Raw genomic sequence first — 82,762 nt, forward strand, 5'->3', positions numbered from 1 at the left:
GCTGTCCTACCATTGGACGATCCCCCAAAATTCTAATTATTTTTAAACAGCTCCCCCGCCAGAGGCGGGCAAGAAAGGCTGCTGTCCTACGCGCCCGCCTTGGGCGGGCCATTGGACGATCCCCCAATTCATTTTATTCCGTTTTCATTGAGCCACTTCCGACCTTGTCCCGATTTTAAAAATTTTTCTCTTTCAAAGGCAACTTTTCTCTCTTGGTAATTTTCTATAAACATTAACTGCCACGGGCAATGGCCACTGGTAAAAACATAATCCCCTTTGTTGTGTCGACGAAGTCTTTCCTGTGCATCCGATCCGCAGCCAACATATCTAATTCCATCCTTCAAACTTTTTAGAACATAAACTTGATATGGCATATATGTAAACAGCTCCCCCGCCAGAGGCGGGCAAGAAAGGCTGCTGTCCTACCATTGGACGATCCCCCAAAATTCTAATTATTTTTAAACAGCTCCCCCGCCAGAGGCGGGCAAGAAAGGCTGCTGTCCTACGCGCCCGCCTTGGGCGGGCCATTGGACGATCCCCCAAAATCAATTACAAATTATGAATTATAAATTATAAATTTTTTCTATTTTACTGCCAAATCTCGCCTTACAATAAAAGCACCAGAAGAGCGGCGCTTATTAAAAATATAGGTTATTTTTGATTTTTTGTCAAAAAAAGCGCGGCTGGAATATCCAACCGCGCGGCTTCTGGCAATACAACGTTTCAAATAGACCCAACTTCTATTCCGGGAAGGATTTTTTTGATCTCATCGCTTGCGGAAATTACCCAGCGATCTTCCTGGCGGATAAGTTTCACGTGCCCCCTGATCACCAGATTCATCACCCAGCTTTGGATGGCCCGCTCCTTTTCATTTACCCGAGCAGCCAATGTTTCCGGCGTATCGTCAGGACGGATCAGCACCGGCCATTTCGTAATGATTGGACCAGCATCGTAATCGTCGGTGACGAAATGCATGGTCACGGCTGATTCAGCAATTTCCCCGCGGTGATAGGCCTCCATTACTGCCTCATGAACATGGTGGCCATATTTCCCCTTGCCGCCGAACGGGCCGGAACGGCCGCGGCCTTCCAGCGGACCGGGATGGATATTGACTGTTTTCCTCGGATCCAAGCCGGCAGTCTTTAAAACCCAGCCGGACAAGGCGACGAAATCCGCCCGATACTGACGGACGATTTCTCGATAATGGTCGGCATCAAACGGCCCTTGAAAAAGATGAAAACGCACATTGAGTTTTTTGGCAAGCTTGTTTACGCCGCCTTCAGGATATTGTGAAACAACGGCAGCGATGTGCGCATCCAAAAAAGAACCGGAAAGACAGGAATGCTCACGCAACTCTCTGAAACCGCTGCCGCCGCCAGTTGGGGTGCCGGAAGCGAAAACTATGATTGAACTGCTCATTCAAAACCTCCTCGTTAAATGTGGGTTTATTGTGATAGGTGCGAAGTAAGAGTTTAACCTAAATCAAACTGCTTTGTCAATCAGGAAACGAAAAAGTTTTTTCGACCAGATCGGACCGGCGTAAGCGACGCCGATGCGGGGGGTGCGCCTGATCGTTGATCCGGAAATTTTTACGCCGCGGTCCTCGAACCAGAGGCCGGTTTTTTTAATCGCTAATTTTTTATTGAAACGGCGGTCGACTTTTAAAAATCTAGTGAGTTTGCCGGGACCGTCCAAACCACCCCCAGACCCCTCCTTCGAAAGGAGGGGGGAAAAACCACCCCCAAACCCCTCCTTTGAAAGGAGGGGGGATACGGCGCCGCGGAGAAGGATTGCCGCGGGATAATCTTTCGGACCGGTGACGATATTAAGCATCTCATACATGCCATAACAGAGATAAACATAAAAATATCCGCCTCGGCCGAACATGATCGCGTTGCGCTCCGTCATCCCCCGTGAAGCATGCGAGGCTTTATCTTTTGGGCCGTCATAAGCTTCGACTTCAGTGATCATCACCGCTATCTCGCCTTCCCGGCGTAACACACCCCGTCCGCGCGGCGCGGCCACCCCTCTCCCACGCTTCGCTTCACTTTGCGGGGCAAGCGAGAGGGGAATTTTTCGGACCAAAAATTTGCCCAGCAGGTCTTGGGCGACTTGCAGGGTCGGGCGAGCGAAAAAACTTTTAGGCAGAATCTTTCTCATAAGGATATTATAAGCTGGCGTTAAAATAGCCGCAAGGATCGCCCGGGACGCTAAAAATAAACGTTGCAGCCCCCTTCGGGAGGCCGCAACGCAACAAAATGTTTTTTATCTATCAGTCCTATTGAACCTTGATCTCTGTCTTGCCTTTCATCTCCTTGTCGGTCTTTTTTGCAAAACCGTCAAAGGAACGGAGAATTTCGACCGGCGTCGCAAAGACGATCGTGTTGGATTGGTCAGAAGAAATATCGTTAATCGACTGTAAAGTTCTCAGATGCAAAGCGCCGGTAGAAGCCGATAAAATTTCAGCGGCTTTGGCGATATTGGAAGCAGCCGCCAATTCACCCTCGGAGTTGATGATCACTGCCCGCTTTTCTCTTTCCGCTTCCGCCTGTTTGGCGATCGTGCGCTCCATCGATTCAGGCAAAGAAACGTCTTTCAATTCCACGTTATTCACTTTAAGGCCCCAGGCTTCGGTTTCCTTATCCACGATCTCGCGAATACGGTCGGCGATCTTGTCGCGGCTGGCCAAAAGCTCGTCCAAAGAAACCTCGCCGACGATATTTCTCATCGTGGTTTGGGCATATTGAGAAATGGCGTAATAAAAATTTTCAACTTCAATGACCGCTTTGGACGCGTCAGAGATCTTATAATAGATGACGGCATTGACGGTAACCGAAACGTTGTCGCGGGTGATCGCCTTCTGATCCGGCACGTCAACCGCTTTGATGCGCATATCGACTTTTTGGTAAGTCTGAAAAACCGGAATGACCAGTCTCCAGCCCGGATTCATAATGCCGGTAAACCGGCCCATGGTGAATCTGACGCCGCGCTCATACTGATTGATCTGCTTCAAACTGGCCAGAAAAAGAACGACCAAAATAATAATTAACGGCCAAAATATTCCCATAGTTTTTCGGCTTCCCCTGATAGCAATGGGTCTGTCGCCGAATGCCGTTTTGGCCTAAATCTTCATCTTTTGGTAAATTTTTTAAAAAATATTTCAGCTGATATAGTCATATCACCTTCAATATTTTTTAAAAAATTTCCTCAAAATCTGAAAAATTTATGCTCAAAGAGCATTCGACGACAGACCCATAATCATATCGGGTTAAAAGCATTAAAAAATTATTTAAATTATCTTTAAGAATAGCAAATTTTCGGCTAAAAATCAAGTTGCGAACTTAAAAGCGGCAGTCCCCTGACGGGAGACTGCCGCATGGCAAAAAATATACTAAATACCAAATACTTTATACTTTATACTAATCTACGCTTGCGCGTAACGACGGGCCGCCCACCAGCTGGCCAGGATATTGATCGCGGCAATACCAACGAATTCGCCGCCGAAGATTTCGAAGAAGTGGCGGTTAAAATAATCAATCAGATTGATATTGTAGCCGACGAAAAACGCTTCCAAATACGGCTGCAACAAGGAGAGGAAAGGATAAAACAGCAAGATAATAATGATCACGCCGAACAAAGTGTAAAAAAGGCTGGAAACCAAAAACGGCAAATAAATAAAGGAGTTGGGCGCCCCGACCAAGCGCATGATATTTATTTCCATATTATGCGTGTAAATGGCGACGCGGATCGCGTTGAAAATAACCATTAAGGTGATAAAGACGAAAATCGCGCTCAAGATCAAACCGGCCTTGGTGACTTTGTCGGTCACGGAATTAATTTTATCGAGCATGGTCTGGTAGTCAGTAAAATTCCGCGAATCAATGATCGTCGAGGCGATGCGGTCCAGTCCGTGCGTCAAATTATCGATGGCGTCGGCGTTCTTCGGCTGAATGATCAAAGTCGGCGTCAGCGGATTTTTTCCCAATTCCCGCAGCGCCTGCAAAATTTCCGGATTATCGCTGTTGTTCCGCTGAAAGATGCTCAACGCTTCCTCCTTGGAAACATATTTGACCGCTTTCACGTCGCTTAAATTTTCCACTTGCGCTTTTAAAGCCATGATCGCGTTTTCTTCAGCGTCCGGTTTGAGATAAAGGCTGACGTCGATTTTATCTTTGATGGCGCCGATAGCGGCATCACCGATCACTTTCACCACCAACAGCATATTGATGGAAAAAAGCGCTAAAATCAAAATCATCACTGTCACGATCGACAGCCAAATGTTGCGGGACAAATCCTGTAAGCTGAATTTTATAATTCTGTAAAGCGAGAGAAAAAACATATAGTATTTATTGAAACCCACCCCGTCCGCCCGGGGCGGACACCCCTCCTGGGGAGGGGAATAATATGAAACCCACCCCGTCCGCCCGGGGCGGACACCCCTCCTGGGGAGGGGAATAAATTTTAAATTGAAAATTAAAGAAGGTACTTCGCCCTTTCCCGGTCGGAAACGATGCAGCCGTTGTCGATGGTGATCACTCTTTTGTTGAGGCGATTGACGATCTCTTTATTGTGGCTGACTAAGACGACTGTGGTACCGAACTTATTGATATGCAAAAGCAAGTCGGTGATCTCATTGGCGTTGATCGCGTCCAAATTGCCGGTTGGTTCATCGGCCAAGAGCACTTTCGGGCTATGAACCAGAGCGCGGGCGATGGCGGCACGCTGCTTTTCGCCGCCGGAAACTTCGTGCGGATAGCGATCCATCTTATCTTCCAAGCCGACGATCTTCATCACCCGGGGAATGATATCCTTGATCCTTTTCGAAGATTGGCCACAGACTTCCAGGGCGAAAGCCACGTTTTCAAACAAAGTTTTTTTAGGCAGCAATTTGAAATCCTGAAAAATAACGCCGATCTGCCGGCGCAAATACGGCACTTCCCGGCCGCCGATATTGGTAATATCCCAGCCGCCGATGACGATCTTTCCCTCGTTGATCTTTTCTTCGCCGATCATCGCCTTGACCAAAGTCGTCTTGCCCGATCCGGACACTCCGACGATCGAAACAAACTCGCCCGGTTTGATATGCAAATTCACGTCCTTTAAGACTTGAATTTCGGAAGTATATGATTTATAGACATTGAATAATTTAATCATAATTTGTATTTTGGGTATATAATGCGAATCTACGAATTGTACGCGAATACTACAAATAGATTTAACGAATTAACGATGGATAATTCGTTAAATAGTTCGCGGTATTCGCGAAAAATTCGTAGTATTCGTATCATGTTTATTGCAATTTTCTAATTCCATACTGAATCAATTCTTGCGTCTCTGCCAAACTTTGTATTTTGGTCGTGGCGCCGAAATCCACCGCGATCAGCTCCTCCCCGGCAGATCCCGTCACTCTGGTCATTAAATTATATTGGTCCAGATAGCCGGTTTTGGAGCCGGTGACCTTTAAATTGTTGACGGCGGCAAAAACTCCGTCACGAATGAAATTATTGGTATTAGTCAAAGTATGTTTCTTCTTGGTATTGATGGTGACAAAGGAATATCTGGGAGCAACACTGATTTTTTGGATCACCGGATTCTTAAATATTTCTCTGATAATTATAGCATACTCGCGGGCAGTGCTCACGTTAGCGGGCGAAAGGCCGGTCGGTTCGATAAAATGGGTGCTGGTCGCGCCGATCGACGCGACATAGGCATTCATCTCGGCAAAGAAAGCGTCGCGGGAAAGTCCGGAGACCCTGACCAGGGATTCCACGGCATTATTGGCCGAACCGACCAGAGCGGAGTAAACCAAATCGCCGATCGTCATGGTATCGCCATCGTTAACCGATAGCTTGGCCGATTCCGCCGGCAGACAATATTGATAATTATACAATTCATCTTGCTTTTTATAAGTTACCACGGTATTTAAAGAAGGATGCTGATCGAAAAAAATTTTAATGGCGACTAGTTTGGATAAGCTGGCCAACGGCAAAACAGCGGAAGAATTCTTTTCCCAGATCACGCCGCCGGTTTTTTCATCAATGACGATCGCCGCCGCCGCTTTAATATCCGGTTCGGACATCGCTCCTGTTTTAGAAACGCCTAAAATACGCCCATTAGCATCCGGCGCCACATAAAGCGGCTGAATTCTGATGCTAACGATGCCGCTGCCGGCTTTGGCTATTTTTTTAAAAGCGACTTTATCCAAGTCCAGGATCCGATCGGGAAACTTATCCCTTTCCGGTCCAAAATCATTGATAGTAACATCGACTGATTTGTTATTGTCGATATTATAGACGCGTAATTTTGAACCCTTGGGGAAATCGATTGAAGCCGCAAAATTTCCGTTTTTATAAGCATACCAGCTGGCTTTGCCCGCGATCAGCACGGCCGGATCGCTCATCACCGCCACTTGGGCGTAAGGCAAGAAGATCTTGGCCGCTACTGTTTTTTTTGCCGGATCATCCGTGGTTGGCAATTCGCGCCAGGACTGATAATTTTTATCGTAAAAATAAATTCTTTTATAATACTGGTCGTTGCTGTTGTAGCTTAGCTTCAAAGTAATCGGCAATTTATTATTGTAAGCCGAATTGTTGCTCAAATCGAATTGATAGGTCGGGCTGATCTTTTCCAATTTCCACGGAGTCGGTAATTCATCGGTGACCGGCTGCGCTTGGATCTCGGTCGCGCCAATCAAAGATTTAGCCGGAAAAGATACGCTAAAATTATTATCAACGGTGGACAAGGCACGCCCCTTGATCGCCGAGCTTGCATCCAGACTGACGCTGACCGCCTCCGTGTTAATCGCCGCGCTAGCGGCGGTTGTCGTAGCCGGCTGGGCTAGCGGAACGACTTTGGCCTGAGTGGCAAGAGGAACTGATGCGCCGGAAACTCCGCCATCATCAAAAACAATACCATCGGCGGCCAAAGCGGGCAGCACGCCGAAAGTAAGAAGTAAGAAGAAAGAAGTAAGAAGTAATTTTAATCCTTTAATCATAGCTCTGCTTGTCTTGATTTTATGAAACATTAATGATACTTTAATAATACCAACAATTCGGATAATTGGGAAATAAATTTGCCGGATAATCAGTTGATTGGTTGATTGGTTGATTGGTTGATTGGTCTGCAAATTTTGCGCTAAAATCAATTAATTTTACAAATCTTTTTAAAATTTTCGAAATCTTTTGTCTCGTAAACCAAGTAACCAATTAACTATTCCACTAATCGACTAAGGCCGAGATAGCTCAGCTGGTATCCGCGACGTCGCCGCTTTGAAGCGGCGCGCGCGGACCCGCTCACGGCCTTTGGCCGATGTAGCGGGGAGCGACGGTAACTTCGCATAGCGCTTATTAAATCGTAATGTTAAATTCAAGCCGAGATAGCTCAGCTGGTAGAGCGACGGTATCGTAAACCGTAGGTCAGGGGTCCGATCCCCCTTCTCGGCTCATTTTTTACTCTCATTCGATAAAATAGTCCCACCCCGGTTGCCAGGCCTTATTTTTTCTCCAATCATCAGCAAAGGCTTGCGCCCAAGCTTTTTTATTCAAAATTACTTCCAAGGCGAGTTGCGGGGCTTTATGCCCAACAATGGCAATATTCTTTCCGTCGTAATTTTTTTTCAGAAAAACAATAAAGTCTTCGATTCTTTTTCTCACATCTTCATAACTTTCTCCATCGGGAAAATTTTCAGTAATAAATTTTTCTTGCAGAGGCTCGACAATCGAAGAAGCTCTGCCGTTATAATCACCGTAATTACATTCTCTCAATCTTTTATCAGTAAAAATTTTTATCCTATCCTCAAAAATTAATTTTGCAGAACTTGCCGCCCGGTCTAGATCGGAACAAAAAACAACATCAAATTTCCTGCCCTTAATTTTATCTTTTAATTCTAAACATTGTTTGACACCCAAAATTGAAAGTTTTGCATCAGACCAACCCGAGGAAATTTCTTTCTCATTATCTTCGGTTGTACCATGAACAAAATACGTTAGCTTGATTGACATAAATATTGTCGGGAATAAACCCACCCCGCCTCGCCGGGCTCGGCACCCCTCCCGGGGAGGGGAATTTTCGTAAAAAATGTTCGTAGTATTCGCGACTCATTTTAGTAAAATTCGCATGAGCCGCATTCGTAGTGCGGCAGACGAATCGGTAGTATTCGCATTATATACCCAAAGCTTTAAGATCAGATTACTGACCGAAAAAATAGTTCCACCACTTAACCGGGTTGGAATTTTTTTTATCTGAATTGCCGTTGGCCGCGCCAAAAGCGGCGACGTTGCCGGACTGACCGGAATTTTCGATCACGGCCACATGCTCGCCGGGCATTTTTAAATTCATGTTAAGCCGGGCTTCTTTTTCCACAAATTGGTCGGATTGCAAATATTTTTTCATCGCGGTCAAATCGTTATTGCTTGCTTCCAAGCTGCTGATCTGTTTTTGCAGATCGGCCACTTCATTATTGACGGCCAGGCGCTCGCGAGCATTCTGATAAACCGGCAAAATTATCACGGCGATCACAATCAAACAAACCAAAGTAAAAAAATAGGGGGTTAAAAAAAGTCCGGTCAAAATTTTTCTTTTATTATTTTTTCTCATTTCTGATTGCAAATTTATTGTTCCTTGCGGGTTTTGGGTGTTACCAGGAAACCCATATATTTTCCCAACATCAGGCGGGTTTGCGCGTCCAGCGCCGGAAAGGAACCGAAGAAAATTATTCCCACCGGCAGCAAGAGCCATTCGAAAACGATCATCACTCTTTTAAAGCGGCTGACCCCCACCGGCCTTCTGGGCATTAAAAGCGAAGAAACGATCGCCGAGATCAGCAAGCCGATCATCGATAAGGTCATCAGGGTTTGCGTGACGCCGGGCAAATTGCCCGAAATAACCATGGCATTGAAAGCCTCGCCGCCGAAAAATAACGGCAGCCAACCAACCACGCCGATGATCAGGGCGTTAGTCGCCCAGGAATGAAAACCGTAAACTTGGGTGAACATTTTATCCAAGGCGTCGCGCTTGGGCAAATCTTTCCAGCGTTTGACCGAATTGAAAATTAAATAGGGAATATTTTCCACTCCCCAGCCCCAGCGGCGCTGCTGCTTATACAAACTTTTCATCGTATTCCAGTTGTCTTGAACCATAATCGAATCCATGGAGATCGGGAAAAAAATCGGTACGGCTCGATAATCGCCATTATAATGGAAATAGCAATGCCAATAGATCCGGGAATCTTCAGAAACCATGGTGGTTGACCAAAAACCGATATCGACCAAAGACCGCCAACTCATTGAATGGGAAGAATAAGTGGCCAATTTGTCCGGACGGATCTGCTGCATCATCTGCCAAAAAGTATTGCTTGAGGCGGCGACGCGGGAAAAAAACGGCACTTCCCAGACATTATTATGATAGAGCGGAATAGGCTGATAGCTGACGCGATAAGGCTTGGTCAACGTCAAAAAGTAATAAGTCAGGCAATGAAAAAAACCGGGATAAACCACCGTGTCGCTGTCGAAAACACTGACCAAAATTTTATCGTAGGGAATCTTTTCCGGGTCAATCAGTTCTTCCTTGACTTTCCGTCCCGCCCAAGTCTGATTTGCACCCTTGCCTTTTAACTCCCCGACGATCCCGTCAGGATGAATGGTTACTAAAAAATTCCGGAATTTTCCGGCAAACTCTTGCTTGAGGATCGCCGCTTTATCCAAACCCTTCTGCCCTTCGCGTTCCTCGATCGCCAAGACATAAATAATATTTTCCACGGGAAAATGATCGTCAACTATCGACTGAATGCTCGAACGCAAAACTTCAACCGGTTCCACGGCCGTGGGCACGATGACCAGGTGAATGACATCCCGATAAGTAAATCCTTTTTTAACCAAGCTGTCAGCCGGCAATTTACCGGCAGTGGCAATATTTAACTCTTCGCATTTGCGGCGCCAATCCATCGAACGCATTTTTTTCATCTTAAAATACGATGTGAACAGCATTACACCCAGATAAAGCACCAACAGAAGCCAATAGACATCAAAGGCGATGATAAAATAAGCCACCCAAACCGGTTGGAAATAAGAAAAGATGATGAGAATCAGCAAAGTCCCCCAGGAAAAAGCGCCGGGAAAAATTTCGAGTATTCGATAAAATACGCGGTCGCCGCCGGTCAATTCAGTCGCCTTGCCGATTTTTAAATAATCCATTAGTTGATTAGTTAATTGGTTAATTAGTTTGGCTGTATTTTAGCTTATTTCAATTAATTTTTATTACCTGCTATTGACTTTATTAAAATTTTATGATATATTAAATTTATTAAACAATAAAATTGCACTTACGCGTTCATTCCAACTCAATGATTTCTCAAGGAGGTTTTTCATGGATTCTTCCGCTTGCATTTTCTTTATTGCCTTTTCGGGTTTTGGTTTCCTTTGTTCTGTTTTTTATTGTTGTTATACGATTAAGACCAGAAAACCCGGAGACAACGATATGCTTACGCCAGTTGTAATTTTTATTGGATTAATGTCTTTGTGTATCTGCCTTATGGCCTATTATAGATACATACAAACATCCAATTTACCTCAATCGGAAATGGCAACAAAACAAACAATTACGGTACCTCTAAAAACGCCGTTGAGGCGATAGTGGTTATCGTTAACCAATCTCGAGCGCTCAGGATTTTTTCTTGAGCGTTTTTTTAAAAACTTTATAGATATCGGTCGAAGTTTATCCTCGTGAAAACAGGAATCAATATAACACAACAAAAAAAATAAACGCCTGGATTTTCCCGACAACCTATTTCGCAAAAAAACTAAGTACCTAATCGACTAATTAACTAATTTCAGTTTTTTGTAAGCTTTATTTTAAAAATAACCGTACCAAAAAAATAAAGAACGTAGTAGCCGGCCGTAAAAACCAATAAATTCCGGAAATATTCCCAATCCACGAGATACTTTAGCAAATTTTGAAAAATCAACAAGGGATGAAGGAAGATATCCCAACTATTATAACGCTCGATCAGGCCAAGCAAGACCGCCCAGGAAACAAAAGGAATCATGCCATAGATCAAATTACGGGCAATTTTAGCATTAAAAATCTTGGCCAATACCTGACGCATCTGGGACAAGTAAATAGCAAACAAAACCCAGCCCAAAACGCTGTAAACAAAAAAATACATTATCTGCCAAGTACCGGCAATACAAACGCTGTTTGCCGAGTCGGCCGGGCAAAAATTCAACAAATGGCGGTTGCCCACCACCAAATAGGCGGCATTGGGCAAAAAAATGAACCAAAAGAAAAAAATGATAACGGCCCGGATTTTCTGGCCGGTTTTTTTAAACTTGGTTTTCTGCCAATAAGAAAAAAATAACAAAAACAATCCGAATGGCACCATGGCCAAAAATAAATTCCAAACCATCATCAAAAAAGGATAATCATTGACGTAAAATAGCCCGAACGTGTCCACAATATTCTTGATACTAAAAAAATGAGTAAAACTCATAATATTGGATTGAAATTAGAAATTGGAAATTTGAAATTAGCATTTTTAAATCTCCAATTTCTAATTTCCAATTTCAAATTTCTTTTTTATTCAAAAACAATGTCTTCTCCTTCGGCCAAATCTTTTTCCGAATTTTTTGGCGCTTCAACGGCTTCGGGCGGCTTGCCAACCATAGCTTTAGCGACGGTTGGATTATTTTCAACTTTCGATTTCCGGTCAAAACCGGGCAGTCCCGCCTTCGCCAAGGCTGCGGCGGACAAGCCGGTTTCTTTCAATTTGGAGAGCGAAACATAACCTTCCTCATTCGCGCCGGTAGAAACCGCTCCCCGAGCCAAAAGAGTTGATGGAGAAATTTGCGAAAGATCAATCCGATCTTTTTTTACCGGACGATCCGCGGCACCGTCGCGCTTTTTCTTTTTCAATTCCGACAAACAATTCTTGCAATAAACCGGGCGGGCGGGATCAGGTTTGAAAGGAACTTTAGTTTCCGCCCCGCAAGAAGCGCAGCGCGCGTCAAATAAAACTCCGCTCGCTTTTGGTTCTTCTCTTCTGGTCGGTCGATCGGCCTTGGCCGTAGCAGTTTCGAACCTGGGCACGAAATTCGGCCGGGGCAGGGATTCGACTCGCGGTTTTTCCAGATTTGGCTTGGAAACCAGGCCAGTCGCGCTGATTGATGTTTCCCTGCCTGGCATAACCGGCAATCTGGCCGGCTCTTCGGCAAAATGAATTCTCATTATTTCTTCCTCAACCTCGGCCTGCGGCTTAGCATAACTTTGCCGCGTCCAGTCAACCGCCTTTTGCAAATTATTCGTTCTTTCTTCATCGGTTAGGGGCGGCAAGCCTCGGGCGGAAAACGGCGGCGAAGCCACGCCGTCGATCATTAATTTAACATAAAATTCATATTTGGGAAGATTGAGAATGTCCTCTTCTTCAAAAATCGGCGTAAATTCCTTGACCAATTCCTCGGCATCGATCGCTCCGACGCGGAAAGCGACCAGCGTGCCGACGTTGCCGAACACCGCCGCTTTAACCTCATCCGTCAGCTGCTCCATATATTGATGGGCGATGATCAGATTCAAATGATATTTTCTCGCTTCGGACAAGATCGTGGCGAACGATTCGGTCGAAAAATTCTGGAACTCGTCGATATAAAGATAAAAATCCTTTCTCTCCTTTTCTTTGATGTCCACGCGGCTCATCGCCGCCAGCTGGATCTTGGTGATCATCATCGCGCCCAAAAGCGCCGAATTGTCTTCGCCGATATGGCCTTTGGACAAATTCATGATCAAAATTTTTCCCTTATCCATCGCGTCGCGCACGTCGATCGACGATCTGGTCTGGCCGACGATATTCCTGATGAGCGAGCTCGACAAAAACTGTCCGACCTTGTTTTGGATCGGCGAGACCGCCTCGGAAGCGAATTTATCGGCATAGCTGGCAAATTCTTTCAGCCAAAAAGATTTGACCACCGGATCTTTGACCTCGGCCATTACTTTCTTGCGATAGTTCTTATCGGAAAGCATCTGGATGACCGAAAGCAAAGTGGAGTTGGGATAATCCAAAACCGCCAAAATGGCATTGCGCAAAATATATTCCAATCTCGGTCCCCAGGAATCGGCCCAAAGTTTCTTGAACACGCCGACCAATCCGGAGGCGACCAAATGCCGGACTTTGATATCGACCGCTTCGACAATATTGAAGGCGATGGGAAAATCAGTATCGGACGGATTAAAATAAATCACGTCCTTGATCCGCTCGGCCGGAATATATTGCATCACCTTTTCCGCCAGATCGCCGTGCGGATCGACCACGGCCACGCCGCGGCCGGCGCGAATATCAGCGACAATCATATTCTCCAAGATCGTCGACTTGCCCATGCCGGTTTTCCCGATCAGATACATATGGCGGCGGCGGTCGTCGACTTTAATGCCGAATTTGATCTTGCGGTTGCGGAAGGTGGTTTCAGCGAAAGTTGTAATTTCACTATTGATCATGAAAAAAATTATGAAATGTAATACTAATCGCACGAATACATACTAATATAACGAATGCTCACTAAAAAATTATTCGTCATATTAGTATGTATTCGTATTAAATTAGTATTACACCTATCGATTGCCTAAATCATTTAAACAAAAGGCAGGTTTGGTGGCGGCGCGCCCTTATCTTCTTTAGGCTCTTCCGGCGCGGCTTCGGCGGCCGGCTCTTCCGGTTCGTCGGCTGATTTTTTCTCCACACCGAGCTTGCCCGCCGTAGCCTTGGCGAAGGCGGGTTCTTCTTGCAATTCGCCCAAAAACAGCGGTTCGGCTTTTTCTTGACTGACTATTTCTTCCGCCTGCGGCAAAGTCATCGGCGGTTCGGCTTTGCGGCCGGGTGCCATTTGAATCAGCGGCGCCTTAACCGTGCCCATATTGGGGAAATGCCAGATCGTCGCCAGCTCTTCCACGTTCAACAAACCGCGTTTCCGGCCGCCAACAGTGTCACGTTTGAGATAGTATTGAAAAATTCTATTTTTTCTGCGCTTAAGATTGCTCTGGCGGAACAAATAATTGGCGGTAGTCGCCGTTTTGTCCATATCCGGTTTCAAACCATTGGAATCGATCGCCGCGAACTGTTTCATAAAACCGACAAAACCGCCAAAAACTTTGGCTTTGTTATACACTTCTTTTTCCGCCAGATACACGAATCTGATCTTGAAATCAAAAGCCACTTTGCCGGATTTTTTCTCAATGCCCTCGACTCTTTTTTTCTGTTTGGGCTTCAACTGCATCATCTTTAAAACATCATCTTTCTTTTCCACTTTTTTCTCCGCCGCCTCGACCGGCCCCATCACGGCGCTGCCCGCCGCCGAGATCAATCCCAGCGCGGCATCGGCGCTATAATGCAAAATATTTTTTTTGAATTCGGATTTCTCCCCCAAAATTTTACTGACCTCCTTGTCCAATTCATCCATCCAGTCAAACCCGATCGGTATGACGAGCATCTGATACCAAAGATTTTCGCCGGGCTGCAGGCTGGAACAGAGATCCATCAGCGCGGCCATCGGATCCTTAAAATGAGTTTCCGGCTCCCCCATGATGTGCTCGAACTCTTCATAAGTTTTGATCGGGTAGGACTTAGGCTGCTGCAGAATGAATTCCGATCCCATGATCTCATATTTATCGTTGGGAAATCGAAGATCTTTGAAAGCCGTGACATAATCATCAACTTCGGTTATTTCCGCGTCCGGATATTGGGCATAGACGGCCGATTCGACCAAATCCCGCTGCGGGATCGGCGTGCGGATCAAGAATTGGGTGTACCCGCCGGTGCTGATGATCTCAAAAGAAAATCCCAGCTGGAATTTTCCTTCCCAGTATTGTTCCAGCAGGTTGATGGAAGAGTGCGCTCCGGCCAGATAGGCGAATAAATTTTCCACGGCTTTGGGCGATTGCTCGTTGCCGCGCGGAATATCAATGGCCAAAAGAGTGTATTTGCCGTTCTTGGCCGCGTACTGGTTCTGGCGGTAAAAAATCCACAGTTTAAACGATCCCCAGAGAAAGGTGACGGCAATCGGAATCCAGCCGAAATAAAAAAGCAGCTGGCCGAGAATGATATCGGGCGATTGGCTGAAAAAATTCAAAAATGGCGTAAAATCGATGACAATATTCATTAGATAATGCTTATTTCTATTCTACTATTTTAACATTTTTTTTAGCTTTGTTCAAGGAAAAAATGGGAATTAGTTGATTAGTTAATTGGTCAATTAGTTGTATCGTTTTATCAATTCAATAATTTAAGCGCCTCAACTAAGTACCTAATCAACCAATTAACTAATTATCTGCCGCGCAAAATCCCAACTCGCATTTTAATCCTTGGGACGGGTCGCAATCATAGCCGGCGCCGGAATTTTCATTGCAGCAAGGCTGGTTGCTTTGGCCGCAGCGTTCGCAGGTTTTGCCGGTGAGCAGCTGGCCGATTAAACATCGATCGCCGGTCGCGCAGGACGGGTTGCCGTCAAAGCCGCAGTTGGCACAAATATTGTTCAAACATTCGGACCGCTCACCGGTTTTGGGCAAGCAGCTATCACTCGCGCAACAAGGCTCGCCGTTAAGACCGCATTCGGCGCATTTATTATTTTGGCAAACCAATCCGGACGAACAGCTCTCACCGTTAGCGCAACAAACCTGATCTTTTTCGCCGCAAGCAAAACAAATGCCCTTGACGCAGACGGCATCGCCATTACAAACATTGCCGGCACAGCAAAATTCTTCATTATCGCCGCAGCCGCAATCTTCCGAGCAATAATTGCGGGTGGCGTCATTCGGATCAACGCAGCATTGCTGGCCATAATTGCAGCTGGGCGTGGTCGCGCAGCATTTCAGCTTGTTAAATCCGCAATCAACGCCTAATAGCACCTGCGGGACTCGGCGGGCGGGCGGCTGATTATTCGTCGCGCAGGCAGGCAGAATAAGAAGCGAAAATGTCAATAATATTAGCAAGAAAAATCGATAAAATATAGGCATAAATTTTAGAATTAGAACAAAGAGCATGGAACATAGAGCAAAATCGGAATCAACGTTAAAAAATCTTTTGTGGCGGGATGTTCCATGCTCCATGTTTTCATGCTCCATGATCCATGATATAATCTAACTATACAGCTAATCAAAGTATTTTTCAAAGCTAACAACCTTATTTGTCGTAAGGTTTAGGAGGGCTTTTCCCATGCTTAAAGCCCCAATAAAGGCGCTATTTCTGGCAATGATAGCCCTGTTTATATTTGCGGTAATAAATCCGGCTGCGGCCGAGGAGTTTTATTACCGCGGTCCCAAGTTGAATCCGCAAATCGCCGCTTCAGCTCTTTTTCTGACCCCCATTCGGGAAAAAAATGGCAATTCTTTCACTCTGGATCTGGTGGTTGACCCGGCCGACGAAGAGATTAATACCGTCTCGACCGAAATATCCTTTCCGACCGACAAATTATCCTTGGAAAATTTGAGCAAAGGCAATTCTTTTTGCTCTTTTTTTGTGGAAGAAAAGATCGATAACGCTCTGGGAAAAATAAAAATCAGCTGTCTCGCCCCTTATCCGGGCACGGACAGGATGAGCAATGTCATTTCCTTGACGTTCAAGCAGATCAACACCGGCACCGCTAATCTTAATTTAAGTTCCGATTCGCTGGTTCTGGCCAACGACGGCTACGGGACAAATGTCCTGAAAGATTTGGGCGGACAGACGATAGTCGATTAGGCAATTGGTTAATCAGTTAATTAGGATAAAAAAATCTCCTTCTGTAAAAGGCGATTTTTATTTTTAAAAACAAATAAATAAATTCCCTTGTAGCGAGCATTGAAAAATTTTGGACAAGACGCGCAGCGTATCCTCCCAAGGCGGACAGGGAAGCCGTGCCCCGCCAACGGCGGGGCTAGGCTTCCTAGCGGAGTGATAGGAAATTTGTCCAGCGCGCAGTTTTCCTTGTCCCGTCATTTTTGCGGGATGCGCCACTTTTTTTAAAAAAAGTGGCGAAGATTTTTGACCTTAAAACGAACCTTAACACACCCCGTCCCGCCGAGGCGGCGGTCCACCCCTCTCGAGAGGGGAATTTTATATGCCGACAAAAAACCACCTTTATTCAAGGTGATTTTTTTAGCTGAAATGATTATTTCAAAATTTTCTCCACGTCCTTGATCTCTTTCAAAATCCTCTTGTTGGTGGCGTCGATATGCTCGTATAAAATATTTTTTACCCGGGCCTTGCCTTTGGCGAAATCAGCGCGATTCATCTTAACGAGATCATCGATCTCCTCGGAGACGGCGATCTTCAGTTCTTCGATATTTTTCTCCAGCACATCTTCGATCTCCAGAGTTTCTTTCTTTAATTTCTTGCGCACGAATTCCCAGATCCAGATCAGGAGCGCGACGATCAGAATGATCACCAGGAGGAGGGAGACAAGCACCGTGAAATAATTTAAGACGAACGAACCGATGCGGGCAAAAATCGGCGCCGTGACCAGAAAACTGACCTTGGCGCTCGGCTTGCTCTTCAAGCCGTTGGGATTGACCGCTTCCACCCAGGCCGTATAGCGGCCGTTGGCATAATTCTTGGACGCGACCAGGAACCAATTGCCGTCATTGTCGCTTTTTACACTATTAACTTCGGGTTGAGCTTGGCCTTCCCCTTGAAGATAAATATTGATCGTATTATTGGGATTGGCCGTGCCGCTGATGAAGAATTTATCGCCGGGTTTTATTTCGGCGGAGTAACTTTTGATCACCGGAGTGGCCACGGCGGCAAATTCAAAGGTCAAATTAGCCAAGGTCCCGTTGCCGGCCAGATCAAGCGCCTTGACCGCGATCGCATGCGAACCGACTGCCAAGTCGGTCAATTTATAAGAAGTTTTGTCGGCGGTTAAAACAATTGGCTCGGCCGACAAGCTGTCAATCAATATTTCATATTTATCCAAACCTGATAACTCGTCAGTGGTCTGGAAATATAAAGTCGGCCAATCATTGGGGTCATCCTGCTTTACCGAAAGCGCGAAGTCTTTAGGCGGCGTGGAATCGATATTCACGCGGAAATGCCCGGTCGTCCCCCAGCGCCCCTTATTGTCCTTGACCTTGACGTGAATGTACCAGCTGCCATCGTGGTCCGCGGTATATTGTTTGCTATTGAATAAGCCATCGGGCACATTGCCCGGTTCAGTACCGGCTTTTTGATCAAAGGCAACGCTGACGCCGGTCGCGCCATCCGGCAGTTTCCAGGAAAAATCAGCAGTCTTGGCTTTATACCATTTGGTTTGGTCGGGATGAGTATCGGAAGTGATCACCGGCCGATTGTAAGCGGCCGTTTCCACCGGTGCCGGAGTCGGTGCCGGAGTCGGTTGGCCCGGGGCCGGTTTTTCAGGAGTCGGCGCTTCTACTTTGGCGGAAATGATAAAACTGGCCGAGCCCAGGCTGGATAAAATATTCGTGCCCATGCCGTCATTGGCCAAAACATCCCCGGAAGTAAAATTGACCGCGGCCGTTCCCAGCTTGATCGCCTGGAAAGTGATGACGCAGATCGTGCCGCCATTGCCGGTATAACCGGGGCGGGGCACGCCGCCGCCGAATCCGATCGTTCCCGCGCCTGATGAAAAAGTCGGTTCTTCGGTCCAAAGGCTGAAAACCGAACCCTTGGCGACGCTCAGCACTTTAAGCAGGGATTTATCATAAGTAAGCGACGCCTGCCCGGCATTGATGCTTTGGCCGCCGGTGCTGATCTTTATGGCCACGGTGAATTTGCTGTTTAAAATTTTCGTCCCGGTCGAAGGCGAGAGATAAAGCGACGCACCCGCTGCCCAGGCCGGAGTCGCCAAAAACGCGCTGGCAGCAACTAACCCAACTAAAATTAACGGGAAGAAAAATTTTCTCATAGCTCCTTGTTATTTAAATCCAAAATCTTAAGCACAAAATCCAAAGCAAATCCAAAATTCAAATGGTCAAAACTTATCCAAAGAGCGACCATCTATTCGCTGACAAAATATTTTCAATTTTAAATTTTAGATTTGTTTTGAGTTTTGGATTTTGAGCTTTGAATTTAGGATCCAGGGCAAACCGATTGTTTCGCGAAATCAAATCATCCTTATTATAACTTAAATTCAAGAATACGACAATTTAAAATCAACCGAGCTTGATTTTATTTTTCGCCTTTCTCTTTAAAATGACGATGATCGGCACTAACACGAAAATGATCACTAAGATGCCGCCGCCGACAGCGATGATCGGCCGCCAATTTGTTGAGCGGGGATTTTTCAATGATTGCAGCGCCGCGTTATCATACTCGACGATCCGCTCGTTGCCGGCGCGGTCAACGGCTTTAACCTTGATCACGCTGTTCAAAGACTGGTCCTTAAGGATATAGGGCGAGTCAGCTTTCACCCAGCCGGCGGGCAAAACTTCCTTGATCCTGAAAATCTGACGGATAAATCGCTCAAAGGCGCTTTCCTTTTTTTCTTGCAGATTTTGCGCCTTGGTTTCCAGAACTTCATAGTGATCAACTCCGGTCTGCTTGTCGACCGTGGAAAAAACCACAAAATATCGGCCATTGGCGACTCGCGGACTGTTGTCGATCTCGATCACGAACGGTTCGGGCGGAATTTTGTCAGCCGCGATCTTCTCGGCCCAGACATCCGAGCTGGTCGTGATCTTTTCATTGATCTCAATAACCGCTCCTTGCGCGTTGATCGAAACTCTGGTGCCCTCGCCGTCATTGATATAAGCTTCCGTATCCGAGCTGAAATCAATCTTGGCCTTGTGAAAAACGATGGGGTTTTTGGGAGAAAAAATCAACGAACCTAAAATATTGCTATCGCCCGGATCGCCCGGGATGACGCCGCAATAGCCGCCGGGAATTCCGCCGGAAAAAATAATTTTTCCTTCGCGGTTAACCCGCTCCAGCGCCTCCTGATCCGGCTTTTGCACCCAAATGGTTAAAAAAGATTCTCCGGAATTAAAATCCTTGAACTCCAGGATATCGGAAGGAAAATTAATGCCGACTTGCGCGGCATTAATGCATTCGCCGCTCGAAACGCCAACTTTTACCCGCACTTCAATGACATCATTCGGCCCGATCGTTTTTTGCGGCGGATCAAGATAAAAAGTGGCGGCTTTAACCGAAATCGGGAAAAAAACAACTGGAAATATAAAAATAAATATTCCCAAAATAAACGTGGAAATTTGAAATTTGAAATTTGAAATTCGTTTTTTCATCATAAAAAATATTAAGATTGGAAATTGAATTTTAAAATTTCTAATTTCCAATTTCTAATTTCTAATTATCATCCTGTCCAATAATACATCATGATGGAAAAATCGGCTAAACCGACTTTGCCGTCCTTGTTGATGTCGGCGGTCTGGTCAGAGGTATCCCAGTTATAAAGCAAGATGGAAAAATCCACCAGGTTAACCGCGTTGTCGCAATTCAGATCGGCAATGCCGCACTTGCCCTTTTCCGGCACATTCTTGCCGACATAAAAACTGACAGAACGGCTGAAATTGCTCTCGATCACGCCGGTCGGACTGTTCAGGTGGATCAAAGCTTTGGCCGTATGAAAATCTTCGGTTAAAGGCGCGGTATTAAAAACCAAGCTCCAATCACCCTCTGCCCCGCTGGTGGTGGTGGAGACCCTTTCCAGATCCGAATTGACGTGCACGGCAATATTGACGGTCGGGGAACTCTTGCCGAAAATTTTTATGCTCTCTCCTTTGTTCACTTGATTCTTGTTGACATCGATAGTGGGTGAAAGATAAACGTTTTCGATGGTCGTAATCGATTTGGAAGCGACGCGAAAGGTCAAAGTGAGCAAAGTGGATTTTAAGCCGCGCTCATCGTCGGTCCAAAGTCCGAAAGAAGAAACGCCCGGAGTCGTATCGCCGCTTTGAAAATGAAAATCGCCTTTGGAGTCGGCGCGCACGATGCCGGCGACGTTGCCGTCGATCAAGACCCGGACTTCGCGGTTGGGATAACCGTTGCCGTTAATGACCACTAAAGTCTGGTCGGGCGGGGTTTTTGTGCCGGGTACAAAGCCGGAGGTTCCGCCGCTCGAACCGCCTCCTCCGCCGCCGGTAGTCGGCAGCTGGCCCGGCTGGGGTTCTTGATTGCCGACCACGCTGCAATTGCTTAAATCGAGCCGGCAATTAGGAGTGCAATGCAAGGTGCCGGTGGTATAACCAAAACTTTTACAATCGGCGCCGCCAAAATCAAGGTTGTCGCATTCCTCCGCCTGTTGTTTGTGCAGATCGCCGCAAGTGTAGCAAGTCGAAGTGGAATAGGCGGTGCAATCACTGGTGCAAGCCAGCCGTCCAGAGACGAAAGGCAGCCCGGTGTAGATATCGATGAAACTTTGGCAAGTCGTGGTGCCGGTGTTGGACAAAATTCCCCTGGACGGATTGCCCGGATCGCAAAACTCATAATAAGGGTCGATAAAACCATCGCCGCAAACCAACAGAATTTTTACCGAAGTTTCCAGATAGGCGGAAGTGGAGGCATAAGCCGAGAAAACCCCTTCTTTCATCGCACCGACCCGAGCCCAAGGAAATAAATTAAAATTCAAAGCCAGACACAATAAACAAAAAAAAGAAACCAACAGGATTTTGGGGAAATTTTTATTCATATAAAAATAATCCGGAACATTAAAAAATTATCTGCCGAATGCCGCCGCTATTAAATTCGAAACGCGAAATCATAAATCCGAAATAAATTCAAAATCCCAAATCCAAAACTTTTTAATTTAACCCCTCTCAAGCAAAGGGATTCAGCCTTCGACCGATCCAAACGTTTTAGGATTTAGCGCTTAGAATTTTAGATTTGTTTCGGATTTCGCCTGCCGGCCGGCAGACAGGGATTTTGTACTTCGGATTTAACGCCAGCAATATTCAGATTGCGGATGAACCTGGATTATATCTTATTATTCATTCTTTTCCTCCTTGTGCTTTTCGGCTTGTCTTACCAGCCATTGCCAGAATTTTTTATTAAGAGCTTTGAAGAAATTAATAATCGTGCGCAAGATCGGCCGGGAGGGCAACAAAACCAGCCAGATAAAGAAACGCCAGAATCTGATCTTAACCAGCAGGGCGATTATCGCCAAAACTATCAAAACTATCCCCGCCGCGACCAGCCAGGGCCAGACGCCCAAATTATTTCCGCCCAAAATGCCCGGATTAGCGATAGTAAAGGCTATTTCATAATAATTGACGATCTCCTGCTCCTTATAAATTCTAACTTTGACCCAATATTGTCCGGCGGGAAGATGAGTGGTAAATTCGGCTGTCACAGCCGCGGTGGAAAACGGGTCGATCTTTTTGATCGATCGGTCCACGCTTGACTGGAGCATTTTTTTCTTACTCAGATCCCAAACCTCGATTGTTACTTGGGATGGCGCGGTTTTGACATTGCCTTTATTTTCGATATTCATCACGACCCTTATTTTGTAAAAAAGCCGGTTGAAGATCGGCGCCCAAATTTTCCAATCCCAAGGTTTGCCCAAGCGCTCGAAATCAGGAATGGAAACCAGCCTGACCAAAAAGTCCGCTTGGGAAACATTAGTCAGCGCCAAGTCAATATCGATCCGCGCGCCCAAAGCGATGGACACGCCGGCTCCATTTTCCGAGGCCGGGGCGACTTTAACATCGATCGCGCCGGTATAGTTGCCCAATTCCGCGCCTTTGGGAATTTTAAAAGTTATCACCATCGGCACTTGCAATTTTCCCTTGGGCAAAACAAAACTGCCGCCCTGGTCAAGCGTAATCCAAGAAGCTATTTCCGGAGCATTGACTTTTACTTCCGCCTTAAGATCATCGGCAGCGTCCGACCGCAATAACATTATTTCCTGCTTGTAGGTCGAGCCTGGCGTTAATTGATGATTTTGGATCAAAGGCGGTGAAACGCCAAAACCAGCCCGAACGCCATTAGCCCAGGAAAAAAGCAAAACTAAAACAAGCAAAGGCAATAAAATTTTCTTTAGCATTTAAATATATTCAATCTGAAGGGTGGCAAAGGAATGAAGCGACCCTCGGGAGCGCAAAATTTTGCGTTCCTGCAAGGGATTTCCCCCTCAAATTTTCACAATCATAAAACTATACGCCGTGGTATATCCCCCAAATTGCGTATAATCCTACAACTTAATCATACAATAACTTTTTGGCAAATGCAATGATGATTATTAAACAATTATTAAGTTTAAAAATATTTATTATTAGCCTTTTTAAACCAAGGTCGCCAAATATTTTTTTAGCCTTAGAATCCGCCTGAAATACTGGACAAAAATTATCCTTGCCCTGTTCATAAAAAGTGATTATCGCTGAATGCTCTTTCGAGCATTAATTTTCAAAATTCGAGTCAAATTTAGGCTGAATACGGCATTCGGCGACACAATCCCATAAGAGTAAAAAAAGAGCGCCCGATGAGGCGCTCAAAATTGAAAATTTTGTCAACTTCACGGATACTGCCAATCGTCATATTTATTTAGAACCACGGTAAAAGTATTGACGCCGTAAAAGGTGGCGGACGGCGTACCGGCCGGAACCCTGATGCCCCAATAAATCTCAGCCGAGACGTCACTTTGATCAATCGGACGAGCAATTCCCAGAGTCACCGTATCCGGAGTTGTCGAGGAAGTGTTGCCGGCGGAAAAAGAGAAGGGATTTTTATCATGTTGCTGATTATCGATCTTGATTATTTCCGGGCCAACATGATTTTTCAACATATCCTCGCCGGAAACCGCCGTATCGATCGGAGTGTTGCCGTAATTAACCACGGTGGTCGAGGCATTGTCCGCGCCGGTATTAGTACCGGCTTGAACGGTGCCGTAAGGAATGGTATTTTCATCGACGCTTAAAGCCGCGGACGAAATAACTTCCACGCCGTTTAAAGTATTATAAAGACCCAAGCCTTTCAATCCCAGCGCATCGTTGGCTTTAATGCCGGCATACCAGGAACTGGTGGAAGCGACGCTGGAAGCATCGGTCGGCATGGTAAAAAAAGCCAGCGTGGTGCTGCAAGTGATCGAAGCGGTGGCGCTGCTTGGCCCGGAACAATTGGAAATAGCGCAATGATCGGTGGCGATCTGATAACAATTATTATCGTTGGCGCCGCAGTTATTGCCGCCCGAAACCGCTTCTAAATAAATCGTACTGGTGGCGGTGGACAGATCGGTACAGCCGTTATTATCGGTAACACTTGAAGAAGTTGCCAAAACTAAAACTTCCGACGCTCCTTTGATGTTCAAAGTGATATTATTACCGCTATTTAAAGTCACGTTGGAAACTGTCGGCGCGACATTATTGACATTATAAACGCTGGAGGTGCCATTGCCGGTCGAAGCGGCCATATTGTGCCAATCTTTGATAAAACCATAATAAGTATAGGCGGCATGCATTTGGGGAACGTCGGTGGTGTAATCGCAAGAAACGCTGGTCGCCACGGAAGAAGAACCGTGGCAAAGTTCAGTGTCGCCACAGCCGCCACCGACCGTCCAGCTATTACTGGAACAAACGAAGATGCTCATATGATCAGATCCGCCTTGAACGTCGGAATCCGTGGTGCTGGCGGTAATGGTCACTGCCACTCCCGGATCTTTATTGTCTGACGAGGTATAAAGATGAGTTAGCTGTGGCGCGTGATTGACATAGAACGGACTGCCGCTGTCGCCGGCGCCTTGGCTTTGAACCGAACACCGCTGATCGCCCCAATGGCCGTCACAAATAAAAGCATACCAAATCTGCATTTCCGAACCCGGATCGGTGACATTGTTGTAAGTGCAGCTAACCGGCACTGTGCTGGAAGCTTTACTGGAAAGACAAAATTGAGTTCCGCTGACGCAAGAAGGCGGCTGGCCGTCCACCGTGGTAGTAGCCTGGGTGCCCGAACAAACGATCATCCAATAACTGTCTCCCTCGTCATCAAGCGCGGTGCCGGTAAAACCAATACTGCCTCCGACATTAACCGGCGAAGTAGAAGAGGAAACCGGACTTTCCGCCGGGCCGGCGGTAAAGTGCGGCGGAGAGTTTTTCACGACCACCGAAGTGGTGGCCGTCGCCGCCTCGGCATCGGCCGCCAGATTAACAAAACCCTTTTGCGCCGGTTTGACGAAATTCAAATTCAAGTTGAAAGAAAACCCCAAGACTATCACATTAAGCAAACAAAAAATCACGATGATCGGCAAAGTGTGTTTAATTTTCTTTTGTAAAAATTTGGCCATATTTAATTATTAACTCAATTTACGCCATAAACAACTTATCCACAGCTATTATCCTTATTCATATTATACCACTTTTCCGGAGCTAAATGAATTGCTCGCGCATTAGCAGAAAAAAGGCTAATTTTAAATTAATTTACAAATATCAATTATCGATAAGACCAGCTTGACCTTCAAATAACAATAGATAAGAATAGATCTTTTTTACTTTTTATTTTCTACTTTTTACTTATTTTTACACTTCATAATAGTAAATATTTTTGTCAGGCTTGTATTCTTTTTCTTTTTCAGTCAAAACTTTTTCCTCGCCGCCGATCAGAAAATTAAACCATCTTTTTTTCGGTTCGGTTTTCAAAACCTTGATCGGTTCCAAAAAAGGAATAATGAATCCGGAGCTGATAATTATAGCGCCGGCTCTGGGCTCGACGCGCAATTTTTTATAAATTTCGCGCAAAATTTGAACATCCAGGTAACAATAAACAACATTGGCCCCCTTGATATCCGCCAGATAATAGTCGGCGCATTTGACTTTGATCCGGCTGCCGCGGAAAAAAATCTGCAGCCGGGCCAGCGTGCAATGCCATAAACTGTCATCGACTCCGACCAATTTCACCGTAGGGAATTTTTTTTCCACCGCCCAAAGAAAGCCAGACCGGCCGTAACCCAAGGAGTAAACAACATAATCGTCTCTGATCTCGATTTGTTCCAATATTTTTTCCATTACTTCCGGATGCGACTGCAGGAACGGGGCAAAACCGAAAAACAGCAATTCACGCAAAATAATAAAAATAAAAAATAAGACGATAAACAGAATAATTGCTTGAACGATGAAGATGATTGTCGAAGCCATTAAATTAAAATTTAGGGGGAACCCCTCAATAGTCCCGCCGGGGCGGGATCAAAGCTCCCCTTTCGCGGGAATAAAGGCGCTCGGGTCGCTCCACTATCCGGCCGACCCTCGCGGTTATTTTATACCAGCGAGCTCGCTGACGGGGAATTATAGATTAACTAAAATATGCCGAAAGTTTTCAGCGCGTCCTGGAAATCCTTTTGCATTGAAGAAAAATCGGCTTGATCCGCGCCGGGATAAGAATCGACGGGATAAAAATAATAGACGTAAGAATATTTGGTCGAATTGGTTTTCAATTCAGTTTCTCCGGCCGCCAATTTAAAACTCGCCTTATCGTCATATCTGATATACATTAGCGGCGCGGCGTAATTCGGATTTTTTACGTAAAGAATTGTCGTTTTTCTGTTGACATTATTAGTGTCTGACATTCGCCAGAATCCTTCCAAAAAACTGGGCACGTTGAGCGCGCCCTTGGCTCCGGCCGGAGCGCTTAAAAAGAAAGATTGGCGGGAATAAGTGGCGTTTTTCCTTTTATCCAGCAATACCTGGGCGGCTTTTTGCTGCTGCAACTCGGCCGTCCGTTTGGCCGCCATTTGCGGCTGCCAGAAAAACAGCCAAAAACCCAGCAAAATAAGGAGCGCGATAATAACGCCGAGAACCGGATAAAATATTTTTTTATTTCCGGTCCAGGAAATAAATTTTTGTTGCCGCTCGATCTTGTTGTCCATAAAATTAAATTTAATTTATTATAAATATTTATGTTTAATGAGATGGTTATAAAGCTATTTTTAACAATCCGCCGGAACGCAAAATATTGCGTTCCTGCTTTAACTGTACCGGATCGCGTCCAGCGGGTTAAGTTTAGAGGCGTTGCGCGAAGGGAAGAAACCGGTTAAGGCTCCCAGAATCGCCGAGAAAATGATCATAAATGCCAAAAACCAAAGGGGAAATTCAAACAAGTTGACTGCTTGGCCGCCCATCCGCTGAGCGATAAAACCCAAAATCACATTGATCGCCACTCCTCCCCCGACGCCGATCGCCACCCCGGACAAGCCGCCGAAAAATCCCATTAAAACCGCTTCCGACAGGAAGAGGATCTCGATCGTCAAATTGGAAGCGCCGATCGTGCGCATAATTCCGATTTCCTTGGTCCGCTCCAGAAGCGTGACCGTCATGGTGTTGAACATGCCGATCGCCGAAACGACCAGGGCGATGCCGCCGAAAACGGCCAACACGATCTGAATGGCGCCAAAGATCTTATTGGCCTGATCCACGGTTTTGGAAAGTGAATTAACAATGAAACCTTTGGCTAAAAATTCATTCGAAGCTTTATCCAAAAACTCCCGGGAGCTTACTTTTACTCTGACTCTTTCATAAGTTCCGATGGCGAATTGCGAAGTCAAATCACTTAACGGAACAAAAGCGTAAAGAGAGGCATCGTCGGCTATTACGCCCTTGATGCGATATTGCTTATTCAATGGCATCTCATGGACCTTGCCATCGGCGGCAGGAAGCAAAACTTTCAAATCCACGTATTGGCCGATGATCTCTTCGGATTTGGCATCAAAAAGTTTTAATAAGGCGGAAGAAATAACCAAGCGATCATCCTCGTCCTCGGCAAACAAATCGCCCTTATCAGCGATTATGCCGGCATAGCGGAAATAAGACGAATCGACTCCCTTAAGCATAATGCTGCCGGTCAGGCCGTTGTAAGTGAGCGAGGAACTGAAGCTGGCCAAAGGCGAAACATCTTCGACATTATCCATCAGTTTGAATTCCGCCAATTTTTTATCATCGATCGTGATCACTTGCGAAGGCGGCGCCAACACGTCCAAAGAAAGCATCGCTTCGCCGAAAACGATCTTTTCCAATAAAATCCTTTGCAGACCGTAACCCAGGCCGACCAAAATCACCACGGCCGAAATACCCACGCCAATACCCAAAATCGTCAGCCAAGTTCTCATCGGCCGAGTGCGGAACATTCTGGTCGCCAATTTAAAGGTATCTTTATAGTTGATCATATTTTATCACGTAACACGTAGCGCGTAACACACGACAGGGTGCGGTAGAAAAATTTTTTCTTTAAAACTATAAGTTAATTAGTTAATTAGGCACTTAGTCGTATTAAAACGAAGTCCGTAAATAATAATTAATATTGTCTGCTATTCAACTAATTAACTAATCAACTAAGTAACTAAAAATTCTATGATTTGTTGGCGGTGTCGATCCCTTGGGTCAATAATTTCTCAAAATAAAATACCACTTGGTCCCGATCTTTTTTATCAAGCCCCACGCCGCCCTTCTTGGCCGACTTTTTCAGAATTTCTTCCAAATCCTCTTTGCGGATCAGCCCGGAAACGCGGTCGCGGACCGCTTGTTTTAAAACCGCCTTTTGGTCGCGATCGACCCTGATCTTGGCTTCCTCCATTACATAATATAGCAGTTCATTGATCAGTTTGTCTTCCCGGCTGAAAAAAGCCCCTTCATTCATGCGGCGGCGATAGCGCCGGACATCTTCCGAATGCTTTAAGATCTGCATCACTTTATCGGTCAAGAATTTGGCCCGGACTTTCGGCAGCCCCACCCCGCCTTTAGCTAACGGCGCGCTTAAAATTTCATAAAAATTATCGCTGCCCATGGTGCGCAAAATCATCAATTTCACCGCTTTTTCCAAGCGATCGATCTGCAAAAAATCCAAATCCTGCGTCAAATAATTGATCAGGCTTTTGACTTTCAAATCTTCCGGTTCAAAATAAGGGAACATCTTGGACAGCAGCTCGATTTCGGTGACCAAAACTTTCTGCCGGTCGAATTTGACGACTTGCTTCTTGTCCGGATTGGGAACGGTGCGCAAGAGCTGGCCGTCTTTCATGTAAAAAACCCGGTGGCACCAGACCAATTGCGACGCGTTATGGGTGATCATGATCACGGTCTTCTTATCTTTTTGATTGATCTCCTCCAAAACGCGCATCACCTGATCGGAAGATTTGGAATCCAGGTTGCCGGTCGGTTCATCAGCCAGCAAAATATCCGGATTGTTGACCATCGAACGGGCCACTGAAGCTCTTTGCAATTGTCCGCCGGAAAGCAACATGGGATAATTGTCCGCCTTATTGCCGATGCCGAAACGATCGAGGAGAGCCTGTCCGCGAATCTTCCTTTTCGCCCACGGAATACCCAGAAAAGTCTGCGGTAAAACCGTATTATCGATTACGGAAATCGAATTGATCAGGAAAAATGCCTGATAGATGATGCCGATCGTCCGCGCCTGGTAGTTTACCATTTCCGCCGGAGAAAAAGCGTAGGGATTTTCGCCTTTTACCAATATTTCTCCCGCTGAAGGCTGCAAGATACCCAAAATGCTGTAAAAAACCGTAGACTTGCCGCAGCCCGAAGGGCCGAAAAGCGCGATAAACTCACCGGGATAAATATCCAGATTTAAATCGGTGATGGCCTTAAACTCGTTCTTCTTGCCGAGGTTATAGACCACGTCCATGTGCCTGCTTTGTATTATAGGCTCCATCTTATTAGTTAAAAGTTGAAAGTGAAAAATTATTAATTTTATTTCTACCTTATAACTTTTAACTTTATAACTTTTTACTTTCTACTTATTTTTTCCCGTTGACCCAGCCGAAGGTGGATTCGAAATTCTTCAAAATGATATCAATGATGTTTTGTTCGCGGGTGGGCGTCAGCATAATATAATCGCTGGTGCGCGCTTTATTGCCGACATTGTCATAGCATTCGATCCAAAATTTATAAACCGTCGAAGGCAATAAATTCGTCGTTACTTGCACGTGTTTGGTGCCATAATCTTTTTCCATCGGCAAAACGTCCACTTTTTCCGTGGCATTGAAACCCTGATGGAAAGAAAATTGGCAGACCGCTTCTTCGTCCGTTTCCCAGCTGATGATCGTCTGCACTTTCGTGTCCGCGCCGGGATAAAGAGTCGATTCGGTATTGACTTTGGAAATAGCCGGCGGCAGCACGTCTTTGATGGTCAAAAAAGTAAAAGGCGAACTTTGCGCTTTATCGTTATTTTCGCTCTCGGCGGTGATCATGGCCGAATAATAGGTATCGTACTTCAGATTATCCAGGCGGATCGAATGGACGATCGAATAATTGGAATTTCCCTGCATCTTGGTTTCGCCCGTATCCAGATCGGTGTACTCGATATAAGCGGAGCAAGGGATATTGGTGGCAAAATTTATGGTCGCCGCGCTCTCTTCGATCTTGGCAATGGTGATATTATAAATTTCCGGCAGGATCGATTTAGTCACAAAAACCTTGTCAGTACTCTTAGTCTCCACGCCCAAGCTGGTTTTGGAAACAACCTGAAAATGATAAGTCGTTGCCGGAGTCAGGCCGTTGATCTGCGCCGTATGATCGATAACCTGTTCGTCATAATTTCCTTCCTGCCAGACATAAGGATTGGGATTATTGGCGTTGAAATCTTTTTCTGTCACCAGCGCCACGATCGAATTGGCTTCCTGGTTGGTCTGCCATTTGATAATGGCGTAATCGACGCCGGTTTCCACGTCAACCTTGTCAAAAATTATTTCCAGTTTTTCCGTGACCTGCTGGGCCTGCTCTTGAATTTGATTCTGAATAATTTGCAGGGTCCGTTGGTCGGTGATTTTATTGATCTCTTCCAAAATTTGCGTCACTTGCTGTTTGTTGGTTTCGGTGCTGGAAGACACTTGCTCGGTGTTGCCCTGGTACTGGCCGGGAGTTTCCGAAGGGCCCGGATACTGGCCGGGCTGCTCGGACACCTGCGCGTTTTTATTTCCCGTGGTCACAAAAGAAAAATCGCTGGAAATCGCCTGATTGCCCGAAACGTCCGAAGAAATAATGCGGAAATAATAAGTGGAGTCAGGCAGCAAATCGTCCAAAATTATTTTATGGCTGGTTTTATCGGAAAGCGGATCGCGCACCATGCCGTAATTGCGATTCAAACCGTAGTTGACCAAGGAATCCGATTGCTCGTCCGTCTGCCAATAAATAGTCGCCGAGCTGGTAGAGATGCCGTCGATCTTGGAGTTAAAAATTATCGGCGGGATCTTGTCGTTGGCGGCCGCTCCGGCCTGGTTGGCGCGGAAATTGCTTATCAAAAACAAACCAACGATAAAACTCGCGGCTAAAGCCAAAAGTAACAGCAAAATATTAATGATCAGCAAATGTTTTTGCATAATTCCCCTTGTTTGTTATTCTCCCCCTTTTTTATCTTGATTTTATTTATCTTCATTATATCAGAATCAGGCTCAACTTAGAAATAATAATAATTAGTTGATTAGTTAATTGGTTAATTAGTTTGACTATAAACAAACCTTGTTCTAATTAACGAATTTCGTTTTAATACAACTAATTAACCAATCAACTAATTGACTAATATCACCATCCTGACCCGTTCAAAATCGCGGCAAAGGTGCTCGAACCATGGAAAGAAGTACGGGTGGAAGTGGCAGGAATGCCGATGCCCCAATAGATCAAATCGGAAACATCGGAATTACTGGTCGGTTTGGCTAAATTAAGACTGACAAGCTCCCCGCCGTTTTTCAAAGTGCTGCCCGATGAATAGGAAAAATTTTGCGTCAAGTCCCAATGGATATAGGTAGAGTCGAGCGTGCTAACGATCAGGCCGGTCATATCAGTGCCGGCCACATCGCTGTTGATCGGCGAGTTGCCATTATTGATCACCGTAACCGACTGATTGACCGAGCCGGTATCCGTGCCCGCGTCCATTCTGCCGAAATCGATATTTTCTTCCGGCACATTCAAAGCCAAATTGGTATTGACTTCGACCGTGGGCGAAGTGGTGGACATATAATTGGAGCCGTCGTAAACCTGCAAACGGCCGGACCAAGTGTCCGTACTCCAGATATTGCCGGTGGAGTTATCAGTCGGTTCGGCGAAAAATTTCATATTAGCCGTGCAAGTATAAGTGGCAATGGCGTCGGTAGGTCCGGAACAATCGCTTTTTACGCAATCAGAGGTAGTAAGCTGATAACAATTATTATCATTAGCGGCGCAAACATACCCCAGCGCGGTGCGATAAATCACGCCCGTGGCCGAAACCAGGGTTTGGCAGCCATTAAGGTCAGTGACCGAAGTGTCGATCAATTGGACTTGCTTGTCGGCCGCGCCCTTGATATTTAAAGTTATATCGGCATTATTATTCAACGCCAAAGCTCCCAGCGACGGCGCCGTATTATTAATGTGATAACTGCTGGTTCGCGGGCTGGTGGTGGCGCCCAAGGAAAAATTATCAAAAACAAACGCGTAATAAGTATAGGCTCCGGCCGGATAAGGCGAAATATTTTGATAATGGCAGATCGGGTTGGCGGTCGTAGTGGCGGTTGTGGAACAGATCGTGTTGCCCGCTCCGCCGGTGCAGCCGGCCGCGGTCGCGCCATTGGTCGAACAAACATAATAACTCCAGGAATTATCAGTATCGCTATCCGCGGCCGTGGCTTGAATATCGATCAAACTGCCCGGGTCTTTATAATCATTGAGCGTGGCAACGGCGCTGAATGACGGCGGATGATTGACGCGGAAAGTCGAAGCGTTCGGCGAGCCGGCCTGGCCCTGCGACACGGCGGAACATTGGGCGATACCGGCGCCATAATGATAATCGCAGGCAAAACCGTACCAATCATAATATTCAGAATAAAGATGGCTGGTGGAAGCGGAACAGCTGGCGGCGGCAGAGGAAGAAGCCCGGGAAGAAATGCACCAGGAACCTCCCGGACAAGTCGGCGCCCCGCCGTTGCCCGCGGTAATCGCGCTGGTTTTACAGATCGCCAAATAATATTGATCGGTCTGCGGGTCAGTAGAGGTGGCGGAAAAATTCACGTTTTGCCCGTAAGCGGTCGGGGTGGAAGTCGCCGAACCGCCATCCGAAGGCACTGAGGTAAATGACGGAGCGGTATTGGTGGTTCCGGCTACGGTCAATTCGGCATAACGGTCGTAAGCATCAAGCGCCACATTATTTTTGGTGCCGCGGAAACAATAAGTTTGGCCGGCCTTGGCATTGGTGGTTGCTTTAATGGCGAATTCCACTTCAGTATCTTGGTCTTCGGCCAAGGTTATCGCCGCTGAAGTGGCGGACGGACCATTGACCATGCGGCCGGTGGCATAGGCGTAGCCATTGGTGGATAACCACGCCCGGGTAGTGCTGGCATCGCTATACTGCGTGGAAGTGGCAATCTGGAATTGGTAAGTGGAGGTGGCCGTGCTCCGCACTTGATACCAGGAACTTAAAGCGCCGGAAGAACAATTGGTCGTGGTGGTAGCGTATTGCAGGCCAAAACCGTAATTGGCAGCTGTTCCGGCCTTGGTATTGGCAAAAGACAAACGCAATCGGATATTGGTTTTTTTACTGATGGCCGTGCCCAGCGTCGGGTCAGGCGTGTCCTCGGCTTCCCGCCAAGTGCCGGCCGACGCATCGTCAGCCCGCCAGCGATAATGCTTGCCAATAACGTAAGAACTCGGCGTGGAAGTGGTGAACGACCAATAATCGGAGCGCAAAATTTCCGCTCCTGCTTGCTGGTAAACCCGATAGTAAACATACCCGCCGCTTAGATAATCGCTGATGCGATAATCAATCGTGCCGCTCAAAGTGAAATCAGTATTAAGCGCCGCCGAACTGTTGGAGGCCACCGAAGTCCAGGCATTGACCGAGCCAAAACGATAAACCTGCAAATTGACATAATTAGCTGTCGGAGCCACGCTGGATTGGCCGTTCCAGGAAACATTCAAAGCATAAGTGGTTTTCCCGTCTCGGGCGGCAAAATTATAAATCGGATACTGACCGGACCCGCTGGTCATGCTGTCGCGATCATTATTATCAGTCGATACGGCCGTGTAACCGGGATTATCCAAAAAGTAAGTCAGGTTGACCGAATTGACCGGCAAGCTGCTCAAAATATCTTTGGAATATCGCTTAGTATCATTGGCCACCAGGCTTAAAGTGGGATAGGCCGAATAAACATCGAAAGTGGAACTGCCGGTGCCGTCGATCAGCCTTAAGCGATAAGTTTTGCCCACGGTCGCGTTGACTGTCTGCACGGCAAAAGCGAATTCCGTATAATGGCTGCTGAGCAAATTATACATATTGGTCAGATTGGTATTTTCCTGGAAAAAGCCGTCCGACCAAGTATTGCCATTGGCCGCGGCTTTGTTGGTGGTAATCGAATCGCCGTTCGCGCCGGAGATGCCGTAAGAATAGCTGATCGGCGTAGCGGCGCCCACATCGGTCCAGATTCCGGGCGAATCAGTATTATTTTCATACTGCAGTTTGAAACGCTTATTATAAGTTTGATCGGCGCCGGTATTCTGGATCTGGACGCGGGCGTTGAGGCGCTGGCCTTTTTCCACATTGGCCAAGGGCGCTCCGGCCAGTCCCGGCGCGGTGTTCAAATTAACGCTGGCGCCATCGTCGTTTTCTATCAAGTAAGAAGTTTGCGCCAGTAAGTACCCGGAAGTGGTACTGGCAATCATCGCCACGGTCGCGCTGGCTTTATTGCCGGCCAGATCGTAAGCCCAGATATTGAAAGTGTACCAGGAGCTTTTGGCCAAACCGGCCACGGTAGTGGTGACGGCGCCATTGTAATTAATGTAATTAAGGTTGGTGTCGCTTTGTTCCGAATCGCTTTCCGTAACCGGCGAAGTTGAACCTTTTTTATAAAAGATCCGATAGCGATAAAAATTGGTATCGGTCGTGGCCGAGCCGAAATGGACGTTGATCGAACCCGAAGTATGCGAACTGAAAACCAGATTGCCGGGCGTAGCGGGCGCGGCGGTATCGATCGTTATGTTGGGGGTGCTGGCATTGAAGCCGGCCCAGGCGGAGCAGATATCGCTCGCGTCGCAAACCAAAGCCTGCCATTTATAAGCGCCGTCGGGAATATCAGTGAGCGAAGATGTTCCGATATAAGGCGTAACGCTGAAATCCTGGGGCGCGCCAGAATAGGTGACCACCCAGATTTTGGAAGTACAGCCGGAATAATCAGGGCTGGCGCAAGCTCCCGACGGCTTGGCCGTGCTGGTGGCGAAAGTTTGGCTGGTAGGAATGAATTGGTAATAGATCGATAATGTTTCCGACGGATCAGGATCCGTGGCCTGGCCGGATAAAACGATATTTTTTTGATTGAAATAAGTGCCGTTGGTGATAACGGTCACCTTATCGCTCTGATACTGATACAAACTGCCGGCGTTATCAGGATACGAATCCACCGTCACCCTCAATCTGATCTGGTCGACATCGGCGGTAACCACCGTGGAGGAAGCGTTGAGCGCGTAAACTTTGGCATCAAGATTGATGATGTCATCCCAGATCCAGGCGGCTGGCGCGTTAGCATCGCTGGTAATGTCATCATAAAAAGTCGTATCGCTGTCAGTCCGGCCAAAAAGCGACCCGGCCAAGGTATAAGTATTTCCGGCGGTCAAACCGGAAAATAGCGGAATTATCTTATAGCTTATATTGTTCGGGTCGTTGTTATATCCTTCCAGGCCGAGCTCAACGTCCAGAATAGACTTGGTGGTGGTAGCGACATTATTGGCCGTGCCTTGCAAATAATTGGCCGAGTCATCAGCCGAACTCCCCGGCACATTGCGATAAGCATATGTATCGTCGGTGTTATCCCAGGCATAAGGCGAATTGATCCACCCCTCCGTGGCGCCGCTGGTGTAATAATAAACTTCAGTCAAAGAATTGGATGTTTGAAAAGTTACGGCGGTGGAACTGGATTTGTTGCCGGCCTGGTCGTAAGCCCAAATATTAAAAACATATTGGGTGTTGGCGGTCAAACCATCGATAGTGATCGACGGCACACCGTTATAGTTCAGATAGCCCAAACTGGAATCGCTGGACGAACCGAACAAGGTATCGCTTTCCTTGACGCCGCTCGTCCCCTGCTTATAGAAAATTTTATACTGGCTGAAATTGGCTTCATAGCTTGGCGAACCAAACCCCAAAGTGATGCTGGTAGTTTTTCGGCTGACCAAAGAAAGTTGGCCCGGCGCTGTCGGCGCGATGGTATCGATCCTGAAATTGGGCGTGGACAAATTGTACGGCGCCCAGGGAGAACAGCCGCCGCTATTGCAAGCAAGCGCGTGCCATTTGTAGCTGCTGTCGGGTATTAAAGTTATCATCGCCGCCTTGTTAACGGGCGTTAAATAATATTGTTCCGTGGAAGTCGAGTAAAAAGTGCCGGGAGAGTTTTGGTTATTATACTCCGTCAAGAGCCATTTGCCGGAACGGGCGACCGAAGCGATGCGGGCTTCATCGATAATACCGGTCCAATACTCCGTAGTGGCGCCGCCGAAATAAGAGCGGCCGATCTGGGTCGGGTCATTATTAGTAACGATCGTGCCGGTATGAGGGGTCGTTCCCTGAACAGCGCCGTTATAATAGGCGCGCAAATTCAAACCATCGTAAGTTCCGGCCACGTAAGAGAAGGTGGTGGGTAAAACCGTGGTGCTATAAGCATGATAAGCGGTTCCGCCCGAGTCCACTTCGGCATGCAATAATTTATTGGCCGAAGCATCCACGCCCAAGTTGAAGATCGCGTATGGGGCAACAGCGGAAGTTTGCGTTTTGGCGATGATCTTGGCGTAGTTAACCAAGGTGCCGCGCGTCGCCCAAGCCGAATAAGTCGCTCCGGTCGTCACATCGATATCGGCCAAGTTGATCGCCTGGGCCGTGCCGCTGAAATTTTTAGCAACGCCCAATTTGCCGGTGGTGTTGGTAGTGCCGACGTTAGTACCGTTATAATTGCCGGTCGAATCTTTGAAATTATCAGTGGCCAAGTGATAGACGGCCAGATAGCTATTGGACCAGACGCTGCGGGCGCCGTAGGTGGTGGAAGAGGCGGGCTGGGAGGCGGTCGATGAACCGTAGTAAAGATAAAAAGTGTAATTAGAGGAGGAGGAAATGGAATCGGCGCGGAACCAGACTTCGCCCGAATAAGTGGAAGTGGCCAGCGAAACGATTTCGACCGGCATTCTGGTTCCGGTGGAATTGGTGATGACGATGTCGCCGCCGTCGCTATTCCTCTTGGTGTGCCCCCAAAAATCATTAGTCGTACCTAATCTGGCCATATCCAAATAAACGGGAAAATTGGTCAGAGCGCCGGCGATCTGGGAGCTTTGAACGACGATGGGAGTGCGATATTGGTAGCCTTTGCTATACCAACCGCCGGTAATGGCGTTGTTAGTCCAAATTTTTCCCGCGCAGCTGGCAAAAGTTGTCCCGCTATAACAGAAAGTTGCCGGTACGGACGTGGCTACCGTGAAAGTGTTGGCATTATCCAGCAATTCATAATAAAGGGAGAATGACGTGGCGCTCGTGGAAGTAGCCCACAGATTGACCGTATTGCTGGTGGTCCAAGCGCCGCTAGTTAAAACCGTGGAAGTGGACTGCTTGTACTGGATCAGCGAAAAAGGCTGAGCGGGAAATTCGGAAAGACTGACCAGGATTTCCGTACTGGCGCTGGCTTTGCGGCCGAACGTATCATAAGCGAAAATATTGAAAACATAGGTATAGCCGGTGGTCAAACCGGTAATGGTCGTCGAAGACTTGCCGTTAAAATTTATATAGCCCAAAGAAGCGTCGGAAGAAGAGCCCCAAAGCGAATCAGTTTCTTTAACGCCGCTTGTCCCCTGCTTATAGAAAATTTTATATTGTGAAAAGTTGGGATCTGAACTTGGCGCGCCAAAATTAAATTTTACGTTAGTGGCGCTTTTGGAATTAAAAATCAGATTCCCCGGGACAGTCGGCGCCGCCGTGTCGATCTTGATATTCGGCACCGTCGCGTTGAATTGCTTCCAATTTCTGGCGCAGCCGTTACTATCGCAGGCCAAAGCCTGCCATTTATAGTTACCATCGGGGATCGTCTTAAGATCAGCTTTGATCTCGTGGTTGGAATACCAGACTCGCGAGGCGCAACTTGCGTAAGCCGCGCCTGACGAACAAGCGCCGACCGGAGTGGTAGTGGCGGTAAGATACGGCTCGCTCGTCGTCGCCAGCTGATAATAAATCGTTACCAAGCCGCCATCCGGGTTGGTAGAGGTAGCATAAAGATTTATTTCGTCCGCGTTGATCCAAGTATTATTGGCGATTGCCGTCGAGCCATCGGCCAAATATTGCTCCAAACTTCCGGCAATGGCAGGAGCATTGTTCGTGGTAACAACGACTTCGCTGGTCCCGCTCGCCTTGTTGCCGTAAGAATCAAAAGCCCAAATATTGAAAACGTACTGGGTGTTGCCCAATAAGCCGCCGATCGTGGTGGTGGCCGCGCCGCCATAATTCACGCTGCCTAAATTAATATCGCTGGTGGAACTGAAAACAAAATCGGTTTCTTTGACGCCCGATGAGCCCACTTTGTAGAAAATTTTATACTGGTGGAAATTATTATCGTGAGCGGCCGAGCCGAAAGCCACCGTGACCGTACCGCCGGTCTTTTTGGAATAAGTCAAGCTTCCCGGCGGCAGCGGAGCCGCGTTATCGATATAAACGCTGGTGGTGGCGACATTATGATTGCCGCCGCGATTATCGTTGATGATCAGTTTGACGCAAACCGTGCCGGTGGCGGTGGGCAAATCAATCTTGGAAAGCCAAAAAGTATTGACGGCGTTGGCCCCGGCCGAGGTGGTGATATAACCCGATGAATTGCCGATCTGATCGGAGTTGCTGTTTAAAACCTTGGGGTCGCCGTGAGCGGCTGTCGTATTGGCGTCGGTTTCGTCGATGCGCGCCTTGTAAGCGGTGGTGCGGCAATTGGCGTCAAGATAATAATCCGCCCGGGCGGTAAGCGTGTCGTCCAGATCCGGATCATTGGCGGTAAAATTAAGATCAACCCCGCCTGAACCGTCGGATTTTTCCGTCGCTGAATTAAAAGTCACTGTCGGCAAGCGGTCAGTGCGCTCCCAAACCAGAGTCGTACTGGATTTGTGGCCCACCAGATCATAAGCCCAAAGCGAAAAACTATAAACCGTACTGGTGGCCAGGCCGGTGACGGTAGTCGAGGATTTGCCGTTAAAAGTCCGCGAAGCAAGGTTGGCGTCCGAACTTGAGCCCCAAAGCGAATCGGTTTCATGGATCGGCGTGGTTGAGCCAAGGCGGTAATAAAGTTTGTATTGGGAAAAATTCGCTTCCGTGGCCGCCGTGGGAAAACTCAATTTAATCGAAGCAGTGGTGGAAGCGACAGGATTCAAAGTGTTGGAAAAGATCGGCGCGTTGGCATCGACTAGAAAATTCGGGATCGAAGAATTGAATACGGCCCAGTTGGAACAGCCGCCGAGCGAATCGCAAGCCATGGCTTCCCATTTATAACCGGCGGGAGAAGTGGAATCCGGCACGCCGGGAATCATCACCGCTTTTTTATTATTGGTCAGATAAAATTGTTCCGGGGTGGAAGTGGAGTAAAAAGTTCCCGGACTGTTTTGGTTGCGATATTCGGTGATAAGCCATTTGGTCGTCCGGGCGGTCGCGCCCAGGTGGACTTCGTCGATGATGCCGGTGAAATAGTCGGTTTCCGCGCCGCCGCCGCCGTAATAAGCGCGGCCGATATTCGTCGGCTCATTGTTAGTGTCGATAGTGCCGGTGCGGGCGGTAATCCCCTGCTGGGCGCCATTGTAGTAAGCGCGCAGATTAGAACCGTCATAAGTTGTTGCCGCCCAATACATGGTCCCGGCTGCCGGAGCAGTCGTGTCTTTTGCCACGTATTGCGTGGCGGCGCTGCATATTTCCCCTTGCGGCAATTTATTGGCCGAGGCATCATAGCTTAAAGTATAAATGACGAACGGAGCGACGTGGGTCGGTTGCATCTTGCCGATTATCTTCGCCCAGTTGCCGTTTCCCGCCGCCGGCTGATTCCAGGCGGAAAGAGTCATATTCGGCGTCAGATCAAGATCGCCCAAATTGATCCAGGCCGCGCCGTTAAAATTACGGGCGCCGCCGATCTTGCCGGTGGTATTGGTGGTTCCGTTGTCCGCGCCGTTCCACGTTCCGACCGAATCCTTCATACTGCTGTTTTGATAATGAAAAACAGCCGCGTAGCCATTGGACCAGACAGCGCGGGCGCCATAGGTAGTGGTTGAAGCGACCTGGGCCGCGGTCGATGAGCCGTAGTAGAGATAGAAAGTGATATTGGAAGAAGAGGAAATGGAATCGGCGCGGAACCAGACTTCGCCGGTTTTAGTGGAAGTGGCCAGTGAAACGACCTCGACCGGCATTCTGGTGCCCGAGGAATTAGTGATCAAAATATCGCCGCCGTCGCTGTTCCTTTTGGTGCGCGACCAAAAAGTATTAGCCGTACCCAGTCTGGCCATATCCAGATAGATCGGAAAATTAACCAGGGCGCCGCCGATCTGAGACGATTGGACTACGATCGGCTGGCGATATTTATAACTGGTGGCGCTGCTAGACCAGCCGGAAGTGGTAGTGGCGTTGGCCCAAATATTATTACCGCAGGAAGAATAAGCCAGATTATTCTTGCAAAATGTAGCTGGCGCGGTCGTCGCGGTATTATACGATGAGCCGCTGGGGATCAATTGATAATAAACCACCAAGGGATCGGAATCCTTGTCAGTGGATGTCGCCTGAAGATTCACCGTACTCTGCAAGGTCCAGGCGCCGTTGGTAATCGGCGTGGAAGTGCTTAACGGATATTGCTGCAGGGGGTAAGGATTGGCAGGCACGTGGTTAGTGATCAGCGTTTCCGAACCGAGCGCCGCGGCCACCGTGCTGGAAGCGTATTTGCGGACGCGATAATTATCCCAAGTGCCAAATTGGTTGGCGGCCACGCCATATTCGCCATCCGTGTAAGAAGTGTTGGTCGTAGTACAAGTTGATAAGTATGGCGTGGTAGTGGCGCCGGCATACAGGGAAGCCTGCAGCAGGCCGGTGGAGCGCCAGGTGAATTGGAGAAAATACCAAGTATTGGCAACGACAGTATAGGTATTGCTATTGGCAATGACCTGGGCGCCATCAAAATCTTTTCTGATCGTCAAATAATAAGTGCCGCCCGTGCCTCTGGTATCAGTGAAAACGGTATAACCGATCAATTCGCCGCCGCCGGTAGGATGCCCAACCTCAATGCCGGGCAGCGCGCCCAAAGTACTCGACGATTGGCTCATGGTCCAAGTTTCCCAGATAAGGTTTCGGCCTGAATTAATACTGGGGCGCGTGCCCAGATGCTTGACGCCGGCAGTATTGCTTTCCAATCCCAAGCTGCCGTATTTGGCGGCAATGCCGCCGATCCGCGCCAAGCTCAAGCTGCCGCTGGTAAAATCGTTGCTGGTTTCAAAATCATTGAAGTAAACAAAAGTATTGGCCCCGGAAGAATAGGAAGCGGCGGCGCTATTGCCATAATAAAGATAGATCGTTTTATTGCCGGTGATCAAAGGGATTTTCACCCAAACCTTGGTATAAGATCTGTTGCAAGTATTCGGCTCAAGAAAATAATACAGCTCGCTGGTATCGCTATATCGATTGGAATCGGCAAAAGCGATATCCGAGCAGTCTGAGTTCATTTTGCCCGCCGCGATCAAAGTGGCGGTATCGATAGTGACCGGCACTTGAAAATCAGTCAAGGTGTTGCCGCCGGCGTAAGTGACGCTGACCGGGACTTCATAATTCCAGCTGGCGTTCCACCAGGGATCCAAAAGCCCATAGCCTGATTTGTCGCCGACGGTTTCCAAATAAAATTCGCCCTGGGAACCGAAAGTAAAAGAAATATTCATTTTAAAATATTCGGTTTCGCCGGGCTGAATGCTGAATTGTCCGGCAGCCGTGCTGGAACGGGGCACGAAATTTTCCGGCACGCTTTTTTTACGCGGGCCAAGACCGAATATTTTTTGCCAAAGATTTCTTTGATCCGGAAGTTTGCCGGCTATGATCTCCGCGGCATTCCATTGATCGACATTTTCCATTGCCCCGGAACTGCCGACGATCACCTGGTTTTGCCGGCACTTTTTTTGATCAGGAGAAAGCGAATCGCATTGCCGGCTATTATTTTTCCCCGGGCAAAAATAAATTTGGCCGGAACTTGTCGCTATCTTGGCAGAATTCGCTTCCTGCTCGGCGGAACTTGTCGCCTGTTCTACGGAGCTTGTCGCCTGTTCGGTAGAACTTGTCGCTTGCCATCCGGCAGAACAATAATAAATGCGGTCGCCCCGGGTCGGATTTTTCACGGTCATGGCTCGGCGGCTTAATTTTTCCAAACCGGTCATATTGCCGTCGGCGGCGGGAAAATAAGTTTGCAGGCCGAAATTTTCCGTTTGCTCGCCCTGATTGGTAACGCTGAAATAAACCAGCGCGCCGTTGAGGCCGGAATAATTTTGCCGGTCGGTCTTGATGATCAAGTTTTCATCATCAACGGCATCGGAGTAAGCGAAATCGATCTTTTGGCCGTCAGTGGTCAAGGGCGCGTCATTGAAAAAATGTTCTTCGGCGCCGGGTACGCCGAGCTGATCCTCGGTTTTTTCCTCTGCGGCTTTCACCTGGCCTTGGTTGTAATCGACTTCCAGCCAAAGGCCGTCCAGATAAATCTTGGCTGCTTTGGCCGAGAGATCAGCGGCGGAAATTTCGCTGTTTTGATAGCTGATCCTGACGCGAAGGTTATTGATATCGTCCCAGGAATTAAAAACGGGCAAAGCATAAAGGAAGTAACCGCCGTTGGCGGCATTGGCGACTCCGCCCTTGAGAAACAGATCGCCGGCCGTTTGCCAATCCCCGCCGGTGGAATATTCCACCAACAAATGATCAAAAGTGAAAGTGCTGGCCGCGGCCAGCGATAATCTTAACTGGACGTTGGTTATTTCGCTGGCGGCAGAATAGCTGTCGAGGTTAAAATCGGAAAAGATCAAACTGTCTTTAAGTTCAGCCGGCTCGACCGCTGCTTTTGAATTATTCAGCTCTGGCGAAGAAGTGGCCGCATCGATCGCGTTTTCCGCCAAAGCCTTGGGGGCGGAAATTAAATTATGCCAAAATTGGCCGATGGCGCGCGCCGTGGATTTTAAATTAAAGATCAGGGAAACCGGGCCGCTGTCCGCGCCGCCGCCATTAGCTCCCTGATCAATACCGGTCGGAACCGGAACGGAATTATTATCACTTCCTCCCGGCGCCGAATCAATCGGCGCGCTCTCCGCGGAATTATCCGGTAAAGTCAAGGCTGGATCGCCGGCTGGCTGGCTCGAATCGTTTTCTCCCGCAGCCGGACCGGCTTCGGGCAAATGATTTTGGCCGGCGGAAGAATCCAACGCTGGCGCCGCCGGCAAGCCGCCGTCTCCGGAAGAAGATCCGCCGGAATCAACCGGCTCTTGGATTGCTCCGTCGTTCACCAGAACCGGCGAAGATCCTTGATCGGCCGGAACCGGACTGGGCGGAACAGGCGAAGAACCGAGGAAAATTTCCGTAGCAGTGCCGGTGGCCATTGTCGGCTCGGTCGACCCATTAGCGGCGCTCGAAGTCGCCAGCTTGGCTTTGTTATCCAAAATCCCCGTCGGCAAGCTTCCGCTGCCAAAAATCAAAACCGCGGAATTATTATCATTGAACGCGGAAAAATCAGCCGCCTGATCCGCTTCGACGGTCAATGCCTTTTCCGGATTCTGCCAGATGGAATCGCTTTTGATCGCCGGATTATTTAAATCCGCGGCATTGCTTTCCAAACTAAAACTTTGCGGGGATAGCTTAATCTGTTCATCGGAAGCTTTAGCTGAAAAATTGTGTCTTAAATAGCCGAAAGACAGGATGATAAACAAAGTTAAAAATCCTAATTTGAACAACGGGCTCTTGATAATTTTTTTTACTCTAGGCATGGGCTAAACATAATCCGAACCTACGAAATATCCGAATACTACGAACATCGCCGCAAACCTTTATTCGGTTCGCGGAATTCGTAGTATTAGAATATAATTCGTAATATTCTGATTATATTTTAACGAACTTATCCCTTTAATTTTAGTACTTCAAACACAAAATTTCCGCTAAAAAGCGTATAATCTGGCATCTTAAATTATATCACAATTTTATCAGCAAAAAAAGAACGAAAAGTGGTTAACTTTTCGTTCTTTTTTATCTACTATTAGCTATTTATTGTCGTAGTGGAAAACCGTTGTTTTTTAACGCCCTATTTTGAGCCTATTCGATCTCTTTTTCCACATCTTTAATCTCCTTGCTGATGAATTCCTGGGAAATATCCAAGGCTTCGTTGATCTTATCGCGCACGCGTTTTTCCGACTCAGAGTAGCCGGATTTTTTGTCGGCCAGCTCCATCAATTCATTGACTTCTTCCTTAAGCGCGGCGAATATTTCATTCAGCCGCTTTTCCAATTCCTGCGACTCTCTGATCGCCCGATCTTTTCTCTGCCTATTCTGCCGCTTTAAATAAATCATCAAGCAAATGAGGAAGATGATCACTAACAAGAGGAAAAGAATGATCCAAGTTCCATAAGCGGTGATGAGCGAAGGAGACTGGACCAAGAGGCCCTTGCGCGAACTTTCAGTGCTTTGCGCGCCGCGGCTGTCGATCACTTGCGCCCAAACGTGATATTCGCCCCTGGCCAATTCATTGTGCTGAAAATAAGTCCAGTTGCCGTCGGTATCGGTTTTGGTCTGCAGAGTTTTGATATTTTTATCATCCTGGGAAATATAAATATTGATGGTCGCGTCGGGATAAAAAGAAGTTCCCTGGATCGCCAGTTCCGCGCCCTGATTGATCGTCGCTGGCATATCGGTAATGACCGGGGCCTTCAAGGGTTCCACGGAAAATTGTTTGGATGAACTGGCCGTGTTCCCGGCTTGGTCGGCTACGGCGATCTGAAGCAGATGCGCGCCTGGTTTAAGTATCGGCAGCTGATAAGGATTTTTGAGATATTCCGGAGCGGCATATTCCTTGATTTCTCCGTCTAAATTAATTTTATACTTGGCAATGCCGGAAGTTACGTCAACGGTGACAAAGGACAGTTTCGGCGTCGGGTTCGTGGGATCGCCGCCGTTATCGATGTTGATCGCGAAATCGGTTGGCGGCTTGGTATCGATCAAAGTTTGGCGGGTTGCGACCGGCCCCCAACCGGCCTTATTTTGAAATTTTAAATGCAGAAAGTTCCGGCCATCGGCGACGTTGGAATAAGTTTTAGTTTCGATGATGCCGTCGGATTTCTTTCCCGGGTCGGTTGAAGAGCTTTGGTCAAGGGAAAGGCTGACCGCGGAAACATCGGGCAAAAGTTTCCAGCTAAAGACCGGATTATTATTGGCATACCAGATATTTTCGTCGGGATGGGTGGCCGAATCGATCTTGGGCTGGGGCGGCAAGGCGCCGCCGACCGTTGGCTGGGTCGGCTGGGTAGTCGGGACAGTTGAAGTCGGCTTGCTAACCACGGGCGTTTTTTCCTTGAAAGTATATTGCGCGCCCGAAGTATTGGCCAAAATGTTGGTTCCCTGGCCATCGGCGGCCAAGGCGCTGGCCGAAGAAAAACTGGCTCCGCCCGAACCTGCTTTTAAAACCGCGAAGTTTACGGAAATGATCACGCCCGAACTGCCTTTATAAGCGGCCGGGGCTCCGCCCGAGTAAGTTATTGTCCCGGCGGTATTGGAAAAATTAGGTTCTGCCGTCCAAAGGCTGAAAACCGAATTATTTTTGGAGATGCTTTTAACCACCAAATAATCATTGTCGAATTTAATATTGCCGTCCGAGGCGTTAACGCCATTCCCCCCGCCGCTATTAAGAACGATGTTGACGTTAAAAACATCGCCGACGCTGTAAGTTCCGCTGGAAGGCGATAAATACAAAGTCGCCCCGGCAGCCCGGACGCTCGCGGCCGGCATAAAACCAATCACAAAAGAAAGGAAAAAAATTAAGGTAAAAATTCTCGCGAATTGCTTGATCATAATTTATAAAAATATCCAATAACCAATATCCAATACTTTAAACAATATTAAAATATAATAATATCTAAAATTTAAATTATTAAAATATTAAATTATTTTTTTAAATATTTATTATTTGATATTGGATATTAATTTTCCTCTTCCATCTCCTTCACCTCGATCCTTTTCTTTCCTCTGGACTGGATGCGCAAGAGCGGCAATTTCAAAACCAAGACCCCGTTTTCGATGATCGATTCGATCTTAGCGACATTGATCTCCTCGGGAAGGATTATCTGGCGATAAAACTCTCCCCAGCGGTTTTCCTGGCAAAGATATTCTTTTTCTTCGTCTTCGTCTTTGATCAATTTGGGAATTTCTTTTTTGCCGGAAATAGTGATCACGTCGTTCTCGCTTTCCACGAAAATGTCCAGCTTATCGGTTTTCACGCCGGCAATCGGCGCAAAAACCACGATCTTCGAGGAAGTTTGATAGATATCCACATCCAATTGCAAATGCTCGGTAGAATCTTCATCCAATATTTTTTTCGGCAGCTTCTCCCCTTCTTCAATGTCGACCGCCTCGGTTTTTTTCTTTATTTTGCTTAAAAAAGACATAAATTTAAAAATTATGAAGTTAGAAGTAAGAAGTAAGAATTTTTTTGAATATCTTTAAATATAAAAAATAAAATCCTAATCTTATTATAACACAAAAAAATCAAACAACAAAATAGCCAAATTTTTCGATATTTCTTACTTCTTACTTCTTGCTTTATTAACCGGTCCAGCAATACATCATGATGGAAAAATCGACCAGGTTGATCTTGCCGTCTTGATTGATATCGGCATTGGCATTATTCGTTCCCCAGTAATACATTAAAATGGAAAAATCGACCAAATTGATCTTGCCGTCCTTGTTGATGTCGGAGCGGGAACAAGGCCCTTGCTCGAGCTTCTGACCCACGCCGCAGAGGACTTTTTGGCTCAAAGTGCTTGAACCGATCTTGGCATAAGAAGTCAGCGCCGTTAATTCATAAATCCCCCGGCTCAATCCGGCGGTGGGAAAAATCGAACTCCAGCGGCCGTCGGCGCTAACTTTTTCTTTCTTGGCGCTTAGTAATTTTTTGCCCGGGTCGTTCATTTGGACGATCACCCACACGTTGGGGGCGCTTTGTCCGGAAACGAAAATATTTTGGCCCAGCTCAATTGTCGTGCTGGCCAATTTGATCGTCGGCGGAATCAAAATATTAGTCACATTCGTTTGCGTGTTAGCCTCGATCCAAAAAGTCGTGGGATAGGCGATCGAATTTATCCCTTCGGTGTCCTTGGCCACCAGGGTAAAAGTATATAATCCCTTTTTCAGGCTGCCGACCTCGGCAAAAAAACTGGCGTCAGGCCTGGCCAGCACCGATCCCAATAACTGGCTATCCTGGGAAACGCCGATGCTCGAGCCGGGGTAAGCATAGCCGCTCAAAGCCACGCTGGGTAATTGCACGTTTTGGAGAGGAAAAGGCTTGAGGATGCCCGTGCCTGAACCGCTGCCCGAACCCCTGCCTCCGCCGCCGCCACCGCCGCCTCCTCCGCCGCCACCGCCGCCCGTGCCGCCGCCGGTTCCCGTGCCCGTGCCGCCGCCCGTGCCGCCGCCCGTGCCGCCCTCGCCTTGCGCGGCCACGCAAAAATGAATGAGATAATCGTCAAAATTCACCGTGTCTTCGACAGTATCGTGACAGCGGACAAAATAGGAAAAACAGCGGGCGCTGGATAAACCGGTGATCATGATGGTGTGATAGAGATCGTCGGAAGTATAAAATTCATCGGTCATGTCGTAATAATCCGTCCCGCTCGCCACGCTATAGCGGCAAGTGGCGTCATAGTTGGTCGTTAAGGACATGATCGTCTGCGTTGTTTGCGCGGTCAAAGTGCCGGTCGGCAAACCGTTGGCGCGAATTTTTATCAAGCCCGCGCTCACCGCGACCGGCTCGACCATCACCACGAAAGTTCGGACATTATCAATGACCGCGTCGGCCGCGTTATAAGTCTTGACATCAAGCCAATAGCTTCCGGCGCTGGAGGCGTTGATGATCTGATTTACGCCCAAACCGCCAAAGGCGGCGTTCTTGCCCATTTTTATCCGCACTCGATCATGCGCGGCAATGCCCGTGGAAGAATTCAAAGTGATGGTGATCTTTCCTCCCTGGCCGGCAGTAACTGCCACGCCGTCGGTGCTGGTGGCGGCCACATCGCCCAACTGGCGATTGAGAAAAATATCAGTCCCGGAAGCGGCCACGGCCAGATCCAGATCAAAATAATCGAACAGAGCTGGGATGGCCAAGCCGTTATTGGCGAAGCTAATGACAATTTTTCCTCCCGGCGGCACTGCTTGAGCGGTATTAAAATTAACCAGATGATTAGTTGAAGTTGCCGGCCGAGAACTGTTGATCAGATCATAGGCTTGATATAAATTGGTGGCCCGGGCGGAAAAGGCCGAAATCAAAAAAACGGCCAGCAAACAAATAAAGCCGCCCAGGACCTGTTTGATAAGTCCATTTCTATCATGAAAGCGACTTATCCGGCCGGCTCTGGAAAAATAACTGATTTTGTTAAATTTTTTACCAGTGATCATTTTTGAAAATCATTCTCATTTTGAAGATTGTTCTCTTTTTTCTCTTCCTGCGGCGGCGCTTCCTTCCTCTCCCATTGGGCCAGAATTTCCAATTCCTTTTCGCGGCGGCGATCAAAATAAAAATTAAGGACTACTAAAGCCGCCAAAATGCCCAGCGCGAGAAAAATAGCCAAAAGCAAACCGCTATTCCAAAAGTTGTCCTGCTTCTGCCTTTGCGCCTCCTGATCATTGAGCGCCTGTTCTCTGGCGTTAAGCTGTTTTTCCTTTTCGTCAAGCTGCAGCGCCAATTGGTTGATCGGGTTCACCGCCACGGTGGCGGAATTGTTGATGCCCGTGGCCGCGCTCAATTTATTACCCAAGAAAAAAACCAAATTCAGGGGATGGAGAAAAAGAAAAAACAGAAAAAACGATAAAATCACCGCCAGGCAAAAGATCAGCGCCGAGTGATAAATTTTTTTAATGAAGAAAAACATTGGGAATTAGTTAACTGGTTAATTAGTTAATTAGTTTACAACTTAATAAGTTTAGTGATATAAAAAAATTAAAATATTATTTCATGTTTAAAAATAAACAACAGTCTTATTCTTTCTTTATAAAGTTGTAAAATTGTAGACTAATTAACCGATTAACTAATCAACTAACCGGCTATTTCGCGCATCTGAATCCCGTGCCCGTGCCCGCTTCGGACGGCGGCGTCACCAGATAGACGGAATATTGCCCGGCTTGATCATTATTACCCCAATAACCGCCGCGCGCAATGCCGCGGGAGCCGGTCTTTTTTATCCAAAAATAATCATCGTAATAATTAGGATCAGCTTGGTCCGAATTGGTATCAGTGGGCATGGCCAGGGAATTCACCCCCTTGATATAACCGTCGTCAGGCAGGGCGTTGCCCTGATATTTTCCGTCTTCGACAGTCCCTTCCACCCATTCCCAGACGTTGCCGATCAAGTCATAAGCGCCCGCGCCCGAAACGCAATTTTTTCCCGAGCCGGCCGGTCCCGGCTGTTTGACCCAATTATTGGCCACTTGGCAATCATCAGCTCCCCAATTGCTATTCTTATCCGGAGTGGCCAACGCGGCCGCCAGCCATTCTTCGTTGGTGGGCAAGCGCTTACCGGCTTTGGCGCAGGCCACCGCCGCCTGATTTTGCGAAATATAGCGCCAAGGGATCAAGCCCGCTTGCGAGGCCGGCTGGCAAGACTGGTTTTCCAAATTAGTTCTGGTTTGGTCCTGATTGGCCGGATCCTTGAAAGAGCAGCCATTGCCGGCCGCGTCTTCATATTTATCCAGGCAAAAACCGCCGGTCGAACCTGGAATAAAAACCATCTCGGCCGGACAAAGAGAATTATTTTTCGCCTTGTTGCCGAACAAACTGTCGCTCGCCTTGATCCCGGCGGTCGTCAAAGCCACCGCGACGATCATCACGATCAGCCACCTTATCCAGCCAGATTTTCTTTTTCCGCCCTTTTCTTGATACTCAAAACGCCCGGAATCTTGCCTTCCGCCGGTTGACCTTGCCTTATGTTTTAAATCCAATACTTCGGACATTAAAAACAGGTATTAGTTAATTGGTTGATTGGTTAATTAGTTGTGCAATAGAAAATTTTTAAAGGATTTGACTCGGCCAAAAATTTAAAATATTGTTTCATTTTTTAAATCATTAAATTTCGATCGCCATATTTTATTGAACAAAATTGATGAACCTGCAGACTAAGTGCCCAATCAACTAATTAACTAATTACTATGATTTCTTCCTCAAATCAATCACTTTCTTTTCTTCCAATTTTTCAGCCGCCCCGGCTTCCTTGATCGTTTTTTTCTCGGCTTTTTTTCTGGCTGTTTCCGCGGCTTTCAACTGCTTTTCCAGACCCTTCACCGAACGGCGGATATAATAGCGCACGAAAATGAAAATCAAAACAAGGAAGAGCAATAAGCCGCCGCCGATGAGCGAGAGCCAGCGCCAATTAAATCCCCAGAAAAAGAAAGTGGCGAATTCGGTTTGTTTGGCCTGCTCGCCATAGGAAAGCGATAATTCCGCCCGATAGCGATTGATCAAAAAGAAATTATCGCCCGACCATTTCAAATTATCCCAGGTCCGTTCGCCTTTGGGCAAGACATTGCCGAAATCGCTGGCGATATTCACCGGGATTTCCCCCTGCTGTTTGCCGAACATGTCGAAAATCCTGATATCGCCGGTCGGCGCGAGATGGACATTGCCCAAATTGTCAAAACGCACGCGGAAATTTCCCTCGCCGCCCCGATAGATCCGGTTGCTAAAAGTGAATTCCCTGATCATCCCTTTCTCCTCGATCGCTCCGGCCACTCTGGCCAAAATCAGCGAAGAGATATAAGAGGTGACTTTTATTTCCGTGCCTTTGGCCGTTTCCGCCGGCGGATTGGTGCCGATCAAAATCGCCGCGTAATGCCCGCCGGGCTGGGCGTTGAGCGGCACGTCGATCGAAAAAGAAAAAGTGGCGGTTTGGAACGGCGGCAAGTCCTGTTTCTCCTGGCTTAAAGTGATCCACTGGCTTAAATAAACGCTTTTATTTTCCGGCGTCTCCGGCAAATTGCCGTTATTTAAAAATTTTATTTCGCCGTTGCCGTTATCCGCGAAATCAACTATTTTGGCGTAAACGGTCACCGGATAACTATTATTGTTAACCGCGTTAACGGCCGTGGCCAAACTTTCACCCGGCTCCATATTAATCTTCATCAGCGGCGGCGTGATCGTCAAAGCCAAAGCAGAGTCATTGGCGGCCCAAACCAAACCCGGGGTGAAAATTAAAAAAAATGAAAATATTATAAAAAAAATTTTTTCAATCATGGCTTTCATGGGCTTAGGGAAATTTAACCCCTCGTTTATTTTTTTAAGTTAATCACGTATTTATGGTGGTGGCGAGGAACGGAGCCGGGTTCGGCTTCAAGCTCATCGCCGTTTTTTTCCATAGGTGAGACTGATCTTTTCTCCTGCCTTTTTTTGTGGATGAACCAGGCCGCGCCGTAAAGCAATCCCAAAATAATCGCCAATAAAGCGATAAACAAAGCCAGGGGCAAATAGGAAAAGTAAACGATATCGGTCAGATTTTTCCCGTTATTCTGGCCGTAATCAAGATTAAGCATGGCCTTGAACTTTCCCGGCCCAAGAGCAAGCTTGCCCGCGGCGGAAAAATCTTTTACTTCGTCGGGAGCAATGGTGCCGCCGGCGATCGACAGTGAACCGACTTCCTGGCCGCCTTTATTGTAAATGATTATTTCGCCAGTTGGCGCCACCGGCTGATTGCCGATATTTTTTATCTTTAAAACAAAGCTGATATTGTTTTTCGTAAAAAGAGCGCTCGCCGGCTGGAAGCGGTTAATTTCCGCTTGCTCTACCTGATGCTCGACCAGATCCAGATTGATCTGCACTTTCGCGGCGTTCATTTTTTGATCGCTCGCTTGCGCCTCGGGCAGATTGCCGCCGGCGGGAAAAGAAATGATCGCGTGATATTTTCCGGGCCGGGCGTTAGGGCTGGCGGTGATGCGCAAAGTTTGCGTCGCGGTTTCGCCCGGCGGAATTTCGATCACCGCGCGGTAAAAATCGATCCAGCGAACCAGTGAGGCATCAGCCGGAAGATCAGACGGATCGCCATAAGGAATTATGCCCGCGGCAGGCGAAAGATCGTTGACTTGCGCGTAAACATCGGCCCGAGCGGCGGAATTATTTTTAATCGCGATAGTTTCCTCCAGGCAGATTCTCCCCTTTTCGCAAGCGGCCACGTCGATCACCGCCGGCGTAACGCTTAAATCAAAAATGGTATCGGCGGAAACGATCGCGGGCGAAAAAAACACCGGCAACAGCAGACTAAAAAATATTAATTTTTGCAATAGGCGCATTTTATTCAAATTGAGGGGAAAACCCTTGATGGTCCCGCCGCGGCGGGATCAAGACTCCCTTTTCCAAGGTGCTCGGGTCGCTCCGTTATCCGGCCGACTCTCGCGGTTATTTTATGCCCCGCAGTTTGCTCGCGGGGAATTATAGATTAAAAACTATCCGCCGCTAAACAGTTAAAATAAAATAAAGTAAAGGATGGCGATCACCGCCGCCGCGATTCCCGATAAAATCAAGAAGGTCAGCGCAATTTCATTTTTCTCGCGCGGCGATTTTTTCTTGGTTAAAATTTGTCCGCCCCGCAAGCCCATCTTCTTCAAGGCCGCGTTGATCGCCATTTTCCGATAAACTCGCAGAAAAATCAGAAAAAGAGTGATCAAAACCAAGAGGCTCGCGCCGACCGAAACGAGTATTTTGACGGGGAAGATCCAAAAATACCAAAACATCGTCAGAGTTTTTCGCCCTTCGCCTCCCAATTCGGCGGGCGTGCCGTAACTTAAAACCAGTACTGCCTGATAACGGCCGAAACCGAAACTGTCTTTCCAGTTAGCGGCGAACAAACGGGCGCTTTTCGGCAAAATATTTCCCCCCTTGTCGTTAACCGGCAAAACCGCCACCTTGCGGCCCAGCATATTGCTGATTTCGATCACACCCATGGGCTTGATATGCACGTTGCCCAAATTTTGAATTTTGGCGGAAAAATTCACGGAAAAAGGCGTGGCGTAAAAAATTTTATCAGTCTTGAATTCGCGGATATCGGCGCGTTCATCGGCAACGCCCTCTATCTGCAATAAAAGCAAAGCTGCCGCCTGTTCGGCCACGCCGATCGCGGCGCCCTTTTCCGCCTCGCCCGGTTTGAGTTTCGGCGCTTGGGTGCCAAAAACGATCGCTCCGTAATACCCGCCCGGCCCGACATTGGAAGGAACATTGACCGTAAAAGGGATCGCCCGGCCTTGCCCGGGTGAAAGAACAATGCCGTCGGTCGAAATATTTATCCAGGAAGAAATATAATTGCCTGCCTCGGTTCCGGGCACGATCAATTCCGCTTTGCCGCTTTCATCTTCGGCCGCGGCTTTAAAATCTTTCAAGAAAGCGTAAAAAGTTATCTCTTTATCCGATTGATTGGTTAAAGTGATCGCGCTAGTAAGCACATCGCCGGGTTTGACCATTTCTTCCAGAATCGATGGCGTGACCTTAATGGTGATTTGATTGGCATCCGCCGCCTTGGCCGCGCCAAATGGCATTAAAAAACAAATTGCCATTAATCCCCAAATCGCCAATTTTTTTTCCCTTAGCATAAATAATAACACCGGCTGATCTTCCGTGGGTGCTGTCGTCGAATATCGATTCAACGACAGGATCCTCTTTTCCCAGCCGTCTTTTCTTATTGAGATGGTTTTACAACCATCTCATTGAATTATCAATAATATTATAGCAATCCTTGGACATTTTCTCAACTGCCGAATTGTTACTAAACTGTGCAAAAATATAACGCGAATACCACGAATTATACTCGAATACCACAAACCATTTATAATTCCCCTCTTGCTTGCCCCGCAAAGCGAAGCGATGCGTGGGGGGGTGGCCGCGCCGCCTTGTCCGCCTCGGGCGTAGCGAGACGGGGTGGAAGTCCCCTCTTGGGAGGGGTGGCCGGCCCCTGGCCGGACGGGGTGGGTTTATTCTTCTTCCTTATTATTGTTATTTTTATTTATCCACCCTCCAATAATTTTCAAAATATTTTTAAATAATGTCAGGAATATACCCTCCCCGCCTCGCCGGGCTCGGCACCCCTCCCGAGGAGGGGACAAACAAAAAAACCGCCGGTGTTCAACCAGCGATTTTATTTTTTGATAAAATATTTTAGTAGGTCGGCGTGCAGATGTAAGTCAGCGTACTGGCGTAATCGCCGGCTTCCTGCAGGGCGCTGATCTCGATGGAATAAGCCACCGTTGACGAGCCGATGCCGGTAGTTAAACCATCAGAAGGGCCGTTATGATACATGACTTCAACCGGAGTCGTGTGCCAAAAACCTTTGTAAAGCGAGCCGGCGAAAGGATTGCCGTCGCTTAAAACCGTATCGCCGCTGGTCAGGCCAAGATGGCCGTAAGTGTGGGCATTGCCCAAAACACCGGTCGGCGGCGCCCAGGCCAAGGGCGTGGTGGAGGCGGCCGCGCCGTCTCTGAATGAATCGATATCGGCGCCATTGCTGGCTAGCAAATTATGATCCTGCTCGACCGTGACCGTATAGCCATAATTGGCGTTAGTGGTGACATTCAATTTCTGGCACATGGTCTTTTCGACTCCCGGAGTAAGAACTCCGAAAGCTAAAGTATTAAAAGTCGAGGAGGCGGTGCAGGGAACGCCGTTAACCGAAGTGGAAGTGGTCGAGGCTATGCCGGTAATCGTAAAAGTCAAGGAAGCTTCGACAGTCGCGGTTACGGCCACGCTGTTGACGATCGCCACGCGGAAAGTGGAATGCTCGATCAGCGCTCCGCCGCTGGCCTTAGTATTAATGGTGATCAACTGGCTGCCGACCGTGGCCGGATTGGTAGTCCCGCTCAAAGTGATCGTGTAAAGGCCGACGGCCAGACCTCCCGTATAAGCGCAAGTTACGGTGTTGCCGGTTCCACCCTCGTCTCCCGCGTTGGGACAGATTAAATTACCCGACGAAATATCAGTGAAAGCCGCGGGAAAAATTATTTCAATATAGCCGTTAGCGCCGATCGCCTGGGTGGTCGAAGCGACGATCGTGTGCGTGACGTTGGCCTCCAATACATCGGAACTGGAAATCGTATCTTTGACACTCTCCATTGATATCGCGTTAGTGACCCGGGGAACCGAACCATACATCAACAGCATGCTGAGCATGAGCAATCCGATGATAAATTTTCGTCTTGAAATTTTCATATTTTTTTTCTTGCCTTACCAGCCGACCGTCGGGAAATAATTATTTATAAATACTTTAAAAATAGCCTCCTATTCCGCTTAAGCGATAGCTTGCTTAGGACGCGTTCAGAATAATTTTATCTCCTCGTTTTATTATACCATAATTCAGTTTAAATTATAACCCCCTGTCTATCTTTATTAGCCTATTGACCTTTTAATATCTTTTCCCTTTAATTTTGGCTAAAAAAAGAATGAATAAGCTCAAAATTAGAAATTTGAAATTCGAAATTTGCTTGAGCCTGTGGATAAACTTAGTAAGTCGGCACCAAGATATACACAATATTCGTCGAGTAATCCCCGGCCGGCTGCAGGCTGCCGATGCCGGCGCGGAAAATTAAATCGAAGGTTTCATCGGTCACCGGAATCGAACTGTAAGAAATTTCCTGGTTGCTTGAATCAAATTGCGCGTAAGTGTTATCGGCGGCAAAGCGCGAAGGCGCCGCTCCGGAAAGAGTATCGTCGCCGGAATGATAACCGAAATCGCTCGGGTTGAAGACAACAGGCCAAGCCGCGGGCGAAGCGTTAGTCCAAGGAACCGGATTTATTATCGCTCCGTTCGAACTGATGAAATCGTTGGTTTGGAAGGCATACAAACTGTAACCCCATTCCGCGTTAGTGGAGACGGTAAACCGCTGCGCGCCGATCACCTGATTGTCGGGAGCAAGCACGCCGAACGGAACGCTCGCCTCGCTGGTCGTCGCGGTGGTGACGATTCCTTCCGTGGCCGTGCCGGCCGGCAGTCCGGCCACGGTCAAGGTCAGGCTGCCGGCGGCGGCGATCAGACTCGGGTAAACAGCATAAGGTTTGGTGGGAATCGGCTGATCAATATTATTATCGTAACCGCGGAAATAATAAACGGTTCCGGAAGCCGCGCCATTGTTCCTGATGGTAAATTCCCATTCGCCCCAGCTGTTGGCCGGCTGCACGGCCGAGGAAGTGGAAATACCGGATTCGTTATGAGTCATCTTTGCCGTGGTCGTGCTTAGTAATAAATTTTGGATCGGATCATTATCCAGATCAATGCCATCGGCATAAGTCCAATCGGTAGTTGAGCTGATCTCCCCTACCCAATTTACGTCAGTTAAAAAATCAGAATAAGTGGAATACTGCAAACGGATCTTGGTATCAAGCGCGTCAAGACCCTGGATTTCCTGGAAAGCCATTCTTAATTTCATTATTTGTCCGTCCGTGATATTGTTTGGCGTCGCGTTTTCATCAGCCAGCGGAATTTGCGGCGTTTCATTATATTGATCCTGATACCAGCGCCAGGGACCGCCCGAGCGCTTAGTGCTCCAGAGATAAACGGAAATTTCTTCCGAGGAACTGGATTTATTGCCGTATTGATCATAAGCCCAGATGCGGAAGACGTATTGCTGGTTGGCCGTCAAGCCGGTGACGGTCGTGGTGGCCGCGCTGTTATAATCGGCGTAACCCAAATTAGGATCGGACGTCGATCCCCAAAGCGAATCGCTCTCGGTTACGCCCGAACTGCCTACCTTATAATATATCCGGTACTCTTTAAAGTGGGTGTCCGAGGATGCCGAGCCGAACACCAGAGTGACCGAACCGGTGGTTTTGCTGGTGGTGGCCAAGTTCCCCGGATTGGTCGGCTTGACCTGATCGATGATGACCGTGGTGGTGGCCGAGACGGTTTGATTGTCATAACCGTCGTAGGCCGTGCCGCGCAAACAAAAAATTTGATCAATGCCGGAGACATCATTCAAGGTCGGCCAATCAAAAGCCACGGTATTGGTGCCGTAAGCCGTGATGATCATATTGCCGGTAGTGGAGCCGATCTGATAGGTTTCGCTATTGTCGATATCGGGAAGCCCGTAAGTCGCGCTCACCGAGGCCGGATCAGTATCCAGAGTAGGATCAAGCGACGAGCCGAAATCGCAGGAAGAATTGGCCCCGAATTCCAGCTTGAGCTGGGTGGGATAACCGGCCGGATGCGAAACGTTTAAAGTCATTCTGACCACTGCTGAACCGTCTCTTTTTTGCTGCGCGGACAAGAAAGAGCTGTCAGGCGGCGGCGATAAGGTCAATTCCGGATAGCGTGTGTAAGCGTCCAATACCTGACCGTTCTTCAAGACGCGGAAACAATAAGTCTGGCCGGCCGCGGCATTGGTGGTCGCCTGGAAAGCATATTCCAATTCAGTATATTCGTTAGCGCCCAAAGTGGTCGAGGCGCTTTGATTGCTCAAGGCCTTGATCAAACTGCCAGGCACGAAATTGTAGCCCTCGGCATTATTAAAGCGCTGGACGGTCGGTTCGCCGTTGAAGAAATAGCTGGAATCGATCATGGCAAAATCATCGGCGGCCGTGGTGGTCGGCACATCATTCCAGGAAACCACCGCCGCGCAACTGGCCGCCTTATCCGCGTATTGCACTTTGTATTGATCTGTTGTTGACCAATCGCCGATATTGGCCACGCTGATCCTGACTCTGACTGGTTTTTCCTTGCCCAGATAAAGAATGTTGGTCGGATCAACCGTGTCCTCGGCCTCGCGCCAAGTCGCGCCTGTGCTGCTATACGTGGTGGTGGACACCTGGTTAACAGCCGACGATTTATTGCCGTAGTAATCATAGGCCCAGATATTAAAGGAATATTGGGCTACCGCGGTCAAATTAGAGACCGCGGTGGTGGCTTTGCCGTTATAATCGGCAAACCCCAAGTTATAATCCAGCGCTTTGGTCAAAGACAGATCGGCTTCGGTGACCGTGGCCGTGCCGACTTGGTAGAAAACTTTATATTCCCGGAAATGCGAATCAGCCGCGGCCGAACCGAATTTCAAGAAAACATAATCGCCATTAACGCGGGAGACAGAGAGATCGCCAGGGGTGGAGGGCGCGGCATTATCGATCACTAAACTGGTGGTGGCCGATGCAAGTTGATCATTTTTTCCATCGTTGATCGTCAAGCGCAAACAATAAATTCCGTCGCCGGTTGGCAAATCCAAGCCAGCGAGCCAATCGAAGTTAACCGTGTTCGGCCCGCTGGTAGTGATAATCCGGGAAGCGTCGCCGATTTGATAAGCGTTATTATTATTAAGATCCGGGTGGCCGAAGCTGGCGCTGATCGTGGAACTGGCGTTGTTCAAAGTCGGGTCAAGCGGCGAGCCATGGCAATCGGCATCGGCAAAATATTCCAGCTTGGCCGCGACCGAATCGCCGTCCGGGTCGCTGGTAGTGAAGGAAATGTCGACCACGCCGCTGCCGTTGGTTTCCTCGGCGGCCGAATTGAAGGTCCCGGTCGGCAAATGATCAGTGGAATAAGTTGTTTCCGTGGAACTGGCTTTATGCCCGTAATCATCATAAGCGAAAATCTTAAAACTGTACTGTTTGCCGCCGGTCAGCCCGGTCGCGGTGGTCGTGGCCGCGCCATTATAATTAATGTAGGCGAGATTGGCATCGGACAATTCCGTGTCGCTTTCGGTAACGCCGGTCCCCTGCTTATAGAAAATGCGGTAGCTTTGGAAATTGGTTTCCCGGGTTGCCGCGCCAAAAACAAGTTCCAGATAAGTCGAACCTCTTTTGCCCAAAGTCAAAGCGCCGGGAGCGGTCGGTTTGATATTATCGATGACTAGCGAAGTCGTGGCCGGCGCTGCCTGATCTTCAATTCCGTCGTTAGCGGTTAAGCGCAAACAATAAACCGCGTTGCCGGCCGGCAGATCGATCGTGGAAAGCCAATCAAAATTAACCGTATTGGCGCCGGAGCTGGTAATGATCCAGCCGCTCGAATTGCCGATCTGGTAAGCGTTGGTGTTGCTGATCTTAGCATCGCCATAAGTGGAAGTGGCGGTATAATCGGTTTCGTCCAAAGTTGTCGCGTATGGCGCGCCCACGCAGCGGGAATTGGCGAAGAACTCCAGCTTGGCTTTTAAATTATCCTGGTTGGCATCGTTGGCGATAATGGCGATGTCCACCCGGCCCGAGCCGTCGGTCTGCTCTGAAGCCGAGGCAAAACTCGCGGTCGGAAGAGCGTTGGTGGTCGCGGTCAATTCGGACGTGGAGCTGGCTCGCCTACCTGTTGAATCATAAGCGTAAATATTAAAGACGTATTGAGTATTGGCCGCCAAATTAGCAATAGTGGTCGAACCCGCGCCGTTATAATTAATGTAGGCGAGATTGGCATCCGAGCTTGAACCCCAGAGCGAATCGGTTTCCTTTACGCCGCTCGACCCGGCTTGGTAGAATATTTTATATTGAGTAAAGAAGGCTGAAGCGCTTTCTGCTCCGAAATTCAAGGTCAAGCTATGCGAAGTCTTGGAATCCAAGGTTAACGCGCCAGGAAGAGTCGGCCCATTGCCCGAGACCGTGAAGTTCGGCACGGTATCATTGAACTTGGTCCAATTGGAACAGGCATTTTCTTCGTCGCAAACCAGCGCTTGCCATTTATAACCGACTGCCGAATCCGGCAGACCGGGGACAGTAACTTGATCGCCCATGCCGGTTCTTGTCTCTTCGGCACCGGCATTGGTAAATGATTCCGGATCATTTTGATTGCGATAAGTCGTGCTTATCCAAGCGGCGCCGGCCTTAGTGTCCGCCACGGTGATTTCATCAAGCCGGCCGTCAAAACCTAAGCCAATTCGCAGCGGCTGATCATTGGTTTCGGGCGCGGTGGAAAAAGTGGTGCTGGCCTGTGATTGGCCGTTCAGCTTAAGTTCCAAATGAGAACTATCCCCGAGCAAAGTGAAATATTGCCAGCTATCAGTGGCGATCAGCGCGTCCACCGTGGTCGTGCCGTAACCAGCCGAGAGATAACTCCCCTTTTGCGAAACTTGATAATTTTGCTTATCCGCGATGATCCGGGGATTGGCCAAAGCGGATAGTCCGCTCGCGTTCGAAGAAATTCGCCACTCGCCTACCCAATCGCCGCTGCCGTTCACCACTCTGACAATGATGGTATTCCAGCCTTGTTTCAAATCGACCGCGTTAACCAGAGCATCAGCCGTGAAGCCGTGGACCTGGCAATCGGCCGAAATCAAACGGCCGTTCACCCACAATTCACTGCCGTCATCAGAACCGCGGGAAATATTGACCGTGCGGCCATCCGGCGAATAAATGTAAGCTCCGACATAAGCTTCGGAGTTCACCGCCGTGTTTCCCCAAACTTTGTTCAAATCGATCGAATAGGGCGCGGCCTGATAATAAACCGAGGACAAACTGGTATCATAAACTTTCCAGGATGAGCCGTTAGCCCAAGTGTCGCTGCCATAAGTCGCGCCGGAATAAGGATCAATCATGGCCGGATCAAAAGCGCCCGCGGGAGCGCAATCCGCTCCGCCGTCAGCAGGCCATTTCAAGCCGACAAATTGATAACGGGCCTCGCCGCTACCTGACAAACTGTCGACTGTCGCCGTATCCGGGTTGATCCAGCCGGAAACGGTCAAACCGCCGGTAATATCCAAACTGGCCGAATTCGCCGCCTGCAAAAATTTGTTGGCGCTGTTAAAATCATCAGCTCCGTCAATAATGCCGGCGCGGCCTTTTTCGCTGCCGTCAAAATTATGGGTCGCGGCATTATTGGCGTTAACGGTCGAGTCTAATCTCGCCCCGGTGCCAGATTCGGCTAAATGCCAGACAGCCTGATAATCGCTGTTCCAAGTATTAGCCGAAGAAAGATCGGCGGTTTGGCCGGAGTTGCCGTAATACAGATAAATATCAGTGTCAACGCTCGCCGAAAGACCGGACTTGACCCAGAATTCGTATTCACCCGTCGTGGAATTGAATTTCTCTTGGGCAAAATTCAATAGGGTCCGGCCGTCAGCGGCGGTAAAAATGATATCATGTCCGTCGGCGCGGGCCTTGGCCGCCAGATCAGCATCGGTAGCCGTGGCGATCAAGATCGGGAAGTCAGTGAGATCAGCGGCCACTTGCGCGTGATTAACAGTGATCTTCCGGCGATACAACCAGCCGGCGTTATACCAATCGGACGGGCCCGAGGAAGTGGCGGCCGCCCAGATTTTGGCGGCGCAAGAATTAAAGGCGGTATTGCTCGCACAAGTTGTTCCTGGCGCGGAAGTCGCAGTAGTAAACCCAGTCCCATTATCCAACAATTGGAAATAGAAAGTGGTGCTGGTGGAATCCGTATCCACCACATTGGCCCGCAGCTTTACCGTAGCCTGATCAATGACCGCGCCGTTGAGAATGGGCGTGCCGTCGCTCTTGGTCTGTTTAAGGTCATTGGGGTTATCCGGCTTTTGGTTGATTTTGAAACTGACCGGAGTGGCGCTGGCTTTATTGCCGTAATCATCGTCAGCCCAGATATTGGCCGCATACCAATTGCCCGCGGTCAAGCCGCTAATGGTGGTCGTGGCCGCGCCGTTATAATTCTGATAATTCAAATTGCTGTCGGTCTTTTCATTGTCCGTTTCCGCCACCGGCGGGCTGCCGGTTTTGTAGAAAATCCGGTAGCGGTAAAAATTAGCTTCCGCGGCCGCGGCGCCATAATTCAAGATCGCGCTGCTGCCGACTTTTTTGTTGATTGTCAGATTGCCCAGCCCGGTCGGGGCTTTATTATCAATATACAAGGCGGTGGTGGTCGCCGTCGAATCATATGATCCGTTATTAACGGTCAGGCGCAGACAATAAGTCCCTTCGGCCGCCGGCACATCCGCCTGGGAAAGCCAGACGAAGTTGACGGTGTTGGCGCCGTCAGAGGTGCTGATGTAACCGGTGCTGGTGCCGACCTGATAGGAATTTTTATTCTGGATGACCGGAGTGCCGGTCGAGGCGGAGATCGATGACGGGTCTTCGTCCAAAGTCGGCTTAAGCGGCGAGCCGGTGCAGCCGGAATTGGCAAAATATTCCAGCTTGGCGCGAGTATCATAGTCATTAGGATCATCGGCGGTAATGGAAATATTAATGCGCCCCGAACCATCAACCTGCTCCGCGGCGGAATTGATCACGCCGGTCGGACCGACCGGGGTCTTGGTGGTGAATTCAGGGCTGCTGGAAGCTTTATTGCCGTAAAGATCATAAGCCCAGATATTGAAAACATAATCAGTATTGGTATTCAAGCCGGCGATTGTCGTGGTGGCATGGCCGGAATAATCAAGGACGCTTAGGACCGCGTCCGAGGAAGAGCCGAACAGGGTATTATGTTCATTAACGCCGCTGGTTCCCGCTTTATAATAAATTTTATATTGGCGGAAATTGGTTTCGGTGGCGGCCGTGCCGAACAAAACAGTCACGCTGTTGATGGTTTTTTTGCTCAAAGTCAAAGCGCCCAAAGCAGCCGGCGGGGCATTATCAATGATCAAAGTGGTCGTGGCCGACTTGGTGCCGCCGCGATTGTCGTTCGCCGTGACCCGGAGACAATAGATACCATCACCGGCGGGCAGATCAGTTTTACTCGGCCATTCAAAATTGAGCGTATTATTACCGAAGGAAGTCAGGATCCAGCCGGTCGAGGTGCCGATCTGGTAATCATTTTTATTTTGGATGGTCGGGTGGCCGAAGAAAGCGGATGAATGCGTATATCTCTCATCAAGCGCTGCCTTAAGCGGGCTGGAAAAATCGCAGCTGGAACCGGCCGCGTATTCCACTCTCGCCATTGTTTGATTGTCGCCGTCCGGATCGCCGACCAGCAAGGAAATATCCACCACCCCCGTGCCATTTGTTCTTTCCGCCGCTGAATTAAAAATAATGGTCGGCAAGCGGTCGGTGCGCTCCCAGATCATCGTCGAGCTGGTTTTACCGCCGTAATTATCATAGGCCCAAATCGAGAAACTATAAGCCGTGCCGCTATTTAAGCCGGTGACAGTGGTGGAAGATTTACCGTTGAAATCGATCGCGCCCAAATTAGCATCCGAGCTGGAACCCCAGAGCGAGTCGGTTTCGCGAACCGGCGTGGTTGAACCGACGCGATAATAAATTTTATACTGCGAAAAACCAGCGCCCGTGACCGGAGCGGGGTAGCCAAGTTTCATCGAAGCGGAACTTGAAGCGATCACGGTCAGCGGACCGGGCGTGGAAAGATTGGAGCTGGCCAGAATGAAATTGGGAATGGTTTCATTGAATTTCTTCCAGGCTCTCGAGCAGCCGTCGGCATCGCAAGCCAAGGCCTGCCATTTGTAACTTCCAAAAGGAATATTCTTTAAATCGACTTTTACGGCATTGGCCGCCAGCCAAACTTTGCTGGAACAGCCGGCGTAGGCGGTGCCGGAAGAGCAGGCATTGCTCGGCGTGGAAGTGGAAGTTTTAAACGATTCCGAGCTGGTGGCCAGCTGGTAATAAATAGTCACTGAATCGCCGTCCGCGTCGGTCGTGGTCGCGTAAAGATTAACTTCATCAATATCCAACCAGGAATTATTAGGAATAACAGTAATGCCATCGGACCGATATTGCTCCAGGTTATCGGGAATCGCCGGGAAATTCTTGGTCGCCGTGGAGAATTCAGTGGAACTGGCTTTGTTGCCGGCCGAATCATAAGCGTAAATATTGAAAACATATTGCGTGCCGGCGTTGAGGCCGGAGATAGCAGTAGTGGCATGGGAAAGATAAGTTTGTGAACCTAACGCCGCGTCAGAAGAAGAACTGAAGAGTATATCGCTCTCGGTAACGCCGGAGGAACCGACTTTGTAGAAAATCTTGTATTGGGAGAAATTGGTTTCATCGGTGGCCGAGCCAAAAAAGAGATCAATGGAAGTATCGGTTTTTTTGCTTAATGACAAATCGCCGGGGGCGGTCGGGTCGGTCTCATCATTCGTAAAGTTAGGCGTGCCGGCGTCAAAGGCCTTCCAGTTTCGCGCGCAGCCGTCAATATCGCAAGCTAACGCCTGCCATTTATAGCTGCCCTCGGGGATAGCTTTAATGTCGGCCGGGGAATTGTTGCGCCAAACCTTCGACGGGCAGGAAGCATAAGCGGTGCCGGACGAGCAAGCATCGGCCGGAGTCGTAGTGGCGGTAAGATACGAACCGCTCGTCGAGGCTAATTGATAATAGAGAGTGACGGGGTCGGCATCGGCATCGGTGGTGGTGGCAAAAAGATTGACTTCGTTTTGATTGATGAAGGCGCCATTGGGTATGACCGTAATTCCGTCGGCGCGATATTGGATAAGACCGGAAGCTTGCGCCGGGAAATTCTTGGTGGTGGTGGTGAATTCGGAAGTGCTACTGGCGATGTTGCCGTAAGAATCATAGGCGAAAAGATTGAACACGTAGGCCGTGCCGGAATCAAGACCGCTGATGGTGGTGGTGGCGTGGCTCAAATATGTCTGCGAAGCGAGAGCCGGATCGCTCGAAGAGCCGAAGAGCGTATCGGTTTGCTTCACGCCCGCGGTACCGGCTTTGTAGTAGATCTTGTATTGGGAGAAATTGGTTTCAACTGCTTGGGCATTGAAATTGACCGTGATCGAATTATCGTTTTTCTTAGATAAGGTGAGCGGACCGAAATCAGCCGGCGCTTGGTTATCGATAATGAGCGAGGTGGTGGCGAAAGCGGTGGCGCCGCGGTTGTCATTGACCGAAAGCTGGAGGCAATATATTCCCTCCCCGGCGGGCAGATCATTTTTAGAGAGCCAAACCGTGTTGACCGTATTCGCGCCCGAGGATGTCAAAATCCAGCCGGTTGAGGTACCGATCTGATAAGTATTTTTGTTCTGGACTTTGGGATCGCCGTAGGTCGCGGTGGTATTGGCATCGGTTTCATCGAGCGTGGTTGGCGCTCCGGAACTATGGCAATATTGATCGGTGAAATATCGCACTTGCGCCATCACCTGATCGTCCTGGTCCGGATCAGAAACAACGAAAGACAGATCAGCCTTGCCGGTAGCATCGATCCGTTCGGCCGCGGAATTAATAATGATGGCGGGATTGCGGTCGGTGCGGTCCCAGATCAACGTGGAGCTGGATCGATTGCCGGCTTGATCATAGGCCCAGAGCGAAAAACTGTAAGTAGCGGCCGGAGTAAGACCGGTAATGGTAGTCGAGGACTTGCCGTTGAAATTGAGAGAACTCAAATTAGGATCAGAGCTCGAGCCCCAGAGCGAGTCGGTTTCGCGGATGGGCGTGGTCGAGCCGAGGCGGTAGTAGATTTTATATTGCTGAAAATTAGTTTCCGTAACCGCGGCAGGTATTCCGAGCTTGATCGAAGTAGTGGAGGAAGCAAGGCGGGTTAAAGGATCGGGAGCGGAGGGCGGCGCAGTATCAACGATGAAATTGGGAACCGAGACTTCGAATTTTTTCCAGGCTGTTGAGCAGCCGTCCATGTCGCAGGCCAAAACTTGCCACTGGTAATCATTATCGGGAATGGTTTTGATATTGACTTTTTTGGTGGCGGCCGGAGTATACCAGACTCGGGACGGGCAGGAAGCATAAGCCGTGCCGGACGAACAAGCATCGGCCGGAGTCGTGGTGGCGGTAAGATACGAACCGCTCGTCGAGGCTAATTGATAGTAGAGAGTGATGGGGTCGGCATCGGCATCGGTGGTGGTGGCGAAAAGATTGACTTCGTTTTGATTGATAAAGGCGCCATTGGGTATAACTGTCACTCCGTCGGCGCGATATTGGATAAGACCGGAAGCCTGCGCCGGGAAATTTTTGGTGGTAGTGGTGAATTCGGAAGTGCTCGAAGCGATGTTGCCGTAAGAATCATAGGCGAAAAGATTGAACACGTAGGCTGTGCCGGAATCAAGACCGCTGATGGTGGTGGTGGCGTGGCTCAAATATGTCTGCGAAGCGAGAGCCGGATCGCTCGAAGAGCCGAAGAGCGTATCGGTTTGCTTCACGCCCGCAGTACCGGCTTTGTAGTAGATCTTGTATTGGGAGAAATGGGTTTCCGTGGTTTCCGAGCCAAAGACAAGCGTGACCGAACTGTCATTCTTTTTGTTCAAAGTTAAATTACCCGGGCTCGTCGGGGCAACGTTATCAATGACGATCGAAGTGGTGGCAAAAGCAGTGGCGCCGCGGTTATCGTTGATCGTCAGCTTGAGGCAATAGGTGCCATCGCCCGCGGGCAGATCAGACAATGATTGCCAAATTGTGTTAACCGTATTAACGCCGGAAGAAGTCAGGATCCAGCCGGTTGAGGTACCGATCTGATAAGTATTTTTGTTCTGGACTTTGGGATCGCCGTAAGTGGCAGTGGTGTTGGCATCGGTTTCGTCGATCTCGGCCTGGTTTCCTGCCGCCCGACAATATTGATCGGAAAAATATTGCACTCTGGCCATCACCTGGTTGTCCTGATCCGGATCATTAACCGCGAAAGCCAGATCAACCATGCCGGTGCCGTCAAATCGTTCAACAACTGAATTTATCGCCAGAGTCGGATCGCGATCAGTGCGATCCCACATCAAACTGGAACTGGATTTACGGCCAGCCTGGTCATAGGCCCAGAGCGAAAAACTGTAAACCGTGGCCGGAGTCAAGCCGGTAATAGTCGTCGAGGATTTGCCGTTGAAATTAATGTCGCTCAAATTAGGGTCCGAACTTGAACCCCAAAGCGAATCGGTTTCGCGGATCGGTGTAGTGGAACCAAGGCGATAAAATATCTTGTATTGACTGAAGCTGGAAGCGGTTATTGGCGCGGGGAAACCGAGCTTGATGGAAACAGTGGTGGAAGCGATCCTGGTCAAAGGATCGGGAGTCGAAGGCGGAATCATGCCGATCCTGAAGTTGGGGATCGAGTTATTGAAAGTTTTCCAATTTCTTGAACAACCGTCAATATCGCAGGCTAACGCTTGCCATTTGAAATCGCCATCGGGAAACGCGGTAATATCGGCTTTTTTGGTGGCGGCGGCAGTGTACCAAACGCGGGAAGGGCAGCTTGCCCAGGCCGTACCGGATGAGCAGGCATTGACCGGAGTGGTGGTGGCCGTAAGATAGGCGCCGCTGGTAGTGGCTATTTGATAGTAAAGAGTGATGGGGTCGGCATCGGCGTCGGTGGTAGTGGCAAAAAGATTGACCTCATCTTGATCAATGATCGCGCCATTAGCAATCACCGTAATACCATCAGCTTGGTATTGTTCAAGGCTGGGAGGAAGCTCCGGGAATGATTTGGTCGTCGTGGTAAATTCGGAAGTGCTGGAAGCCACGTTGCCGTAAGTATCATAAGCGAAAAGATTGAACACATAATCAGTCCCGGAATATAAGTTTTCAACGGTGGTAGTGGCATGGCCCGAGTAATCAAGATATCCCAAGGCCGAGTCATCGGTGGAATCAAAAAGCGAATCGGTTTGTTTAACGCCCGAACTGCCGGCTTTGTAATAAATCTTATATTCCTGGAAATGATTTTCCGAAGCCTCGGAACCGAAATTGACCGTGATCGAACTGTCGTTCTTGCGGGACAAAGTGAGCGGGCCGAAATCAGCCGGCGCTTTATTGTCGATAATGAAGGAAGTGGTAGCCAGAGCAGTACCATCGCGGTTATCGTCGATCATGAGCTTCAGACAATAGGTTCCGTCGCCGGCGGGCAAATCGGCTTTGGAGAGCCAAACCGTATTAATCGTGTTAATTCCCGGCGAGGTCAGAATCCAGCCGGTGGAAGTGCCGATCTGATAAGTATTTTTATTCTGCACTTTGGGATCGCCGTAAGTGGCGGTGGTGTTGGCGTCGGTTTCGTCGATCTCCGCCTGGTTGCCGGCCGAATGGCAATTTTGATCGGTATAATACTGCACTCTGGCCATCACCTGATCGTCATCGTCATAATCATTGACGGCAAAAGAAAGATCGACTCTGCCCGAACCGTCAACTCGTTCGGCCACGGAATTAATGGCGAGTGTGGGGCTTCGGTTAGTGCGATCCCAAACTAAAGTCGAACTGGATCGATTGCCAGCCTGATCGTAAGCCCAGAGCGAAAAGCTGTAAGTAGCGGCTGGAGTAAGGCCGGTGATGGTGGTGGAAGACTTGCCGTTGAAAGTTTGCGAAGAAAGATTAATATCCGAACTCGAACCCCAGAGCGAATCAGTTTCATGAATCTCCGTGGTCGAACCAACGCGGTAGTAAATCTTGTATTGGGCAAAAGTGGAAGCGGTTATTGGCGCGGGAAAACCAAGTTTGATCGAAACCGTGGTAGAAGCGATCTTAATCAAGGGGTCGGGCTTGGAAGGACCGACCGCGCCGATCCGGAAGTTGGGAACCGAGCCGGAGAAAGTTTTCCAATTTTTCGAACAGCCGTCCATGTCGCAGGCCAAAACTTGCCACTGGTAATCATTGTCGGGAATGGAGCTGAGGTCGACTTTTTTGGTGGCGGCCGGAGTATACCAGACCCTTGACGGGCAGGAAGCATAAGCGGTGCCGGACGAGCAAGCATCGGCCGGAGTCGTAGTGGCGGTAAGATACGAACCGGAAGTCGAGGCTAATTGATAGTAGAGAGTGATAGGGTCGGCATCGGCATCGGTGGTGGTGGCAAAAAGATTGACTTCGTTTTGATTGATGAAGGCGCCATTGGGTATGACCGTAATTCCGTCGGCGCGATATTGGATAAGACCGGAAGCTTGCGCCGGGAAATTTTTGGTGGCAGTGGTGAATTCGGAAGTGCTACTGGCGATGTTGCCGTAAGAATCATAGGCGAAAAGATTGAACACATAGGCCGTGCCGGAATCAAGACCGCTGATGGTGGTAGTGGCGTGGCTCAAATATGTCTGCGAGCCCAAGGCCGCATCCGAGGAGGAACCGAAGAGCGTATCGGTTTGCTTCACGCCCGCGGTACCGGCTTTGTAGTAGATCTTGTATTGGGAGAAATTGGTTTCAACTGCTTGGGCATTGAAATTGACCGTGATCGAATTATCGTTTTTCTTGGATAAAGTGAGCGGACCGAAATCAGCCGGCGCTTGGTTATCGATAATGAGCGAGGTGGTGGCGAAAGCGGTGGCGCCGCGGTTATCATTGACCGAAAGCTGGAGGCAATATATTCCCTCCCCGGCGGGCAGATCATTTTTGGAGAGCCAAACCGTGTTGACCGTATTCGCGCCCGAGGATGTCAAAATCCAGCCGGTTGAGGTACCGATCTGGTAAGTATTTTTGTTCTGCACTTTGGGGTCGCCGTAGGTCGCGGTGGTATTGGCATCGGTTTCATCGAGCGTGGTTGGCGCTCCGGAACTATGGCAATACTGATCGGTGAAATATCGCACTTGCGCCATCACCTGATCGTCCCGGTCAGGATCAGAAACAACGAAAGACAGATCAGCCTTGCCGGTAGCATCGATCCGTTCGGCCGCGGAATTAATGATGACGGCGGGATTGCGGTCGGTGCGGTCCCAGATCAACGTGGAGCTGGATCGATTGCCGGCTTGATCATAGGCCCAGAGCGAAAAACTGTAAGTAGCGGCCGGATTCAATCCGGTAATAGTGGTCGAGGACTTGCCGTTGAAATTGAGAGAACTCAAATTAGGATCAGAGCTCGAACCCCAGAGCGAGTCGGTTTCGCGGATGGGCGTGGTCGAGCCGAGGCGGTAAAATATCTTGTATTGAGCAAAGGCGGAAGCCGTCACCGGCGCCGGGAAACCGAGTTTGATGGCAACGGTGGTGGAAGCGATCCTGGTTAAAGGATTGGGAGTGGAAGGCGGAACCGCGCCGATCCTGAAGTTAGGCGTCGAAGCGTTGAATGCCTGCCAATTCCTGGCGCAGCCGTCGGCATCGCAGGCCAAAACTTGCCATTTATAATCATTGTCGGGAATTGTCTTGATATCGACTTGTTTAATGGCAGCCGGAGCATACCAGACTCGGCCCGGACAAGAGGCGTAAGCGGCGCCCGAGGAGCAGGCGTTTACCGGCGTGGTAGTGGCGGTAAGATATGAACCGGAAGTGGTGGCTAATTGATAATAAAGAGTGATGGGATCAGAATCAGCGTCAGTGGAAGTGGCGGTGAGTTTGACTTCGTCTTCAGTGGTGAATGTGCCATTGGCGATCTCGGTCAAGCCATCGGAACGATACTGGTTCCAACCGGAAGAATCGGCCGGAAAATGTTTGGTGCCGGTGGTAAATTCGGCAGTGCTTGAGGCTACGTGGCCATAGGAATCGTAAGCAAAAAGATTGAAGACGTAGGTTGTGCTGGCATAAAGGCCGGTGACGGTGGTGGTGGCATGGGAAAGATAAGTCTGTGAACCCAGGGCCGGATCGTTCGCTGAACTCCAAAGCAAATCAGTTTCTTTGACGCCGCTTGAGCCGACTCGGTAATATATTTTATACTCTTGGAAATTAGTTTCCGCGGTGGCCGAGCTAAAATTGACCGTGACCGACCCATCGTTCTTTTTGTTCAAAGTTAAATTGCCCGGGCTCGTCGGAGCAACGTTGTCGATGATGATCGAAGTGGTGGCAAAAGTAGTGGCGCCGCGGTTATCGTTGATCGTCAGCTTGAGGCAATAGGTGCCATCGCCCGTGGGCAGATCAGACAGCGATTGCCAAACCGCGTTAACCGTATTAACGCCGGAAGAAGTCAGGATCCAACCGGTCGAAGTACCAATCTGAAAAGTATTTTTATTCTGCACTTTGGGATCGCCAAAAGTGGCGGTGGTATTGGCATCGGTTTCGTCGAGCGTGGTTGGCGCTCCGGAACTATGGCAATATTGATCGGTAAAATATCGCACTTGTGCCATCACCTGATCGTCCCGGTCAGGATCAGAAACAACGAAAGACAGATCAACGTTCCCGGTGGCATCAATTCGTTCGGCCGCGGAATTTATAACGATAATGGGGTCGCGGTCAGTGCGGTCCCAGATCAAAGTCGAACTGGATTTATGGCCGGCCTCGTCATAGGCCCAGAGCGAAAAGCTGTAAACCGTGGCCGGAGTCAAGCCGGTAATAGTCGTCGAGGATTTGCCGTTGAAATTAATGTCACTCAAATTAGGATCCGAACTTGAACCCCAAAGCGAATCGGTTTCGTGGATCAGCGTAGTGGAACCAAGTCGATAAAAAATCTTGTATTGAATAAAGGCGAAAGCAGTCACCGGCGCGGGGAAACCGAGTTTGATCGAAATGGTTGAGGAAGCAAGGCGGATCAAGGGATTGGGAGGAGTATGCAGCCCAATATCGATTTTGAAATTGGGAACCTCCGAGTTAAACGCGGCCCAAGTCTTGGCGCAACCATCAACATCGCAGGCTAACACCTGCCATTTATACTGGTCATTGGGAATAGTTTTAATATCAACTTTTTTGATTGAAGCGGGAGTGTACCAAACTCGGGAAGGGCACGAGTCATAGGCCGTACCGGATGAGCAGGCATCGGCCGGAGTGGTGGTGGCCGTCAGAAACGTGCCGCTGGTTGTGGCTATCTGGTAGTAAAGGGTGATGGCATCGGAGTCAGCGTCAGTGGAAGTGGCGAAAAATTTCATTTCGTCGATCGTAACCCAATCGTCGTTATTGACCACGGTTGTGCCATTGGCCAGATATTGGGTCGCTCCGGTAGCTTTGGCCGGCAAACTCTTGGTCGTCGCCGTAAATTCGGGCGAACCGCTGGCCTTATTGCCGTATTGATCATAAGCCCAAATATTGAAAACATAATTAGTGCCAAGATTAAGGCCGGTGAAAGTGGTGGTGGCGTGCTGGCTGAAATCAACATCAGCGAGCGCCGCATCGCCCGGCGAAGTTGATGAGCCGAACAAGATATCGGTCTCTTTTACTCCGGAGGTCCCGGCTTTATAAAAAATCTTATACTGGTTGAAATTGGTTTCCGATGATGACGCGTTAAAATTAGCGGTGATGCTCAAATTGCCGCGCTTATTCAAAGTAAGCGGGCCGGGGTTGGTCGGCGCGGCATTATCAATGACCAAACTGGTGGTAGCCGACAATGTCCCGCCCCGGTTATCATTGGCCGTAATCCGCAAACAATATATTCCATTTCCCGAAGGCAGGTTAGCTTTAGAAAGCCAGACAAAATTTACCGTGTTGGGAGTCGAGGACGACAAGATCCAGCCGGTCGAAGTGCCGATCTGATAAGAATTCTTATTCTGCACTTTGGGATCGCCCCAATGGGCCGTAGTGGCCCCATCGGTTTCATCCAGGGTCGGTACGAGCGGCGAGGCAAAATCGCAGCTGGCTCCGGGTCGGGCGACATATTCGACTTTAGCGGTTAAGTTATCCAGATCCGGATCGTCGGCATTGAAACTGACGTCAACTTTTCCCGAAGCATCGATCCGTTCCGCCGCCGAATTAAATACCAAAACATCGGGCAAACGATCAGTGCGATCCCAGATCAAAGTCGAACTGGATTTGTCGCCGATCTTATCATAAGCCCAGATGGAAAAACTATAGACAGTGCCCGGAGCAAGGCCGGTGACGGTAGTCGAGGATTTGCCGTTGAAATTGATATCGCCCAGATTGGCATCCGAGCTGGAACCCCAGAGCGAATCGGTTTCATGAATGGGCGTGGTAGAACCGAGGCGGTAATATATTTTGTATTGCGAAAAATTAAGTTCGGTGACCGGGGCGGGATAACCGAGTTTGATGGAGTCGGTGGTGGAAGCGATGCGGGTTAGCGGATCAGGAATAGTCGGCGGAAACAGCCAGTGAACATTATTGCCGCCGTTATCGACATCGGTTCCATTCACGGCATTGATATCATTAGTGGCCGAGGAATCTTTCACTGCCACGTAAGATACGGCCATTCCGGCGGGATTGATAAAATTCCAAGCGCTGCCGGAAGAATCAGATTGCAAGGTTACGAGGTTTCCGGTCGTACCGTTCCAATCCCCCGCCGTGTATGAAGTCAAAGTGAAGTTGCTGCCATTGGCGAAAGTATAAGTTTTGTTGGGTGTGAAGATTGCCCGGGCAAAGGTGACGTTATCGGCAAAAGTGGCGCCATTATCAAAAGTGCTTAGCGGGAAACTTTTGCCGTTGGCGGTGATGGTCGGCGTGCCGGTGAAAGTGAAAGCGCTGCCGGTGGTGGTGAAGGTCGTGGCGGCGGCGATGGTCGCATTGCCCGAGAGCGAAACGGTTTGGGAGTTGGTATTCAAAGTTCCGGCGGAAAGATTCAAGGTGTGGGCGGAAAGCGCGTCGCCAAGAGTGAAAGTCTTGGACGTGGAGGCAAGGGTCACGTCATAAAAACTTTTGCCGTTGGAAGTGATCGTGGCCGTATCTTTAAAAGTGACCTGCGAGGTGCTGGCGATGACGGTATGAGTGGCGCCCATGGTCCAGTTTCCGGCAACAGTCCATTGGGAAGTGCCGAAATTTTCCGTACAAGCGTAATTATTGGTTGCGTACGAGGCGACGGAAATTTGGCTGCCGGTATAATTTACAGTAAGCGTACCGGTGGTGGGATTGTTTTGCGGGCCGACCGTAAACGCGCCACAGCTGATATTTTGATTATTCAGGTCATAGGCAATCTGGCCATCGTTAAAACCCGAGCTGAAGAGCAAAGATTTGGCGTTATAATTTTGCGCCCCGGTAAATTTAAAATTCTCGCCCAGATAACCCCAATCGGTATAAATTATATTGCCCGATCCCCCGACCGTTAACGCCGGTATGTTTACCGTGATATTATTGTTATTCACGTAAAAATATAAAGTGCCATTAGGATTAAAATTGTAATTCGTCCCGACCGAAAACAAATCCCCCGAAGTGGTGCGTTCGAAATATAAATTTTTCCCGGCATCGGAAGTCAAAGTTGAGCTATTGCCCAAAGTGAGCGGTATTCCCGATGATGAAAAAACCGCCGATGAACTGGCATTTACTACGGCATTGGCCCCGAGAGTCAACGATTTGATGGTGGCGCTCTTAATGATATCAAGAGTCATTCCCGCGGTGCCGTTCATCGTGATCGTACAGCTGTTCGCCGTAAACGATCCGACGGTATCCGCGACGCGCAAGGTGGCCGACGGGCCGTTGACGGTTATGCTATTACCCAGGTTAACGGTGCCGCCGGTACCGTTAATAATGACTGAGCTGCTCGAAATAAGATTATATCCCGAAATCGACCAATTGCCCGTAAAGGCCGGGTTGACGGTGATCGAACCGACAGTCAGATCAGCGGTAGCGGCCGAGGAAGTCGCGCCGGAATTGAAAACCAGCTTATCGGTGGCAAGCAGCGGACCCATCGGATCGTAGTTATAGCCATCATTCATATTATTGGCATTGCCCGTGCTGGCGCGGCCGTACCAATAGCGGATAACGTCAAGGGTCACCGCCGCGCTGGCGCTGGTGGAAATATTTCCCGCCGCGTCTTTCGCCCAAGCGTAAGCGGTTTTGACTCCGGAAGCTCCCGAAAAAGTGAACGAGCTTTGCGGCGTAACCGACCAATTGGGATCGGCCAAACTTGGCGTGGCGGAAGTGGCGGTGATCAAATATCCGGTTACGCCGATATTGTCGCTAGCGCTAAAAGCGCTGACCGGGACAGTAGTCGAACCATAGCTGGCGGGCATGGTGAAAGAAGATACCGCCGGCGGCGTGATATCGATCGTCAGATGAGGGGCCGTGACTTTGAAAGCGGCCCAGGCTCGGGAACAGCCGTCATTATCGCAGGCCAATACTTGCCACTTATAGCCATTATCGGGAATGGTTTTCAGATCTGCTTTTTTAGTTGCCGCCAAAGTGTACCAAACCCGGGAAGGACAGGAGGCGTAAGCCGTGCCGCTCGAACAGGCGCTGACCGGAGTAGTCGTCGCGGTAAGATAGCTGCCGCTGGTGGTGGCTAATTGATAATAAAGCGTGATGGCATCGGCATCCGCGTCGGTGGAGGTGGCAAACAGATTAATTTCATTTTGATTGATAAAGCCGCCGTCAGCGATGGCCGTCACGCCGTCAGAACGATATTGGTCAAGATTCGATGGTTGAGCCGGGAAATTTTTGGTCGCGGTAGTGAATTCGGAAGTGCTTGACGCCAGATTGCCGTAAGTATCATAAGCAAAAAGATTAAAAACATAAGCAGCTCCGGAATTAAGGCCGGTGATGGTGGTGGTGGTATGGCCCGAGTAATTTTGATACCCCAGCGCCGAATCATTCACCGAGTTGAAAACCGAATCGGTTTGCTTCACTCCCGAACTGCCGATTTTGTAATAAATCTTGTATTGGGAAAAATGGTTTTCGCTCGCCGCGGAACCGAAATTAACCGTGACTGAAGTATCGTTTTTGCGAGAGAGCGTCAGCGGGCCGAAACTGGCCGGCGCTTTGTTGTCAATGATCAGCGAAGTAGTGGCCGAGACAGTGCCGCCGCGGTTATCATTGATCACGAGCTTCAGACAATAGGTGCCGTCACCGGCAGGAAGATCATGCTGTGAAAGCCAGACCGTGTTGATCGTGTTTACGCCCGAGGAAGTCAGGATCCAGCCGGTCGAGGTGCCGATCTGATAAGTATTTTTATTCTGGACTTTGGGATCGCCGTAGGTGGCCGTGGTGTTGGCGTCGGTTTCGTCCAGATACGCCTGATTCCCGGCCGAATGGCAATTTTGATCGGTGAAATATTGCAATTGCGCCATCACCTGGTCGTCCTGATCCGGATCATTGACGGCGAAAGAGAGATCGACTAATCCGGTGCCATCGATCCGCTCGGCGCGGGAATTGATCGCCAAAGTCGGGCTGCGGTCAGTGCGATCCCACATCAAACTCGAGCTGGATTTGTTGCCGGCTTGATCATAGGCCCAGAGCGAAAAGCTGTAGGTGGTGGCCGGAGTCAGGCCGGTGATGGTAGTCGAGGATTTGCCGTTGAAAGTAATGGAGCCTAAATTCGAATCCGAGCTGGAACTCCAAAGCGAGTCGCTTTCATGGATTAACGTGGTCGAGCCGAGGCGATAATAAATTTTGTATTGCTTGAAATTAGTTTCCGTGACCGCGGCAGGCATTCCAAGCTTGATCGAAGTAGTGGTGGAAGCGACGCGGGTGAAGGGATTGGGCGCGGAAGGCGCGGCCGTGTCGATCTTGATATTCGGAACAGTATCATTGAAAGTTTTCCAATTCCTCGCGCAGCCGTCAACGTCGCAAGCTAACGCTTGCCATTTGTATTGGCCGTCAGCGACGGTTTTTATATCGACTTTTTTGGTGGAGCTCAGCGTCTGCCAAACGCGAGCAGGGCAGGCCGCGTAAGTTGTTCCCGATGAACAGGCGCCGGCCGGCGTGGTCGTCGCGCTTATAAAAGTTCCGCTGGTCGTGGCCAATTGATAGTAAAGAGTCAAAGCGTCGGAATCAGCATCGGTGGAAGTGGCGGTCAGATAAATTTCATTATTCGCGACCCAAGTGTCGTTGGCGATAACGGTCGTCTGATCGGACCGATATTGATTCAAACCCGACGGAATAGCCGGAAAATATTTGGTATAGACCGCGAACTCGCTGGTGGCCGTAGCCTTGTGACCCAGAGTATCGTAAGCGTAAATATTGAAAACATATTGCGTCCCGGCAGCCAGGCCCGAGATGGTGGTGGTGGCGTGACTTAAATACGTTATCGAACCAAGCGCCGAGTCAGAGGAGGAACTAAAAAGAGTGTCGGTTTCTTTGACGCCCGAGGAGCCGGCTTTGTAGTAAATTTTGTATTGAGAAAAATGCAATTCGGTGGTGGCCGAGCCGAAAGTCAGAGTGATCGAGCTGTCGTTCTTTTTGCTCGAACTCAAATTGCCCGGCGGAGTCGGGTTGGTCGTATCAATGGTGAAATGGGGAACCGAGGCGGAGAAAGTTTTCCAATTCCGCGAACAGCCGTCAACGTCGCAGGCCAAAACTTGCCATTGGTAATCATTGTCGGGAATAGTTTTGAGGTCGGCTTTTTTGGTGGCGGCCGGCGTGTACCAAACTCGGGACGGACAGCTGGCCCAGGCCGTGCCTGATGAGCAAGCATTAGCCGGCGTGGAAGTTGAAGTGATATATGAACCGGAAGTCGAGGCTAACTGATAATAAAGCGTGATGGCGTCGGAATCGGCATCAGTGGAAGTGGCGGTGAGGTTGATTTCGTTCTGGCTAATAACTTCGCCGGTAGTGATGGCAGTTATCCCGTCAGAGCGGTATTGATCAAGACCGGAAGCTTGAGCGGGGAAATTCTTGGTCGCGGTGGTGAATTCCGAAGTGCTGGACGCCACATGGCCGTAAGAATCATAAGCGAAAAGATTAAAAACATAAGTGGTAGCGGCGGCGAGACCCGGGATGGTGGTGGTAGCATGACTCAAATACGTTTGCGAACCAAGCGCCGCATCCGAGGAGGAGCCAAAAAGCGAATCGGTTCTTTTAACGCCGCTGGTACCGATTTTGTAATATATTTTGTATTGGGTGAAATGAGTTTCCGTCGCTTGAGTATTAAAATTAACGGTTACCGAACTATCATTTTTCTTCGACAGCGTGAGCGGACCGAAATCGGCCGGCACTTGATTGTCGATGGTGAGCGAAGTGGTGGCCGAGGCAGTGGCGCCGCGATTGTCATTGAGAGTTAACTTAAGGCAATAAGTGCCATCGCCGGCCGGCAAATCGGTCGCTGAATTCCAAACTGTGTTGATGGTGTTAGCACCCTCAGAAGTGGTGATCCAACCGGTGCTGGTACCGACCTGATAGGTGTTTTTGTTCTGCACTTTAGGATCGCCGTGGGTGGCCGTGGTGTTCGAGTCGGTTTCATCAAGCGTGGTTTGGGCGCCAGAAGTATGGCAGCTTGCGTCAGCGAAATATTCCACCCGAGCCATGATTTGATCGTCCTTGTCCGGATCATTGACCGCGAAAGACAGATCTACTTTGCCGGTAGCATCGGTCCGCTCGGCCGCGGAATTGATCGCCAAAGTCGGGCTGCGGTCAGTGCGATCCCACATCAGGCTAGAACTGGATTTGTTGCCGGCTTGATCATAAGCCCAGAGCGAAAAGCTGTAAGTGGTGGCGGGAGCGAGACCAGTGATGGTAGTCGAGGATTTGCCGTTGAAAGTAATGGAGCCTAAATTAGAATCCGAGCTGGAACTCCAAAGCGAGTCGCTTTCATGGATTAACGTGGTCGAGCCGAGGCGATAATAAATTTTGTATTGCTTGAAATTAGTTTCCGTGACCGCGGTCGGGAAGCCGAGTTTGATCGAGGTGGTAGTGGAAGCAATGCGGGTGAAGGGATTGGGCGCGGAAGGCGCGGTAATATCAAGGTTGAAGTTGGGAATGGCGGCATTCGTCGACCAATTGCGCGAACAGCCGTCATTATCGCAAGCCAAGACTTGCCATTTATAACCCCCGTCGGGAATGGTCTTGAGATCGGCTTTCTTGATCGAGGCGGGCGTATACCAAACGCGGCTCGCGCAGGAAGCATAGGCCGTACCGCTGGAACAAGCGTTAGCCGGAGTGGAAGTGGCCGTGATGAAAGTTCCGCTGGTCGTGGCCAATTGATAATAAAGCGTGATGGCGTCGGAATCGGCATCAGTGGAAGTAGCAAAAAGATTAACTTCGTTTTGCGCGCTCCAGCCGCCATTGGCAATAACTGTGATTCCGTTGGACTGATATTGATTTAGGCCTGAAGGAGCAGCCGGGAAATATTTGGTGTAGACCGCGAACTCCGAGGTTGCCGTAGCTTTGTGGCCCAAACTATCGTAAGCATAGATATTGAAAACGTATTGCGTGCCGGCAGCCAGGCCCGAGATGGTGGTGGTGGTATGGCTCAAATACGTAATCGAGCCGAGGGCGGAGTCAGAGGAGGAACTAAAAAGCGTGTCGGTTTCTTTGACGCCCGAGGAGCCGGCTTTGTAGTAAATTTTGTATTGAGAAAAATGCAATTCGGTGGTGGCCGAGCCGAAAGTCAGAGTGATCGAGCTGTCGTTCTTTTTGCTCGAACTCAAATTGCCCGGCGGAGTCGGGTTGGTCGTATCGATGGTGAAATGGGGAACCGAGGCATTGAAGGTTTTCCAATTCCGCGAACAGCCGTCAGCATCGCAGGCCAAAACTTGCCATTGGTAATCATTGTCGGGGATGGTTTTGAGGTCGGCTTTTTTGGTGGCGGCCGGCGTGTACCAAACCCGGGAGGGACAACTGGCCCAGGCCGTGCCTGACGAGCAGGCGCTGGCGGGGGTGGTGGTGGCGGTGAGATATGAACCCGAGGTCGAGGCAAGCTGATAGTACAGAGTGATGGCGTCGGAATCGGCATCAGTGGAAGTGGCGGTAAAATTTATTTCGTTCTGATCGGTCAGACCGGTATTGACAATTGCCGTGATGCCATCAACTTTGTATTGATTCAGGCCCGACGGTATGGCCGGGAAATTTTTGGTCGCGGTGGTGAATTCCGAAGTGCTCGATGCCACATGGCCGTAAGAATCATAGGCAAAAATATTAAAAACGTAAGTAGTAGCGGCGGCAAGACCGGAGATGGTGGTGGTGGCGTGGCTCAAATAAGTTTGCGAACCAAGCGCCGCGTCCGAAGAAGAGCCGAAAAGCGTATTGGTTCTTTTAACGCCGCTGGTGCCGACTTTGTAATATATTTTATACTGGGTGAAATGAGTTTCCGTCGCTTGAGTATTAAAATTAACAGTCACCGAACTATCATTTTTCTTCGACAGCGTGAGCGGACCGAAATTGGTCGGCGCTTGATTGTCGATGGTGAGCGAAGTGGTGGCCGAGGCAGTAGCGCCCTTGTTATCATTGACCGTTACTTTCAGACAATAGGTGCCGTCGCCGGCCGGCTGATCAGTAGCCGAAAGCCAAACCGAACTGACCGTATTGGCGCCAAAGGAAGTAAGTATCCAGCCGGTCGAGGTGCCGATCTGATAAGTATTCTTGTTCTGAACGACGGGCGTTCCGAAATTGGCGGAAATGCTGGACGGGTCCATCGTGGCTTGAGTTCCGGCAGTTTTACAATTCGCGTCAGTGAAATATTGTACCTGGGCCATTACTTGATTATCACCATCCGGATCAGAGACCGCGAAAGCCAGATCGACTTTGCCGGTGGCATCGGTCCGTTCGGCATGGGTAGAGATCGAGATGGCCGGGGTGCGATCAGTGCGGTCCCACATCAAGCTGGAACTGGATTTGTTGCCGGCCTTGTCATAAGCCCAGAGCGAAAAGCTGTAGACCGTGGCCGGACTTAACCCAGTGATGGTGGTCGAGGATTTGCCGTTGAAGGTGCGCGAAGAAAGATTGGCGTCCGAACTTGAACTCCAAAGCGAATCGGTTTCATGGATCGGCGTAGTCGAGCCGAGGCGATAATAGATCTTGTATTGGAAAAAATTAGTTTCCGTGACCGCGGAGGGAAAATGAAGCTTGATCGAAGTGGTGGTGGAAGCGATGCGGGTGAAGGGGTTGGCCGATGAGGGAGCGACAGTATCGATGTTAAAGTGGGGAACGGAGGTATCGAATACTGTCCAAGCCGAACATATTTTGTCCACCGTACAGGCAATCGCCTGCCATTTATAACTTGAGTCGGGAAGGGAAATTATTTTCACCGCCTTTTTCGTGGCCGTAAAATAATTTTGTTCGGAGCTGGTGGAGAAAAAGCTGCTCACGGCATTTTGGTTGCGATATTCGGTTAATACCCAACTATTGGATCGAGAGGTGGAAGCGATACGAACTTCATCAACGTATCCGCCAAAACCCTGGCCGAGCGGGACTTTATCGCCGATGCCAAAACCGACCGTACTATAAGGACCGATGGTGCCGTTAGCCCAAGAGGTTGAAGCATATTGCGTGCCGTTAAGATACCCGATAGTGGCCGCGCCGTTATATACACCGACCAGATAAGTCCAGGTTGTCGCCGGCGTGGTGATGTTCGCAGTATTTTGATTGCCGCCGCCGGTAATCTTGGTAATGGCAGTGGCGGCCGGATTAAGTTCCCAGCCATAAGCCGGCCAAGGAGTGGCTAAGTTATCGCCATACCAAATCGGCTTGCTATAAGCATTTTGCGTGGCATTACGGTTCATCCAAATAGAGAAAGTAATGCGGTTGGTCGGTTCCAGGGTCGCGGTTCGCGGCACGAAAAGTCCGCTGGTGCCGTTGAAGTAAATCGAGTTACCAATCTTTCCGGCTTGAGCGTAAGTCGGAGTGCCTTCAGAGGTAGCGCTCTTGTTATTATAGCTGGTCGAATCCTTAACCACGCCGGAACTTTCGTTCAAGTGCCAAACGCCTTTATAATTATTCGACCAAACATTCTGGCTGCCATAGGTGGTGGTCGAAGCTACCGCCGTCGCGGTCGAGGAACCATAGTAAAGATAAAAATCAGTGTCCGCGGCCGATGAAATCGAATCAGCGCGGAAATATATTTCTCCGGTTTTGGAGGAAGTGCTCATCGCCACGATTTCCAGCGGCAATCTGGTGCCGGAAGAATTGGTGACCAAAAGATCGCCGCCCGCGCTGTTTCTTCGGGTATGCGACCAAAAAGCATTGGTCGTCCCTAATCGGTTCAAATTAAAATAAACGGGAAAATCGGTCTGGGTGCCGGACACCTGCGTGCTTCTCGCGGTTATTTTCACCCGATAACGGTAGCTGGCATCAAACCAGCCGGCAGTAGGCGCGGAATTTGTCCAAAGTTTTGAGGCGCAGCTGGCGAAGGCCGTGCCGCTCCAGCAGAAAGCCGCCGGTTCGGAAGTGGCCGTGGTGAAAGAACTGGCATTATCGATCAGCTGGAAATAGATTATATTATCCACCCCGTTGCCGTTGGTCGAGGTGGCGGCTAAATTAACGGTGTTCTCATTGCTCCAGCCGCCATTAACGATCTTGGTCGTCGTGGCCGCCTTATATTGGTCAAGATTATAAGGGAAATAACTGTTCAATGTCCTGGTGGTGGTGGAAAATTCCGTCACGGCCTTGGTGCTGTTGCCGTAAGTATCATAAGCCCAAATGTTAAAAGCATATTGGGTGTTGACGACGAGCCCGGTAACGGTAGTGGTGGCATGAGACAGATAAGTCCGGGAGCCAAGGGCCGCGTCAGAACCAAAACCAAAAGAATCATCGGTTTGGGTGACTCCGGAAGCGCCGATCTTATAAAAAATTATATATTGGGAAAAATTGCTGTCAGTCGCGGCCGCGCCGAAATTCAGCGTAACTGTGTTATAGGTTTCTTTGCTAAAAGTCAGATTGCCCGGCGCGCCCGGCGCGGCATTGTCGATCGTTAAACTGCTCGTGGCCGATTCGGTGCCCCCCTTATTATCATTGACGGTAATTTTTAAACAATAAGTGCCGTCGCCGGTTGGCAAGTTGGATTGCGAATTCCAAACCGTATTAACCGTATTGGCGCCGGACGAAGTAATGATCCAGCCGGTCGAGGTCCCGACTTGATAAGTGTTTTTGTCCTGCACCTTAGGATCGCCGTAGGTGGCGGTAGTATTGGCATCAGTTTCATCCATGGTCGCCTGGGCGGCCGCGCTATGGCAGTATTGATCGGTAAAATATTGCACTTGCGCCATCACTTGCGTGTCCAAATCAGGGTCATTGACCGCGAAAGAGAGGTCGATTTTGCCCGTCCCGTCAACCCGTTCGCTGGCGGAATTCATCACGATGGTCGGGTTGCGATCAGTTCTGTCCCAAGTTAACGATGAACTGGATTTATTGCCGATCAGATCGTAGGCCCAGAGGGAAAAACTATAGGTAGTGGCCGGAGTTAAGCCGGTGAC

36 protein-coding genes and 1 tRNA gene are annotated in these 82,762 nt (G+C 48.9%); 2 read left to right on the forward strand and 35 right to left on the reverse strand.

The window, feature by feature from the left end; translation table 11 throughout:
- Positions 1-128: 128 nt before the first annotated feature.
- The 7 genes from PHE24_02585 to PHE24_02615 form a co-directional block, all read right to left on the reverse strand.
- Positions 129-374 carry a GIY-YIG nuclease family protein gene (locus PHE24_02585; protein ID MDD4902001.1) on the reverse strand — a complete coding sequence of 82 codons (246 nt, stop codon included), beginning with the start codon at positions 372-374 and terminating at the stop codon, positions 129-131.
- A gap of 349 nt (positions 375-723) precedes the next feature.
- Positions 724-1,419, reverse strand: coding sequence for a formyltransferase family protein (locus tag PHE24_02590; GenBank protein ID MDD4902002.1), 696 nt, complete (start codon positions 1,417-1,419; stop codon positions 724-726).
- Between the two features lie 63 nt (positions 1,420-1,482).
- Positions 1,483-2,160, reverse strand: coding sequence for a DNA-3-methyladenine glycosylase (locus PHE24_02595; GenBank protein MDD4902003.1), 678 nt, complete (start codon positions 2,158-2,160; stop codon positions 1,483-1,485).
- 118 nt (positions 2,161-2,278) lie between these two features.
- Positions 2,279-3,067 (reverse strand): slipin family protein, encoded by a 789-nt coding sequence (locus PHE24_02600; GenBank protein MDD4902004.1) that lies wholly within the window; start codon positions 3,065-3,067, stop codon positions 2,279-2,281.
- 357 nt (positions 3,068-3,424) lie between these two features.
- Positions 3,425-4,291, reverse strand: a complete 867-nt coding sequence (locus PHE24_02605; GenBank protein ID MDD4902005.1) for a permease-like cell division protein FtsX — start codon at positions 4,289-4,291, stop codon at positions 3,425-3,427.
- 182 nt (positions 4,292-4,473) lie between these two features.
- Positions 4,474-5,154, reverse strand: a complete 681-nt coding sequence (locus PHE24_02610; protein MDD4902006.1) for an ATP-binding cassette domain-containing protein — start codon at positions 5,152-5,154, stop codon at positions 4,474-4,476.
- Between the two features lie 136 nt (positions 5,155-5,290).
- A complete protein-coding gene (locus PHE24_02615) occupies positions 5,291-6,994 on the reverse strand; it encodes an RlpA-like double-psi beta-barrel domain-containing protein (GenBank protein ID MDD4902007.1) in 1,704 nt (567 codons plus the stop codon).
- A gap of 375 nt (positions 6,995-7,369) precedes the next feature.
- Between PHE24_02615 and PHE24_02620 the strand changes: the two genes are divergently transcribed.
- Positions 7,370-7,442: transfer RNA gene (locus tag PHE24_02620), tRNA-Thr, on the forward strand.
- Positions 7,443-7,454: 12 nt separating this feature from the next.
- On the opposite strand, the gene PHE24_02625 is transcribed toward PHE24_02620, so the two are convergent.
- From PHE24_02625 to PHE24_02655, 7 genes are all read right to left on the reverse strand, one after another.
- Positions 7,455-8,024: a histidine phosphatase family protein gene (locus tag PHE24_02625; GenBank protein MDD4902008.1), complete on the reverse strand. Its 570-nt coding sequence runs from the start codon at positions 8,022-8,024 to the stop codon at positions 7,455-7,457.
- A gap of 163 nt (positions 8,025-8,187) precedes the next feature.
- Positions 8,188-8,595 (reverse strand): septum formation initiator family protein, encoded by a 408-nt coding sequence (locus PHE24_02630; GenBank protein ID MDD4902009.1) that lies wholly within the window; start codon positions 8,593-8,595, stop codon positions 8,188-8,190.
- Between the two features lie 14 nt (positions 8,596-8,609).
- Positions 8,610-10,190, reverse strand: coding sequence for a glycosyltransferase family 2 protein (locus PHE24_02635; protein ID MDD4902010.1), 1,581 nt, complete (start codon positions 10,188-10,190; stop codon positions 8,610-8,612).
- A gap of 635 nt (positions 10,191-10,825) precedes the next feature.
- Positions 10,826-11,485, reverse strand: coding sequence for a DUF1361 domain-containing protein (locus tag PHE24_02640; protein ID MDD4902011.1), 660 nt, complete (start codon positions 11,483-11,485; stop codon positions 10,826-10,828).
- 86 nt (positions 11,486-11,571) lie between these two features.
- Complete coding sequence (locus PHE24_02645; protein MDD4902012.1) at positions 11,572-13,479, reverse strand: type IV secretion system DNA-binding domain-containing protein; 1,908 nt, start codon at positions 13,477-13,479, stop codon at positions 11,572-11,574.
- Positions 13,480-13,613: 134 nt separating this feature from the next.
- Entirely contained in the window at positions 13,614-15,137 is a 1,524-nt protein-coding gene (locus tag PHE24_02650) for a hypothetical protein (protein ID MDD4902013.1), read from the reverse strand.
- 160 nt (positions 15,138-15,297) lie between these two features.
- Complete coding sequence (locus PHE24_02655; protein MDD4902014.1) at positions 15,298-15,990, reverse strand: hypothetical protein; 693 nt, start codon at positions 15,988-15,990, stop codon at positions 15,298-15,300.
- Between the two features lie 199 nt (positions 15,991-16,189).
- Here PHE24_02655 and PHE24_02660 point away from each other — a divergent pair, with 199 nt between their 5' ends.
- A complete protein-coding gene (locus PHE24_02660; GenBank protein ID MDD4902015.1) occupies positions 16,190-16,714 on the forward strand; it encodes a cohesin domain-containing protein in 525 nt (174 codons plus the stop codon).
- A 409-nt stretch (positions 16,715-17,123) separates the two neighbouring features.
- Here the strand turns inward: PHE24_02660 and PHE24_02665 are convergent, their stop codons facing one another.
- The 21 genes from PHE24_02665 to PHE24_02765 all read right to left on the reverse strand — a co-directional run bounded on the left by PHE24_02665 (position 17,124) and on the right by PHE24_02765 (position 82,642).
- A complete protein-coding gene (locus PHE24_02665; GenBank protein MDD4902016.1) occupies positions 17,124-18,875 on the reverse strand; it encodes a cohesin domain-containing protein in 1,752 nt (583 codons plus the stop codon).
- Positions 18,876-19,122: 247 nt separating this feature from the next.
- Positions 19,123-20,214 (reverse strand): hypothetical protein, encoded by a 1,092-nt coding sequence (locus PHE24_02670; GenBank protein MDD4902017.1) that lies wholly within the window; start codon positions 20,212-20,214, stop codon positions 19,123-19,125.
- A 65-nt stretch (positions 20,215-20,279) separates the two neighbouring features.
- Positions 20,280-21,614, reverse strand: coding sequence for a hypothetical protein (locus PHE24_02675; GenBank protein MDD4902018.1), 1,335 nt, complete (start codon positions 21,612-21,614; stop codon positions 20,280-20,282).
- 294 nt (positions 21,615-21,908) lie between these two features.
- The gene (locus PHE24_02680) at positions 21,909-22,967 is read right to left on the reverse strand and encodes a hypothetical protein (protein MDD4902019.1); all 1,059 of its coding nucleotides are present in this window, start codon (positions 22,965-22,967) and stop codon (positions 21,909-21,911) included.
- Between the two features lie 468 nt (positions 22,968-23,435).
- Positions 23,436-25,199 (reverse strand): hypothetical protein, encoded by a 1,764-nt coding sequence (locus PHE24_02685; protein MDD4902020.1) that lies wholly within the window; start codon positions 25,197-25,199, stop codon positions 23,436-23,438.
- A 232-nt stretch (positions 25,200-25,431) separates the two neighbouring features.
- On the reverse strand, positions 25,432-26,046 hold the full coding sequence (locus PHE24_02690; protein MDD4902021.1) for a hypothetical protein: 615 nt from the start codon (positions 26,044-26,046) through the stop codon (positions 25,432-25,434).
- Between the two features lie 158 nt (positions 26,047-26,204).
- A complete protein-coding gene (locus PHE24_02695; GenBank protein ID MDD4902022.1) occupies positions 26,205-26,774 on the reverse strand; it encodes a hypothetical protein in 570 nt (189 codons plus the stop codon).
- A gap of 99 nt (positions 26,775-26,873) precedes the next feature.
- Positions 26,874-28,067, reverse strand: a complete 1,194-nt coding sequence (locus PHE24_02700; GenBank protein ID MDD4902023.1) for an ABC transporter permease — start codon at positions 28,065-28,067, stop codon at positions 26,874-26,876.
- A 182-nt stretch (positions 28,068-28,249) separates the two neighbouring features.
- Complete coding sequence (locus tag PHE24_02705; GenBank protein MDD4902024.1) at positions 28,250-29,569, reverse strand: ABC transporter ATP-binding protein; 1,320 nt, start codon at positions 29,567-29,569, stop codon at positions 28,250-28,252.
- An 85-nt stretch (positions 29,570-29,654) separates the two neighbouring features.
- Positions 29,655-31,235: a fibronectin type III domain-containing protein gene (locus tag PHE24_02710; protein MDD4902025.1), complete on the reverse strand. Its 1,581-nt coding sequence runs from the start codon at positions 31,233-31,235 to the stop codon at positions 29,655-29,657.
- Between the two features lie 202 nt (positions 31,236-31,437).
- Positions 31,438-43,866: a DUF2341 domain-containing protein gene (locus PHE24_02715; protein ID MDD4902026.1), complete on the reverse strand. Its 12,429-nt coding sequence runs from the start codon at positions 43,864-43,866 to the stop codon at positions 31,438-31,440.
- 322 nt (positions 43,867-44,188) lie between these two features.
- The gene (locus PHE24_02720; GenBank protein MDD4902027.1) at positions 44,189-45,937 is read right to left on the reverse strand and encodes an Ig-like domain-containing protein; all 1,749 of its coding nucleotides are present in this window, start codon (positions 45,935-45,937) and stop codon (positions 44,189-44,191) included.
- A 128-nt stretch (positions 45,938-46,065) separates the two neighbouring features.
- Positions 46,066-46,530 carry an Hsp20/alpha crystallin family protein gene (locus PHE24_02725; protein ID MDD4902028.1) on the reverse strand — a complete coding sequence of 155 codons (465 nt, stop codon included), beginning with the start codon at positions 46,528-46,530 and terminating at the stop codon, positions 46,066-46,068.
- Positions 46,531-46,687: 157 nt separating this feature from the next.
- Complete coding sequence (locus PHE24_02730) at positions 46,688-48,535, reverse strand: dockerin type I repeat-containing protein (protein ID MDD4902029.1); 1,848 nt, start codon at positions 48,533-48,535, stop codon at positions 46,688-46,690.
- A complete protein-coding gene (locus PHE24_02735) occupies positions 48,532-49,008 on the reverse strand; it encodes a hypothetical protein (GenBank protein ID MDD4902030.1) in 477 nt (158 codons plus the stop codon). The genes PHE24_02730 and PHE24_02735 overlap by 4 nt, the downstream gene beginning before the upstream one ends.
- A gap of 172 nt (positions 49,009-49,180) precedes the next feature.
- A complete protein-coding gene (locus PHE24_02740) occupies positions 49,181-50,086 on the reverse strand; it encodes an SUMF1/EgtB/PvdO family nonheme iron enzyme (GenBank protein ID MDD4902031.1) in 906 nt (301 codons plus the stop codon).
- A gap of 193 nt (positions 50,087-50,279) precedes the next feature.
- A complete protein-coding gene (locus tag PHE24_02745; GenBank protein MDD4902032.1) occupies positions 50,280-51,362 on the reverse strand; it encodes a hypothetical protein in 1,083 nt (360 codons plus the stop codon).
- A 35-nt stretch (positions 51,363-51,397) separates the two neighbouring features.
- A complete protein-coding gene (locus PHE24_02750) occupies positions 51,398-52,411 on the reverse strand; it encodes a hypothetical protein (GenBank protein ID MDD4902033.1) in 1,014 nt (337 codons plus the stop codon).
- A gap of 171 nt (positions 52,412-52,582) precedes the next feature.
- Positions 52,583-53,704, reverse strand: coding sequence for a hypothetical protein (locus PHE24_02755; GenBank protein MDD4902034.1), 1,122 nt, complete (start codon positions 53,702-53,704; stop codon positions 52,583-52,585).
- Between the two features lie 562 nt (positions 53,705-54,266).
- Entirely contained in the window at positions 54,267-55,313 is a 1,047-nt protein-coding gene (locus tag PHE24_02760; GenBank protein ID MDD4902035.1) for a hypothetical protein, read from the reverse strand.
- A 290-nt stretch (positions 55,314-55,603) separates the two neighbouring features.
- Positions 55,604-82,642 (reverse strand): DUF2341 domain-containing protein, encoded by a 27,039-nt coding sequence (locus tag PHE24_02765; GenBank protein ID MDD4902036.1) that lies wholly within the window; start codon positions 82,640-82,642, stop codon positions 55,604-55,606.
- Positions 82,643-82,762 lie beyond the last annotated feature (120 nt).

The organism is Patescibacteria group bacterium (genome assembly GCA_028707065.1).
Lineage (GTDB): Bacteria > Patescibacteriota > Patescibacteriia > Patescibacteriales > WJLG01 > JAQTUZ01.

What these genes read in the sequence shown, in the direction of transcription:
- PHE24_02585 (MDD4902001.1), bottom strand. Translation starts at nt 374, where the DNA reads ATGCCATATCAAGTTTATGTTCTAAAAAGTTTGAAGGATGGAATTAGA.
- PHE24_02590 (MDD4902002.1), bottom strand. Translation starts at nt 1,419, where the DNA reads ATGAGCAGTTCAATCATAGTTTTCGCTTCCGGCACCCCAACTGGCGGC.
- PHE24_02595 (MDD4902003.1), bottom strand. Translation starts at nt 2,160, where the DNA reads ATGAGAAAGATTCTGCCTAAAAGTTTTTTCGCTCGCCCGACCCTGCAA.
- PHE24_02600 (MDD4902004.1), bottom strand. Translation starts at nt 3,067, where the DNA reads ATGGGAATATTTTGGCCGTTAATTATTATTTTGGTCGTTCTTTTTCTG.
- PHE24_02610 (MDD4902006.1), bottom strand. Translation starts at nt 5,154, where the DNA reads ATGATTAAATTATTCAATGTCTATAAATCATATACTTCCGAAATTCAA.
- PHE24_02615 (MDD4902007.1), bottom strand. Translation starts at nt 6,994, where the DNA reads ATGATTAAAGGATTAAAATTACTTCTTACTTCTTTCTTCTTACTTCTT.
- PHE24_02630 (MDD4902009.1), bottom strand. Translation starts at nt 8,595, where the DNA reads ATGAGAAAAAATAATAAAAGAAAAATTTTGACCGGACTTTTTTTAACC.
- PHE24_02635 (MDD4902010.1), bottom strand. Translation starts at nt 10,190, where the DNA reads ATGGATTATTTAAAAATCGGCAAGGCGACTGAATTGACCGGCGGCGAC.
- PHE24_02640 (MDD4902011.1), bottom strand. Translation starts at nt 11,485, where the DNA reads ATGAGTTTTACTCATTTTTTTAGTATCAAGAATATTGTGGACACGTTC.
- PHE24_02645 (MDD4902012.1), bottom strand. Translation starts at nt 13,479, where the DNA reads ATGATCAATAGTGAAATTACAACTTTCGCTGAAACCACCTTCCGCAAC.
- PHE24_02650 (MDD4902013.1), bottom strand. Translation starts at nt 15,137, where the DNA reads ATGAATATTGTCATCGATTTTACGCCATTTTTGAATTTTTTCAGCCAA.
- PHE24_02655 (MDD4902014.1), bottom strand. Translation starts at nt 15,990, where the DNA reads ATGCCTATATTTTATCGATTTTTCTTGCTAATATTATTGACATTTTCG.
- PHE24_02660 (MDD4902015.1), top strand. Translation starts at nt 16,190, where the DNA reads ATGCTTAAAGCCCCAATAAAGGCGCTATTTCTGGCAATGATAGCCCTG.
- PHE24_02665 (MDD4902016.1), bottom strand. Translation starts at nt 18,875, where the DNA reads ATGAGAAAATTTTTCTTCCCGTTAATTTTAGTTGGGTTAGTTGCTGCC.
- PHE24_02670 (MDD4902017.1), bottom strand. Translation starts at nt 20,214, where the DNA reads ATGATGAAAAAACGAATTTCAAATTTCAAATTTCAAATTTCCACGTTT.
- PHE24_02675 (MDD4902018.1), bottom strand. Translation starts at nt 21,614, where the DNA reads ATGAATAAAAATTTCCCCAAAATCCTGTTGGTTTCTTTTTTTTGTTTA.
- PHE24_02680 (MDD4902019.1), bottom strand. Translation starts at nt 22,967, where the DNA reads ATGCTAAAGAAAATTTTATTGCCTTTGCTTGTTTTAGTTTTGCTTTTT.
- PHE24_02685 (MDD4902020.1), bottom strand. Translation starts at nt 25,199, where the DNA reads ATGGCCAAATTTTTACAAAAGAAAATTAAACACACTTTGCCGATCATC.
- PHE24_02690 (MDD4902021.1), bottom strand. Translation starts at nt 26,046, where the DNA reads ATGGCTTCGACAATCATCTTCATCGTTCAAGCAATTATTCTGTTTATC.
- PHE24_02695 (MDD4902022.1), bottom strand. Translation starts at nt 26,774, where the DNA reads ATGGACAACAAGATCGAGCGGCAACAAAAATTTATTTCCTGGACCGGA.
- PHE24_02700 (MDD4902023.1), bottom strand. Translation starts at nt 28,067, where the DNA reads ATGATCAACTATAAAGATACCTTTAAATTGGCGACCAGAATGTTCCGC.
- PHE24_02705 (MDD4902024.1), bottom strand. Translation starts at nt 29,569, where the DNA reads ATGGAGCCTATAATACAAAGCAGGCACATGGACGTGGTCTATAACCTC.
- PHE24_02710 (MDD4902025.1), bottom strand. Translation starts at nt 31,235, where the DNA reads ATGCAAAAACATTTGCTGATCATTAATATTTTGCTGTTACTTTTGGCT.
- PHE24_02715 (MDD4902026.1), bottom strand. Translation starts at nt 43,866, where the DNA reads ATGCCTAGAGTAAAAAAAATTATCAAGAGCCCGTTGTTCAAATTAGGA.
- PHE24_02720 (MDD4902027.1), bottom strand. Translation starts at nt 45,937, where the DNA reads ATGATCAAGCAATTCGCGAGAATTTTTACCTTAATTTTTTTCCTTTCT.
- PHE24_02725 (MDD4902028.1), bottom strand. Translation starts at nt 46,530, where the DNA reads ATGTCTTTTTTAAGCAAAATAAAGAAAAAAACCGAGGCGGTCGACATT.
- PHE24_02730 (MDD4902029.1), bottom strand. Translation starts at nt 48,535, where the DNA reads ATGATCACTGGTAAAAAATTTAACAAAATCAGTTATTTTTCCAGAGCC.
- PHE24_02735 (MDD4902030.1), bottom strand. Translation starts at nt 49,008, where the DNA reads ATGTTTTTCTTCATTAAAAAAATTTATCACTCGGCGCTGATCTTTTGC.
- PHE24_02740 (MDD4902031.1), bottom strand. Translation starts at nt 50,086, where the DNA reads ATGTCCGAAGTATTGGATTTAAAACATAAGGCAAGGTCAACCGGCGGA.
- PHE24_02745 (MDD4902032.1), bottom strand. Translation starts at nt 51,362, where the DNA reads ATGATTGAAAAAATTTTTTTTATAATATTTTCATTTTTTTTAATTTTC.
- PHE24_02750 (MDD4902033.1), bottom strand. Translation starts at nt 52,411, where the DNA reads ATGCGCCTATTGCAAAAATTAATATTTTTTAGTCTGCTGTTGCCGGTG.
- PHE24_02755 (MDD4902034.1), bottom strand. Translation starts at nt 53,704, where the DNA reads ATGCTAAGGGAAAAAAAATTGGCGATTTGGGGATTAATGGCAATTTGT.
- PHE24_02760 (MDD4902035.1), bottom strand. Translation starts at nt 55,313, where the DNA reads ATGAAAATTTCAAGACGAAAATTTATCATCGGATTGCTCATGCTCAGC.
- PHE24_02765 (MDD4902036.1), bottom strand. Translation starts at nt 82,642, where the DNA reads ATGAATTCCGCCAGCGAACGGGTTGACGGGACGGGCAAAATCGACCTC.